The organism is Streptomyces ziwulingensis, from assembly GCF_039542605.1.
Taxonomy (GTDB): Bacteria; Actinomycetota; Actinomycetes; order Streptomycetales; family Streptomycetaceae; genus Streptomyces; species Streptomyces ziwulingensis.
This window is the reverse complement of the sequence record NZ_BAABIG010000020.1, coordinates 1-103909: the sequence shown is the minus strand read 5'-3', so window position 1 is coordinate 103909 and position 103909 is coordinate 1. Positions and strand designations below refer to the sequence as shown.

97 protein-coding genes are annotated in these 103909 nt (G+C 74.0%); 45 read left to right on the top strand and 52 right to left on the bottom strand.

Annotated features, from left to right (window positions below):
* The first annotated feature begins 147 nt into the window (after positions 1-147).
* The 4 genes from ABEB00_RS10505 to ABEB00_RS10490 are packed head-to-tail and all read left to right on the top strand — an operon-like array spanning position 148 to position 4681.
* Positions 148-1401, top strand: coding sequence for an ABC transporter substrate-binding protein (locus ABEB00_RS10505; RefSeq protein ID WP_345618992.1), 1254 nt, complete (start codon positions 148-150; stop codon positions 1399-1401).
* A gap of 11 nt (positions 1402-1412) precedes the next feature.
* Positions 1413-2381: a carbohydrate ABC transporter permease gene (locus ABEB00_RS10500; RefSeq protein WP_345618991.1), complete on the top strand. Its 969-nt coding sequence runs from the start codon at positions 1413-1415 to the stop codon at positions 2379-2381.
* Between the two features lie 4 nt (positions 2382-2385).
* On the top strand, positions 2386-3255 hold the full coding sequence (locus ABEB00_RS10495; protein ID WP_345618989.1) for a carbohydrate ABC transporter permease: 870 nt from the start codon (positions 2386-2388) through the stop codon (positions 3253-3255).
* A gap of 49 nt (positions 3256-3304) precedes the next feature.
* The gene (locus ABEB00_RS10490) at positions 3305-4681 is read left to right on the top strand and encodes a GH1 family beta-glucosidase (RefSeq protein WP_345618988.1); all 1377 of its coding nucleotides are present in this window, start codon (positions 3305-3307) and stop codon (positions 4679-4681) included.
* 108 nt (positions 4682-4789) lie between these two features.
* On the opposite strand, the gene ABEB00_RS10485 is transcribed toward ABEB00_RS10490, so the two are convergent.
* Entirely contained in the window at positions 4790-6031 is a 1242-nt protein-coding gene (locus ABEB00_RS10485) for an ROK family transcriptional regulator (RefSeq protein WP_345618987.1), read from the bottom strand.
* A 176-nt stretch (positions 6032-6207) separates the two neighbouring features.
* On the opposite strand from ABEB00_RS10485, the gene ABEB00_RS10480 reads away from it, so the two are divergent.
* From ABEB00_RS10480 to ABEB00_RS10470, 3 genes are all read left to right on the top strand, one after another.
* Positions 6208-7437: an MFS transporter gene (locus ABEB00_RS10480; RefSeq protein ID WP_345618998.1), complete on the top strand. Its 1230-nt coding sequence runs from the start codon at positions 6208-6210 to the stop codon at positions 7435-7437.
* Between the two features lie 123 nt (positions 7438-7560).
* The gene (locus tag ABEB00_RS10475; protein ID WP_345618986.1) at positions 7561-8313 is read left to right on the top strand and encodes a maleylpyruvate isomerase family mycothiol-dependent enzyme; all 753 of its coding nucleotides are present in this window, start codon (positions 7561-7563) and stop codon (positions 8311-8313) included.
* 52 nt (positions 8314-8365) lie between these two features.
* Positions 8366-8635 carry a DUF6332 family protein gene (locus ABEB00_RS10470; RefSeq protein ID WP_345618984.1) on the top strand — a complete coding sequence of 90 codons (270 nt, stop codon included), beginning with the start codon at positions 8366-8368 and terminating at the stop codon, positions 8633-8635.
* Here ABEB00_RS10470 and ABEB00_RS10465 read toward each other — a convergent pair.
* Positions 8533-8907: a hypothetical protein gene (locus tag ABEB00_RS10465; RefSeq protein ID WP_345618999.1), complete on the bottom strand. Its 375-nt coding sequence runs from the start codon at positions 8905-8907 to the stop codon at positions 8533-8535. The genes ABEB00_RS10470 and ABEB00_RS10465 overlap by 103 nt on opposite strands.
* A 374-nt stretch (positions 8908-9281) precedes the next feature.
* Between ABEB00_RS10465 and ABEB00_RS10460 the strand changes: the two genes are divergently transcribed.
* Positions 9282-9413, top strand: a complete 132-nt coding sequence (locus ABEB00_RS10460; protein ID WP_345618983.1) for a hypothetical protein — start codon at positions 9282-9284, stop codon at positions 9411-9413.
* 76 nt (positions 9414-9489) lie between these two features.
* Here ABEB00_RS10460 and ABEB00_RS10455 read toward each other — a convergent pair whose 3' ends face one another.
* Complete coding sequence (locus ABEB00_RS10455; protein ID WP_345618982.1) at positions 9490-10794, bottom strand: geranylgeranyl reductase family protein; 1305 nt, start codon at positions 10792-10794, stop codon at positions 9490-9492.
* A gap of 239 nt (positions 10795-11033) precedes the next feature.
* On the opposite strand from ABEB00_RS10455, the gene ABEB00_RS10450 reads away from it, so the two are divergent.
* Entirely contained in the window at positions 11034-12389 is a 1356-nt protein-coding gene (locus ABEB00_RS10450) for a dipeptidase (RefSeq protein ID WP_345618981.1), read from the top strand.
* Positions 12390-12571: 182 nt separating this feature from the next.
* Here ABEB00_RS10450 and ABEB00_RS10445 read toward each other — a convergent pair whose 3' ends face one another.
* From ABEB00_RS10445 to ABEB00_RS10435, 3 genes are all read right to left on the bottom strand, one after another.
* On the bottom strand, positions 12572-13618 hold the full coding sequence (locus ABEB00_RS10445) for an NUDIX hydrolase (RefSeq protein ID WP_345618980.1): 1047 nt from the start codon (positions 13616-13618) through the stop codon (positions 12572-12574).
* 149 nt (positions 13619-13767) lie between these two features.
* On the bottom strand, positions 13768-13959 hold the full coding sequence (locus tag ABEB00_RS10440; RefSeq protein WP_345618979.1) for a hypothetical protein: 192 nt from the start codon (positions 13957-13959) through the stop codon (positions 13768-13770).
* A 219-nt stretch (positions 13960-14178) separates the two neighbouring features.
* A complete protein-coding gene (locus ABEB00_RS10435) occupies positions 14179-15132 on the bottom strand; it encodes an ROK family protein (RefSeq protein ID WP_345618978.1) in 954 nt (317 codons plus the stop codon).
* Between the two features lie 267 nt (positions 15133-15399).
* On the opposite strand from ABEB00_RS10435, the gene ABEB00_RS10430 reads away from it, so the two are divergent.
* Positions 15400-16440, top strand: coding sequence for a LacI family DNA-binding transcriptional regulator (locus tag ABEB00_RS10430; protein WP_345618977.1), 1041 nt, complete (start codon positions 15400-15402; stop codon positions 16438-16440).
* Between the two features lie 46 nt (positions 16441-16486).
* Here the strand turns inward: ABEB00_RS10430 and ABEB00_RS10425 are convergent, their stop codons facing one another.
* A complete protein-coding gene (locus ABEB00_RS10425) occupies positions 16487-17785 on the bottom strand; it encodes a DUF6986 family protein (RefSeq protein ID WP_345618975.1) in 1299 nt (432 codons plus the stop codon).
* A gap of 160 nt (positions 17786-17945) precedes the next feature.
* On the opposite strand from ABEB00_RS10425, the gene ABEB00_RS10420 reads away from it, so the two are divergent.
* Positions 17946-18863 carry an endonuclease/exonuclease/phosphatase family protein gene (locus tag ABEB00_RS10420; RefSeq protein WP_345618973.1) on the top strand — a complete coding sequence of 306 codons (918 nt, stop codon included), beginning with the start codon at positions 17946-17948 and terminating at the stop codon, positions 18861-18863.
* 108 nt (positions 18864-18971) lie between these two features.
* Here the strand turns inward: ABEB00_RS10420 and ABEB00_RS10415 are convergent, their stop codons facing one another.
* The 4 genes from ABEB00_RS10415 to ABEB00_RS10400 form a co-directional block, all read right to left on the bottom strand.
* Positions 18972-19934, bottom strand: coding sequence for an electron transfer flavoprotein subunit alpha/FixB family protein (locus ABEB00_RS10415; RefSeq protein WP_345618971.1), 963 nt, complete (start codon positions 19932-19934; stop codon positions 18972-18974).
* Between the two features lie 84 nt (positions 19935-20018).
* Positions 20019-20807 carry an electron transfer flavoprotein subunit beta/FixA family protein gene (locus tag ABEB00_RS10410; RefSeq protein ID WP_345618970.1) on the bottom strand — a complete coding sequence of 263 codons (789 nt, stop codon included), beginning with the start codon at positions 20805-20807 and terminating at the stop codon, positions 20019-20021.
* Between the two features lie 253 nt (positions 20808-21060).
* Positions 21061-21570: a flavin reductase family protein gene (locus tag ABEB00_RS10405; RefSeq protein ID WP_345618969.1), complete on the bottom strand. Its 510-nt coding sequence runs from the start codon at positions 21568-21570 to the stop codon at positions 21061-21063.
* 183 nt (positions 21571-21753) lie between these two features.
* On the bottom strand, positions 21754-22134 hold the full coding sequence (locus ABEB00_RS10400) for a thioredoxin family protein (RefSeq protein WP_345618968.1): 381 nt from the start codon (positions 22132-22134) through the stop codon (positions 21754-21756).
* Between the two features lie 222 nt (positions 22135-22356).
* Here ABEB00_RS10400 and ABEB00_RS10395 point away from each other — a divergent pair, with 222 nt between their 5' ends.
* Positions 22357-23085, top strand: coding sequence for a lysophospholipid acyltransferase family protein (locus tag ABEB00_RS10395; RefSeq protein ID WP_345618967.1), 729 nt, complete (start codon positions 22357-22359; stop codon positions 23083-23085).
* 19 nt (positions 23086-23104) lie between these two features.
* Here the strand turns inward: ABEB00_RS10395 and ABEB00_RS10390 are convergent, their stop codons facing one another.
* From ABEB00_RS10390 to ABEB00_RS10370, 5 genes are all read right to left on the bottom strand, one after another.
* Complete coding sequence (locus tag ABEB00_RS10390) at positions 23105-23698, bottom strand: transglutaminase domain-containing protein (protein ID WP_345618966.1); 594 nt, start codon at positions 23696-23698, stop codon at positions 23105-23107.
* A gap of 98 nt (positions 23699-23796) precedes the next feature.
* Entirely contained in the window at positions 23797-24876 is a 1080-nt protein-coding gene (locus ABEB00_RS10385) for a threonine aldolase family protein (RefSeq protein WP_345618997.1), read from the bottom strand.
* Positions 24873-25619: an SDR family NAD(P)-dependent oxidoreductase gene (locus ABEB00_RS10380; protein ID WP_345618965.1), complete on the bottom strand. Its 747-nt coding sequence runs from the start codon at positions 25617-25619 to the stop codon at positions 24873-24875. The genes ABEB00_RS10385 and ABEB00_RS10380 overlap by 4 nt, the downstream gene beginning before the upstream one ends.
* Positions 25620-25657: 38 nt before the next feature.
* Positions 25658-27055, bottom strand: coding sequence for a DUF6421 family protein (locus ABEB00_RS10375; RefSeq protein ID WP_345618964.1), 1398 nt, complete (start codon positions 27053-27055; stop codon positions 25658-25660).
* A 281-nt stretch (positions 27056-27336) separates the two neighbouring features.
* The gene (locus tag ABEB00_RS10370; protein WP_345618962.1) at positions 27337-27963 is read right to left on the bottom strand and encodes a GNAT family N-acetyltransferase; all 627 of its coding nucleotides are present in this window, start codon (positions 27961-27963) and stop codon (positions 27337-27339) included.
* A 111-nt stretch (positions 27964-28074) separates the two neighbouring features.
* Here ABEB00_RS10370 and ABEB00_RS10365 point away from each other — a divergent pair, with 111 nt between their 5' ends.
* On the top strand, positions 28075-28467 hold the full coding sequence (locus ABEB00_RS10365; RefSeq protein WP_345618960.1) for a VOC family protein: 393 nt from the start codon (positions 28075-28077) through the stop codon (positions 28465-28467).
* A gap of 35 nt (positions 28468-28502) precedes the next feature.
* Here the strand turns inward: ABEB00_RS10365 and ABEB00_RS10360 are convergent, their stop codons facing one another.
* Positions 28503-29060 carry a MarR family winged helix-turn-helix transcriptional regulator gene (locus tag ABEB00_RS10360; protein ID WP_345618959.1) on the bottom strand — a complete coding sequence of 186 codons (558 nt, stop codon included), beginning with the start codon at positions 29058-29060 and terminating at the stop codon, positions 28503-28505.
* Positions 29057-30751, bottom strand: coding sequence for an FUSC family protein (locus ABEB00_RS10355; protein WP_345618957.1), 1695 nt, complete (start codon positions 30749-30751; stop codon positions 29057-29059). The genes ABEB00_RS10360 and ABEB00_RS10355 overlap by 4 nt, the downstream gene beginning before the upstream one ends.
* A 179-nt stretch (positions 30752-30930) precedes the next feature.
* Here ABEB00_RS10355 and ABEB00_RS10350 point away from each other — a divergent pair, with 179 nt between their 5' ends.
* The 3 genes from ABEB00_RS10350 to ABEB00_RS10340 all read left to right on the top strand — a co-directional run bounded on the left by ABEB00_RS10350 (position 30931) and on the right by ABEB00_RS10340 (position 33188).
* Positions 30931-31518 (top strand): DUF5134 domain-containing protein, encoded by a 588-nt coding sequence (locus tag ABEB00_RS10350; RefSeq protein WP_345618955.1) that lies wholly within the window; start codon positions 30931-30933, stop codon positions 31516-31518.
* Positions 31519-31574: 56 nt separating this feature from the next.
* Complete coding sequence (locus ABEB00_RS10345; RefSeq protein ID WP_345618953.1) at positions 31575-32273, top strand: phosphatase PAP2 family protein; 699 nt, start codon at positions 31575-31577, stop codon at positions 32271-32273.
* Between the two features lie 240 nt (positions 32274-32513).
* The gene (locus ABEB00_RS10340; protein WP_345618951.1) at positions 32514-33188 is read left to right on the top strand and encodes a TetR/AcrR family transcriptional regulator; all 675 of its coding nucleotides are present in this window, start codon (positions 32514-32516) and stop codon (positions 33186-33188) included.
* On the opposite strand, the gene ABEB00_RS10335 is transcribed toward ABEB00_RS10340, so the two are convergent.
* A complete protein-coding gene (locus tag ABEB00_RS10335; RefSeq protein ID WP_345618949.1) occupies positions 33176-34678 on the bottom strand; it encodes an LVIVD repeat-containing protein in 1503 nt (500 codons plus the stop codon). The genes ABEB00_RS10340 and ABEB00_RS10335 overlap by 13 nt on opposite strands.
* A gap of 211 nt (positions 34679-34889) precedes the next feature.
* Between ABEB00_RS10335 and ABEB00_RS10330 the strand changes: the two genes are divergently transcribed.
* Positions 34890-35555 carry a DUF305 domain-containing protein gene (locus tag ABEB00_RS10330; protein ID WP_345618947.1) on the top strand — a complete coding sequence of 222 codons (666 nt, stop codon included), beginning with the start codon at positions 34890-34892 and terminating at the stop codon, positions 35553-35555.
* On the opposite strand, the gene ABEB00_RS10325 is transcribed toward ABEB00_RS10330, so the two are convergent.
* Positions 35543-36016 carry a DUF6214 family protein gene (locus tag ABEB00_RS10325; protein WP_345618945.1) on the bottom strand — a complete coding sequence of 158 codons (474 nt, stop codon included), beginning with the start codon at positions 36014-36016 and terminating at the stop codon, positions 35543-35545. The two genes, ABEB00_RS10330 and ABEB00_RS10325, sit on opposite strands and share 13 nt — an antisense overlap.
* A 263-nt stretch (positions 36017-36279) precedes the next feature.
* Between ABEB00_RS10325 and ABEB00_RS10320 the strand changes: the two genes are divergently transcribed.
* The 5 genes from ABEB00_RS10320 to ABEB00_RS10300 all read left to right on the top strand — a co-directional run bounded on the left by ABEB00_RS10320 (position 36280) and on the right by ABEB00_RS10300 (position 43317).
* Entirely contained in the window at positions 36280-37644 is a 1365-nt protein-coding gene (locus ABEB00_RS10320) for an FAD-dependent oxidoreductase (RefSeq protein WP_345618944.1), read from the top strand.
* A gap of 123 nt (positions 37645-37767) precedes the next feature.
* A complete protein-coding gene (locus ABEB00_RS10315) occupies positions 37768-39171 on the top strand; it encodes a nucleobase:cation symporter-2 family protein (protein ID WP_345618943.1) in 1404 nt (467 codons plus the stop codon).
* Between the two features lie 170 nt (positions 39172-39341).
* Positions 39342-41288: a CASTOR/POLLUX-related putative ion channel gene (locus ABEB00_RS10310; RefSeq protein WP_345618942.1), complete on the top strand. Its 1947-nt coding sequence runs from the start codon at positions 39342-39344 to the stop codon at positions 41286-41288.
* Positions 41289-41549: 261 nt separating this feature from the next.
* The gene (locus tag ABEB00_RS10305) at positions 41550-42545 is read left to right on the top strand and encodes a dihydroxyacetone kinase subunit DhaK (protein WP_345618941.1); all 996 of its coding nucleotides are present in this window, start codon (positions 41550-41552) and stop codon (positions 42543-42545) included.
* Positions 42546-42588: 43 nt separating this feature from the next.
* Positions 42589-43317 (top strand): DAK2 domain-containing protein, encoded by a 729-nt coding sequence (locus tag ABEB00_RS10300; RefSeq protein WP_345618939.1) that lies wholly within the window; start codon positions 42589-42591, stop codon positions 43315-43317.
* A gap of 42 nt (positions 43318-43359) precedes the next feature.
* On the opposite strand, the gene ABEB00_RS10295 is transcribed toward ABEB00_RS10300, so the two are convergent.
* Both ABEB00_RS10295 and ABEB00_RS10290 read right to left on the bottom strand, forming a co-directional pair.
* Positions 43360-44115: an HAD family hydrolase gene (locus ABEB00_RS10295; protein ID WP_345618938.1), complete on the bottom strand. Its 756-nt coding sequence runs from the start codon at positions 44113-44115 to the stop codon at positions 43360-43362.
* A 245-nt stretch (positions 44116-44360) separates the two neighbouring features.
* Positions 44361-45308: a ScbA/BarX family gamma-butyrolactone biosynthesis protein gene (locus ABEB00_RS10290; RefSeq protein ID WP_345618937.1), complete on the bottom strand. Its 948-nt coding sequence runs from the start codon at positions 45306-45308 to the stop codon at positions 44361-44363.
* Between the two features lie 120 nt (positions 45309-45428).
* Here ABEB00_RS10290 and ABEB00_RS10285 point away from each other — a divergent pair, with 120 nt between their 5' ends.
* Positions 45429-46061, top strand: a complete 633-nt coding sequence (locus ABEB00_RS10285; RefSeq protein ID WP_345618936.1) for a ScbR family autoregulator-binding transcription factor — start codon at positions 45429-45431, stop codon at positions 46059-46061.
* Positions 46062-46100: 39 nt separating this feature from the next.
* On the opposite strand, the gene ABEB00_RS10280 is transcribed toward ABEB00_RS10285, so the two are convergent.
* Positions 46101-46859 carry a PaaX family transcriptional regulator C-terminal domain-containing protein gene (locus ABEB00_RS10280; RefSeq protein WP_345618935.1) on the bottom strand — a complete coding sequence of 253 codons (759 nt, stop codon included), beginning with the start codon at positions 46857-46859 and terminating at the stop codon, positions 46101-46103.
* Between the two features lie 74 nt (positions 46860-46933).
* Here ABEB00_RS10280 and ABEB00_RS10275 point away from each other — a divergent pair, with 74 nt between their 5' ends.
* Positions 46934-48640, top strand: coding sequence for an acyl-CoA dehydrogenase family protein (locus ABEB00_RS10275; RefSeq protein WP_345618934.1), 1707 nt, complete (start codon positions 46934-46936; stop codon positions 48638-48640).
* 34 nt (positions 48641-48674) lie between these two features.
* Positions 48675-49841: a WD40/YVTN/BNR-like repeat-containing protein gene (locus tag ABEB00_RS10270; protein ID WP_345618933.1), complete on the top strand. Its 1167-nt coding sequence runs from the start codon at positions 48675-48677 to the stop codon at positions 49839-49841.
* A gap of 12 nt (positions 49842-49853) precedes the next feature.
* Here the strand turns inward: ABEB00_RS10270 and ABEB00_RS10265 are convergent, their stop codons facing one another.
* Complete coding sequence (locus tag ABEB00_RS10265) at positions 49854-51596, bottom strand: pyruvate dehydrogenase (RefSeq protein ID WP_345618932.1); 1743 nt, start codon at positions 51594-51596, stop codon at positions 49854-49856.
* 294 nt (positions 51597-51890) lie between these two features.
* Between ABEB00_RS10265 and ABEB00_RS10260 the strand changes: the two genes are divergently transcribed.
* Both ABEB00_RS10260 and ABEB00_RS10255 read left to right on the top strand, forming a co-directional pair.
* On the top strand, positions 51891-52616 hold the full coding sequence (locus ABEB00_RS10260; RefSeq protein WP_345618931.1) for an alpha/beta fold hydrolase: 726 nt from the start codon (positions 51891-51893) through the stop codon (positions 52614-52616).
* A gap of 114 nt (positions 52617-52730) precedes the next feature.
* Positions 52731-53597 carry an alpha/beta fold hydrolase gene (locus ABEB00_RS10255; RefSeq protein WP_345618929.1) on the top strand — a complete coding sequence of 289 codons (867 nt, stop codon included), beginning with the start codon at positions 52731-52733 and terminating at the stop codon, positions 53595-53597.
* A 148-nt stretch (positions 53598-53745) separates the two neighbouring features.
* Here ABEB00_RS10255 and ABEB00_RS10250 read toward each other — a convergent pair whose 3' ends face one another.
* Together ABEB00_RS10250 and ABEB00_RS10245 are read right to left on the bottom strand one after the other, a co-directional pair.
* Positions 53746-54711 carry an AraC-like ligand-binding domain-containing protein gene (locus ABEB00_RS10250; RefSeq protein ID WP_345618927.1) on the bottom strand — a complete coding sequence of 322 codons (966 nt, stop codon included), beginning with the start codon at positions 54709-54711 and terminating at the stop codon, positions 53746-53748.
* Positions 54712-54866: 155 nt separating this feature from the next.
* Positions 54867-56300, bottom strand: coding sequence for a helix-turn-helix domain-containing protein (locus ABEB00_RS10245; RefSeq protein ID WP_345618925.1), 1434 nt, complete (start codon positions 56298-56300; stop codon positions 54867-54869).
* A 275-nt stretch (positions 56301-56575) separates the two neighbouring features.
* Between ABEB00_RS10245 and ABEB00_RS10240 the strand changes: the two genes are divergently transcribed.
* Together ABEB00_RS10240 and ABEB00_RS10235 are read left to right on the top strand one after the other, a co-directional pair.
* Positions 56576-57778 carry a PucR family transcriptional regulator gene (locus ABEB00_RS10240; RefSeq protein ID WP_345618923.1) on the top strand — a complete coding sequence of 401 codons (1203 nt, stop codon included), beginning with the start codon at positions 56576-56578 and terminating at the stop codon, positions 57776-57778.
* Between the two features lie 78 nt (positions 57779-57856).
* Entirely contained in the window at positions 57857-58408 is a 552-nt protein-coding gene (locus tag ABEB00_RS10235) for a membrane dipeptidase (protein WP_345618995.1), read from the top strand.
* A 51-nt stretch (positions 58409-58459) separates the two neighbouring features.
* Here the strand turns inward: ABEB00_RS10235 and ABEB00_RS10230 are convergent, their stop codons facing one another.
* Positions 58460-59137 (bottom strand): uracil-DNA glycosylase, encoded by a 678-nt coding sequence (locus ABEB00_RS10230; protein ID WP_345618921.1) that lies wholly within the window; start codon positions 59135-59137, stop codon positions 58460-58462.
* A 242-nt stretch (positions 59138-59379) separates the two neighbouring features.
* Here ABEB00_RS10230 and ABEB00_RS10225 point away from each other — a divergent pair, with 242 nt between their 5' ends.
* Both ABEB00_RS10225 and ABEB00_RS10220 read left to right on the top strand, forming a co-directional pair.
* The gene (locus tag ABEB00_RS10225) at positions 59380-60351 is read left to right on the top strand and encodes an N-acetylglucosamine kinase (RefSeq protein WP_345618920.1); all 972 of its coding nucleotides are present in this window, start codon (positions 59380-59382) and stop codon (positions 60349-60351) included.
* Positions 60352-60488: 137 nt separating this feature from the next.
* Positions 60489-61412 (top strand): sirohydrochlorin chelatase, encoded by a 924-nt coding sequence (locus tag ABEB00_RS10220; RefSeq protein ID WP_345618918.1) that lies wholly within the window; start codon positions 60489-60491, stop codon positions 61410-61412.
* Between the two features lie 72 nt (positions 61413-61484).
* Here ABEB00_RS10220 and ABEB00_RS10215 read toward each other — a convergent pair whose 3' ends face one another.
* Entirely contained in the window at positions 61485-62519 is a 1035-nt protein-coding gene (locus ABEB00_RS10215) for a lactonase family protein (RefSeq protein WP_345618916.1), read from the bottom strand.
* 49 nt (positions 62520-62568) lie between these two features.
* The gene (locus ABEB00_RS10210; protein ID WP_345618915.1) at positions 62569-64062 is read right to left on the bottom strand and encodes an FUSC family protein; all 1494 of its coding nucleotides are present in this window, start codon (positions 64060-64062) and stop codon (positions 62569-62571) included.
* 327 nt (positions 64063-64389) lie between these two features.
* Between ABEB00_RS10210 and ABEB00_RS10205 the strand changes: the two genes are divergently transcribed.
* Together ABEB00_RS10205 and ABEB00_RS10200 are read left to right on the top strand one after the other, a co-directional pair.
* Positions 64390-64869, top strand: coding sequence for an Lrp/AsnC family transcriptional regulator (locus ABEB00_RS10205; RefSeq protein WP_345618913.1), 480 nt, complete (start codon positions 64390-64392; stop codon positions 64867-64869).
* Between the two features lie 200 nt (positions 64870-65069).
* Positions 65070-65810, top strand: coding sequence for a DUF4142 domain-containing protein (locus ABEB00_RS10200; RefSeq protein WP_345618912.1), 741 nt, complete (start codon positions 65070-65072; stop codon positions 65808-65810).
* Positions 65811-65846: 36 nt separating this feature from the next.
* On the opposite strand, the gene ABEB00_RS10195 is transcribed toward ABEB00_RS10200, so the two are convergent.
* The gene (locus ABEB00_RS10195; protein WP_345618911.1) at positions 65847-66659 is read right to left on the bottom strand and encodes a LysR family transcriptional regulator substrate-binding protein; all 813 of its coding nucleotides are present in this window, start codon (positions 66657-66659) and stop codon (positions 65847-65849) included.
* 58 nt (positions 66660-66717) lie between these two features.
* On the opposite strand from ABEB00_RS10195, the gene ABEB00_RS10190 reads away from it, so the two are divergent.
* Positions 66718-67137 carry a DUF5997 family protein gene (locus ABEB00_RS10190; protein ID WP_345618909.1) on the top strand — a complete coding sequence of 140 codons (420 nt, stop codon included), beginning with the start codon at positions 66718-66720 and terminating at the stop codon, positions 67135-67137.
* A gap of 24 nt (positions 67138-67161) precedes the next feature.
* Here ABEB00_RS10190 and ABEB00_RS10185 read toward each other — a convergent pair whose 3' ends face one another.
* Entirely contained in the window at positions 67162-67554 is a 393-nt protein-coding gene (locus ABEB00_RS10185) for a DUF2267 domain-containing protein (RefSeq protein WP_345618994.1), read from the bottom strand.
* A 73-nt stretch (positions 67555-67627) separates the two neighbouring features.
* A complete protein-coding gene (locus tag ABEB00_RS10180; RefSeq protein ID WP_345618993.1) occupies positions 67628-68746 on the bottom strand; it encodes an MGDG synthase family glycosyltransferase in 1119 nt (372 codons plus the stop codon).
* A gap of 212 nt (positions 68747-68958) precedes the next feature.
* Here ABEB00_RS10180 and ABEB00_RS10175 point away from each other — a divergent pair, with 212 nt between their 5' ends.
* From ABEB00_RS10175 to ABEB00_RS10165, 3 genes are all read left to right on the top strand, one after another.
* The gene (locus ABEB00_RS10175; RefSeq protein ID WP_345618908.1) at positions 68959-69831 is read left to right on the top strand and encodes an SDR family NAD(P)-dependent oxidoreductase; all 873 of its coding nucleotides are present in this window, start codon (positions 68959-68961) and stop codon (positions 69829-69831) included.
* Positions 69832-69997: 166 nt separating this feature from the next.
* Positions 69998-70930 (top strand): DMT family transporter, encoded by a 933-nt coding sequence (locus ABEB00_RS10170; protein WP_345618906.1) that lies wholly within the window; start codon positions 69998-70000, stop codon positions 70928-70930.
* A 146-nt stretch (positions 70931-71076) separates the two neighbouring features.
* Positions 71077-71850, top strand: a complete 774-nt coding sequence (locus tag ABEB00_RS10165) for a polysaccharide deacetylase family protein (protein WP_345618904.1) — start codon at positions 71077-71079, stop codon at positions 71848-71850.
* A 36-nt stretch (positions 71851-71886) separates the two neighbouring features.
* Here ABEB00_RS10165 and ABEB00_RS10160 read toward each other — a convergent pair whose 3' ends face one another.
* The 4 genes from ABEB00_RS10160 to ABEB00_RS10145 are packed head-to-tail and all read right to left on the bottom strand — an operon-like array spanning position 71887 to position 76676.
* Positions 71887-73017 carry an XdhC family protein gene (locus tag ABEB00_RS10160; protein ID WP_345618902.1) on the bottom strand — a complete coding sequence of 377 codons (1131 nt, stop codon included), beginning with the start codon at positions 73015-73017 and terminating at the stop codon, positions 71887-71889.
* Positions 73010-75124, bottom strand: coding sequence for a xanthine dehydrogenase family protein molybdopterin-binding subunit (locus ABEB00_RS10155; RefSeq protein WP_345618901.1), 2115 nt, complete (start codon positions 75122-75124; stop codon positions 73010-73012). Before ABEB00_RS10155 ends, ABEB00_RS10160 begins: the two co-directional genes overlap by 8 nt.
* Positions 75121-76113 (bottom strand): FAD binding domain-containing protein, encoded by a 993-nt coding sequence (locus ABEB00_RS10150; RefSeq protein ID WP_345618899.1) that lies wholly within the window; start codon positions 76111-76113, stop codon positions 75121-75123. The genes ABEB00_RS10155 and ABEB00_RS10150 overlap by 4 nt, the downstream gene beginning before the upstream one ends.
* Positions 76110-76676 carry a (2Fe-2S)-binding protein gene (locus tag ABEB00_RS10145; protein WP_345618898.1) on the bottom strand — a complete coding sequence of 189 codons (567 nt, stop codon included), beginning with the start codon at positions 76674-76676 and terminating at the stop codon, positions 76110-76112. The genes ABEB00_RS10150 and ABEB00_RS10145 overlap by 4 nt, the downstream gene beginning before the upstream one ends.
* Before the next feature lie 294 nt (positions 76677-76970).
* Here ABEB00_RS10145 and ABEB00_RS10140 point away from each other — a divergent pair, with 294 nt between their 5' ends.
* From ABEB00_RS10140 to ABEB00_RS10125, 4 genes are all read left to right on the top strand, one after another.
* Positions 76971-77525: a TetR/AcrR family transcriptional regulator gene (locus ABEB00_RS10140; RefSeq protein WP_345618897.1), complete on the top strand. Its 555-nt coding sequence runs from the start codon at positions 76971-76973 to the stop codon at positions 77523-77525.
* Between the two features lie 193 nt (positions 77526-77718).
* Positions 77719-79182, top strand: coding sequence for a cytochrome P450 (locus ABEB00_RS10135; RefSeq protein WP_345618896.1), 1464 nt, complete (start codon positions 77719-77721; stop codon positions 79180-79182).
* Positions 79183-79225: 43 nt separating this feature from the next.
* Positions 79226-80287, top strand: a complete 1062-nt coding sequence (locus ABEB00_RS10130; RefSeq protein ID WP_345618894.1) for a (-)-alpha-amorphene synthase — start codon at positions 79226-79228, stop codon at positions 80285-80287.
* Between the two features lie 190 nt (positions 80288-80477).
* Positions 80478-83396 (top strand): ATP-binding protein, encoded by a 2919-nt coding sequence (locus tag ABEB00_RS10125; protein WP_345618893.1) that lies wholly within the window; start codon positions 80478-80480, stop codon positions 83394-83396.
* A gap of 26 nt (positions 83397-83422) precedes the next feature.
* Here ABEB00_RS10125 and ABEB00_RS10120 read toward each other — a convergent pair whose 3' ends face one another.
* Entirely contained in the window at positions 83423-84247 is an 825-nt protein-coding gene (locus tag ABEB00_RS10120; protein ID WP_345618892.1) for a response regulator, read from the bottom strand.
* 250 nt (positions 84248-84497) lie between these two features.
* Here ABEB00_RS10120 and ABEB00_RS10115 point away from each other — a divergent pair, with 250 nt between their 5' ends.
* The 3 genes from ABEB00_RS10115 to ABEB00_RS10105 are packed head-to-tail and all read left to right on the top strand — an operon-like array spanning position 84498 to position 87527.
* Positions 84498-85481 carry a Bug family tripartite tricarboxylate transporter substrate binding protein gene (locus tag ABEB00_RS10115; protein ID WP_345618891.1) on the top strand — a complete coding sequence of 328 codons (984 nt, stop codon included), beginning with the start codon at positions 84498-84500 and terminating at the stop codon, positions 85479-85481.
* A complete protein-coding gene (locus tag ABEB00_RS10110) occupies positions 85478-86011 on the top strand; it encodes a tripartite tricarboxylate transporter TctB family protein (protein ID WP_345618890.1) in 534 nt (177 codons plus the stop codon). Before ABEB00_RS10115 ends, ABEB00_RS10110 begins: the two co-directional genes overlap by 4 nt.
* Before the next feature lies 1 nt (position 86012).
* Positions 86013-87527 carry a tripartite tricarboxylate transporter permease gene (locus ABEB00_RS10105; protein ID WP_345618889.1) on the top strand — a complete coding sequence of 505 codons (1515 nt, stop codon included), beginning with the start codon at positions 86013-86015 and terminating at the stop codon, positions 87525-87527.
* On the opposite strand, the gene ABEB00_RS10100 is transcribed toward ABEB00_RS10105, so the two are convergent.
* From ABEB00_RS10100 to ABEB00_RS10080, 5 genes are all read right to left on the bottom strand, one after another.
* Positions 87524-88027: an SRPBCC domain-containing protein gene (locus ABEB00_RS10100; RefSeq protein ID WP_345618888.1), complete on the bottom strand. Its 504-nt coding sequence runs from the start codon at positions 88025-88027 to the stop codon at positions 87524-87526. The genes ABEB00_RS10105 and ABEB00_RS10100 overlap by 4 nt on opposite strands.
* A gap of 62 nt (positions 88028-88089) precedes the next feature.
* Positions 88090-88782, bottom strand: coding sequence for an alpha/beta fold hydrolase (locus ABEB00_RS10095; protein WP_345618887.1), 693 nt, complete (start codon positions 88780-88782; stop codon positions 88090-88092).
* 73 nt (positions 88783-88855) lie between these two features.
* Positions 88856-89296, bottom strand: coding sequence for a type II 3-dehydroquinate dehydratase (locus ABEB00_RS10090; protein WP_345618886.1), 441 nt, complete (start codon positions 89294-89296; stop codon positions 88856-88858).
* Between the two features lie 9 nt (positions 89297-89305).
* On the bottom strand, positions 89306-90658 hold the full coding sequence (locus ABEB00_RS10085; protein ID WP_345618885.1) for a cation:proton antiporter: 1353 nt from the start codon (positions 90656-90658) through the stop codon (positions 89306-89308).
* A gap of 34 nt (positions 90659-90692) precedes the next feature.
* On the bottom strand, positions 90693-91466 hold the full coding sequence (locus tag ABEB00_RS10080; RefSeq protein WP_345618884.1) for a thioesterase II family protein: 774 nt from the start codon (positions 91464-91466) through the stop codon (positions 90693-90695).
* 207 nt (positions 91467-91673) lie between these two features.
* Between ABEB00_RS10080 and mhpA the strand changes: the two genes are divergently transcribed.
* Positions 91674-93335: a bifunctional 3-(3-hydroxy-phenyl)propionate/3-hydroxycinnamic acid hydroxylase MhpA gene (mhpA, locus tag ABEB00_RS10075; protein WP_345618883.1), complete on the top strand. Its 1662-nt coding sequence runs from the start codon at positions 91674-91676 to the stop codon at positions 93333-93335.
* Positions 93336-93350: 15 nt separating this feature from the next.
* On the opposite strand, the gene ABEB00_RS10070 is transcribed toward mhpA, so the two are convergent.
* The 10 genes from ABEB00_RS10070 to ABEB00_RS10025 form a co-directional block, all read right to left on the bottom strand.
* Complete coding sequence (locus ABEB00_RS10070; protein WP_345618882.1) at positions 93351-94271, bottom strand: ROK family protein; 921 nt, start codon at positions 94269-94271, stop codon at positions 93351-93353.
* 2 nt (positions 94272-94273) lie between these two features.
* Positions 94274-94969: an HAD-IA family hydrolase gene (locus ABEB00_RS10065; RefSeq protein ID WP_345618881.1), complete on the bottom strand. Its 696-nt coding sequence runs from the start codon at positions 94967-94969 to the stop codon at positions 94274-94276.
* Between the two features lie 7 nt (positions 94970-94976).
* Complete coding sequence (locus ABEB00_RS10060) at positions 94977-96071, bottom strand: Gfo/Idh/MocA family protein (RefSeq protein ID WP_345618880.1); 1095 nt, start codon at positions 96069-96071, stop codon at positions 94977-94979.
* On the bottom strand, positions 96068-97228 hold the full coding sequence (gene rifK, locus ABEB00_RS10055; RefSeq protein WP_345618879.1) for a 3-amino-5-hydroxybenzoate synthase: 1161 nt from the start codon (positions 97226-97228) through the stop codon (positions 96068-96070). The genes ABEB00_RS10060 and rifK overlap by 4 nt, the downstream gene beginning before the upstream one ends.
* A 182-nt stretch (positions 97229-97410) precedes the next feature.
* On the bottom strand, positions 97411-98253 hold the full coding sequence (locus ABEB00_RS10050; RefSeq protein ID WP_345618878.1) for a shikimate dehydrogenase family protein: 843 nt from the start codon (positions 98251-98253) through the stop codon (positions 97411-97413).
* Positions 98250-99668 (bottom strand): 3-deoxy-7-phosphoheptulonate synthase, encoded by a 1419-nt coding sequence (locus ABEB00_RS10045; RefSeq protein ID WP_345618877.1) that lies wholly within the window; start codon positions 99666-99668, stop codon positions 98250-98252. The genes ABEB00_RS10050 and ABEB00_RS10045 overlap by 4 nt, the downstream gene beginning before the upstream one ends.
* The gene (locus tag ABEB00_RS10040) at positions 99665-100741 is read right to left on the bottom strand and encodes a 3-dehydroquinate synthase family protein (RefSeq protein ID WP_345618875.1); all 1077 of its coding nucleotides are present in this window, start codon (positions 100739-100741) and stop codon (positions 99665-99667) included. The genes ABEB00_RS10045 and ABEB00_RS10040 overlap by 4 nt, the downstream gene beginning before the upstream one ends.
* A gap of 104 nt (positions 100742-100845) precedes the next feature.
* The gene (locus tag ABEB00_RS10035; RefSeq protein ID WP_345618873.1) at positions 100846-102189 is read right to left on the bottom strand and encodes an NAD(P)/FAD-dependent oxidoreductase; all 1344 of its coding nucleotides are present in this window, start codon (positions 102187-102189) and stop codon (positions 100846-100848) included.
* Positions 102190-102245: 56 nt separating this feature from the next.
* Positions 102246-103085: an arylamine N-acetyltransferase gene (locus ABEB00_RS10030; protein WP_345618872.1), complete on the bottom strand. Its 840-nt coding sequence runs from the start codon at positions 103083-103085 to the stop codon at positions 102246-102248.
* 43 nt (positions 103086-103128) lie between these two features.
* Positions 103129-103909: beta-ketoacyl reductase (locus tag ABEB00_RS10025; RefSeq protein ID WP_345618871.1), on the bottom strand; the 781-nt coding region annotated here is incomplete at its 5' end.

Below are 103909 nucleotides of genomic sequence, written 5' to 3'. Positions count from 1 at the left end.
GCTCGCCATGGACCACCTCCTCGGCGTCCGGGCCTGACATCACTTCCCCGCGGGTCGGCCGGTGCCCGCGAACCTCATCCCCTCCCCCGCGTGACGCAGTGGTCGCGCGGGCGGGCCGGCACCCCCTCGCACCCAAGGGCATCCACCGTGACAGCACACCCTCCGGCCGCCGCGCGCCGCGGACGCTCGCGCAGAGCCGTCGTCCCGCTCGCCGCCGTCGGCGTCCTGATCGCAGGGGCGGCACTGACCGGCTGCGGTCAGCAGCGCGACCCCGACGTGTACACCGTGATGAACTCCTCCACCGACGAGTCGTACCACCGCTGGGACGCCGAGGCGATGGCCCGCTGCTCCGCGCAGTTGGGCGTCACCGTCGAGCAGCAGAGCGTCCCGGCGGCGCAGGTGATGACGAAGGCGCTGCGCATGGCGTCCTCCAAGTCCCTGCCGGACATCGTCCAGTTCGACGCCTCCGAGATGCCGACCTTCGCCGACGCCGGCGGTCTGGTCGACCTCAAGTCGCTGGGCATGAGCACCCGGGACATCCCCGACGGCATCGTCGACTTCGGCTCGTACAAGGGCACGTACTACGGCGCCGCACGGTCCGTGAACACGCTCGCGCTCTTCTACGACAAGGACCTCCTCGACGAGGCCGGTATCGCGGTCCCCACCACCTGGGACGAGATGCGCGCGGCCGCGAAGAAGCTCACCCAGGGCAAGCGGTACGGGCTCGCGCTGAGCGCGGGCGGCGCGGAGGACGGCGTCTTCCAGTTCACGCCGTTCATGTGGTCCAACGGCGGTGACGAGACGAAGCTCGACACCCCGCAGGTCGCCGGGGCCCTGGACTACTGGAAGGACCTGCTGAAGGACGGTTCGCTGTCGAAGTCGACGGTCAACTGGACCCAGGCGGACGTCAACGACCAGTTCATGGCCGGCAACGCGGCGATGATGATCAACGGTCCGTGGCAGGTGGAGACGTTGAACACGGACAAGTCGCTGCACTGGGAGATCGCGCAGATCCCGGTGCCGAAGGCGGGCGAGGACTCGGTCGGCCCGCTCGGCGGCGCCGTGCTCACCGTGCCCAACACCGGCGACGAGCGGCGGGAGAAGACGGCCGCCGACATCGTGACCTGCCTCTCCAGCCAGAAGGAGCAGCTCACCTACGCACTGAACAGTTGGATGGTCCCGGCCAACGCGAAGGCCGCCGAGGTGTGGCGCAAGCGGGTGCCCGAACTGGACGCGCTCGCCGACCAGGTGGCCGCCGCCCGCTCGCGTACCGCCAAGCTCGGCGCCGGCTGGTCGGGCGTCTCGCTCGCCCTGCAGAGCGCTTTCCAGTCCGCCCTGACCGGCCAGTCCAGCGAGGCCGCCCTGAAGCTCGCCCAGCAGCGGGCCACGAGCGGGAACTGAGGTTGAGCGCCATGACCACATCGACCGTCACCGCCTCGGCGTCCGGCAAGGACGCCGAGGCGGGCAAGGCCGGCCGGGCCACCGCGCCGGACCCGGCCCGTCTGCGCCGCCGGCGCCGACTCACGCAGTGGGGGTTCGTCGCCCCCGCCGTCGCCTTCATGCTGCTGTTCTTCGGCTACCCGCTCGTCCGCAACGTCGTGATGAGCTTCCAGCACTACACCCCGAAGACGTTCTTCACCGGTGAGTCCCCGTTCAACGGGGGCGACAACTGGTCGAACGTCTTCCAGGACGCCCTGTTCGGCAAGGCGCTCTGGCACACCCTGGTCTTCACGGCCGGATCGCTGCTCGGCCAGTTCTGCATCGGCCTGGCGCTCGCGGTCTTCTTCAGCCGCCGGTTCCCGCTCAACGGGGTGCTGCGCTCGCTGATCCTGCTGCCGTGGCTGGTGCCCATGGTGGTCTCCGGCATCGTGTGGCGCCGCATCCTGGACCAGGACACGGGGGTGCTCAACTCGTTCCTGGACACCCTCGGCCTCGGCGGTCACACCCCGTGGCTGACCAGCCCGCACATGGCGCTGCTCTCGGTGATCCTGGTCAACATCTGGATCGGCATCCCGTTCAACATGGTCATCCTGTACGGCGGTCTCCAGGAGATCCCGCGGGAACTGCACGAGGCGTCCGCGCTGGACGGCGCCTCCGCCTGGCGGACCTTCCGTTCCGTCACCCTGCCGATGCTCAAGCCGGTGGTCACGGTGGTGCTGGTGCTGGGCTTCATGTCGACGGTGAAGATCCTCGACCTGATCCTCGCCCTCACCGACGGCGGCCCCGCCGACTCCACGCAGACGCTGGGCACGCTCACCTACCAGAACTCCTTCGTGCAACTGGACTTCGGCGCGGGCGCGGTCGTCGGCAACGTACTCATCCTGATCTCCGCCGTGTTCGCGGTGTTCTACCTGCGGGCCAACCGCACCGAGGGGAAGTGACGTCATGGCCTCTCCCACGTCCACGCAGACGTCCACCGGCCAGGCGTCCACCGGCGCGGCGTCCGCCCGTTCCAAGCGCCGCCTGGGCTCCACCGTCGCCGGTGTGGTCATCCTGTGCGTGATGCTCTTCCCGCTGTACTGGATGCTCAACACCGCGCTCCAGCCGGAGGCGGGCCTGCTCGCCGTCGACCCGGTGCCCAGCGGCATCGACCTCTCCGGCTTCTCCAAGGCCATCAGCGACCAGGGCGGTCACCTGCTGACCTCGCTGGCCGTCTCGCTCGGCGCGGTCGTGATCTGCCTGGCGATCGCGGCGCCGGCGGCCTACGGACTCGCCCGGTTCGGGCTGCGCGGCTCCAGGACCATCGTCTTCGGCACACTGATCACCCAGATGGTGCCGGGCATCGTCATCGCCAACGCGCTCTACAACTCGTACGTCGATCTGGGCCTGGTCAACTCCTACTTCGGCCTGATGCTGGCGGACGCCTCGCTCGGCATCCCGTTCTCCATCGTGCTGATGCGCTCCTTCATGGTGTCGATCCCCGGTGAGGTGATCGAGGCCGCGCAGATGGACGGCGCCGGGCCGGTGCGGACCTTCGTCAAGGTCGTCCTGCCGATGAGCCGCAACTCGCTGATCACCTCGGGGCTGTTCGCCTTCCTGTTCTCGTGGAGCGACTTCATGTTCGCGCTCACCCTGAACACCACCGACGAGGTCAAGCCGGTCACGCTGGGCATCTACCAGTACATCGGCGCGCACGTCGGCGACTGGGGTTCGGTGATGGCCGCCGCCGTGCTCTCCGCGATCCCGGCGGCGATCCTCCTCGTCCTCGCCCAGAAGTACATCGCCGCCGGCATCACCGGCGGGTCCGTCAAGTGACCACCCCGACACAAGTGACCACCCCGAGAACGGAAATGGGCCCCACCGCATGACTGACTTCCCCGGCTTCCCGCCCGGCTTCGTCTTCGGCGCCGCCACCGCCTCGTACCAGATCGAGGGCGCGGCCCGGGAGGACGGCCGCGGTCCGTCGATCTGGGACACCTACAGCCACACCCCGGGTCTGACGGCCAACGGCGACACCGGTGACGTGGCCTGCGACCACTACCACCGCTACCGCGAGGACGTGGCGCTCCTGCGCGACCTGGGCGTGGACTCCTACCGCTTCTCGATCGCCTGGCCGCGGATCGTGCCGGACGGGTCGGGTCCGGTGAACGCCAAGGGGCTGGAGTTCTACTCCCGCCTCGTCGACGAGCTGCTGGAGGCGGGCATCGAGCCGGCCGCCACCCTGTACCACTGGGACCTGCCGCAGGCCCTGGAGGACCGGGGCGGCTGGCGGGTGCGGGAGACGGCGGAGCGGTTCGCCGAGTACACGGCGGTCGTCGCCGGGCACCTGGGCGACCGGGTGCCGCGCTGGATCACCCTGAACGAGCCGTGGTGCAGTTCCTTCCTCGGTTACTCCATCGGCCGTCACGCCCCCGGTGCCAAGGAGGGCCGGGGGGCGCTGGCCGCCACCCATCACCTGCTGGTCGGACACGGCCTCGCGGTCGAGGCGCTGCGGGCGGCCGGGGTGCGCGAGGTCGGCATCACACTCAACCTGGACCGCAACCTGCCCGCCACCGACTCCCCCGCCGACCTGGCGGCGGTGGTCCGCGCGGACACCCAGCACAACCTGGTGTGGACCGAGCCGATCCTCGCGGGCCGCTACCCGGCCACCGAGGAGGAGACCTGGGGCGAGCTGATCACCGAGGCCGACTTCCGCCGGGAAGGCGACCTGGAGCTGATCTCCCGGCCGCTGGACTTCCTCGGCATCAACTACTACCGGCCGATCGTGATCGCCGACGCCCCGCACCGCGAGCCCGACCCGGCGCTGCGGGTGGCCACCGACAACCGCTACGAGGAGGTCAGGCTCCCCGGGGTGCGGCACACCGCGATGGACTGGCCGGTGGTGCCGGAGTCCTTCACCGACCTGCTGGTGCAGTTGCGGAGCGAGTACGGCGACGCGCTGCCGCCGGTCCACATCACGGAGAACGGCTCGGCGGAGGACGACACCGTCTCCGCCGACGGCGCGGTGCGCGACACCGACCGGGTGGAGTACCTGCGCGGCCACCTCACCGCGCTGAAGGCCGCCATCGACGCGGGCGTGGACGTACGCGGCTACTACGTGTGGTCGCTGCTGGACAACTTCGAGTGGGCGTACGGCTACGACAAGCGGTTCGGCATCGTGCGGGTGGACTACGACACGCAGCAGCGCACGCCGAAGGACAGCTACCGCTGGTACCAGGAGCTGATCGCCGCACATCGGTGAGACCGGCTTGAGGTGCCTGGGGGGGCGGTTCGGTCCCCCAGGCACCCTCCAGGCCCCCCAGGCACCCTCCAGGCCCCCTCCAGGCCGCCGTCCAGCCCCTTCAGGCCGTCACCTCGCCGCCCGTTCCGCGTACGCCGCCGGGTCCTCCAGCACCTCGCGTACGATCACGCCGGCCGCGCCCCGGGCCGCGTCCCCCAGCGGGGAGGCGGCCCGCAGCCGTTTGCCGCCCTCGGTCCACAGGCCCGACACCACCCGCAGCGCGAGTTCGCGTTCGACGGCGGGCGCCAGCCAGTCCATCAGCTCCCGGTAGGCGCCGCCGAGCATGACCGCGTCGGGGTCGAAGAGGTTCACCGCGCCGGAGACCACGACGCCCAGTTGCCGTCCGGCCCGCTCGATCGCGGCCAGCGCGGCCGGTTCGCCCCGGCGGGCCCGGCGGCCGAGTTCGAAGACACCCGGCACGCCCGCGTCGGCGTCGATGCCGGCCGCCCGCAGCAGGGCGGCCTGACCGGCGTACTGCTCCAGGCAGCCCCGGGCGCCGCAGCGGCACAGCGGTCCCTCGGGGTCGACCACCATGTGCCCGATCTCCCCGGCGAAGCCGTGCGCGCCGCGCAGCAGGTCGCCCTTGAGCACCAGGGCGCCGCCGACGCCGATCTCGCCGGTCAGGTAGAGGAAGCTGCGTACGCCCTCGGTGCCGGCGCCGAACCACAGCTCCGCGAGAGCGGCGGCGTTGGCCTCGTTGTCGGAGCTGACCGGCAGCGCGCGGTGGGCGGGGCGCAGCGCGAGGAGCGCCTGCGCGAAGAGACCCTCGACGGCGACCCGCTGCCAGCCGAGGTTCGGGGCCTGGCGGACGCTGCCCCCGGTGACCAGGCCGGGCAGCGCCACATGGACACCGGCCGGCAGCAGGTCCTGCTCGGCCGCCGATCCGGCGGCGCGGGCGGCCAGCCCGGCCGCGTGGGCGAGCACCTCCGAGGGCGCGACGCCCCGGTTGTCGACGTGTTCGACCACGCGGACCCGGTCGGTGCCGGCCAGGTCGACGACGCACACGGCGATGTAGTCGATGTTGATCTCGACGCCGAGGCCGGCGGGGCCGGAGCGGGCCACCTTCAGGACGGTGCCGGGCCGCCCCGCCTGGCCGCTGCTGGTCTTGCCGCCCTCCGAGACGAAGCCGTGCTCCAGCAACTGCTCGACCAGGGACGACACCGCGGCCCGGGTCAGCCCGACGTGCGCGGCGATACCGGCCCGGGTCGCCTCCCCCACGTCGTGCACGGCTCTCAGGACGAGGCTGAGGTTGTGCCGTCGTACCGTGGCCTTGTCGGCCTTCGGCTCCAGGGGGGTCAGGTGGTTCTTCATCGTGGTGTCGAGCGTATGCGACGCCCGGCCCGACGCACCGCGCGCCCGCCCGGGCTCCCTCGCCGGGCACTCCGACACGACACCCCGGGCCCTGCGGGGCGTTCTTGCCGGCGTCCTACGGACGCTCCTACGCTCACTTTGTGCCGCAGATAAACAAAGCCTGTTCGCACAGCGCCGTGCCGGGCCCCCGCAGCGACCTGGTCCGGCTCCGTGCCGCCTTGACGGCCTTCTTCGCCCTCGACGGTTTCATCTTCGCCGGGTGGATCGTCCGGATCCCCGCCATCAAGGAGCAGACCGGCGCCTCCGCGAGCACCCTGGGGCTGGCGCTGCTCGGCGTCTCGGCCGGCGCCGTCGTCACGATGACCCTCACCGGGCGGCTCTGCCGCCGCTGGGGCAACCATCCCGTCACCGTCGTCTGCGCCGTCCTGCTCTGCCTGAGCGTCGCCCTGCCACCGCTCACCCACTCCGTGCTCGCCCTGGGCGCCGTCCTGCTGGTCTTCGGCAGCGCCTACGGCGGAATCAACGTGGCCTTCAACAGTGCCGCCGTCGACCTGGTGGCCGCGGTGCGCCGGCCCATCATGCCGAGCTTCCACGCGGCGTTCAGCCTCGGCGGCATGATCGGCGCGGGGCTCGGCGGACTGGTCGCCGGGTGGCTGGCGCCCGTGTGGCACCTGCTGGGCCTGACCGTGGCCGGCCTGCTGGTCACGCTGGTCGCGGGCCGCGTACTGCTGCGCATCGCGCCGCCCGGGCCGCCCGGGCCGCCCGGGCCGCCCGTACCGTCCGTACCGTCCGTGCCTTCTGTGCCTTCTGTGCCTCTTGGGACGCCCCGTCAGGACCTGGCCCCGCGCCGCCCGGACCGCCGGGCCCGGCGTCTCGTGCTCACCTTCGGCCTGATCGCCCTGTGCACCGCGTACGGCGAGGGGGCGATGGCCGACTGGGGCGCCCTCCACCTCCAGCAGGACCTCGACGCCTCGCCGGGGCTCGCGGCGGCCGGGTACTCCCTCTTCGCGCTCGCCATGACGGCCGGCCGGCTGACCGGCACCACCCTGCTGGAACGGCTGGGCCGGACTCCGACGGTGGTGGCCGGCGGCACGACCGCCGTGGTCGGCATGGTCCTCGGCGCGCTCGCGCCCTCGGTGTGGGTGGCACTCTTCGGCTTCGCGATCACCGGCCTCGGGCTGGCCAACCTCTTCCCCGTCGCGGTGGAGCGGGCCGGGGCGCTCGGCGGCCCGGGCGGGGTGGCGACCGCGTCCACGCTGGGCTACGGCGGCATGCTCCTCGGGCCTCCCGCGATCGGTTTCATGGCCGAGTGGTTCTCCCTGTCGGTGGCGCTGACGAGCGTCGCGGTGCTGGCCGCGGTGGCGGTGGCCGTCGCGGTGACGACCCGGCACGCCACGGCGGACTGACCGCCGGGGCCACCCCGCTCGGCCCCCGGCTCCCGGCTCCCGGACCAGGGGTGGGGGCGGGGGCGGGAGCGGGAGCGGAAAATGCCCGCCCTCGACCGCGCTCCGTCGGGCAGACTCCCCGCCATGGAGACTGCGATGTTCCTGGATGTCCTGACGCGTGAGGGCGAGTTGCTGGCCGCGGCCGCCGAGTCGGCCGGGTGCGACGCCCCGGTGCCGACCTGTCCGGGCTGGCGGGTGCGGGACCTGGTGACGCACACCGGAGTGGTGCACCGCTGGGCGGAGCGGTTCGTCGCCGAACGGGACTCCTCCTTCCGGCCGATGGAGGACGGACCGGACCTGGACGGTGCCGCGCTGCTCGACTGGTTCCGCGACGGCCACCGCCGGCTGGCCGGCACCCTCCGCGCGGCCCCGGCCGACCTGGCCTGCTGGCACTTCATGCCCGCCCCCTCGTCGCTGGCCTTCTGGGCGAGGCGGCAGGCCCACGAGACGGCCGTGCACCGGGTCGACGCCGAGGCCGCCCGGGGCGGCGCGCGCTCCGGGATCGCCGCCGACTTCGCGGTGGACGGCATCGACGAACTGCTGCGCGGCTTCCACGCCCGGGACCGGAGCCGGGTACGCAGCGAGAAGCCCCGTACGCTGCGCGTGCGCGCCACGGACGCCGGTAACGCCGGGAACGCGGTGTGGACGGTACGGCTGTCGCAGGAGCCGCCCGTCACCGAGCGCGGGGACGCCGGGGACACCGGGGACGCCGACTGTGAACTGACCGGAACGGCCGAGGCCCTGTACCTCGGGCTGTGGAACCGGCAGCCGATCCCGAACGTGACCGGCGACACCTCCCTGGCCGTCCTGTGGCAGGAGAGGTCGGGGGTGAACTGAGGCCGCGCGCGCCGGGCTTGCCCCACCGCGCGGTCCTTGTGGCACTCGGGGCATGAGCGGCGAGGGCGGACGGCGCACCCAGGCCCGACGGGACGCGATCACGGTCGAGATCGGATACGCGCTGTGCAGCGCGGCGTTCGCGGCGGCGGTGATCTTCGGCGCGGTGGCGGGCCCGGCGTACGCCTTCGGCCTCCCGGCCGGTGCGCGCGGCGTGCGGGCCTACGGAACGGCTTCGAACCGGACCGAGTTGAAGAGGAGCTGGTCCCCGGTGTCACCCGGCTCGACCGGGGCACCGAATCCCGTGCAACTGGGAAGGGTGTAGACGACGGCCCGCGCGTTCGTGAGGTTCACCGGCGAGCTGGACAGGGGTATCTGGTAGCAGGTGCCGTTCGACGGGTTGGTGATCTGCAGGGGCGTGCCGATGCCGACGTAGTGGAAGGTCCCGGTGGCCTGGGCTCCGGCCGTCGACGAGGTGGAGGCCGAGGCCGGCCCGACGGCCAAGCCCACCATGCAGGCGGCCGCCGCGATCCCGGCGGCCAGTCGTTTCGCCGGCTTCCTGGTGCTCTCCTGCTGAGGAACGGTACGTGGTGTCACAGCGACTCCTTCGAGAGTGACCACATGAGAGGTCGGTCAGCGGTGGTGTTCCGATCCGCTTCCCGTGCAGTCAGGCTGCGTGTGCTGGGCGGCTTTTCCCATGGTTCTTCAGGAGGGCCCGCACATCCCACCCGCCGGCGCACACCCCCACCGTGGCGCGCACACCGGAGTGCGGACCCCTGGGCGAACGCGTACGCCGGTGCGAATTGGGCGCTCTTCGTGTCCTGGCGCACTCCCTGTACGCCGCTGCACGCCCGCTGGACGGTGGGGACTCAGGCGTCCCGAAGGGCTTCCGGCGTTCCCGCGCCGACCTTCTCCATCCAGTGGCACACCGGGCAGACCGCCACCGTCCAGGCCAACGCCACTATCTCCAGGTGGCGACGGGCCCGGCGACGGACGTGACGCTGTGTCTGCTCGGCCTCGGCACCGTCTCCAGCATCTACCAGACCAGCATTTACCAGACCAGCATTTACCAGACCACCGTCATCGAGATCACCTCCGTGTGAACCGCCCACCCCGCCCGGTCACTTCCGCCGTGCTGTGCCGGGCGGGCCGGGGCGGGGTCCGCGGTTCAGCCGGTGGTCACGGAGTGACGTCGTCGCCGTCCCTGACCGCGGCCCCCTCCTTGCCCGCGTTCTCGGGCCCGTCCCCCTCTTCGCCGGGCGCCCCGGCGGCGGCCGCACGCCGGTCCAGCACGTTCAGGGCGCGCTGGGCCAGCGGATGGCCGCGGACCAGTTCCGCCAGCGTCGTCGAACCCTGCGTGATCTCCTTGAACGCCTTCCAGGCGGGCCTGAATCCGGTCAGTGCCGCGTGGAAGACCCCCGGGCGGCGCTCGAACGCCGCCAGCATCCGCTTGCCGACGCTCATCTCCACCCCCAGGCCGGCCTTGACGGCGAAGGCGTAGTTCAGGGCCTGGCGGCGGGCGTCCACGGCGTCGTGCGCCTCGGCGATCCGCACCGCCCACTCCCCCGCGAGCCGCCCCGAACGCAGGGCGAAGGAGATGCCCTCGCGCGTCCACGGCTCCAGCAGGCCCGCCGCGTCCCCGCAGACCAGGACGCGGCCCCGCGACAGCGGCGAGTCGTCGGCGCGGCAGCGGGTCAAGTGGCCCGAGGAGACGCTCGGTTCGAAGCCGGCCAGGCCCAGCCGGCCGACGAAGTCCTCCAGGTAGCGCTTGGTCGCCGCGCCCTCGCCGCGCGCCGAGATGACGCCGACCGTGAGCGTGTCGCCCTTGGGGAAGACCCAGCCGTAGCTGCCGGGCATCGGGCCCCAGTCGATCAGGACCCGGCCCTTCCAGTCCTCCGCGACCGGCTCCGGCACCGGAATCTCCGCCTCCAGGCCCAGGTCGACCTGGTCGAGTTTCACGCCGACGTGCGCGCCTATCCGGCTGGCGCTGCCGTCGGCGCCGACGACCGCCCGGGCCAGTACGGTCTCGCCGCCCTGGAGCACCACGGCGGCCGTACGCCGGTCCGGCACCGCCGAACCGTGCTGTTCCACCCGCGTCACCGTCACGCCGGTGCGCAGTTCGGCGCCCGCCTTCTGCGCGTGCTCGACGAGCTGCTGGTCGAACTCGGGCCGGTTGATCAGCCCGAACAGCATCTGCCGGGACCGGCGGGTACGGGTGAACCGGCCGTTGTGGGAGAAGGTCACCGCGTGCACCCGGTCGCGGAAGGGCAGCTCGAAGCCGGGCGGCAGCGAGTCGCGCGAGGGACCGATGATGCCGCCGCCACAGGTCTTGTAGCGGGGCAGTTCCGCCTTCTCCAGCACCAGCACGCGCCGTCCCGCGACCGCTGCCGCGTAGGCGGCCGAGGCGCCCGCGGGTCCGGCGCCCACCACGACCACGTCCCACACCTGACGCGTGTCGTCCGCCGAAGAGTTCTCGCTGCTCACGATGGTCTACTGCTCCGATCAAGCCGCATGCCGCTCCTGTCCCGAGCATCCTACGGCGGGCATCGGCGCAGGCCACTGTGGGAGTATCGGCAATGTATGCGCCCTGCACACACCAGGACCCGCCTGCACCGCACGATCACTCGTGCGCAGAAACCTTCACACAACCGCTCATCGGCGTGCCGAAATCGGTACGCACCGGTGTGCATCGGTTCAACTTCGCACCCACAAGGAGCGTGCCCATGTCGTCGAATCCGGTCGCCGAGACCGTCGCCTCGCTGATGCCCAGGGCGAAGACGGAGCTGGCCGAGCTGGTGGCGTTCAAGTCGGTGGCGGACTTCGACCAGTTCCCGAGGAGCGAGAGCGAGGGCGCCGCGAACTGGACGGCCGACGCGCTGCGCGCCGAGGGCTTCGAGGACGTGGCCCTGCTCGACACCCCGGACGGCACGCAGTCGGTGTACGGGTACCTGCCCGGCCCCGAGGGCGCGAAGACGGTCCTGCTCTACGCCCACTACGACGTGCAGCCGCCGCTGGACGAGGCCGGCTGGTCCACTCCGCCGTTCGAGCTGACCGAGCGGGCGGGCCGCTGGTACGGGCGCGGGGCCGCCGACTGCAAGGGCGGCGTCATCATGCACCTGCTGGCGCTGCGCGCGCTGAAGGCGAACGGCGGCGTGCCGGTGCACGTCAAGGTGATCGCCGAGGGCTCGGAGGAGCAGGGCACCGGAGGTCTGGAGCGGTACGCCGAGGAGCACCCCGAGCTGCTCGCGGCGGACGCCATCGTCATCGGTGACGCGGGCAACTTCCGGGTCGGGCTGCCGACGGTCACCGCCACGCTGCGCGGCATGACCCTGGTGCGCGTGCGGGTCGACACCCTCGAAGGCAACCTGCACTCCGGCCAGTTCGGCGGTGCGGCCCCCGACGCGCTGGCGGCGCTGATCCGCGTCCTGGACTCGCTGCGCGCCGAGGACGGTTCCACGACCGTCGACGGGCTCGGCGCCGAGGAGCGCTGGGAGGGCCTGGCGTACGACGAGGCACAGTTCCGCGAGGACGCCAAGGTGCTGGACGGCGTGGAGCTGATCGGCTCCGGCACGGTCGCCGACCGCATCTGGGCGCGGCCGGCCGTCACGGTGCTCGGCATCGACTGCCCGCCGGTCGTCGGGGCCACGCCGTCCGTGCAGGCGGGCGCCCGCGCGCTGGTGAGCCTGCGGGTGCCGCCGGGCACGGACGCCGGTGAGGCCACCGCACTGCTCCGGGCGCACCTGGAGGCGCACACGCCGTGGGGTGCCCGGGTCGGCGTCGAGCAGGTCGGCCAGGGCCAGGCGTTCCGCGCCGACACCTCCAGCCCGGCGTACCAGGCCATGGCGGACGCGATGGCGCGGGCGTATCCGGGCGAGGAGATGAGTTACGCGGGCCAGGGCGGTTCCATCCCGCTGTGCAACACCCTCGCCGCGCTCTACCCGCGCGCGGAGATCCTCCTGATCGGTCTGAGCGAGCCGGAGGCCCGGATCCACGCCGTCGACGAGAGCGTGTCTCCGCAGGAGCTGGAGCGCCTGTCGGTGGCCGAGGCCCTGTTCCTGCGCAACTACGCGGCGGGCTGAGCCGCCGGATCCCGGCCGGCCGGCCGCACCGCCCGGTGACGCGCGCGTCCGGCCCGGCACGGGCGGCAGGCGCCGCGGGGACAGCAGGGGCCGCAGGGACGGCAGGTGCGGCAGGGACGGCAGGTGCGGCAGGTGCGGCAGGACCGGAGTCGTCCGGACAGGTCGTGGGCCTCCGGCCGGGGTCAGCCGCCGACCGGCACACCGGCCTCCAGGTAGAGCGCCACGCCGCGCTCACGGGCGCGCAGGGCCCAGCGCAGACGGGCGTAGCGGACCGGTGGGAGCAGGTCGGCGGCCTCCTCCTCGGTGGCGAAGCGCCAGGCGCGCAGCTCGGGGCCGGGCAGCAGGAGCCGGTCGGTGGCGGCGGAGTCGAGGTGCCCCCCGTCGAAGAGCAGCCGCAGGCCGCCGTAACCGGGGGGCGCCGGCGGTTCCCAGTCGACGACCAGCAGGCCGGGTACGTCGTCCAGGTGGACGCCGGTCTCCTCGGCGACCTCGCGCATGCCCGCGCGGGCGGGCGCCTCGCCGGGTTCGACGACACCGCCCGGGAACTCCCACCCGGCCTTGTAGGTGGGGTCCACGAGCAGCACGCGGTCGTGTTCGTCGAAGAGGAGGACGCCGGCCGCGAGCGTCTCGGCGGTGGGTTCCGGGGTCTGCACGATGTCGCAGCCGGGCACCGCGCCGGTGCCGACCGCCTCGGCTATCCGGGCGGCGGTCTCGCGCGGGGTGAGGACACCGTTGTCGACGGGGTGGGCGTCGGCCATGAGCCAGGCGGCGAGCGCGGCCCGGTAGGGCTCGATGTGGTCGTACGACCACTGCCGCACGCGCAGTGCGCCGTCGGGGAGGTCCGGGGTGGCCTCGCGGTGGGCCGCCCGCTCACGCAGGATCGTTTCGGCCGGCGTGAGCAGGATGTGCTGGACAGGTATGCGGCGGGCGGCGAGGCCGCCGAAGATCTCGTCCCGGTACTCCTGGCGGAGCAGGGTCATGGGAACGACGAGCGTGCCGCCGAGTTCGGCGAGCATGGCGGCGGCGGTGTCGATGACCAGACGGCGCCAGATCGGGAGGTCCTGGAAGTCTCCGGCCTCGGCGAGGCGTTTGGGCGGCAGCAGGTGCGTCAGCGCCGCACCGAGGACCTCGGGGTCGAAGAGCGTGCTGTTCGGGATCACCTCGATCAGTTCCCGTGCGGTGGTGGACTTCCCCGCACCGAACGCGCCGTTGATCCAGACGACGGTCACAGGTCCCCCTCTTCTGTTGGCCCCTGAGGCTTGCCCGCTCCACCCTGCCATGGAAACCAGCCGCAGTTGAGGGGGCGTGACGACGGCGCCGACGCCCCTGGTGGGAGGCGTCGGCGCCGTGGTGTTCCGGCCATGCGCCGCGGAACGCGTCAGTGCTTGGTCCTGTCGTCCGGCGTGGGGTCGTGAGGGGCCAGGCTGTCGTCGAGGACTTCGACGTTGCTGAGGGCGTCCGTGACGTTGAGACCGGCGGGGAGTCCGCCCACCGCGTGGGAGGGGGTGACGGCCGCGACCACGAAGCCGGTGGCGAGGGAGGCGAGGGCGAACATGCTGCGCTTCTTCATGCCGGGTTCAACTGCGTGAGCGGCCGGAGGTCACCGACGAACCCCGCAACGGCCCCGGACGGGCGCCAGAACGACCCTGCCGGGCCCCTCACGGACCGGTGCCGGCCACCCGCCACGACACCATCCCGGCCACGTCATCACCCCGGCCACCCGCCGCCGCCCGGTCTCCGGACGGGCGCCGCGAACCGGCCTCGGCCGTCCACCGCGGGCGCAACGCCCTCAGACACCCGCCGCGGTCACCCCCGCCGTCCTGGTGAGCGCCGCCGCGGCCGCCCCCACCAGCCCGGCGTCCGTGCCCATCTGGGCCGGCGTCACGGCGAGCCGCCCCACGAAGGAGAGCGTCGCGTACTCGGTCAGGGCCCGGCGCAGCGGGGCGAAGAGCACCTCGCCCGCCTTGCCCACGCCGCCGCCGATCACGGCGATGTCGATCTCGACCAGGGTCGCGGTGGCCGCGATGCCGGCGGCCAGCGCCTGGGCGGCCCGTTCGAAGGAGGCGACGGCGACCGGGTCGCCCGCGCGGGCGGCGGCGGCCACCGCGGCGGCGGAGGCGTCCCCGTCCGGGCCGGGGCTCCAGCCGCCCTCCAGCGCGCGCCGGGCGATGTTGGGGCCGCTGGCGAGGCGTTCCACGCAGCCGCGCGCGCCGCACGGGCAGAGGTCCCCGTCGAGGTCCACGCTGATGTGCCCGATGTGCCCGGCGTTGCCGGTCGGGCCGGGGTGCAGCCGGCCGCCCAGGACCAGGCCGCCGCCGACGCCGGTGGAGACCACCATGCACAGGGCGTTGTCGTGCCCGCGCGCGGCGCCCTGCCAGTGCTCGGCCGCCGTGATCGCCACGCCGTCGCCGATCAGTTCGACCGGCAGACCGCCCGCGGCGGCCCGCACCCGGGCCACGAGCGGGTATCCCCGCCAGCCGGGCACGTTCACCGGGCTCACCGTGCCCGCGGCGGCGTCCACCGGGCCGGCGCTGCCGATGCCGACGGCACCGGCCCGCGCCCACAGGGGTGAGGCGCTCAGTTCGCCGAGCACCTCCTCGACGGCCCGCATCACGGTGTCGCCGTCCTCCCGCGCGGGCGTCGCCCGTTGGGCGCGCACCAGGATCCGGCCGTCGCCGTCCACCAGCGCGCCGGCGATCTTGGTGCCGCCGATGTCCAGCGCGGCCACGAGGTCGGTGTGCATCAGAGTCGGATCTCCCCGTCAACCATCGGAAAAGTCAAGCAGATGAGCCAGGCCGGTCCCGCGTCGGGCATGCGGACCGGGAAGCGCGTTGCCAGTGTCCACCGCATCTGACAACGTTGTCCAGGCTCTATGCTCGACGCCACATCCTCATACAGACCCATGGACGACGCACCCCCTGTGGACGACAGTGGCCGACTCACGTCCGTGGCCGACGAGAGCCGACGCTTCCCCGTGGACGACAGGACAGGACACCCGCTAGTGCCCGAGATGCCCCGCCGCGCAGACCACCTCCCCGGGAACCGCTACGGCAACCGGCCCACCATGAAGGACGTGGCCGCCCGGGCCGGCGTCGGACTGAAGACGGTCTCACGCGTGGTGAACGAGGAGCCGGGCGTCACCCCGGAGACCGAGCGCCGCGTGCAGGAGGCCATCGACGCGCTGGGATTCCGACGCAACGACAGCGCGCGGGTGCTGCGCAAGGGCCGCACGGCGAGCATCGGCCTGGTCCTGGAGGACCTCGCGGACCCGTTCTACGGGCCGCTGAGCCGCGCGGTGGAGGAGGTGGCGCGGGCCCATGGCGCCCTGCTCATCAACGGCTCCAGCGCCGAGGACCCGGACCGGGAGCGGGAACTGGTGCTGGCCCTGTGCGCGCGCCGGGTGGACGGGCTGGTGGTGATCCCGGCCGGGGACGACCACCGGTATCTGGAGCCGGAGCTGAAGGCGGGGGTGGCCACGGTGTTCGTGGACCGCCCGGCGGGCCGGATCGACGCGGACGTGGTGCTCTCCGACAGCTTCGGCGGCGCCCGGGACGGGGTGGTGCACCTCCTGGCGCACGGCCACCGCCGGATCGGCTTCATCGGCGACATGCCCCGCATCCACACCGCGGCGGAGCGGCTGCGCGGTTACCGGGCGGCCATGGAGGACGCGGGCATACGCGTGGCGGACGACTGGATGTCGCTGGGGGTCACCGATCCGGAGCGGGTGCGGCGGGCGGCCGAGGAGATGCTGGCCGCCCCGGAGCCGGTCACCGCGATCTTCACGGGCAACAACCGGGTGACGGTGACCGTGGTCCGGGTCCTGGCCGGGCACCCGCGCGGGGTCGCGCTGGTCGGCTTCGACGACATAGAGCTGGCCGACCTGCTCAGCCCGGGCGTCACCGTGGTCGCCCAGGACGCGGCGGCGCTGGGCCGGACCGCGGCGGAGCGGCTCTTCCGGCAACTGGACGGAACGCTGCTCACCCCCGAGCGGGTCGAACTGCCGACCCGGCTGATCACCCGGGGCTCGGGAGAACTGCCGCCGGCGGGCTGAGCGGACGGGCGGGTCCCGGCGCGCCGGGACCCGCCCGGGTACGCGGCTACCGGGCGGACGCCGTCAGGTCGCCGCGCCGGGGTGCCGAGAAGCCCTCCAGGTCGGCGCGGGTCAGCCCGGCGAGGCGGGCGACCTCGCCGGCGTCGAGGGCGCCGCAGTCCAGGCCGCGCAGCAGGTAGCCGCTGAGGGCCTTGGCGGTGGCGGGCTCGTCCATGACGTCGCCGCCGGCGCGGTTCGCGTAGCGGGCGAGGCGGGCGGCGGCCTGTTCGAAGCCCTCGCGGTAGAAGGCGAAGACGGCCGCGTACCGGGTCGGGATGTGGCCGGGGTGCATGTCCCAGCCCTGGTAGTAGGCGCGGGCCAGGGCGCGGCGGGTGAGGCCGTAGTGCAGGCGCCAGGCGTCGTGGACCTTGGCGGTGGGGCCGACGGGCAGCACGTTGGTGGAACCGTCGCTGACGCGTACGCCGGTGCCCGCGGCGGCGACCTGCATGACCGCCTTGGCGTGGTCGGCGGCCGGGTGGTCGCTGGCCTGGTGGGCGGCGGAGACACCGAGGCAGGCGCTGTAGTCGAAGGTGCCGTAGTGCAGGCCGGTGGCGCGGCCCTCGGCGGCCTGGATCATGCGGGCGACGGTGGCGGTGCCGTCGGCGGCCAGGATGGACTGGCTGGTCTCGATCTGGATCTCGAAGCCGATCCGGCCGGGCTCCAGGCCGCGCGCCTCCTCGAACGCCTCCAGCAGCCGCACCATGGCGGTGACCTGTTCGGCGTACGTCACCTTCGGCAGGGTGAGGACCAGCCCGTCGGGCAGGCCGCCGGCCTCCAGCAGGCCGGTCAGGAAGATGTCGAGGGTGCGGATGCCCCGGTCGCGGACGGCGGCCTCCATGCACTTCATGCGGATGCCCATGTACGGGGCCGCCGTGCCCTCCGCGTACGCCTGGGCGATCAGCCGGGCGGCGCGGGCGGCGGCCTCGTCCTCCTCGGCGTCGGGGCGGTTGCCGTAGCCGTCCTCGAAGTCGACGCGGAGGTCCTCGATCGGCTCGCGCTCCAGCTTGGCGCGCACCCGCGTGTGAACCGGTTCGGCGAGGTCGTCGGCGAGGCCGAGGACGGCGGCGAAGGCGGCGGCGTCCGGGGCGTGCTCGTCGAGCGCGGCGAGCGCCCGGTCGCCCCAGGAGCGGACGGTGTCGGCGGCGAAGGCGTCGCCGGGTACGTAGACGGTGTGGACCGGCTGCCGGGTGCCGGGGTCTCCGGGGTAGCGGCGTTCCAGCTCCGCGTCGACCGGTGCGAGAGTGGCGCTGATCTCCTCGCCGACGCCGCCCGTGAGACTCGTCGCCACCTTCTCCTGCTGCCCCATCCCCACACCTTCCACTAGCACTTTTTTCCGCTGTACGGAATCAATAATCCGCAGAGCGAAGTTATCCGGCGACCTTCCCGCCGGTCAACACCGTCTTGCGCGCCGGTCCGTCCGCCCCTTTGATGTCGTTGACGCCGTCGCTGTCCCGAAGGAGGCCGAAGTGCCGAAGCCGAGCCGGGTCACCCGCCGGGTCACCCGCCGCCTGAGCCTGAAGACCGCCCTGGCCGCCGCGGTCGCCGCGCCGCTCTCCAGTACAGCACCGTCCGCCGTGTCCGCCGCGCCCCGGCGTGGCTCCGTGCCGCGCCTGGAGGTCATGTCGTTCAACCTGCGCTTCGCGAGCACCTCCGAACCCCACGGCTGGGCCGTGCGCAGACCGGTGACGCGCGCGCTGCTGCGCCGGGAGCGGCCGCACGTCATCGGCACCCAGGAGGGCCTGTACCAGCAGGTGCGCGACATCGAGGCCGATCTCGGCGGCCACTACGACTGGATCGGCACCGGACGCGCGGGCGGCAGCCGCGACGAGTTCATGGCCGTGTACTACGACACCCGCCGGCTCGCCCCGCTGGAGTACGACCACTACTGGCTCTCCGGCACACCGGACGTGATCGGCTCGAACACCTGGGGCGGCGGCTCCATCCGCATGGTCACCTGGGTCCGCTTCCGGGACCTGCGCGACGGCGGCCGGGAGTTCTCCGTGCTCAACACCCACCTGGACAACGCGAGTCAGTACGCACGCGCGCATGCCGCCTCGCTCATCGCCGAACGGATCGCGGGCCTGGACCGGGCGCTGCCCCTGCTGGTCACCGGGGACTTCAACGTCGCGGCGCACGGCAACCCGGTGTACGACACACTGCTGGGCGCCGGTCTCGTCGACTCCTGGGACGCGGCGGCCGGGCGCGGCCCCCTGTACGGCACGTTCCACGGCTACCGGCCGCTGGTGCCGGACGGCGACCGGATCGACTGGATCCTGACCACTCCGGGCGTGACCGTGCACCGGGCGGAGATCAACACCTTCTCGCGCGACGGCCGGTTCCCGAGCGACCATCTGCCGGTGCAGGCGTCGCTGACGCTCGGCTGAGCCGGGGCACGGCGGCTCAGGTGCGGGGACGACGGCCCGGTCCGGGGCACGACCGAGGCCCCCGGGACCGTCGCCGGTCGCGGGGGCCTGGGCGAGGCGCCGGGGGGCTCAGCCCTTGCGGGTCCTGATCTCCTCGGTGAGCTGCGGGACGACGTCGAAGAGGTCGCCGACCACGCCGTAGTCGACCAGGTCGAAGATCGGGGCCTCGGCGTCCTTGTTGACCGCCACGATCGTCTTCGAGGTCTGCATGCCGGCGCGGTGCTGGATCGCGCCGGAGATGCCGGAGGCGATGTAGAGCTGCGGCGAGACGGACTTGCCGGTCTGGCCGACCTGGTTGGTGTGCGGGTACCAGCCGGCGTCCACCGCGGCGCGCGAGGCGCCGACGGCCGCGCCGAGCGAGTCGGCGAGGGACTCGATGAGCGCGAAGTTCTCCGCGCCGTTGACGCCGCGCCCGCCGGAGACCACGATCGCGGCCTCGGTCAGGTCCGGGCGGCCGGTCGACTCGCGCGGCGTGCGCGAGGTGACCTTGGTGCCGGTCGCCTGCGCCGAGAACGTCACCGACAGGGCCTCGACCGCACCGGCGGCCGGGGCGGCCTCCACGGCGGCGCTGTTGGGCTTGACCGTGATCACCGGGGTGCCCTTGGAGACCCGGGTCCGGGTGGTGAATCCGGCGGCGAACACCGACTGGGTGGCGACCGGACCGGAGTCGCCGGCCTCCAGGTCGACGGCGTCGGTGATGATGCCCGAGCCGATACGCAGCGCCAGCCGGGCCGCGATCTCCTTGGCCTCGGCGGAGGACGACACCAGCACGGCGACCGGGGACACCTGCTCGACGGCGGCCTGGAGGGCGTCGACCTTCGGCACGACCAGGTAGTCGGCGTACTCGGCGGCGTCGTCGGTGAGGACCTTGACCGCGCCGTGCTCGGCGAGGACGGCGGCGGTGTCGGCGGCGCCGTTGCCCAGCGCGACGGCGACCGGCTCGCCGACCCGGCGGGCCAGGGTCAGCAGCTCCAGGGTCGGCTTGCGGACGGCACCGTCCGCGTGGTCGACGTAGACGAGAACTTCAGCCATGGGACTTCTTCTCTCCTGCTTGGATCAAGACGATGGGCGGTCGGCGGAACAGGCCCGGACGAGCGTCCGGCCCGTGCGGCCGCGTCAGACGAACTTTCGCTCCGCGAGGAAGGCGGCGAGCTGCTTGCCGCCCTCGCCCTCGTCCTTGACGATCGTGCCCGCGGTGCGCGCCGGACGCTCGGTCGCGGAGTCGACGGCGGTCCAGGCGTTCTCCAGGCCGACCTCGTCCGCGTCGATGCCGAGGTCGGACAGGTCCCACGCCTCCACCGGCTTCTTCTTGGCCGCCATGATGCCCTTGAAGGACGGGTAGCGGGCCTCGCCCGACTGGTCGGTCACCGAGACCACGGCCGGCAGGGACGCCTCCAACTGCTCGGAGGCGGCGTCGCCGTCCCGGCGGCCCTTGACCGTGCCGTCCTCGACCGCGACCTCGGAGAGCAGGGTCACCTGCGGCACGCCAAGCCGCTCGGCGAGCAGCGCGGGCACCACGCCCATGGTGCCGTCGGTGGAGGCCATACCGGAGATCACCAGGTCGTAACCGGCCTTCTCGACCGCCTTCGCCAGCACCAGCGAGGTACCGATGGCGTCGGTGCCGTGCAGGTCGTCGTCCTCGACGTGGATCGCCTTGTCCGCACCCATCGACAGCGCCTTGCGCAGCGCGTCCTTGGCGTCCTCCGGACCCACCGTGAGAACGGTGATCTCCACGTCGTCGTCGGAATTCTCAGAGATCCGCAGCGCCTGCTCGACCGCGTACTCGTCCAGTTCGGAGAGCAGGCCGTCCACGTCGTCGCGGTCGACGGTCAGGTCATCGGCGAAGTGCCGGTCGCCGGTGGCGTCGGGCACGTACTTCACAGTGACAACGATCCTCAAGCTCACGCCGGCTCTCCTACTGCATCGACATTTTTCCGTGCTGCCTCTTGCAGGCAGCATAGGCGCCCCAAGCGGCCGATCCCGGCCGGGGCGACCTGCGCTCCACCCGAAATATTACTCGTCAGTACATCCAGTTCCTGCCCGCTAAGCAAGCGCTTTGAACTGTGACCTGTGCAACGCAGCGTAACCGCAACCGGACACCCTCGTGGAGCCGCCCCGGGCCGGGTTCCGGACCGGTCCGGAACCCGGCCCGGGGCGGTCAGTCGCGCAGGCCGCCGAAGCGTCCCTGGTGGTACAGGAGGGGACGGCCGGCCCCCTCGGGGTCGCCGAGGAGGACCTCGGCCAGGACGATGCGGTGGTCGCCCGCGGGGACCCGGCCCACGACGCGGCAGACCATCCAGGCGAGGACGCCGTCCAGGACGGGTACGCCCTCGGGGCCGCGGCGCCACCGAGTGGGCGGGGCGAAGCGGTCGGCGCCGCTGCGGGCGAAGGTGGCGGCCAGCTCCTGCTGGTGCTCGCCGAGTATGTGCACGCCGACGTGGGCGGCCTCGGCCACCGCCGGCCAACTGGAGGAACCGGTGCCGATGCCGAAGGAGAGCAGCGGCGGCCGGGCCGAGACGGAGGCGAGGGAGGTGGCGGTGAAGCCGACCGGACCGGCGTCCCCGCCGGCCGTGATCACGGCGACTCCCGCCGCGTGCCGCCGGAAGACGGACCGCAGCAGAGCGGGGGTGTCGAGCCGGAGCCCGGCCAGGTCAGGTGTGGCCGTCATGCACGAAGTCCTTTCGCTCCGCGTCCCCGGCCGGGCGGAGGTGGCCGGGAGCCATAGGGTCAGGCTGACGATAGTTGGTGCGCGCAGTCAAGTGGGCCCCGGGATGCGGGAGGGGAGCGGAAGGCGGGGTGACGTACGCGGACGCGGCGGGCGTCCGCCTCCTCCGGCCCGGCCCGACGGGTCTCACACCGCCTCCCCGAGGGCCGCGATCACGTCCGCCTTGCGCGGCTGTCCGGCCGCCCTGCGCACCACGCGCCCCGCGGCGTCCAGCACCAGCACGGTCGGCGTGGAACGGATCTCCAGGGCGCGGACCAGTTCCAGGCGCGCCTCGGCGTCGATCTCGACGTGGGCGACGCCGGGGACCAGAGCGGCCACCTCCGCCAGCACCCGCCGGGTGGCCCGGCAGGGGGCGCAGAAGGCGCTGGAGAACTGCACGAGGGTGGCCCGCTCGCCGAGTGCCGCGCCCAGGTCGGCCGCCGCGAGCCGCCCCGCTCCGTCCCGCCCGCCCACTCCCGTCCCCCCTCGCGCTGTAGGTACGTCGTCCGTGCTCTGTACGTGCCTCATCCTCGGTCCCAGCGTTCGCGGGGGCCCGGGGATTCCCGATTTCCCCACTCGCGCGGAACCGATCCGTCCGACGTGATGAGAATCTCGCCGCACCCGGGCACTGGGGCTGGTACACCGCTCGTTCTTGGGGCACGATCTGCGACAAGCCGTAAACCTACGGCTGCGTAACTTTCGACTGGGAGTCTCCCTTCCCAGGCAGAGCAGGAAGGGTCCGCCCCGCCCATGGCCGAACTCGTCTACCGTCCCGTCATCGGTTTCGCCCGCACGTTGTTCAAGGTGTGGGACCTGAAGCTGGACTGCCAGGGGTCGGAGAACATCCCGCGCTCGGGCGGCGCCGTACTGGTGAGCAATCACATCAGCTATCTGGACTTCGTCTTCAACGGCCTGGCGGCGCTGCCGCAGAAGCGGCTGGTGCGCTTCATGGCGAAGGAGTCCGTCTTCCGGCACCGGATCTCCGGTCCGCTGATGCGGGGCATGAAGCACATCCCGGTCGACCGCAAGCAGGGCGAGACGGCGTACGCGCACGCCCTGGACTCGCTGAGATCGGGCGAGATCATCGGCGTCTTCCCGGAGGCCACGATCTCCGAGTCCTTCACGCTCAAGGGCTTCAAGTCGGGCGCGGCCCGCCTGGCGCAGGAGGCGGGCGTCCCGCTGGTCCCGATGGCCCTGTGGGGCACGCAGCGGCTGTGGACCAAGGGCCACCCCCGTAACTTCAAGCGCAGCCACACCCCGATCACCATGCGGGTCGGCGAGCCGATGGAGGCACCCCGGGACCAGTACGCGGGCGCGATCACCCGCCGGTTGCGCGACCGTGTGCAGGAAGTACTGGAGGCGGCGCAGCGCGCCTATCCGGTCCACCCCAGGAACCCGGACGACACCTGGTGGATGCCGGCCCATCTGGGCGGCACCGCCCCGACACCGGAGCAGGTCCGGGCGGCCGGGGCGCACTGATCCCGGAAAGTCCCGCCCGTCACAGGGCGGCCGGGAGGGTCCGCCACAGGTGCGGCCGGTCGGTGGCCGCCTTGAGCGGCTCCAGCACGGCCGGGTGCGGGGCGGCGTACAGCACCGGGTGGTCCTCCTCGCCGGACCGCGGGTCGGGGACGAAGGCCAGCCGCTCCCCGTCCAGGGAGAAGTGCGCGTCGACGCCGGATCTGTTGCCGCGCGGGTCCTGCCGGTGCCAGGCGCCGCGGAAGCGGACGGCGACCAGGCCGTGCACCACATGCCCGCTCCCGTCGTCGTGCAGCAGTCGCTGGTAGCACAGCGCGGCGGGGATGTCCTCGGCCCGCAGGAGCGCGGCCAGCGCGTGGGCCTTGGCGTGGCAGATACCGGTGCGCCGCGCCAGCACGTCGGAGGCCCGCCAGGTGACGCGCAGGTCGCCCGAGTCCTGCGAGTGCGGGATCTCGTCGCGGACGAACTCGAAGGCCAGCCGCGCATATCCATACGAGTCCTGCGCGTCCCGCGCGAGGCGCGCGGCCGTTGTCCGCACCTGCGGATGGTCATGGTCGACGACATCGTCCGCGGCCAGATAGGCGGACAGCTCGGGGTTCTGCTGGATCAGCTCCATGCCCGCAGAGCATAGAAAGCGATCACCCGAAGGTCAATATACTTTCGAGTGATCGCATACCTATGCATGTATCGAGGGGCAGACCGCAGCCCGCGCGACTAACGGGCCATCTCCTCCTTGAGCGCGGCGACGAAGGCGTCCACATCGTCCTCGGTGGTGTCGAAGGCGCACATCCAGCGGACGTCACCCGCCGCCTCGTCCCAGAAGTAGAAGCGGAACCGCTTCCGCAGCCGCTCGCTCACCTCGTGCGGCAGCCGGGCGAAGACCGCGTTGGCCTGCACCGGGTGGCGGATCTCCACGCCGTGCACCGCGCGTACGCCCTCGGCCAGGCGCTGGGCCATCTCGTTGCCGTGCCGGGCGTTGCGCAGCCACAGGTCCTTGGCGAGCAGCGCCTCCAGTTGCACCGACACGAACCGCATCTTGCTGGCGAGCTGCATCGACAGCTTGCGCAGGTGCTTCATGTGCCGGACCGCGTCCTGGTTCAGGATGACGACGGCCTCGCCGAACAGGGCGCCGTTCTTCGTGCCGCCGAGCGAGAGGAGATCGACGCCGACCGCGTTGGTGAAGGTGCGCATGGGGACGTCGAGGGAGGCGGCGGCATTGGCTATCCGGGAACCGTCCAGGTGCACCCGCATACCGCGCTCGTGCGCGTGGTCGCAGATCGCCCGGATCTCGTCGGGCGTGTAGAGCGTGCCCAGTTCGGTGCTCTGGGTGATCGAGACGGCCTGGGGCATGGCCCGGTGCTCGTCCTCCCAGCCGTACGCCTGCCGGTCGATCAGTTCGGGGGTGAGCTTGCCGTCGGGAGTGGGCACGGTGAGTAGTTTGAGGCCGCCCACGCGCTCGGGGGCGCCGCCCTCGTCGACGTTGATGTGCGCGCTCTCGGCGCAGATCACCGCGCCCCAGCGGTCGGTGACCGCCTGCAGCGCGACGACGTTGGCGCCGGTGCCGTTGAAGACCGGGAACGCCTCGGCCGTCGACCCGAAGTGGCTGCGGATCACCGCCTGGAGGTTCTGCGTGTAGTCGTCCTCGCCGTACGCGACCTGGTGCCCGCCGTTGGCCAGGGCCAAGGCGGCGAGCACCTCCGGATGGGCGCCGGCGTAGTTGTCGCTGGCGAAGCCGCGGACTTCCGGGTCGTGGTGGCGGCGCGCCTGCGTGAAAGCGGTGCCGGTGGGGTTCACGGCTTCTCGGTCAGCCACAGACGGTTTCCGTTCACTTCCGCGGCGGGCTTCTCCCAGACTCCGGCGACCGCCTCGGCGAGGTCCTTGACGTCCGTGAAGCCCGCGAACTTCGCGTTGGGGCGCTCGGCGCGCATCGCGTCGTGCACCAACGCCTTCACCACCAGGATCGCAGCCGCCGAGGTCGGGCCCTGTTCGCCCCCCGCCTTGCGGAACCAGTCGGCCATGGCGAGGGTCCAGGCCTCGGCGGCGGCCTTGGCGGCGGAGTACGCCGCGTTGCCCGCGGTGGGCCGGGTCGCGCCGGCCGCGCTGATCAGGACGTACCGGCCGCGGTCGCTGCGCTGGAGCGCCTCGTGGAAGGCGAGGGAGGTGTGCTGGACGGTCCGGATCAGCAGCCGCTCCAGCACCTCCCAGTCGTCCAGGTCCGTCTTGGTGAAGGTCTCGCTGCCGCGCCAGCCGCCGACGAGGTGGACCAGACCGTCGACACGGCCGTACTCCTCCTCGATGCCGTCGGCCCAGCGGCGGGCGGAGGCGAGGTCCAGCAGGTCGACGGGCTCGCCGACGACGGTGGCGCCGCCGTGCGCGTAGCGCGCCGCGTCCACGGCCTCGGCGAGCCGCTGCGGGTCGTTGTCGGAGCCGACGACGACGGCGCCGGCCTCGGCCAGCCGCAGCAGCGCGGCCCGGCCGGCGGGTCCGCCCGCTCCGGCCACCGCGATCACCGCACCGTCGAGTGTTCCGTTCCCCATGGTCCTGGCCTCCCCGGTCTCGTCCGCGCGGACGCCGCTCACGCGGCGACCCGCCCGGCGCCGTCCCTGGTGATGCCCCGGGTCGAGGCGATCACTTTCCGCAGTTTCTTGGACAGTGCCTCGTAGAACATGCTCAGCGGAAATTCGTCCGGCAGCACGTCGTCCACGAGTTTGCGCGGGGGCAGGGTCAGGTCGAGGGCGTCGGGGCCCTTGGCCCACTTCGAGCCGGGGTGCGGGGCGAGGTACGACGAGACCAGTTCGTACCCGGCGAACCAGTGCACGAGCTTGGGGCGGTCGATGCCGTCCCGGTAGAGCTTCTCGATCTGCGCGCACAGCTCGTTGGTGACCTGCGGGACACGGTCCCAGTCGAGCGAGAGGCGGTTGTCGGTCCAGCGGACCACGTCGTGCCGGTGCAGGTGGGCGAAGAGGAGCTGGCCGCCGAGACCGTCGTAGTTGCGGACCCGCTCGCCGGTGACCGGGAAGCGGAACATGCGGTCGAAGACCACCGCGACCTGTACGTCACGGGCCTGCTGCACACCCTCGTCCGCGAGTGCGACGGCCTCCCTGAAGGCGGTGAGATCGCAGCGCAGCTCCTCCAGGCCGTACATCCAGAACGGCTGGCGCTGCTTGATCATGAACGGGTCGAAGGGCAGGTCGCCGTGGCTGTGGGTGCGGTCGTGGACCATGTCCCAGAGCACGAACGCCTCCTCGCACCGTTTCTGGTCGTCGACCATCGCGGCCACGTCCGCGGGCAGCTCCAGGCCCAGTACGTCGACGGCGGCGGCGGTCACCCGGCGGAAGCGGGCGGCCTCGCGGTCGCAGAAGATGCCGCCCCAGGAGAAGCGCTCGGGAGCCTCGCGCACGGCGATGGTCTCCGGGAAGAGGACGGCGGAGTTGGTGTCGTAGCCCGAGGTGAAGTCCTCGAAGGTGATGCCGCAGAAGAGCGGGTTGTCGTAGCGGGTGCGTTCCAGCTCGGCCAGCCACTCGGGCCAGACCATGCGCAGGGCGACCGCTTCGAGGTTGCGGTCCGGGTTGCCGTTCTGCGTGTACATCGGGAAGACGACCAGGTGCTCCAGGCCGTCGGCGCGGTGTGCGGCGGGCTGGAAGGCGAGCAGCGAGTCGAGGAAGTCGGGAACCGCGAAGCCGCCGTCGGCCCAGCGGGCGAGGTCGGCGACGAGCGCCTCGTGGTAGGCGCGGTCGTGCGGCAGCAGCGGGGACAGCTCCCGCACGCTCCGCGCCACGCGGCGCACGGCCGCCTCGGCGGCGGCGGGCTCCGGGGCGCCCTCGGCGTCGAAGTCGATCGACCCGTCCTTGGACTGCCAGGGCCGGATCCGCTCCACGGCGTCCTTGAGCACGGACCACGCGGGGTGATTCACCACCCCGCCCTCCGAAGAATCGTTTCTCCCCGAAGCCGCCTGCTCAAGAATTTCCGTCATGTTCCATCCTCCACAGGAGAACCGCGCGTCAGAACACCGTAGAGGTACGAGCTTCCTCCTAGCAAGGGCACCCTCGGGAGATTATCCTGCCGCACCTCAGCTTCACCGAGCTTTTTCCTGCGGGACACCGGGACACCGGGACACCGGGACACCGGGAAGGGGCGCGTCGCCCGGGTGTGAGGAACCGGACCCGCACCTGAGCGGGGACGGCGCCCTCGCCGTCATCCGCAGATCGAGCGCACCGGCCGCTGCGCGGCCGGAGACCCGGCCCGGCGGCGGACTCAGAGCGACGGCTCGGCCGGCGGCTCGACGAGCAGTTCGACCAGCGGCTTGACCAGCGGCTTGACCAGCAGTTCGAAGCGGAGGTCGGCGCGCTGCGGGATGCCGAAGCGCTCGTCCCCGTACGGGAACGGAGTGGTCTCGCCGGTACGGCGGTAGCCGCGGCGCTCGTACCAGGCGATGAGGTCCTCGCGGACGGAGATCACCGTCATGCGCATCTCCGTGGCGCCCCAGACCTCGCGGGCCTGCCGTTCCGCCTCGGCGATGATCCGCTTGCCGAGACCGGCGCCCTGGAGGGCGGGGCGGACCGCGAACATGCCGAAGTAGGCGTGGTCGCCGCGGTGCTCCACCTGGCAGCAGGCGACGATCCGGCCCTCCCGCTCGACCACCAGCAGCTTGCCGTCCGGCGCGTTCACGACCTCCGCCACGCCCTCGGGGTCGGTCCGCTGCCCCTGGAGGATGTCCGCCTCGGTGGTCCACCCGACCCGGCTGGCATCGCCCCGGTACGCCGACTCCACCAGCGCGACCAGCGCGTCGACATCGGCCTCGGTGGCGTCCCGGAAGGCCAGGTCGGCGGTCCCGGCCGCCTTCACGGCGGTGCCGGTGGTCCGGTCGGCGGCGGTCTCCATGGAGCGGATCTCCCCTTCTGTGGTTTCTGCGGTTTCTGCGGTTTCTGCGGCCTCGCCGGTGCGGCGAGGGCGTCGTCGAGCCTAACCCCGCTGCCGTTAGGCTCCGGACGCATGGTGCATGTACTCAGCGGCAGGACCCTGCTCCGCCCCACCGACCCCGACCGGTCCCGCGCCTTCTACGGCGAACAGCTCGGCCTCGCCGTCCAGCGCGAGTTCGGCACCGGCCCGGAACGCGGCACGGTGTACTTCCTCGGCGGCGGCTTCCTGGAGGTCTCCGGCCGCGCCGGGAGCGCGCCGGCCCCGGGCCTCAGGCTCTGGATGCAGGTCGAGGACGTGGCGGCGGCCCATGAGGAGCTGCGGGCCAAGGGCGTGGACATCGCCCGGGAGCCGGTCAGGGAACCGTGGGGACTGGTGGAGATGTGGATCGAGGACCCGGACGGCACGCCGATCGTGCTGGTGGAGGTGCCCGCGGACCATCCGCTGCGCTACCGGCCGGGTATCTGACAGGCACCCGGCAGGCAGGCGTCCGGGCCGCGCTGTCACGCGCGGGGCGCGCTCAGGCGGCCCTCCAACTGGACCAGCAGGCCGCCGAGCAGGGCGGCGAGGTCCTCCCGCTCGGGCGACCGGAGCCCGGAGAGCGCGGCGGCCTCGTAGGCGAGCTGCTCCGGGAGGATGCCGTCGACCAGGTCGCGGCCCGCGTCGGTGAGGCGGACATGGGCGACGCGGCGGTCCCGGGTGTCGCCGCGCCGGTCCACCAGCCCGCGCCCGGAGAGCTGCTTGAGGCGCTTGGTGACGGCGGCGCCCGAGGAGAAGGTCTCGCGGGCCAGCTCCCCGGGCGTCAGCTCGTGACCTGTGCGGCGCAACGCGCCGAGCAGGTCGAACTCGGGGCGGCTGAGCCCGGCCCGGCGCAGCGGCGCGTCCTCGGCCTGCTGGAGGAGAGCGGCGCAGCGGGTGATACGGCCGATGATCTCCATGGGGCCGGTGTCCAGGTCGGGGTGGACGGCCCGCCACTGGCGGACGACCCCGGCGACGGTGTCGCCCCCGGCCACCTCCGTCGCGTCGCCTTGGGTCGCCGAGGGCCGGTCGGTTGCCGTCATGGCCGTACGTCCTCCGTTGTCGTGCCCATGTCTTGATCCTGGTCCGCGTCCGCTGTCCGGCGGCGCACGGTAGCGGCGAGCGTACGGTGTCCCGCCTGCTCGGCGAGCACGACCCTCTCCTGGGGCAGGGACCGCTGCCACCACTCGCCGGCCGCGGCGTCCGCCGTGACCCGAAGGTCGGTCAGGGCGGCGGCGAGGGCGCGCCGGGCGGTGTCCAGGGCGGCGGGGCCTGGAGCGGGCCGGGCCAGCAGGCGGGCGGCGTCCTCGCGGGCGCGGTCCGCGGCGGCGAGGGTCTCCTCGACGCGGGAGGCGGTACGCCGGTTGGTGACGGCGGCCGCGGCCAGGAAGCCGACGACGGCGCCGACGAGGGTGTCCACCACCCGCTCGGTGATCAGCTCGGCGGGGTCCTGGTAGCGGGCGAACTCGCTGATGAGCAGTGCCATCGGGGTGACGCAGACGCTGCCGAGCCAGTAGTTGCGGCTGATGAGCGCCTCGGCGCCGAAGCCGCAGGCGAGGCAGAACACGACGAGGAACGCCTGGTGGAGGTGGGCGACCGGGGCGAGGGCGGCGAACACCAGGACTCCGGCGATGTTGCCGACGACACGCTGGACGGTCCGGCTCCAGGTGAGGGTCAGGTTGGCCTGGTAGAGGGCCGCGGCGGTGACCAGGGCCCAGTAGGGGCGGCCGATACCGAGGGCGAGCGAGGCGTAACCGGCGAGGGCGCAGCCGAGGGCGGTGCGCAGGCCGATGGGGGCGAGCGGGCCGAGGCGCCGCCACAGCGGCCGGGGCCGGGCGGCCAGCTCGGTCTCCAGGCCGAGGAGTTCGTCGTCGCCACCGCCGCCGGGGCCGTTCCCGGTGTGCGGGAGGGGGCCGGTGCCGCGCAGGTCGCGGGCCCAGCCGCGCAGCCGCTCCGGGTCGGCGTCGGCGGGCGCGGCGAGGGCGACTTCGGCGCGGATGACGAGGCGTTCCAGGGCGCGCCGGGTGGTGGCGCGGGCGCCGGTCGCCGGCAGCGACAGCAGGCACTGCCAGGCGGCCTGGACGGCGGCGTAACCGGCGGAGCGGGCCGCGGTGCGGCCCTCGCCGACGCCGCGGGTGGCGGCGTACGCGGCGGCGGCGTTCAGGGCACCGGCGGTGGCGCGGCGTTCGGGGCCGTGCGGGCGCAGGAGGCCGGGGGCCATGCCGACGATCCAGGCCCAGGCGCCCGCGACGAGCGCGAGCCCGAGGTGGCCGGGGACCTGGCCGAGGGTCTGGGGCACGAAGAGGGCGGCGGAGGTGATGAAGGTGAGGACGACGTTGCCCGGGGGGCCGAGCCGGGTGGCGTCGCTCAGCACCTTCTGCGCGGCGGCGAGCAGGGCGCCGACGGCCACCAGGACGACGGCGTCGCGCGTGAGCGACGCGGTGACCAGGGCCACGGCGAGCCCGCCGACCATGCCGAGCACCACCCGGAGCAGGGTGCGGGCGCGGGCGGCGTAGGGGCGGTTGTGGGCGTAGAGCGCGCACATGGACCCGGCCATGGTGTACATCGCCAGGTCGAGGCGGCCGAGGGCCAGGAGGGTGAGGTTGGGGGGTGCGACCGCCGCGACCGAGCTGAGCGCGGGCTTGAACCAGATGTCGGAGGGCCGGCGGGCGCGCAGTACGCCCGCCAGGGGGAGGCGGCGGCTGCTGTGGGGAGTGGGGGGCGCACTGCTCATCCCTATACTTTAACAGGTGTTTTACCTGTAAAACACTGACCTCTCCGAGCAGGAACATCTCGGTGACCAGCGCCGTCGCGTCACGCTCCGCCGAATGCTCCTCTGATACCCCCTTGCGCTCGCGTGCGCGCCACCCGGGCCGGGCATGCCCTGACCGACCGTCCGACGGGGAGGTGCGTGTGCACGGACCGGCGTCGTCCGGCTGGCTGCTGGTCGCGCTGTGCGCGGCGACCGGCGCCTACTGTCTGCTGCGGATGCGCAGCCGGGTCGAGGAGCAGCGCCGCGCGGCGGGCGGCGAGGCGCTCATGGGCTTCGGCATGGCGGCGATGGCCGTGCCCGCAGCCGTCTTCACCCCGCCGGGGTGGATCTGGTCCGGGTACGCCGCGCTGTTCGGCGCGGCCGGGCTGCGGTCCCTGTGGGCCGTCCGCGGCGGCGGGCGCGGCCGTCACCATCTGCACCATCTGGTCGGCGCCGGGGCGATGGTCTACATGTCGCTCGCGATGGCCGCCGCCACCGGCCAGGGCCAGGTCCAGGGCCAGGGGCCCGGTCAGGGTCACGGTCACGGCGGGCCGGGCGTCCCGCTGCTCACCGGCGCCCTGCTGCTCTACTTCACCGGGTACGTGCTGCTGGCGGGCGTGCGCCTGGTGCCGGTGGGGGCGGCCGCGGGCGGTCCCGCGGCCGCCGGGTGGGGCGACCGGCCGGAGCTGGCGCGGGCCTGCCGGCTGTCGATGGGCCTGGCGATGCTGGCGATGCTGCTCGCCATGTGAGCGGCCCCGCCCGGCGGGATTGGCCCGATGAGCGCCGCGTCGGCGAGGATCGCACCATGCAGACCCCGTCCCTCGACTCCCCGCCCCGTCCGCCGCGGTCGCGCACCGTGCTCGGCGCCGCCTGGATCCTGGCGCTCTGCTCGGTGCTGCTGATCTTCCTCGTCGCCGCCGAGTGGCGGCCGCTGACCGCCCTCGACGAGGACATCTCCCGCACCACGCACCGCTGGGCGGTCGCGGAACGGGGCCTGACCCAGACCTTCCGCGTCCTGACCGACTGGGTGTGGGACCCGTGGACGATGCGCCTGCTGTGCGCCGCGGTGGCGGTGTGGCTGGGGGTGCGGTACAGCGCCTGGTGGACGGCCGGGTGGCTGGCGGTGGTGTGCGTGCTGGGCTCACTGGTGCAGCAGGGGCTGAAGAGCGCGGTGGGCCGCGCCCGCCCGGTCTGGCCCGACCCGGTGGACAGCGCCCACTACGCGGCCTTCCCGTCGGGCCACGCCATGACCGCGACCCTCGTCTCGGGACTGCTGCTGTGGCTTCTGTACGGCTACGGCGCGCCGTACGCCGCCCGCCTGACCGCCTGGATCCTGGCCGCGGTCTCCGTGGTCGGCGTCGGCGTCACCCGGATCTGGCTGGGCGTCCACTGGCCCACCGACGTCGTCGGCGGCTGGCTGCTGGGCGCGCTGACGGTCTCGCTGGCGGTACTCGCCCACCGGCGATGGCGGCCGGGGCCCCCGCCGACGGCCGCCGCCTCGTGAAGAGGCCGCCCGGACACCCCTGGGCGGACGCCGGTGCCGGCTCGTGTGGTGGCCCGCGAGCGAGCAGGGAGCGGTCGCCTTACCCATAGCCTCAGGCAACCATCGCACGGAAAAGCCGTCCGTATCGGACGATCCCCCGCGTCGCCCGATACGGACGGCAGCCGGACCGTGCCCATGGAGGGGCGGTCCGGACGTACTGAGTATAGTTGGCTGGCAGCCAGTCAACCCAGGAGTTACAGGATGCCGCCACGAAGCGCCTCGGTCAATGAAGAGTTGCGCCGGCGTTCGCAGGAGCGGCTGCTGCAGGCGGCCGTGGAGCTGGTCGGCGAGCGGGGTTACGAGGCGACGACGCTCGGGGACATCGCCGACCGGGCGGGCTCCGCCCGCGGGCTCGTGTCGTACTACTTCCCCGGCAAGCGTCAGCTCGTGCAGTCCGCCGTGCACCGGCTGATGCACCGGACGCTGGAGGAGGCACTGGAGCGCGAGCCGCGGACCGCGGACGGGCGGGAGCGGACGGCGCGGGCGATCGACGCGATCCTCGGACTCGCCCGGGACCGGCCGTTGCTGATGCGCCAGCACATGGCGAGCCTGCTCCAGGCCGAGGGCTTCCTGCCGTGTCCGGAGCAGCGGCGGCTGGCCGAACTGCTGCGGGACACCGTCGCCCGGCACGGCTCGCGGGACGTCGACCGCGACTACCCGGTGCTGCGGGCCCTGCTCATGGGCGCCGTCTACGCCGCCCTGATGCCCGGGGCGCCGATGCCGGTGCCGGTGCTGCGCGGCGAACTGTTCCGGCGCTACGGACTGGAGTGGGACATGGGCGCCCCGCCGGACGCCGAGGCGCCCGGCGGGAAGTGCGACCCGGACCTGTCGCGGTTCTTCGCGACCGAACCCGCGCCGCGGGATCAGTCGAAGTAGTCCGGCTGCGTCTGGACGTTCAGCTCGTCCACCCGGACCCGCTTGGCCGGGTCGGTGCGCCGGTCGCTGAGCTTCAGCACGTCGAAGCCCTTGGTGATGTCGTTGGAGTAGATGTAGCCGTTGTAGTAGTACGCCGACCAGGAGCCGCCGGTGACCATCGTCTCGGTGGACAGCGGGCCTCGCTCGAAGTAGGCGATCTCCTTCGGACGGGAGGAGTGGGTGAAGTCCCAGACGGAGATGCCGCCCTGGTACCACGCCTGGACCATGAGGTCCTTGCCCTTGACCGGGATCAGCGAGCCGTTGTGGGCGACGCAGTTCTCCGTGTCGGCCTGGTGGCGCGGGATCTTGAAGTAGCCGCGGAAGACCAGCTCGCGCCTGTCGCCCTTGCCGACGATGTCGTAGATGCCGTCGGCGCCGCGGTTCGGGCCGACCGTCGCGTTGCAGGTGGCCGCGCCGCCGCCGCCCAACTCGTCGGTGAAGACGACCTTGTCCGCCGTCTGGTTGAAGGTCGCCGAGTGCCAGAACGAGAAGTTCACGTTGTCCTGCACGCGGTCGATGACCTTCGGGTGCTCCGGGTCCTTGAGGGAGAAGAGCAGGCCGTCGCCCATGCAGGCGCCCGCCGCCAGGTCCTCGGAGGGCAGCACGGTGATGTCGTGGCAGCCGGTGGTCTTGGACACGCCGGGGTTGGTCGGTCCGCCCGGGTTGCCGCCGCCGTCCGGGCCCTCACCGGGGAACAGCACCGGGAAGCCCACGAGGGCCGCCTTCTCGGGCGCGTGGCGCGGCACCTTGATGACCGAGATGCCGTCGTGCGGCGGCTGGCAGTCGGGGTAGGTGGCGCTCGGCGAGTACGAGGAGACGTAGATGTACACGTTGCGGCGCTCGGGCACCAGCGTGTGGGTGTGCGAACCGCAGGCCGTCTCGACGGCGGCGACGTACTTCGGGTTCCGCTTGTCGCTGATGTCGAAGACCTTCATGCCCTCCCAGGAGGACTTCTCGGTCGCCGGCTGGGTGGTGCTCTGGCAACTGTCGTCGCTGCGCGAGGAGTCGGTCGACAGGAACAGCAGGTCGCCGGAGACGGAGATGTCGTTCTGCGATCCGGGGCACAGCACCTGGGCGACCGTCTTCGGCGCCCGGGGGTTGCTCAGGTCGAAGACGCGGAATCCGTCGTAGTTGCCGGCGAAGGCGTACTTCCCCTGGAAGGCCAGGTCGGAGTTGGTGCCCGGGAGCGCGTCCTTGGGGATGTTGGCGAGGTGCTCGATGTTGTCGGAGTGGACGATCTCGTCCTGGCCGGGTATCTCGCCGTCCGCTATCGCGTCGCGCACCTCGGCCCGGGCGCCCTCGGAGACCTTCTGGGTCGCGGTCGGGGCGTCCCCGGGGTCTGGGGTCGCCGTCGCCGGCCCGGCGGTGAGCAGCGCCGCCAGGAGACCGGCCGCGGCCGCGGCGACTCCCAGGCGGCTGCGCCGGGTTCTCGGGTCGTTCAACAGGGTCACTGCTTCCTCCCTCGGTTCCGTTCGCGTGGGAACGGTTCACACACCCCCGCAGTATTGTCTTCGCCATGCACATACCAACAGGGGGGCAACAGAGCCGTAATGAAGTTTTCTGATCACGGGTGTGCGGGGGCGTGCTAGGACGGACATGAAGCCCACCAGGTGTCGCCCCGCTCGCCCCGCGAGGGGGCACCCCACGCCCCAGGAGGTCGTTGTGCTCTTCCGTCCCGCGTCCCGCGCCTCGCTCGTCACGGCCTCGCTCGCCGCCCTGGCCGTGTTCGGGCTCGGGGCCTGCGACTCCGGCCCGCGGGAGGAGACGAAGGCGGCCGGGTCACCGGGCCCCTCGGTGATCGCGCCGGGCGCTCCGGGCGAGGCGAACCGCACGCTCTCCGCCCAGGACGCCGAGGAGCAGCGCGCCGACGACGACTCCCCCAACTCCGCGGACCTCGCGTACGCGCGGATGATGATCCGGCACCACGCCCAGGCGCTGCGGATGACCGGACTCGTCCCCGACCGCGCCGAGTCGGCCCGGGTCGAGGCGCTGGCGGAGCGGATCGCCGCCGCGCAGGGGCCGGAGATCGCCGCGATGCGGGGCTGGCTGAAGACGCAGGGCAGGCCGGAGCGGGAGCCGGGTGGCGGGCACGACCACGCCACGATGCCCGGGATGGCGACCGAGGCACAGTTGAAGAAGTTGCGCGCGGCCCGGGGGAAGGCGTTCGACCGGCTCTTCCTGACCCTGATGATCACCCATCACGAGGGGGCGATCACGATGGCCACGGACGTGAAGGGGCAGGGCAACAACATCCGCGTCGAGGAGATGGCCGACGACGTGGTCGCCCAGCAGACGAGCGAGATCACGCGGATGCGTCAGATGCTCTGACCCGGTGCGCGGCGCGCGCGGCGCGGGGCGAGCAGGCCCGCGTCGCGGGCCAGCCCGATCAGCCGGAGCGACCTGCGGCGGCCGTGCCCGGTCGCGCCCATCACCGCGAGGACCGGGTCGGCGCCCCGCTCCTGGGCGGCCCGGTACTCCTGCGCGACGCGCCGCTGCCCCTCCCTGCCGGGCGGCCAGGCGGGCCGGGCGTGCCGCAGTACGGACGGCCCGCCGTCCCGCTCGCCCAGACCGCACGCCTGGGCGAGCGGCCCCTCGATCCAGTCGCCGAGCGCGCTCAGGTCGTCCAGCGAGAGCGCGGGCTGCGCGCGGACGTCCTCCAGGCAGACCCGGTCCCGCGACACCACCGCGAGCGCGTCGACCCGGGCACCGTCGGCGAACGCCAGGCGGACGTCGTACCAGGAGGTGGTGAAGTCGCCCTCCCGCACGTCCCAGGCGTGCCGCACGGACATCTCGCCCTCGTCGGGACAGCGGTCGGAAAGCCGGAGTGAACGATGAGCGAAGGATGCTTCGAGCACACCCGGAACCCAACCGCATGATCACACTCCATACGAACGGAACACGCGTCGAGGACCCGTGCGGCACCCTGTCAGCGGACCCGGAGCGGTGCCATGCTGAAGGCCCCGGCACCCCACGCCGAGGAAGTCCGCCCGCCGCACCGAAGGGGTCCGCGCTCCCGCCGAAGAAGTCTCCGCCCCCGCTGAAGGAGTCCGCCGTGCTGCGTGTCGCCGTCGTCGGCTCGGGGCCGAGCGGTTGCTACACCGCCCAGAGCCTCGTCCGGTTCGCCGAACAGGCGCGCGTCGACGTCCTGGACCGCCTGCCGTGCCCGTACGGCCTGGTGCGGTACGGGGTGGCACCGGACCACGAGAAGATCAAGTCGCTGCAGGACACTCTGCGACCGGTGCTGGAGCACGAGCGGGTGCGCTTCCTCGGCGGCGTCCCGGTCGGGCCCGGCGGGGTGCCCGCCGCCCGGCTGCGGGAGCTGTACCACGCGGTCGTGTACTGCGTCGGCGCCGCCACCGACCGGCGGCTGGGCGTACCGGGCGAGGACCTGCCGGGGAGCTGGTCGGCGACGGAGTTCGTGTCCTGGTACAGCGCCCATCCGGACGCGGTCGACGGCGGGTACGTGCGCGGCGCCCGGTCGGTGGTCGTGATCGGCGTGGGCAACGTCGCCGTGGACGTGGCCCGGATGCTGGCGCGCCGCCCGGCCGAACTGAGCGGTACCGACGTCCCGCAGGCGGCGCTGGAGGCACTGGCCGCCGGCCGGGTGGCCGACATCCACGTGGTCGGCCGGCGCGGCCCGTCCCAGGCCCGGTTCACCACCAAGGAACTGCGGGAGCTGGGCTCCCTGCCGGACACCGACGTCCTGGTGGACCCGGCCGAGGCCGCGCTGGACCCCGGTTACCTGGACCCCTCCGCACTGCCCGGACCGCAGCGGCGGAACGTGGAGGTGATGCGCGGGTGGGCCGAGGCGGCGGTGTCACCGACAGCTCCGGAGGCGGCGGAGGCGGCGCGCAGGATCCGGCTCCGTTTCTTCCTGCGGCCCGTCGAGGTGCTCGCCCGCGCGGGGCGGGTGGGCGCGGTGCGCTTCGAGCGGACGGCGCCGGACGGGCACGGCGGGGTGCGCGGTACCGGGCGGTACGAGGAGATCGAGGCGCAGTCGGTACTGCGGTCGGTGGGTTATCGCGGCGTACCGCTCAAGGGGCTGCCGTTCGACGCGGCGAACGGCACGGTCCCCCATCTGGCGGGGCGCGTCACCCGCGAGGGCCTCGTCGTGCCCGGTGTGTACGTGGCGGGCTGGATCAAGCGCGGACCCACGGGCGTCATCGGCTCCAACCGCCCCTGCGCGAAGGAGACCGTGGCGTCGCTGCTCTCGGACACCGCCGTGCTCCTCGACCGGGACCTGCCCGGCGACCCGCTGGCCGCGCTGCGCGCCGAGGGTGTCGAGCCGGTCGAGTGGACGGGCTGGCAGGCGATCGAACGGGCCGAGGCGGCGCTGGGCGCCACGCTCGGGCGGCGGGTGGTGAAGCTGCCCGACTGGGAGTCACTGCTGGCGGCGGTGCGGGCGGGCGGCCGGTAGGCGGACGGGCGGTGCCCGTGGGCCGTATACAAGGCAGCAACACGCCGGAAATCAACAAACTGTTCAAGGCTCCTACGGTCACTGGCTGTTCGGATGTTTTCCACCCGCAGCCCAGGAGCGCCCATGGCCTCGACCTCCCCCGTGCACCCCGTGCACCCCGTGCACCCCGTGGACGAGGTGCCACCCGTACGGCAGTTGGCCGCCTTCGGCCTCCAGCACGTGCTCGCGATGTACGCCGGCGCGGTGGCCGTCCCGCTGATCGTGGGCGGTGCGATGAAGCTGTCGCCCGCGGACCTGGCGTATCTGATCACCGCCGATCTGCTGGTGTGCGGCATAGCCACCCTCATCCAGTGCGTCGGCTTCTGGCGCTTCGGCGTGCGGCTGCCGATCATGCAGGGCTGCACGTTCGCCGCGGTGTCGCCGATGGTGCTCATCGGGACGACCGGCGGCGGCCTGCCCGCGATCTACGGGGCGGTGATCGTCGCGGGGCTGGCGATCATGCTGCTCGCGCCGGTCTTCGGCAGGCTGCTGCGGTTCTTCCCGCCGCTGGTGACGGGCACGGTGATCCTGATCATCGGCGTCTCGCTGATGCCGGTGGCGGGCAACTGGGTCGCCGGCGGTTCGGGCGCGGCGGACTTCGGCGAGCCGAAGAACCTGGCGCTGGCGGCCTTCGTCCTGGTGGTGGTGGTCGGCGTGCAGCGGTTCGGGCCGGCCTTCGTCAGCCGGATCGCGGTGCTGATCGGCATCGTCGCCGGACTGGTGGTCGCGGTGCCGTTCGGATTCACCGACTTCGGCGGGGTCGCGGACGCCGACTGGGTCGGGATCAGCACCCCGTTCCACTTCGGGGCGCCGACGTTCGAGGTGTCGGCGATCGTGTCGATGCTGGTGGTGGCACTGGTCTGCATGACCGAGACGACGGGTGACTTCATCGCGGTCGGTGAGCTGACCGGCCGCCGGACGGAGCCGGGGTCGTTGGCGGACGGGCTGCGCGCGGACGGCCTCTCCACCGTGCTGGGCGGCGTCTTCAACACCTTCCCCTACACGGCGTACGCGCAGAACGTCGGCCTCGTCGGCATGACCCGGGTGCGCAGCCGCTGGGTGGTCGCCGCGGCGGGCGGCCTGCTGGTGCTGCTCGGGCTGCTCCCCAAGCTGGGCGCGGTGGTGGCGGCGGTCCCCGCGCCGGTACTGGGCGGTGCGGGTCTGGTGATGTTCGGGACGGTCGCGGCGAGCGGCCTGCGCACCCTGGCCGAGGTCGACTTCAAGGACAACCACAACCTCACGGTGGTGGCCGTGTCGGTGGCCGTGGGCGTACTGCCGGTGGGCGTGCCGACGGTCTACGACAAGTTCCCGGACTGGTTCCAGACGGTGATGCACAGCGGCATCAGCGCGGGGTGCCTGACGGCGATCGCGCTGAACCTCCTCTTCAACCACCTGCCCGGTCGGACAGGTTCGGCGGCGGGCGACGCGGACACGGGGCCGGGCGTCCCGGTGGCCGGGAGTGAGGCGCGCGACTTCTCGAAAGGGTGAACCGCGGTGGACTCCGCCCGCCGCGAGTGCCGGTGAAACACACTGCAGACCCGGTACGTCCGCCTCCGGGCCCGGAGGCGGTGCCGGAAGCACACCTGCGTGCACACCGGCATGAGGGCGGCCCGGCCCGCCAGGCACTGGGGGGACGGAGGGGCGGAGGGACGGGCGGGATGGGACGGCAGCGCGATCCACGCGGTGGGGCCGGCGGGACCGGCGGGCTCAGGAAGCTCGGTGAACGGACCCGCTACTGGTTCGACAGCACGCTGGCCCGCGGGGCCTCCGCGCTGGTCGGCTGGCTGGCCCTGTTGTGCCTGGTCGTCGTCGTGCCGGTGAGCGCCGTGCTGGTGTGGACCGACCCGGAGGTTCCGGCGTCCGCGCCGGACAGGCTGGCGGAGGTCTGGCGCCTCACCGGCGAGACCCTGCGGCTGGGCGGGGTGACGGGCACTCCGCTGCGGATGGTGATGTCGGTGCTGCTCGCGCTGATCGCCCTGCTGTACGTCTCCCTCCTCGTCGGCCTGGTCACGGCCGCGCTCACCGAACGGCTCACCGCCCTGCGGCGAGGCCGGTCCACCGTGCTGGAGCGCGGGCACGCGGTGGTGCTTGGCTGGTCGGAACAGGTCTTCACGGTGGTGGGTGAGCTGGTGGCCGCCAACGCCAACCAGCGGCGGGCGGTGGTGGTCGTGCTGGCCGACCGGGACAAGACCGCCATGGAGGAGGCGCTCGGCGCCCGGGTGGGGCCGGTCGGCCGTACCCGGCTGATCTGCCGCAGCGGCCCCACCACCGACCCGGCCGTGCTCTCCCTGACTAACCCCGGAGCGGCCGGCGCGGTCCTGGTGCTGCCCCACGACGAGCCGGACGCCGACGCCGAGGTCGTCAAGACGCTGCTGGCTCTGCGGGCCGCGCTGCCCCGGCGGGGGGACGGCCCGGGGGCCCGTCCTTCCGTGGTCGCCGCGGTCCGCGACGACCGGTTCCACCTGGCCGCCTCGCTGGCCGCGGGGCCGGGTGGCGTCGTCCTGGAGAGCGACACGATCACCGCCCGGATGCTCGTCCAGGTGGCCCGCCGTCCCGGACTCTCCCTCGTCCACCGGGAGTTGCTCGACTTCGCCGGCGACGAGTTCTACCTGGTCGCGGAACCCGCGCTGGCGGGCCGCCCGTTCGGCGAGGCGCTGCTGTCCTACGCCACGTCGAGCGTCGTCGGGCTGATGCGCGGGCAGACACTCCTGCTCGCTCCCCCGCCGGACACCCCGGTCCGGGCGGACGACAGGATTCTCGTCATCTCCGGCGACGACGACACCGTCCGGCTGGAGGACTGTGCCGAGTCGGTCGAGCCGGCCGCCATGGCGCCCGAGCGGCCGGCGTCCGCCCGGCCGGAACGGGTGCTGCTGCTGGGCTGGAACCGCCGCGCGCCGCTCATGATCGACCAGTTGCGGCGCTGCGTGCTGGCCGGGTCGGCCGTCGACGTGGTGACGGCGGACGGCGGACGGACCGTGCACCAGGTCGATCACGCCGACGCGCAGGCCGGTACCGGGCTGGCCTTCACCCTGCACCGGGGAGACGTCACCCGCCCGGAGGTCCTGCGTCGCCTGGACATCGGCTCCTACGACAGTGTCATCGTGCTCGGCCGGGACCCCGTGCCCGACGACCCCGCCGACGAGCCGGACAATCACACACTGGTCACCCTGCTGCTGCTCCAGCAGGCGGAGGAGACCACCGGACGCGAACTGCCCGTGGTCACCGAACTGACCGACGACCGCAACCGGGTACTGGCACCGATCAGCCCCGGCGCCGACGTGATCATCAGCGGCAAGATCATCGGCCTGCTGATGGCGCAGATCTCCCAGAACCGGCACTTGACGGGCGTGTTCGAGGAACTGTTCCAGGCCGAGGGGAACGGAATCCACCTGCGGCCGGCCGCCGACTACGTCCGGCTGGACCACGAGACCCCGTTCGCCACGGTGGTGGCCGCGGCACGCCGCCGGGGCGAGTGCGCGATCGGCTACCGGGACCACCGCACAGCGCGGCAGGGTCCGGGCTACGGCCTGCGCGTCAACCCGCCCAAGACCGAGCGGCGGCGCTGGACCGGCCGTGACGAAGTGGTCGTGATCGGCAAGAACTGAGGCCTGTACCCGTCCCGCCGCGCCTGCCACCCCTGCTCGCTCCGCGAGCCGCCCGGCCACGCGGTGACGCGCCGGCCGACTTGCCGTCCGGCGCCGGCGGCCGCACGATGTCCGGAAGAAGTAAAGAAGGGCAGGGTGAGAGCCTCCGCGTGGATTGTCCGGGAGTGGTGTCCGCCTGATCGAGATCGATCCGTACTCGCCCCGCCGGCCGTGCCGCCGCGGCCGGTCCCGGTGAGACGGTCGAGGTCCGGGAGGCCAGTCATGGTGTACTTCGCGAATTCCGCCGACAGCCTGGTGCCCGACGCCCTGGCAGGTTTCGCCTTCGTACACGCGGACCTGGTCGTCCACGACGAGGCGGGTGGCTTCCTGCGCGCGCGGCACCCGGCGCCCAACCGCCGGGTGGGCATCGTCTCGGGCGGTGGGTCGGGACACGAACCCCTGCACATCGGTTTCACCGGTACGGGCATGCTGGACGCGGTCTGCCCGGGCCGCCTGATGGCCTCGCCGCACAACCGCCAGGTGTTCGAGGCGTCCCGCGCGGTGGCACGCGCCGACGGGGTGCTCCACCTGGTGAAGAACTACACCGGCGACCGGATCAACTTCGGCATCGCCGCCGAGCGGCTGGCCCACGAGGGCATCGACTGCGCCCGGGTGCTGATCGACGACGACCTCGCGTCGGAGTCCGCGGAGTCGGCCACCGGCCGCCGGGGCACGGGGGCCGCCGTACTGGTGGAGAAGGTGCTCGGGGCCGCCGCCGACACCGGGCTGGGACTACGGGAACTGACCTCCCTCGGTACCGAACTGGCCGGCCGCAGCCGCAGTCTGGCCGTCGCCTCGGCCGCCCACACCTCCCCGGCCACGGGCCGGGCCGCGTTCGCGCTCCGTGCGGGTGAACTGGAGTACGGCGTAGGCATCCACGGCGAGCGGGCCCGCCGGACGGTGCCCCGGACCCCGCTGGACGACCTGGTCACGGAGATGACACGGTCCCTCCTGGCCGCGCTGGGCGCCGCTCGCGGCGAGTCCCTGATCGCCATGGTCAACGGGCTGGGCGCGGCGACCCGGCTGGAGCTGTACGCCGTGGCGGGCGCACTCGTCCGTCATCTGGAGCGGGAGGTCCTGGTGCCGGAACGGGTACTCGTCGGGGATTTCGTGACCGCTCTGGACATGCACGGTTTCTCGCTGACGCTGATGCGGGCGGACACCGAGACGGTCAAGTGGTTCGACGCGCCGGCCCGCACGCCGGCCTGGCCGCGCTGAACCGCCGGATCATGCTGATCGGAGAGCGGCAGGAGGTGGCACCATGCTGGAACAGGACACGCAGGCGACCGTCACCGCGGTGACCGGAGCGGCCTTCACCGAGGGCTGGATGCGCCGCTGGGGTGCCTCGGCGCGGGCCACCGAGGCCCAGCTCACCTCGCTGGACCAGCGGGTCGGGGACGGGGACTTCGGGACGAATCTGCGAGCCGGTCTGGTCGCGGCCGTGGCCGCTCTGGACGCGTCGGCCGGCACCGGGGCGCCGCGCACCGGACCGTCCGCTGCCGCGGGCGGGCCGCTGCGGTGTGCCGCCACCGCGTTCCTGGACGGGGTCGGCGGCACCAGCGGCCCCCTGTTCGGGCTGCTGCTGGAGGAGGTCGCCCTGGCCGCCGTCGGCCCGGTTCTCGACACGCCCACGCTGCGGGCCGGCTTCTGCCGCGGGCTGGCCGCCATCCAGCGGGTCGGTGAGGCGCGGCCGGGTGACAAGACCCTGGTGGACGCCTTGTGGCCGGCGTGCGAGGCGCTGCGCGCCTGTCCCGACACGGCCTGCCGGGAGGCGGCTCTCGCCGAGGCGGCGCGCGCCGCGCGGAAGGGAGTGCGCGGCACGGCCCGGCTGCGCGCGCGCCGGGGACGGGCCAGCTACCTCGGTGAACGCGCCGAAGGCGTCGCGGACCCGGGTGCGGTGGGCGTCTGGTTGCTGTTCGCCTCCGCCGGCGGCGTGGTCACCGATGTGGCGCCGCTGCTGACGCACATACCCTCCGCCACGTCCGGCTGAGTCGCCCGCACCGGTGCGGGTCGGATCCCGCACCGGTGCGGTTCAGCGTGCGACGGCCGCGGTGCCGTTACCGCCGGGAGGAGGAACCGCGGCGCGGCGCGGCACCGTGGCCGCCGAACAGTCCCGGTCCTGTTCGGCGGCCCGGCCGCCGGTCCGCGGAGCGGCGAGCGTCTCCACCCACAGGTCGGCGAGGCCCGCGGTGTCCTTGCCGGGCCACGGACCGACGCCGAGCACCCGCATCCCGGCGCGGACCGCGGCGAGGATGCCGCAGTGGGTGTCCTCGACGGCCAGTGTGTCGGCCGGGTCGGTGCCGCAGTGCCCGGCGGCCGCGAGGTAGACGTCCGGATCGGGCTTCGGCCGGATCTTCTCGTCCGGCACCACCACGGCACGGAAGTGGTGCAGCAGTCCGGCGGTGTCCAGGCTGGCCTCGACCACCTCACGGGGGCAGTTGCTGGCGACGGCCAGCGGTCCGTACGCGGCCGCGGCCTCCACCATCTCGCGGGCGCCGGGCATGGTCAGCGGGCGGTCGCTGACGAGGGCGCCGAAGTGGCGCAGGAGTCGGGCGGCGAGGTCCGCGCCCAGCTCCGGCCGGCCGGCCTCGTCCGCCATGAGCCGGCCGCACGCGCTGTAGTGCAGGCCCTTGGCCCGTTCGGCGAAGTCCGCCGGGAGTTCGAGCCCCACGTCGTCGAGGACGCGCTGACGCGCCTCGACCCAGTGGCATTCGGTGTTCATGAGCGTGCCGTCGCAGTCGAAGACTACGGCCGCGGGGGTCCAGAACAGGAGGTGGTGAAGCGCCATCAGTGTCCTTTTCGGTCGGGGGTGAACCACGCCCGTCGCGCATCGGGTCCGGTCGCCGCGTCACGCACGGGGCGTGCAGGCGGGCATCGGGGATCCGGCGGAGCGACCGAGGGGCGGGGGTGAAACGGGGGGAGTCGAGCGGTGCCGTCCAGCCATGGACGGCGGTAACCCATAGGCCGCTTTCGGGAACATAACGATCGTTACGCTAAGGCCATTACTCAGAGGAGTCAACGGAATGCAAGGAGTTACACACGGTCGAGTGAGTGATAACGCAACACACCGAACGCACCACATTCCCCGCCCTGTTCGAACCGGAAGACGGACGTGCGATGGTGCGGCACGCAGACCACCCGCGCGGCCGGCGCGTACTCCGTGAACCGCGGCACCGCCAGCCGGGCACCGGTCAGCCGCAGCAGCTCACCGCCGCTCACCAGCGCGGTGGCCTGCCGCGCGGCCTCCAGGAGCACCGTCCCCGGCACGTGGTCACTGGCGTGGTCGAAGAAGAACGGGTGGTGGTGGTCGGCCGGGTCCACCCTCGCCTCCCGGCCGCCCCCGCCCTCCGGGCCGACGACCGCGATCAGCACGTCCCGGGGGTGGGCGACGCCCAGCACCGACGGGTCGGGGCGGAGCGCCCCGGCCCGCGGGCACGGCGGCGGGGAGTCGGCCGAGGGGCCGCGCACCGCGGCGTAGCGGCCGGGCGAGAGGAACCGCGCGCTTCCCCCCGCGCCGGCGAACACCACTCCCCCGGCCGAGTACTCCGCCCGCAGCCGGACCCCGGTGACGGCGTCGTCCGGCGAGGTGTACAGGCGGGTGATCCGTACCCGGCAGGTGACGTCGGTGGCGCCGCCGCGGACCCGGGGCTGCAGCCGGCTCAGGACGCCGAAGTGGAGGTCGCCGATGAGCATGCGGGTGTCCGCCGCGACACCCAGGTGCCGCAGCGCGATGTATATGCCGAGCTGGCGCAGCGTCTCCACCACCATCAGCGGATCGTGCACGGCCGGACCGCCGACCGGGAACGTCGGATGCGAGCGCGGCCAGCACGCGGCCGCCACGAACCGTCGCTCGGCGACGCGCACCACGTCGGTGAGCAGAACCTCCGCCACGGAAACCCGGTGCACCAGTTCCCGCGGTACCGTGCGCGACCAGCTCAGTACGCGCGGCCGTACCACCGCGGCACCGATCGGAGTGTTCATCACCCCAGCAGAACGCAGCTCCGCGCGTTCCGCACACCGGCTCGACGTCCCGGCCGGGCTCAGGCGATACATTGCCGAACAGCACGTAGGACGGCGTCGGGTCGAGGAAAGTTGCGAGGCGTGCAGGAGCGAACCACTCGAAGGGCCCTACTGGAAACCGCGGCGCGACTGTTCGACGAGCGGGGTTACTCCGGTACCAGCATCAGCGACATCAGCGCACTCTCGGGGCGCACCAGCGGCGCGATCTACTTCCACTACGCCAGCAAGGAGAATCTCGCCCTCGCCGTCGTCGAGGAGCACTTCGCCTCCTGGCCGAGAATGGTCGCGCGGCACCGGACGGCCGGTCTCCCGGCGCTGCACAAGCTGGTCGCGCTCAGCTTCACCGTGGCCCGCGCCTTCCGCGACGACGTGGTGGTACGGGCCGGCTCGCGGCTGTGGATGGAGCGCAAGGCCATCACCACGCCGCTGCCCACCCCGTTCGTGGACTGGATCGGTGTGGTCACCGAACTGCTCTCGGAGGCGGACGCGGGCGGCGAGCTGGCACCGGGCGTGGACCCGTCCGCCGCCGCCCACGGCGTGGTCTGCGCGTTCTTCGGGCTGCACACCGTCTCCGACGCCCTGGACGGCCGGGAGCACATCGAGCAGCGCCTGCACGACCTGTGGCTGCTCCTGCTGACCGCGCTCCAGGCCGATCCCGACCCGGCCGGCCTGCTCGACCGGGTACGCGCCGACCATCCCGCCGTCCCGGCGTAAGCGGCCCTGGCCGGCCGTGCCGAGCGGTCCGGGCGCGCGTCAGGTCCCGGCGCCGGACCCGTGGACCAGGTCCGCCTGCTCCCGCTGGTACCGCGTGTACGCCTCCCGCAGGGCTGTGCCGGGCCAGTCGGCCGCCAGGAGCGCGGGCGGCAGGACGGGGTCGGCGAGCAGGTGGCGGACGACGGCGGCGAAGGCGGCGAGGCGGTCGGCCGGGCGCCGCGTGTGCGCCACGCGTGCGAGCAGCGCGCGGGCCGTCGCGGCCCAGGCGTCCAGTGGCCACAGGTCCGCGGCCAGCTCGCGCGGCGGGCGGACGGGCCGGGTGGCACAGCGCTCGGCCACCCGGTCGAGCGCCTCGGGGAGCGGGCGGCGGAGGTTGGCGGGGCGCAGCCAGACGCCCTCGCGCAGTTCCGCGAGACGCAGGGCGGTGAGGCGGGCGCGCAGCCCGGCGCGGTCGGCGGGGTCGCGGCCGGTCGCGGTGACCACGACCATCTCCCAGTCGCCGTCCCAGGCGCGGGTGTGCGGCCGTACCGCCTCCTCCTGGCGTCGCCGGCGCTCCAGGAGCCGGTCGCTGAGGCGGTAACCGGTGTCCCCCCGGCGCAGGTCGCCGGCGGCCGTCATCCGGCTGAGCGCCGCCCGCAGGGTGGAACCGCCGACGTCGAACCGCGCCACGAGCCGCACCAGTTCGCCGGCCGGCAGCTCGGGCGGGTGCGCGCCGAGCAGCAGGCTGAGCACGACGGACCGCGCGGACAGCGGGCGCGGTGCGGGCTCGCCGCCGGGCAGGGGGTCGTCGGTCCGCATGGGCACGTACTGTACGTGCGCCCCCGCATGTTGCGGTATTGCTGCGGTCGTAGAGCCAGTGCAACACTCGTCGTATGACGACTCCCGGGCACGAGCGGTACGAGGACGGCGGGGACCGCGGGGACGTGGCCGGGCGGGCGGGCGGAACGGCCACGCACGAGGTCACCAACCAGCCCCCTCCCCTGGCGCCGTACGACGCCTGCGAGGACCTCGCCCTGCTGGAGGGCGTGCGGCGGGAGGGCGCCGGGTGGGCCGAGGAGGGGCTGCGGCGGCTGGGGGTGCGGGCGGGCGGGGCCGAGGCGCAGGAGTGGGGCGACCTGGCCAACCGGCACGCGCCCGAGCTGCGCACGCACGACCGGTACGGCCACCGGATCGACGAGGTCGAGTACCACCCGAGCTGGCACCACCTGATGCGGGTGGCGGTGGCCGAGGGGCTGGCCGGCGCGCCCTGGGCGGACGACCGGCCCGGCGCGCACGTCGCCCGGACGGCCGGCGGACTGGTGTGGGGGCACACCGAGGCGGGCCACGGCTGCCCGACGTCGATGACGTACGCCGCCGTCCCCGTGCTGCGCCGGCAGCCGGAGCTGGCCGAGGTGTACGAGCCGCTGCTCACCGCCCGGGAGTACGATCCGGGGCTGCGGCCGCCCGCCGGGAAACGGGGGCTGCTGGCCGGGATGGGGATGACCGAGAAGCAGGGCGGCTCGGACGTCCGGACCAACACCACGACGGCCACCCCGGCCGCCGAGCCCGGTGTGTACACGCTGCGCGGGCACAAGTGGTTCACGTCGGCCCCGATGTGCGACGTCTTCCTGGTGCTCGCGCGGGCCCCCGGCGGGCTCTCCTGCTTCCTGGTGCCGCGCGTGCTGCCCGACGGCACCCGCAACACCTTCCGCGTCCAGCGGCTGAAGGACAAGCTCGGCAACCGCTCCAACGCCTCCTGCGAGCCGGAGTTCGACCGGACCGTGGCCTGGCTGGTCGGGCCCGAGGGCGGCGGCGTCAAGACGATCATCGAGATGGTCAACTGCACCCGGCTGGACTGCGTGATGTCCACGGCGACGCTGATGCGCAAGACGCTGGTGGAGGCCGGGCACCACGCGCGCCACCGCAGCGCCTTCGGTGCCCGGCTGATCGAGCAGCCGCTGATGCGCAACGTCCTGGCCGATCTGGCGCTGGAGTCGGAGGCCGCGACGACGCTCACGCTGCGGCTGGCGGGAGCGGCCGACCGGGGGGTGCGCGGGGACGCCGGTGAGGCGGCGTTCCGGCGGATCGCCACCGCGGTGGGCAAGTACTGGGTGACCAAGCGGGGACCGGCGTTCACTGCGGAGGCACTGGAGTGCCTGGGCGGCAACGGTTACGTGGAGGAGTCGGGCATGCCCCGGCACTACCGCGAGGCCCCGCTGCTGTCGATCTGGGAGGGCTCGGGCAACGTCAACGCCCTGGACGTGCTGCGGGCGCTGCACCGTGAGCCGGGCACCGCCGACGCCCTGTTCGGGGAGCTTGCCCTGGCCCGGGGCGCGGACGCGCGACTGGACGCGGCCGTGGCCGGGCTGCGGGACCGGCTGGCCGGGGCGTCCCCGGCCGGCGCGCGGCGGCTGGTGGAGCTGATGGCCCTCACTCTCCAGGCGTCCCTCCTGGTCCGGTACGCCCCGCCCGCGGTCGCCGACGCCTTCTGCGCGACCCGGCTCGGCGGGGACTGGGGGCACTCCTTCGGCACCCTGCCGGACGGGGTGGCTCTGGACCCCGTCCTGGAGCGGGCACTGCCGCTGGCACAGCCGTTCTGACCTGCGGGGAAGCCTGTCCCAGGGGTGAGTGTCAGTGGCGGGGTGCAGACTGGCGGTTGTCCGGGACGAAGGCGTCGACGAGGACGCCGCGGAGGTGATCGGCATGACCGAGGTACTGCTCGCCGTGGGCACCCGAAAGGGCCTGTTCATCGGACGCCGGCGAGAGGACCGCTGGGAGTTCGACGAAAGCCCGTACTTCAACGCGCAGGCCGTGTACTCGGTCGCCCTGGACACCCGGGGCGGCGCGCCGCGGCTGCTGGCCGGCGGGGACAGCGCGCACTGGGGCCCCTCGGTCTTCCACTCCGACGACCTGGGCCGCACCTGGACCGAACCGGAGCGGCCGGCGGTGAAATTCCCCAAGGAGACCGGCGCCTCCCTGGAGCGGGTGTGGCAGCTCCACCCGTCCGCCGCCGAACCCGACGTGGTGTACGCGGGCACGGAACCGGCCGCGCTGTACCGCTCGGAGGACCGCGGGGAGAGTTTCGCGCTGGTCCGGCCGCTGTGGGAGCACCCCACCCGCTCCCGGTGGGTGCCGGGCGGCGGCGGTGAGGGGCTGCACACCGTGCTCACCGACGCGCGCGACCCGCTGGCCGTGACCGTCGCCGTCTCGACCGCCGGTGTGTTCCGCACGACCGACGGCGGGGAGAGCTGGGCCCTGTCCAACTCCGGTGTCTCCGCGGTCTTCCTGCCCGACCCGGACCCGGAGTTCGGCCAGTGCGTGCACAAGGTCGCCCGGGACGCCGCCGACCCCGACCGGCTCTACCTGCAGAACCACTGGGGTGTCTACCGCAGCGACGACGCGGGCGCGCACTGGACGGACATCGGCGCGGGCCTGCCGTCCACGTTCGGGTTCGCGGTCGCGGCCCACCCGCACCGCGGCGACACGGCCTACCTCTTCCCCATCACCGCCGACGCCGACCGGGTCCCGGCCGGGCGGCGCTGCCGGGTCTTCCGGACGGCGGACGCGGGCGGCACCTGGGAGCCGCTCACGACGGGGCTGCCCCAGGAGGACCACTACGGCACGGTGCTGCGGGACGCGCTGTGCACCGACGACGGCACCGCGTCGGACGGACCGGCGGGCGTGTACTTCGGCAACCGCAACGGCGAGGTGTACGCCTCGGCCGACGACGGCGAGAGCTGGCGGCAGTTGGCCTCCCACCTGCCGGACGTGCTCTGTGTGCGGGCCGCCGTCGTCGGGTGAGGCGCGGCACGGTCACGGACGGGGGATGTTGCGCAGGTTGGCCCGCGCGAGGTCGGCCATCCGGCCCACTCCGCCGGCCAGGACGGTCCGGCCCGCCGAGAGGGCGAAGCCGGAGATCTGCCCCGCCTTGATCTTCGGCGGGACGGCCAGGGCGTTGGGGTCGGTGACGACGTCCACCAGCACCGGGCCGTCGTGGGCGAACGCCTCCCGCAGCGCTTCCCGTACCTGGGAGGGCTCCTCGACCCGGATGCCGCGCGCGCCGGCCGCGGTGGCGATGGCCGCGTAGTCGGTGTGCGGGTATCCGGTGCCGTGCGGGGGCAGCCCGTCGACCATCATCTCCAGGTCGACCATGCCGAGCGAGGAGTTGTTGAAGACGACGACCTTCACCGGGAGGCCGTACTGCACCAGGGTGAGGAAGTCGCCCATCAGCATGGAGAAGCCGCCGTCACCGGAGAGCGAGACGACCTGCCGGCCCCGGTCGAGGAACTGCGCGCCGATGGCCTGCGGGAGCGCGTTGGCCATGGAGCCGTGGACGAAGGAACCGAGGATGCGGCGGCGGCCGTTGGGGGTCAGGTAGCGCGCCGCCCAGACACAGCACATGCCGGTGTCCACGGTGAAGACGGCGTCGTCGGCCGCCTCCTCGTCGAGCACCGAGGCCACGTACTCCGGGTGGATCGGCTTGTGCCCCGTCACGTCGTGCGTGTAGGCACCGACCGCTCCCTCCAGCGCGTGCGCGTGGTGCCGCAGCATGCGGTCGAGGAAGGCGCGGGACGTCTTCTCCCGGACCTCGGGCGTCAGGCGCCGCAGGGTCTCGCCGACATCCCCCCACACGGCCAGGTCCAGCGAGGTGCGGCGGCCGAGGTGTTCGGGCTGGAGGTCGACCTGCACGGTCTTCACGTTCCGCGGCAGGAACTCGGTGTACGGGAAGTCCGTGCCCAGCAGCACCAGCAGGTCGCACTCGTGCATGGCCTCGTAGGCGGCGCCGTAGCCCAGCAGACCGGACATGCCGACGTCGTAGGGGTTGTCGTACTGGATGTGCTCCTTGCCGCGCAGGGCGTGGCCGACCGGGGCCTTGATCTTCTCCGCGAAGGCCATCACCTCGGCGTGGGCGCCCTCGACGCCGCGGCCGCAGAAGAGGGTGACCGTGCCCGCCTCGTCGATCATCCGGGCGAAGTCGGCGAGTTCGCCGGGGCCCGGACTCACCTTCGGCCGCTCCAGCGGGATGGCGAGTTCGGTGCCGGAGTCCGGGGCGTGCTCGGCCGCGGTGTCCCCGGAGAGCGCGACGACCGAGACGCCGCGGCGGCCGACCGCGTGCTGGATCGCGCTCTGCACCACGCGCGGCATCTGCCGGGGCGAGGAGAGCAGTTCCGAGTAGTGGCTGCACTCCTGGAACAGCCGGTCCGGGTGCGTCTCCTGGAAGTAGCCGGTGCCGATCTCGCCGCTGGGTATCTGCGCGGCCAGCGCCAGGACGGGGGCCATCGAACGGTGCGCGTCGAACAGGCCGTTGATCAGGTGCAGGTTGCCGGGGCCGCAGGAGCCCGCGCAGGCGGCCAGTTTCCCGGTGAGCTGCGCCTCGGCTCCGGCGGCGAAGGCCGCGACCTCCTCATGGCGGACCTGGATCCAGTCCATGGTGTCGTGGCGTCGGATCGCGTCCACGACCGGGTTCAGGCTGTCGCCGACCACACCGTAGACGCGGTGCACGCCGGCCCGGGCCAGGAGGTCCACATACTGCTCGGCGACGGTCCTCTTGCCCATGGCACTCCTCGCAAACGGTGATCGCTGTACGTCGCCCCGGCACCGGCGCCGGGGCAGGGACTCACCCTAGGGAGCCGGGCGGCGGCCGAGTTGCCTGTGCGCGCACCACTCCTCCGCGCTCCGTGAACCGGCACCGGAGCGCCGCGCCGCCGACCCGCCGCGCACCCGTGCGCTCGCAGACCAAGGCCAGGCACAGAGAGACAAGCGATACCCACCGAATGACCCTATATTTGCCCTCGTATCCACTGAACAAAGCTGCCCTTTCCGCCGCAATCAGCAGAAATGAGCCCCGCCATGTCCCACTCCGAGACGCCGACCGTCGTCCTCGTGCACGGCGCGTTCGCCGACGCCTCCAGCTACGCCAGCGTCATCCCGGAGCTGCTCAAGCGCGGCCTGAAGGTCGTCGCCCCCGCGGTCCCCAACCGCAGCCTGATCGGGGACGCGGCGTACATCGCCTCGGTGATCCGGCAGATCGACGGCCCCGTGATCCTCGTCGGCCACTCCTACGGCGGTGCCGTCATCACGGTCGCCGGCGTGGAGGAGAACGTACAGGCCCTGGTGTACCTGTCGGGTTACGCCCTGGAACAGGGTGAGAGCCTCGGTGAGCTGCAGGGCCGGTTCCCCGACTCCGACCTCGCCGCCGCGCTCGTCTACACCCCGTTCCCCCTCGAAGGTTCGGACACCCCCGGCACCGACGTGTCGGTGGACGTGGCGAAGTTCCCGGCCATCTTCGCCGCGGACGTCGACCCCGAGGTCTCGGCCGTCCTCGCCGTCTCGCAGCGGCCCCTCGCGGCCCAGGCGTTCGCCGACGCCGCCCCGGCCGCCGCCTGGAAGACCAAGCCGTCCTTCGGCCTGGTCTCCTCCTCCGACCACACGATCAACCCCGACGTCGAGCGCTTCGGTTACGAGCGTGCCGGCATGACCACCATCGAGGTCGACTCCTCGCACCTGGTGATGCTCGCCCACCCCAAGCGCGTCGTCGCCTTCATCGAAGAAGCGATCAAGGCCACCGTCAAGTAGTTCCCCTCTCGGCCCCCGCGCCGCCCGCACGGCCTCCGGCGAAACGGCTCACGGCCGTTCCCGTCCGGGGTCGTGCGCGCGCGGCCGGGGGCCGTCCCGCGCAGAAAGCCGCTCATGGACTCATCGCTCTCACGTCGTACTGTCACCCTCTCGGCGCTGGCCGGTGCCGCCGCCCTGGGTACCTCCGGTCTCGCCCACGCCGCGCCGGCCGCGGTGACGCCCGCCGCCACCGGCGCGGGCGCGGCCGGCCCGGGCAAGAGCCCGCTGCCCACCCTCGTGCTCGTCCACGGCGCCTTCACGGACGCGTCGAGCTGGGGCCCCGTCATCAAGGAACTCCAGCGCAAGGGGCACCGCGTGGTGGCCCCGCCCGTCCTGCTCCGCGGGGTGGCCGCCGACGCCGCCTATGTGCGCAGTGTGCTGGACACCATCGAAGGACCGGTCGTCCTGGTCGGACACTCCTACGGAGGGTCCGTCATCAGCCAGGCCGCCGTCGGCGCCGCACAGGTGAAGGCGCTGGTCTACATCGCCGCCTTCGTCCCGGACGTCGGGGAGAGCGCCGCGGCGCTGACCGACAAGTACCCGGGCAGCACCCTGGCGCGGGCCACGGTCACCCGGAAGTACCCGCTGCCCGGCGGCGGCCAGGGCGACGAACTCGTCATCCGCCAGGAACTGTTCCGTCAGCAGTTCGCGGCCGGCGTGCCCGTCACCACCGCGCGGACGATGGCCGTCGGACAGCGGCCGATCGCCGTCGCCGCGCTCCAGGAGCGGGCCACCGCCGCCGCCTGGAAGAAGCTGCCCAACTGGTACCTCATCGCGACCGAGGACCGGAACATACCGCCGAAGGCGCAGCGCTGGATGGCCGCCCGTGCCAAGGCGCACACGGTCACCGTCCACGCGCCCCACGCCGCCGCGGTGAGCGACCCGCGGGCGGTGAGCGAGCTGATCCTCAAGGCGGCACACGCCGTCCGGTCCGCTCACTGACCCTCGGCCGGAGGGGGTGTGCGCGAGTGCGCCGCACCCTCTCCGGCGCAGGCGGAGAGTCCGCGTCAGCCCCCCGCCCGACCCCGGCGTCGTGCTCGCGGAGACGGCCGGGGAGTGGGCTCGCGCGGGAGCGCGCGGTGCGGGGGCGTCACTGGCTCCCGGCCGCCAGGCGCATGGTGCGCCATTCGCGGGGCGGGAGGCCGTAGGCGCCCCGGAAGACCCGGCTGAAGTGGGTCGGGTTGACGAAACCCCAGCGCTGGGCGATGGAGGAGACGGTGGGCGCGGTCCGGCCGCGGCGGGCCAGTTCCCGCGCGCACTCCTCCAGTCTGCGCTGCCGGATGAACCGGCTGACGGTGACGCCCTCCTCTTCGAACAGCCGGTGCAGGTAGCGCACCGAGATGTGGTGGGCCCTGGCGACGGACTCCGGTGACAGGGCGGGATCGGCCAGGTGCGCGTTGATGTGCTCGCGGACCCGCAGCACCAGGTGGTTCGGCGTGCCCCAGTCCCCGGACGCCGCCTCCTCGGCGTGTTCGGCGACCAGCGCGGCGAAGACGTCGACGAGGCCCCCGGCCAGGCCGTTCGCGGCGACCGGGGAGTACGCGTGCGCGCTGGAGACGACGGTGGCGAGCAACGGCATCAGCACCGCGGCGCAGCCCTGATCGGTGGCGAACACACTGCCGGTGACCGCGCGGAGGTCCTCGTCCGGCACTCCCAGCAGATGGCGCGGGATGTGGACGACGCGGGTGGAGAAGCGCTCGGGGAAGTCCAGGGAGTATGGGCGCGTGGTGTCCCAGACGAAGAGGTCGCCCCGGTCGGCGAGGGCCTCCCGGCCGTCCTGGGCGAGCACCGCCGTACCCGACGTCTGGAGGGCCACGGCGAGGTGCGGCTCGGGTGAGCGCGCGATGTGGGCCGCCGTGCGGCGGACCCGGTAGGCGTCGGCCTCGACGGTGGTGACCCGCAGGGCCCCCACCCGGTGCGCGACGATGCGCCCCTCGAACGGGCCGTTGCCGCGCATCGCCATGGTCACGGGCATCAGCGCCTGTTCCACCGCGTCGCGCCAGTAGCCGAGTCTGTGTTCGTGCGGCAGCGAAGCGGTCGCCAGCACCGGGCTCATCCGGCTCTCCTCTCCATCCGTGCGAAACCGGCGGAGACCTGGGACCCCGGTGCGCACCAGGACCGGGCCGAGCTCGGGCGAGTGCGGATGTCCCGTCGCGGAAGGGAGCCTTCCCCGACGGGCCGGGCGGCAGCGTCGCGGCCCGGTCCCCGCTCCTACCAGCCAAGCAGTTCGTCGCCACGGCCTCCAGGCAGAAAACAGGCAGAAAGCGTGCAGAACCACCGGCCGGCGGCGGGCGGGGGCCGGTGCAGCCAGCCGTACAGGGCGGCCTGGGCACGGTCGATGTCCGCCGGTTCCTCCTCGGCGGTCAGCCGCGTCCTGGCGTAGAGCCGCAGCAGGTCGTGGAGCCGGTAGCGGTCGCCCTCGACGCCCAGCAGCCCGGCCTCGACCAGTTCCTCAAGGGTGTCCTCGACCGCGAAGAGGTGCTGTCCGGACAACTGGGCGGCGCCCGCGGCGGTGATGTCGGGGTCCGGTACCAGGGCGAGGCGTCGGAAGAGACGGGCTCCGGCGGGGGTGAGCCGGCGGTAGGAGAGGCCGAAGGCGGCGGTGAGGTCCGTGCCGCCGGCCGCCAGGGCGGCCAGGCGGCCTTCGTCGGGGGCGAGCCGGTCGGCGAACCGGTCCACGGAGACGCCGGTGCGCGCGGCGAGCCAGTCGCCCGCGGCCCGGAGGGCGAGCGGCAGGTGCCCGCAGTACCGGGCGACCCGTGCGAGCGCGCCGGGATCGGCCGCGGCCCGCTCCTCACCGACCAGCGCGGTCAGGAAGGCCGTGGCCGCGCGCGGGTCGAGATCGCCCAGGGCGAGGCGGCGTACGCTCTCCAGGCCGGTGAGCATACGGCGGCTGGTCACCACCACCAGGCCGGCGCCGGCGCCGGGCAGCAGCGGTCGTACCTGCGTCTCGTCGCGGGCGTTGTCGAGGACGAGCAGCAGCCGCCGGTCGGCCAGCACCTGCCGGTACAGCTCCAGGCGGCCGCGCGGCCCGGCCTCCGCCAGCTCCCGGTCGGCCACCCGCAGCGCCCGCAGTACGCCGAGCATGATCTCGTCGGGCCCCGGTGCGTCCCGGTCCAGTCCCCGCAGATCCACCAGGAGCTGCCCGTCCGGGAAGTGGTGTGCGAGGCTTCGGGCGGCGTGCAGCGCCAGCGCGGTCTTGCCGGTGCCGGGCGGCCCGGAGACCGCCGCCACCACCGGGTACGTGCCGAAGGCGGGTCGGCTGCGGGCGCCGCCGGGCGCGGTGAGCGCGCGGACGGCCTGCTCGGCGGCCGCGGTCAGCCAGGACAGCTCCCGTTCCCGGCCGGTGAAGTCGGGGATGCCACTCGGCAGTGCGCGTATGCCGAGGGGGCTGTGGGCGGGTGTCCTGTCGCGTCCGGCCCGGACGGCTCCCAGCAGACGTTCCCGGTCGGGCTCCGTGAGGCCCAGCCCCCGCGCGAGCGCGGTCACCGTGCGCCGCTGCGGAGCCGCGCGCCGGCCGCGCTCCAGATCCCCGATGGCGCGGACGCTCACGCCGGATCGCTCGGACAGGCCCTCGATGGTCAGCGAGGCCGCCAGCCGCATGTCCCGCAGCACGCTGCCGAACGTCGGTATGTCTTCGTTCATCGTGTTCACGGCCGGGCAGAACAGGATTCCCCGGGCGGGAACCCCCTCTCGCCTGCTCAGAAGTCCCGCCGTCAGGCTACGCCCGCGCCGCTTCCCGGCGCTATGACAGAAACGAGAGCCACCGCCGGACGGCATGGTGAAATCTGCGAAGATGGGCGTCCCGGCTGGTGCCTCCCCACGCACTCACCGGCCACGAGCAGGCGAGACGCGGCGTCCCCTCGGGCGCGGCACCGCCTCGGTTCGTGGATTGAGCAAGGAGCGGGAGCGGTGGCGGCATGATCGATCAGACCGGCGGCACGGACTGGAAACCCATCGTGGCGATGTGCGAGGCCGTCACCCGGGACCTCTCCCGCCTGGTGCCGGGCATGGTCGACGTCATCCGGGCGGAGGTGCCGGAGTACGACGTGGTGCCCCGCCGGGCGCACGAGGAGGGGGTGGCGGAGCAGTACCGCGGGCTGCTCGCCGGTCTGGCGCAGCGGCGCGGGCCCACTGTCGAGGAGCAGGAGGTGGCCCGGGAGCTGGGCCGCCGGCGGGCCGAGCAGGGGCTGCCGGCGCAGGCCATGATCAGCGCCTACCACATCGGTTACAAGGAGATGTGGAACGTCCTGCTGTCGCGGGCCGGCGGCAGCGACGGCCAGTCGGCGGCGGACCTGGTCTGGCTCGTCGGCATGGTGTGGGACTGGGTGCAGAAGTCCAGCGGCATCGCCGCCGCGGCGCACCAGGACGCCGTGCGGGCCGAGGACGCGGCGGAGTCCCGGACCACCCACCGCTTCCTGTCCGCCCTGTACGCGTCCGGCGGCGACCGGAGCGAACTGGCGCCCCTGGCGCGCGCGGCCGGTTTCGAACCCGCGGAGGAGTTCACGGCGCTGTGCGCTCCCGCGCGGGGGTGGAACGACAAGGACATGATCGTCCTGCGACGGCGCTTCGCCTCGGCCCGGGGAAACGTGCGCTGCGTGAACCTCGGTACGACGCTGACGGTGCTGAGCCAGCGGGTGGCGCCCGCCGTCCTGGTGGACGTGATGCGCGAGACCGGCGCGACCTGTCCGGTGGGGGTGGGACTGACCCGGCAGGGCCTCGACGGCGCGGCGGCGAGTCTCACCGACGCCGACGAGGCGCTGGGACTGGCGGCGGGAGCCGATGAGGTGGTCTGGTTCCGGGACCAGTGGATCCTGGCCTCCGTCAGCGGGCACGCCACCCGCCTCGAACCGCTGCTGCGGGTCGGCCGGGACGTCGTCCGGCGCCACCCAGAACTGGCGGAGACGGTCGCCGTCTTCGCCCGGTCGGGTTTCTCGATGTCCGCCACCGGCAGGCAGTTGCATCTCCACGCCAACAGCGTCAAGTACCGGCTGGGCAAGTGGCGGCAGCTCACGGGCTGGGACGTGTACACCTGGGAGGGCGTCGGCGCCAGCATGGTCGCCCTGTCCCTTCCGCATCCGGCCCGGGCGGGGACGGGGACGCCCGCGCCGGGCGAGGGCTGAGGGGCCGCACTCCGGGCGGCCGGTGCCGTGCGCGCTTGTCTGCGATCATCGGGTGGACAGTGAACGGAAAGGCCCGACCTGTCCCTCGACCTGCACCGGCGTGCCATCGTCGCGGACGCCCACAACGATCTGCTGATGGCCGTGGCCGCACGGCCGCCCCGGCGCTGGGCCTCCTTCTTCCGCGACCGGTGGCTGCCGCAGCTCCGGGCGGGCGGGGTCCGGCTCCAGGTGCTCCCGGTGTTCGTCGACGACGAGTACCGGCCCGAGGGCGCCCTCCGGCAGACCCTGCGGATGATCGAGTGCGCGCACCCGCTGGCGGAGGGGAACGCCGATGCCGAGATGGAGCGGCTCGTCGACCACATCCTGCACCTGGTGCGGGTGATCGGCTCCGACCATGTCGGGCTCGGACCCGATTTCATCAAGGAGGTCGACCAGGACCTCGTCCGGAGCTGCTGCGAGGACGAGGGCGACGCGCTCGAACTGGCCCTGCCCGGACTCGACGGCCCGAGCGGCCTGCCGCTTCTCACCCGGGCCCTGGTCGGGAGGGGCGTCGCCGAGAACACCGTCCTCAAGGTCCTCGGCGGCAACGTCCTCGGTCTGCTGCGGACCGAACTCGGCCGCCCCGCCTGAGGGCCGGGCCGGGACGCGCGTCGCTCCCGGCCGCGGCGCTCCCCGCCGGGATCAGGGCAGGCGCCAGTCCACCGGTGCGGCGCTCTGCCGGGCGAGGAAGTCGTTGGTGCGGCTGAAGGGGCGGGAGCCGAAGAAGCCGCGGTCGGCGGAGCGCGGGGAGGGGTGGGCGGACTCGATGACCGGGTACCTGTCGAGGTGCGGACGCAGGTTGCGGGCGTCCCTGCCCCACAGGACGGAGACCAGGGGCTTGCCCCGTTCGGCGAGCGCGCGGATGGCCTGCTCGGTGACCTCTTCCCAGCCCTTGTCCCGGTGGGAGCCGGGGCTGCCCGGTCTCGTCGTCAGCGCCCTGTTCAGCAGGAGGACGCCCTGTCCCGTCCACGGGGTGAGGTCGCCGTTGGCCGGTTGGGGCAGGCCGAGGTCGCTCCGCAGTTCCTGGAAGATGTTGATCAGGCTGCCGGGCAGGCGGCGGACCTCGGGAGCGACGGCGAAACTCAGGCCGATCGCCATCCCGGGCGTGGGGTAGGGGTCCTGACCGACGATCAGGACCCGCACGTCGTCGAAGGGCTGCTGGAACGCGCGCAGGACGTGCGGTCCGGCCGGCAGGTAGGTGCGGCCGGCCGCGAGTTCGGCGCGGAGGAAGTCGCCCATCGCGGCGACGCGGTCGGCCACCGGTTCCAGGGCCTTGGCCCAGCCGGGTTCGACGAGTTCATGGAGAGGTCGTGGTGCCACGGTGAGTCACTCTACTGGCGTGCCGCGGGGGTGCGTCCCGGGCTCGGATTCCGGTCGCCGAGGCGCTATTCTTCCGCGTTGTCCTGCGCCGGGCGCCGGAGTGTCCGCTCCGCGAGGGGTCCGGCCCCCCGGAGTGCCGGGCAGCTCGCGACCGGCCGGCCGGCCGTACGGAACGAGAGAGGCGCGTCGAGTCCAGTGATCCGCACCGCGGCGCACCCGCACACGGTGGGACGGCGGTCGCCGTGACGGACGGTTTCCTCGCCGTGGACTCCGGCGGCTCCGGTCTCCGGGTGGCCGTCGAGGCCGCGGGCGGCGGCCGGTCGGGGCGGCGGGCCTCGCGCGAGCCCGTGCGTACCGGGGCGCGCGGCATCGACCCCGGGCATCTGATGGCGCAAGTGGTCCCGATGGCCAGGGCGGCGGCCGCCGAGGCCGGGGTGGACCGGATCGGGACCGTCGTCGTGGGGGCGGCCGGGCTCGCCACCCTGGGTGACGCACTGCGCGCGGAGTTGCCGGCCGCCCTGGCCCGGGAGCTGGGGGCGCGGACGGTCGCGCTGGCCACCGACGCCGTCACCGCCTACGTCGGTGCCCTCGGACTCCGGCCCGGCGCGGTGGTCGCGGCCGGCACGGGGCTGGTCGCGACCGGCACCGACCTGATCCGCTGGCGCCGCGCGGACGGCTGGGGCCATCTGCTCGGCGACTGCGGCGGCGGCGCCTGGATCGGCCGGGCCGGGCTGGAGGCCGCGCTGCGCGCGCACGACGGCCGGGACGGCGGCTCGGCCGCGCTGCTGGCCCGCGCCGAGGAGCGGTTCGGCCCGGTGGCCGGGCTGCCCGGCGCGCTGTACCCGCGCCCGGACCGCCCCGCCGTCCTCGCCTCCTTCGCCCCCGAGGTGGCGTCCTGCGCGGAGCGCGATCCGCTCGCCGCGGGCATCCTGCGGGCCGCCGCGCGGCACCTGGCCGACTCCGCGGCCGCCGTCTGCCCGGACGGGGCCGGGTCCCTGGTGGCGGTCACCGGCGGTCTGCTGAGGCTGGGCGACCCCTTCGTCGTACCGCTGCGCGCGGAACTGGCGCGGAAGCTGCCCCGGGCGCGGCGGGTGCCGGCGCGGGGCGATCCGCTGGACGGCGCGGTCCGGATCGGGGCCGGCCTCGCGACCGGCGCGCTCGCCCTTCCGGGCGACCCGTCGATGCTGTGGGTGACGACCGTGAACGGTGGCTGAGTCCGGTCCCTTCCGGGGGTGAATCGTGCCGGTGTCGTCCGGTCCGTACCTCACTCATCAGACAAAACCGGACGGATACCGCTCACCTGCCCCCTCCCCGAACAGGGGAGCCCGGTTAGTTAGTAACATGCGGCGCCATGAGCTCCTCCACTGGGCCCGCGTCCGGCCTGCCCGTACGAATGCCGCGCCCCCGCCAGCCCGGACGGCACCGTCGTCCCGAACCCCTGGTGGCTCCCGAGGGCGCGCCGGCGCTCGTTCTCGCGGTACCGGGCACGCCCAGCGGGGCCACGCGGAGCCTGGCCGAGGAGGTCGTGAGCATCGCCCGCTCCGAGCTGCCCGGCCTGGACGCGCGGATCGGCTACGTCGACGGCGGCGAGGAGGAGTTCCCGTCGCTGGCGTCGGTGCTGGCGCACGCCGCCGAGGAGCGCGCCGCCCGTTACGAGCGGGCCGTCGCCGCGGGTGTCGAGGTGAAGGCGCCCGAGGGCCCGGTCGGCGTCGTCGTGCCGCTGCTGGCCGGCCCGGACGGCGCGCTGCTGCGCCGGGTCCGGCAGGCCGTCATGGACAGCCGGGTCGCGGCCGAGCTGACGGACGTGCTCGGTCCGCACCCGCTGCTGGCCGAGGCGCTGCACGTCCGGCTCTCCGAGGCCGGTCTGGCCCGCGCCGACCGGGCCCGGCTGTTCACCGTGGCGACGGCGGCGGACGGCATCGTACTGGCCTCCGTGGGCGGTGACGAGGCGGTGCAGGCGGCCGGGATCACCGGCATGCTGCTCGCCGCGCGGCTGGCCGTGCCGGTGATGGCGGCGGCCCTGGACGAGGAGGGCTCGATCGCCTCGGTGGCCGACCAGCTCCGCTCCTCCGGTTCCCAGCACCTGGCGCTGGCGCCGTACCTGATCGGTCCGGAGATCGACGCGACGCTGCTGCGGGAGGCGGCCGAGGAGGCGGGCTGCTCCGTCGCCGAGCCGCTCGGCCCGTACCCGGCCATCGGCAAGCTGGCGCTGGCCAAGTACACGACGGCGCTGGGCATCACCCCGCCGCAGCCGCAGGGGACGCCCGCCCGCTGACCGCGGGACGGCCGGCGGACGCGGCACGGCGGCAGCGCGACGGGCCCGCCTTCTCCGGTGTCCGCGGCGGGTTCAGCCGAAGACCACGCAGGAGGCCGCGGGGACCTCGACGGCGCCGGCCCGGCGCGGTACGCCGGTGCGTTCGTCGACCGCGAACCAGGTGACGTTCCCGGAGCGCTCGTTGGCCGCGTACAGGAAGCCGTCGGCCTCGGTGAGCGCCCGCGGCCAGTGACCGCCGCAGGGCACCGTCGCGGTCAGCCGCAGCCCCTCGCCCTCGACGGCGAACACCGACAGGACGTCCGCGCCCCGGGTCGCGGTCCACACGAAGCGGCCGTCGGAGGAGGCGACGACGCCGGACGGGAAGACGTCGCCGGTGGGGACGTCGGGCAGCACCGGGATTTCGGTGAGCGGGCGCAGCGCGCCCTCCCCGGCGTCCCAGCGGCAGACGGTCACGGTCGGCACGAGTTCGTTGACCACGTAGGCGCGGGAGCCGTCCGGGTGGAAGGCCAGGTGGCGCGGTCCGGAGCCGGGGCGCAGGGCGATCTCCCGGTGCACGGCGAGGGCGCCGTCGACGAGCGTGCACACCCGTACCGAGTCGGTGCCCAGGTCCACGCTGACCGCCCACCGCCCGCTCGGGTCGGGCTGCACCTGGTGGGCGTGCGGGCTCTGCTGGCGCGGGGCCTGCGGGCCCGAGCCGGTGTGCCGGAGCACCCCGGAGGCGGAGCGGGCGAGGCCGCCGCCGGCGCGGACGGGAACGGCGGTGACGCTGCCGGAGCCGTAGTTGGCGGTCAGGACGTGCCCCTGGAAGAGGCTGAGATGGGTGGGGCCGCTGCCGTCGACCAGGACCCGCGGCCCGGTCGGTTCGGGGCGGTCGGCGCCGACGCGGTAGGCGGCCACCGCGCCCTCGGCGGTCTCGCTGACGGCGTACAGCGTCTCTCCGCCGGGCGACAGGGCCAGGTAGGAGGGGTCGGGGACGCCGTTCACGCGGGACAGCACGGTCAGCGCGCCGCTCTCCGGCGCGACGGCCGCGGTCACGATGCCGGGGCCGCCCGCCGCCGTGAACGATCCGATGAACGCCCGCCGCTGCCGGTCCGTGCCGTGCGCCACCGCTGACCCCTCTCGTCCTGTGCCCGTCCGGGGTGACGGTAGCAGCAGCTCACACCGCGCGGTCTAGACCAAGAGGGGTGTGGTGGCGCAGCGGTGCGGCGAGTTCGGCCAGGGCGCGTTCCAGACCGTGCAGGTGGGCCAGCGCGGGTTCGGCGGCGGCGGGCCGCTCGCTCCGCGCGGGGACGGCTCCGCCGCCGGTCAGCGCCTCGACGGCGTGCTCCACCCGCCAGCAGGCGGCGGCCAGGCGGGCGTCGTGCGAGGCCTCCGGGTCGGCGGCGACGGCCACCAGGCCGCGGATCTCGCGGGCGCAGTCGTCCAGCAGCGCGAGTACCCGGCGGGCGCGCCGCTTGCGGCCGAGCAGCGGGTTCAGCGGGTGCACCAGGGGGGCGACCGAGAGCCGGACGCGGGCGAGCGACTGCTCCAGTTCGGCCACGCGCGCCGCCGGGTCGGCGCCCTCGGTGCCCGCGAGCCGGGCGGCGGCCTCGGCGGTGCAGAGGTGGACGCGGTGCAGGGCGCGCTGGATCCAGTGGTCGGTGACGGCGTGGGTGGTGACCGGCAGCAGGACCAGCACCGCGAGCGCCGCGCCGAGCGCCCCCACGCCGGTCTCGGCGAGCCGCAGCGCGAGCAGACCGGGGGTGAGCACTCCGAGCAGCCCGTACAGCAGCTCGGCGAGGAGCGTGACGCAGAGCATCATCCAGGTGTACGAGACCGCCGCCGTGTAGAAGATGCCGAAGACGCAGACGGCGAGGAGGACGGCCGAGGGCAGCGGCGCCCCGGCCACGGGGAGGGCGACGAGCAGTCCGAGGCCGATACCGGCCAGCGTGCCGAGGACCCGGCGGAAACCGCGGACCAGGGTCTCGCCGCGCGAGGCGGTGTTGACGAAGATCCACCAGGTGGCGCCCACGGCCCAGTACCAGCGCTGTCCGGAGACCGACTGGCCCACCACGAGGGCGAAGCCCGCGCCGGCCGTCGCCTGGACGGCCTGGCGGGTGGTGATCCGGGCGAGCCCGGTGCCGGCCGCCGGGGCGGGCACGGCGGCGGGCGGCAGCCGGCGCTCGTAGCACCAGGCGCCGAACCGGACGGCCGCGGCGGTGGCCACCGAGAGCAGGACGGCGGCGTACAGCTCGGGAAGCTGTCCCGGGGTGGTGTGCAGGAACTGGGCCACGAAGTAGGTCATGAAGGCGAAGACGCCGAGGCTGTGGCCGCGCGGGCCCCAGCGGCGGGCGTAGACGCCCGCGCCGACGACGGCGAGGAAGGCCAGGTCCCGGGCGACGGGCAGGTCGTGCAGTGCGGCCGCGAGGGCGAGCACGGGCAGGCCCGCGGCCGGCAGCAGGACGGTGGTGAGCGCCTGGCCGCGGACGGTCGGGTCGGTGACGGTGAACAGGGCGAGCAGTGCGGCCAGCCCGCCGGCCACGGCGCCGGCGAGCGACTGCCCGGCCAGGCCGCAGACGGCCACGGCCAGCGCGATGCCGAGAACGGCCCGGCCGGCGAAGCGCAGCCGGATCCGTCCCGGGTCGGGCGCGCCGAACATCCTCTTCAGCAAGGTAGGCAAGGTCAGCAAGTGGGTGCCTCCCCCTTCGCACACTGCGCCGGTGCCGACGAGGCCGCCGGCACGGAAAAGGCGCCGCGGAGTTCCGCAGCGCCATCGACCTCCCCATATCAACATCCACACCACCAGTGGCTCAAGTGATCGTTCCACTGCTGTGCCATTGGTCCACCAGAGGCGAGGTGCCGACGTGTCGAGGCAGGCCATCGGACCAGGTGGGGCGGTCCACTCGGGAAGTGCTCCGCCGGGCCATTGGTACAGTCGGCGTCGCGGCGGTGGAGGGCGAGAACGGCCGCGAAGAGAACACGAGGAGGTCCGGGCGCCATGGCCGTGGACGAGCTGGACACCCGTATCCTGCGCCTGCTGCTGGAGCAGCCGCGCACCAGCGTGCGCGAGTACGCCCGTATTCTCCAGGTCGCCCGGGGCACGGTGCAGGCCCGGCTGGACAGGCTGGAGCGGGACCGCGTCATCACCGGCACGGGCCCCACCCTCTCCCCCGCCGCGCTCGGTCACCCGGTGCTCGCCTTCGTGCACATCGAGGTCACCCAGGGGCACCTCGACGACGTGGGAGAGGCGCTCGCGCGGGTTCCCGAGATCGTCGAGGCGTTCTCGATCACCGGCGGCGGGGATCTGCTGACCCGGGTGGTGGCGCGGGACAACGCCCACCTGGAGGACGTGATCCAGAAGCTGATCAGCCTGCCCGGCGTGGTCCGCACCCGTTCCGAGGTGGCGCTGCGCGAGCGGGTCCCGTACCGCCTGCTGCCGCTGGTGGAGTCGGTGGGACGCGCCACCGGCTCCAGGTGACCGCCCCGGTCACCACCGCACCGTCCGAACGCGCGGCTCGAGCGCGTCACGGTTGCCTCACCGTCTCCCGGCGGTGGCGGCCCGGGGACGTCGTCCGCGCGGTGTGCCGGTGTCGCGGGTTCTTCCCGTCGCGGTGATCGGTTCGCCGCGCGCGTCCGTATCTCCTGGTGTCCGAGTCCGTCCTCGTCCCAGGAGGAACGATGCGCCTGACGCGCACCACCGCGGCCACCGTCTTCGTGTGCGGTACCCTGGTCCTCACCCTCACCGCGCTCGCCTACCCGACCATGCTCGGGGTGCGGAACACGACCGGCGGCCCGGACCGCGTCATCGCCGAGACCCGCTACGGGCCGCTGACCGAGGCCGACCGCGATTTCGTGGTCAAGGTCCGGGCCGCCGGGCTGTGGGAGTACCCGCTCGGGCTGATGGCCATGGAACGGGGGACGACCCCGGAGATGAAGGAGGCCGGCGAGCACCTGGTGGCCGGGCACGCCCGGCTCGACGCCACCTGCCGCAAAATCGCGCCCGAACTGGGCATCACGCTGCCCAATCTGGCCTCGCCGCAGCAGCAGCAGTTCGTGGCGACGGTGGACGGGAGCGCGGGCAGGCAGTTCGACACGACGGCGGTCAACATCATGCGGGTGACGCACGGGCAGATCTTCCCGGCGATCGCGAAGATCCGCGGCAACACCGGGAACAGCCTGGTACGGCAACTCGCCGACCAGGCCAACGACACCGTCCTCGACCACATCACCGTGCTGGAGAGGACCGGGCTGGTCAACTTCGACCAGGTCAACCTCCAGCAGACCGCGCCGCCGGACCTGCCCGGCGCGCAGGTCACCCCGCCCGCGCCGGCGCCCGGCGAGCCGGTGAAGTCGCTCACCGAGCCGCCCGGCCTGGACGTGAACACCGCTTCGCCGGCGCCGGGTCCTACGGTGCGCTGACCCGACGGCGGGGGGCGGTCGTGGTGCCGGGGAGGGTCAGCCGCGGCGGCGGGGACGGCCGCCGCCGCGGCGGGCGCCGCCGCCCGCCTTGGCGCCGCCGCGGCCTCCGGTTCCGCCGGCCCTGGCGGCGCCGGTACCGCGCCGGGAGCCGGCACCGGGGGCGCCCGCCTTCTTCCCGGCGGTGCCCCCAGCCGGGGTGTCCTTCGTCGCGGTCCGCTGCGGCTGTGCCGGTTCCGCCTTGCGGCCGCGCGTGCTGTTGACGGTCCGGCCGCGGACGATGCCGATGAAGTCCTCCACCAGGTCGGTGTGCGCGTCCTGCGGCCAGCACAGCGCCACGCGGGAGACGGGGGCGTCGGTGACCGGCCGGTGGGTGAGGTCCCTGCGGTGGTGGAAGCGGGCCAGCGAGAGCGGTACGACGAGCACGCCGATGCCCGCCGCGACCAGTTCGACGGCGTCCGCGGTGGTCGCGGGCCGCTCGGCGGCGGGCCGTCCCGGCAGCCGCTCCCAGTCGAGGACGTCGTCCAGGGGGTGCAGTACGAGGTCGTCGGCGAGGTCCTCGACACTCACCTCGTCGGCCGCCGTGACGACGTGGTCCTTCGGCACCAGCACGACCGTCGTCTCGGTGTAGAGGGGGATCGCGCTCAGCGCGTCGCGGTCGACCGGCAGCCGCACCAGACCCGCGTCGGCGTCGCCGTCCAGCAGTACGCCGGGCGCCCGCGCGGCGGTGACCTGGGCGAGGGACAGCGGGACGTCCGGCAGCCGTTGGCCCCAGACGCGCACCCACTTGTCGGGCATCACCCCGGGGACGTAGGCGAGCCGGAAGGAGAGGGGGGCTTGTGGGGCTGTCACCCGGCCAGGTTACCGGGCGTGGTCAGCGCTCGCGCGCATGCTCGATACCCTGGGCTCCATGACCGAGCACCAGAGCACCCAGACGATGAAGCCCGCGACCGCGGCGAAGAAGCTGGGTGTGTACCTAGAGGCCACGCCCGCCGCATTCCAGGAGGGGGAGGTCTCCCGCGCCGAGCTGAACGCGCTCCAGGCCGACCCGCCCCAGTGGCTGCGGGACCTGCGCGGCAACGGGCCGCACCCCCGGCCGGTGGTCGCCGCCAAGCTGGGGGTCTCCATCGCCGGTCTGCGCCGCGGCGGGGTCACCGAGGCGCTGACCACCGAGCAGATCGAGGCGCTGAAGGAGGAAGGCCCCGAGTGGCTGGAGCGGGAGCGCTCCACCCAGGCCGACGTCCGCAAGGAGGCGGCCCGGGTGAAGAAGCTGCACGCCGAGCAGGCCGAGCACAAGGCCAGGACCGAGGCCGGGGCCGAGCGGCGCTGACGCGCCTCGCCGGAAGTCCGCCGGTCACTCGCGCCGAGGGGTGGCCCGGCCGAACAGGTCCGCCCAGTCGGGCGGCAACTGTTCCAGCAGGTGCCCCACCTGTCCGGCGGGGACCGTGTCGGCGACCGTGGACAGCACGGCGCCGGCGTCCCACTCGGCGGTCCGCGGCCGGTCGCCGGTCTGCGCGGACACCCGCCGCAGGAACTCCTCCCGGTCGAAGGTCTCGGGTCCGCCCGTCTCCCGGCGCGGCGCCTCGTCCGGCGGGGCGGCCAGCAGCCCGGCGAGTTCGCCGGACTCCTCCAGTGCGATCCGGTCCGCGAGCACTGACAGGACTGCCTCGGTGATGTGCTCGGCCTCCTCCTGGCTGCGGTACTCTCCGCGGTCGCGGACCCGGTCCAGGAACTCGTCCGTCCTCACCATGGCCTCCTCGGCTCGATTCCCGCCCGGGTGCCCCCGCCCGCGGGAAGTAACCGGAACCCGAGGCACCGGCTCACCGCCGTACCCTCGCCGCGTCGGCCGGGCCGAACAGCCGGGCCACCGGGTCGGCGCGGAAGAGGGCGCGCCCGGCGGCCACCCGCGCGCGACGGTCCGGGCCGTCGGCGGTCAGGCGCCGCAGCGCCACGAGGAGCGCGGCGTCGTCCTCGGCGGCCTCGGACACCCCCAGCGCGGCCATCCGGCGTACGCCGTCGGCGCCGTGGCCGGGTATCGGGCGGTGCCCGACGACCGGGAGGCCGACGGCGAGCGCCTGGGCGGCGGTCTGGCCGGCGGCGTTGTCGATCAGGGCACGGGCGGCCCGCAGCAGGCCGGGCATGTCCGTCACCCAGCCGAGGACCAGAGCGCCGGGAAGGGCGGTCAGCCGGCGCCGCAGCCGGTCGTTGTCGCCGCAGAGCACCACCGGCAGGAAACCGGCGCCGGCCAGCAGCCGGACGGTGGCCTCCGGCCGGGAGGCGACACCCCAGGCGCCGGACGACAGGAGCACCGGCGGCCGGCCAGGCCCGTGGCGCGCGAAGAGCCGCCGCCAGTCGTCGGCCGCGGGGGTGTCGGGAGTCCTCGTCCTGCCGGTGGTGCCTGTGGTGCCCGTGCCGTGCGCGATGCGAAACGCGGGAGCGACCACGGGTCCGCACGCCTCGGCGGGCACCCCGGTGGCCCCCCGGGCCTCGCGGGCGGCGTCGTCGGTGAGGCACAGGTAGAGGTCGTTGCCGGGGTGCTGCCACTGCCGGTGGACGACGAAGTCGACCACGAGGACGGCACTGGGCACCGGCAACCGGCCGCGGGACCGGAGATGGCCGGTGAGCTGGGCGCCGAGGTGGAAGACGGGCACCACCGCGTCGGCGCCGCTGCGGTCGGCCAGGGACACCAGCCGGTCGCCGGCCAGCCGTGCGAGGGCGGTGCCGGCGGGGCGGCGGCCGGGGCCGGGCCGCAGGAACCAGCGGTAGAGCGCCGCGTACACCCAGGGGAAGTGGCGTACCGACCCCCGGTAGAAGAGCCGCAGCAGGCCACCGAGGCGGTACGGGAGCAACGCGAGGACGTCGACGACGAGGGCGTCACCGCCCCGCTCCCGGACCCGCCGCAGGAGTTCGGCGGCGACCGTGTCGTGCCCCGCGCCCATGCCCGCGCTGACCACGAGCAGCCGTCCCGCTCCCGCCACCCGGTACGGGGGCTGCGGCGCGAGGGCCTGCGGGGGGCGGGAGCGGGGTGGAGACACCTGGGCGGAGTTACCCGGACACAAGACCCCAAACCACCGCCTATCGGGTGTTTCGCACCGGCCCGGTCGGGATACTCCGTGACCGCCCGTCCCGCCGGCAGCCGAGGTGGTCCGTCATGGCTCATGCCTTCTCCCGCCCCCGCACCAGCCCCCGTCCCCGTTCCCTGGCCGCGCCGCCGGCCGCCGCACCCGGCGCGGACTCCGCGCGGACCGGGCACCGGCCGGGCGCACCGGCCACCACCCGGACCCGCACCGCCCTGATCACCGGGGCCTCCTCCGGGATCGGCGCGGCCGTGGCCCGCCGGCTGGCGGCCGAGGGCACCTGGGAGATGGTGCTCACCGGACGGGACCCGGCACGGCTGCGCGCCGTCGCCGAGGACGCCGCGGCGACCGCCTTCGCCGCCGACCTGACCGATCCCGGCGCCGGCCGCCTGCTGGCCGACTTCACCCAGGCGGCCGTGGGTCCGGTGGACCTGCTGGTGGCCGGCGCCGGGGTCGGCTGGGCCGGGGACTTCCGCGAGATGCCGCAGCGCTCCATCGACGAGGTGTTCGCCGTCGACGTACTGGCGCCCCTGCGGCTGGTACGGCTGCTGCTGCCGGGCATGGTGGCGGCCGGAACGGGCCGGGTGGTGCTGGTCGGGTCGCTCGCGGGATGCGTCGGGGTGCGCGGCGAGGCCGTGTACTCCGCCGCCAAGGCGGCGCTGGGCACCTTCGCGGACGCGCTGCGCTACGAGTTGCGGGACACCGGTGTGGGGGTGAGCCATGTGGTGCCCGGTGTCGTCGACACCCCCTTCTTCGAGCGTCGCGGCAGCCCCTACCGGCGGTCCCGGCCCCGGCCCGTGCCACCGGAACGCGTGGCCGACGCGATCCGCGACGCGGTCGGCCGCGGCCGGGACGAGGTGTACGTCCCCGGCTGGCTGCGGCTGCCCTGCCGGGTCCGCGGCGCCGCGCCCGGTCTCTACCGGCGGCTGGCCGGCCGGTTCGGATGAGCGGGGGAGGGTGCGCGGATGCCGGGTTCCGGAGCAGGGGCGGGTCCTGAAGCGCGNCGGGTCCCGAAGCGTCGCCGGGTCCCGAAGCGTCGCCGGGTCCCGAAGCGTCGCCGGGTCCTGAAGTGTCGCCGGGTCCCGAAGTGTCGCCGGGCGGGAGTGCGCGGCGGTGAGTGTCCTCACCGTCGTCCTCGCCCTGCTGGCCGCGCTCGCCAACGCCGCCTCCTCGGTACTCCAGCGGCGGGTCGCCGCTCAGGACGCCGAGGGGCAGGAGTCCGCCCGTCAGGTGCGCTGGCTGCTGCGCCTGCTGCGCGATCCGTACTGGGTCGTCGGTGCCGCCCTGCTCGCCGTCACGACCGTGCTCCAGGCCGCCGCGCTGGCGGTGGGCAGCCTGGCCCTGGTCCAGCCCCTGATGGCCAGTGAGCTGCTGTTCACGCTCGTGGTCGGCAGCGTGGTCTTCCATCGGCGGCCCGACCGGCGGACCTGGCTGGCGTTCGGGGCGCTCGCCGTCGGGCTGGCGCTGTTCCTGGGCGCCGCCGCGCCCTCGGCCGGCCGGGACACGGCGTCCCCGGGCACCTGGGCGGTGGCCGGGCCGGCCGTGCTCTGCGTGGTGGCCGTACTCGCCGCCGCCGGACGCCTGTCGCGGGGCGCCTCCCGCGCGGCCCTCTTCGGTTCGGCGTCCGCGGTGGCCTTCGGCGGCACGGCCGCACTGCTCAAGGAGGTCACGGGCCGGTTGCCCCAGGGGGTCGGCCCGGTCCTGACCCAGTGGCCGCTGTACGCGACGGGTGCCGTCGGCGGGATCAGCTTCCTGCTGCTGCAGGGCGCGCTGCGGGCCGGCACGCTGGCCGCGTCCCAGCCGGCACTCACCCTCGGTGACGCGCTGACCAGCGTGGCCCTGGGCTGGGTCCTGTTCGGGGAGCAGATCGCCCTCGGGGTGCGGGTCCTGCCCGAGGTGATCGGCATCGCGCTCATCGGCCTCGGCAGCCTGGGCCTGGCCCGCGCCCCCTCGGTGCACGGCGCGTGGGACACCGCGGCGGCGGCGCGCGACGGCCCCGACGGTGACCCGCGCCACGCGCGCGACTCCCGGCGGCGGGAGTCGTGACGCGGGCCCGGAGACGAACGCGGGCCCGGACGCAGGCCCGGACGCAGGCCCGGACTGAGGCACGGACGGAGGCACGGGCGCGGAGAGGGCGGACGGAGGAGGACGGATGAGGACGGAGGAGGACGGATGAGGACGGAGGAGGACGGATGGGTGAGCGTTTCGCGGGGTCGCAGGCCGCCACGCGGGCGGTGCGCGCGGCGTGCGCTGTGGCACCGCCGGCCGCCGCCCTGGCCCACATCGGACCGGCCGCGTCCTGGCTGCCCGGCCCGCGCCGGCGCTGGCTGCCCGGTCTGGCCGGCCGGGGCAGTCCCTGCCATGTCGCGCTCACCTTCGACGACGGTCCCGACCCGGTCTCCACACCGCGCTTCCTCGACGCGTTGGACGCCCTCGGCGTGCGGGCGACCTTCTTCGTCCTCGGGGAGAACGTGGTGCGCCACCCGGCGCAGGCGCGCGAGGTGGTGGCGCGGGGGCACGAACTCGCCGTCCACGGCTGGACGCACGACCGCCCCTGGCTGCCGGCACCGGCCCGGGACGCCCGCGCGCTGGCCCGGGCCGCCGAGGTGGTGGCCGACGTCAGCGGCCGGTGGCCCTACTGGTACCGCCCGCCCTACGGCATCCTCACCTCCGGACGCTGGGCCGCCGCCCGGCGGACCGGACTGCGGCCGGTCCTGTGGACGGCGTGGGGCAGGGACTGGACGCGGGAGGCGACGGCCGCCTCGGTCCGCGCGACCGTCGCGGCGGACCTGCGCGGCGGCGGGACGGTCCTGCTGCACGACGCCGGCCACGCCTCGGCGCCGGGCAGTCGGCGGGCCGCGCTCGGCGCGCTCCCGGGCATCGTCGCCGACTGCCGGACCGCCCGCCTGACCGTGGGTCCCCTCGCCGAACACGGCGTGGCCGGAGCGCCGCCGTCCAGGCCGTGACGACGAGCGCCCCCGCCCGCCACTCCCCCGCGCACCTCACGCCGCCGTCCCCGACACCTCCCGGTGGATCGGGGTGCCCGTCTCCGTGAGGGGTCGGCCGGTGCCCCCGCGCCGGGCGGCGACGATCTCCGCCGCGATGGACAGGGCCGTCTCCTCGGGTGTGCGGGCGCCCAGGTCGAGGCCGATCGGGGAGCGCAGGCGGGAGAGTTCGCGGGTGCTCAGGCCGGCCTCGCGCAGCCGTCGGGTGCGGTCGTCGTGGGTGCGGCGCGAGCCCATCGCCCCGACGAAGGCGACGGGCATCCGCAGCGCCTCGGTCAGCAGCGGGATGTCGAACTTCGCGTCGTGGGTGAGCACGCACAGGACCGTGCGCGCGTCGGTGGCGGTGCGCCGCAGATAGCGGTGCGGCCAGTCGACGACGACCTCGTCGGCCTCGGGGAAGCGGGCCGCGGTGGCGAAGACGGGCCGTGCGTCGCAGACGGTCACATGGTGGCCGAGGAACTTGCCCGCGCGGACCAGCGCCGCCGCGAAGTCGACCGCGCCGAAGACGATCATGCGGGGCGGCGGGGTGCTCGACTCGACGAGCAGGGTGAGCCCGCCGGGGCAGTGTGAGCCGTCCTCGGAGACCGGGACGGTGCCGGTGCGGCCCGCGTCCAGCAGGGCGCGGGCCTCGGCCGCCGCCGTCCGGTCCAGCTCCGCGTCCCCGCCGAGCCCGCCCTCGGCCGACCCGTCGGGCCGGACCAGCAGAGCCCGCCCGAGGAGTGCCGCCGGGCCCCGCACGACCCGGGCGAGAGCGGCGGGTTCACGCCGGGCGGCGGCCGACAGCGCCGCCCGGACCACCTCCCGCGCGGCGTCGGCCGCCCGGACCGGCACGACCAGGACGTCGATGATGCCGCCGCAGGTCAGCCCGACCGCGAAGGCGTCCTCGTCGCTGTACCCGAACCGCTCGCGCACCGGCTCGCCGTCCCGCAGGGCCTGCGCGCACAGTTCGTACACGGCGCCCTCCACGCAGCCCCCGGAGACGGAGCCGATCGCCGTGCCGTCGCTGTCGACGGCGAGGGCGGCGCCGGGGCCGCGCGGGGCGCTGCCGCCGACGGAGACGACGGTGGCGACGGCGAACTCCCGGCCCTCCTCGGCCCAGCGGTGCAGCTCCTCGGCGATGTCAAACACCGGCGCCCGCCCGAAGGACGCGGTCGGGCCGGATCGGCAGGTGCCGGTGGCGTACGCCCGTGGCGTGCCAGACGGCGTTGGCGATCGCCGCGGCGGCGCCGACCACGCCGATCTCACCGACGCCCTTGATGCCGACCGGATCCTCCGGGTCGGTGTCGTCCACCCAGTCGGCCTCGATGTGCGGGACGTCGGCGTGGGTGGCGACGTGGTAGCCCGCGAGGTCGGGTCCGTAGTGGCCGCCGGTGGCGCGGTCCCGGACCGCTTCTTCGTGCAGGGCCATGGAGATGCCCCAGGTCATGCCGCCGAGGAGCTGGTTACGGGCGGTGAGGGGGTTGACGATCCGGCCGGCCGCGAAGATCCCGAGCATCCGCCGCACCCGTACCTCGCCGGTGGCGGGGTCCACCGCGACCTCGGCGAACTGGGCTCCGTAGGAGTGCCGTTCCTTCTGGGCGAGGGCCGCGATGGCCTCGGTGGTGTCGGAGCGGACGGTGATGCCCTCCGGCGGGATGTCGGTGTTCAGCGCGAGCCGCTCGCGCAGTTCGGTGGCGGCGGCCGTGACCGCCCAGGACCAGGAGCGGGTGCCCATCGACCCGCCGGCGATCCAGGCGGGCCCGAAGTCGCTGTCGCCGATCCGCACCCGGACCCGGTCCGGTGTCGTTCCCAGCGCGTCGGCGGCGACCAGGGTGAGGGCCGTGCGGGCCCCGGTGCCGATGTCGGCGGCGGTGATCCGCACGGTGAAGGTGCCGTCCGGCTCGGCCGTGGCCAGGGCCGTGGAGGCCCCGGCCCCCGCGCCGAAGGAGGCGGCGGCGGTGCCGGTGCCCACCAGCAGGCCGCCCTCGCGGCGCAGGCCGGGGCGGGGGTTGCGGTCGGCCCAGCCGAACCGGCGGGCGCCCTCGTGGAAACAGGCGGCGAGGTTGCGGGTGGCGTAGGGCAGGCCGGAGACCGGCCCGGTCTCCGGTTCGTTGCGCAGGCGCAGCTCGATCGGGTCGACGCCGCACTTCTCGGCGAGTTCGTCGAACGCGGCCTCCAGGGCGAAGGACCCGGGTGCCTCGCCGGGCGCGCGCATCCAGGTCGGGGAGGGCACGTCGAGCCGTACGACCTCGTTGGCGGTGTGGTGGGCGTCGGCGTCGTACATCACGCGGGCGACACCGGCGCCCGGCTCGACGAACTCGTAGACGGTGGACGTCTGGTTGAGCGAGCGGTGCCCCAGGGCGCGCAGCCGGCCGTCGGCGCGGGCCCCGAGCCGGACCCGATGGGCGGTGGGGCTGCGGTAGCCGGCGAGCGAGAACATCTGCCGGCGGGTCAGGACGACGCGGACCGGGCGGCGCAGGACGGTGGCGGCCATCACGGCGGAGACCTGGTGGGCGCGCATGCCCTTGCTGCCGAAGCCGCCGCCTATGTGCTCGGAGCGCACCCGCACCGCGGACTCGTCGAGGGAGAACATGTTGGCCAGTTCGCTCCGGACCCAACTGGCGCCCTGGTTGGAGTCGACGATCTCCAGCCGGCCGCCGTCCCAGTGGGCGGTCGCCGCGTGCGGCTCCATCATGCTGTGGTGCTCTTCGGGGGTGGTGTACTCGGCGTCCACGACGTGGTCGGACGCGGCGAGTTCGGCCTCCAGGTCGCCCTTCTCGGCCGCCTCGTCCCCGGCGTGGGCGTCCGGCCGGTCCGCCTCGAAGGCGATGTCGTGCGGCTCCGTCTCGTAGCGCACGACGAGCACCTCGGCGGCCTCTCTGGCCTGTTCGGGTGTCTCGGCGACGACCAGCGCCACCGGCCAGCCCGCGTGCGGCACCCGGTCGTGCTGGAAGACCGCGGCGGTCGGGTCCGGAACGCCGAGCATGCCGACGTAGTCGGACGTCACGCGCGGGGCGTTGCCGTGGTGCAGCACGGTGAGCACGCCCGGCATGTCCAGGACGGGGCCGGTCTCGATCTCGCGGACGCGGCCGCGGGCCACGGTGGAGAGCACCAGCCAGCCGTGGGCGAGGTCGGTGAAGGGGATCTCGCCGGCGTAGCGGGCGGCGCCGGTGACCTTGTCGCGGCCCTCGACGCGGGTGTGGGCGGTGCCGACGGCGCCGGTGAGGGGGGTGCGGCCGGTCGTGGTGGTGGTCATCGGGCGGCCTCCTCGGCGAGTTCGGTGAGTACGGCCACCACGAGGTTGCGCATGAGCGTCACCTTGTATCCGTTGTCGGGCAGCGGGCGGGCGGCGGCCAGTTCGGCGTCGGCCGCGGCGGCGAACGTCTCCGGCTCCGCGGGCGCGCCGGTCAGCACCTGCTCGGCGGCGCGGGCCCGCCAGGGCCGGGAGGCGACCGCCCCGAGGGCGAGGCGCGCCTCGCGCACGACGCCGTCGCGGACGTCGAGCGCGGCGGCGACCGAGCCGATCGCGAAGGCGTAGCTGGCGCGCTCGCGCACCTTGCGGTAGCGGGAGTGGGCGGCGACCGGCGCGGGCGGCAGGACCAGGCCGGTGACGAGCGCGCCCGGCGGCAGGGCGGTCTCCCGGTGCGGGGTGTCCCCGACGGGCAGGTAGAACTCCGTGAGCGGCACCTGCCCCGGCCCGTCGGCGGTCTCGTAGGTGACGACGGCGTCGAAGGCGGTCAGGGCGACGCCCATGTCGGAGGGGTGGACGGCCACGCAGTGCTCGGAGGCGCCCAGGATGGCGTGATTGTGGTGCACGCCGGTGCGGGCGGGGCAGCCGCTGCCGGGGTCGCGCTTGTTGCAGGGCCCGGTGACGTCGGTGAAGTAGCCGCAGCGGGTGCGCTGGAGGAGGTTGCCGCCGACGGTGGCCATGTTGCGCAGTTGCCCGGAGGCGCCGGCCAGCACCGCCTGGGTCAGCGCCGGGTAGCGGCGGCGGACCTCGGGGTGGGCCGCGAGGTCGCTGTTGGTCACGGTCGCGCCGACGCGCAGGCCGCCGTCGGGGGTGGTCTCGACGTGGTCCAGGGGCAGTTCGCGGACGTCGACGAGGAGGGCGGGCCGCTCCACTCCGGTCTTCATCAGGTCGACGAGGTTGGTGCCGCCGCCGAGGAAGCGGGCCTCGGGGTCGGCGGCGAGCAGGGCGACCGCGCCGGGGACGTCGTCGGCGCGCCGGTAACCGAACTCCCTCATACCGTCGCCTCCTCGGTGTTCTGGTGGCGGGCGCCGGCCGCGCGGCTGACGGCCTGCACGATGGACACGTAGGCGCCGCACCGGCACAGGTTCCCGCTCATCCGCTCCCGGATCTCCTCCGGGGTCAGTTCGGGCGGTCCCGCCTCCGGTCCCACGTCCCGCGTGACGGCGCTCGGCCAGCCCGCCGCGTGTTCCTCGATCACGGCGACGGCCGAACAGATCTGGCCGGGCGTGCAGTAGCCGCACTGGTAGCCGTCGAGGTCGAGGAACGCCTGCTGCACCGGGTGCAGCCGGTCGCCCTCGGCCATGCCCTCGACGGTGGTGACCTCGCGCCCGTCGGCCGCCACCGCGAGCTGGAGGCAGGCGACGGCCCGGCGTCCGTCGATCAGGACCGTGCAGGCCCCGCACTGCCCCTGGTCGCAGCCCTTCTTGGTGCCGGTCAGGTCGAGTCGTTCACGCAGGGCGTCGAGCAGGGTGGTGCGGTGGTCGACGGTCAGCGGATGCTTCTCGCCGTTGATGTTCAGGGTGATGGCGCTGTACGTCGACGAGGGCGTCGAAGCCATGGTCAGCCTTCTTTGCGCATCGGGTGCGGGGGATCGGGGGGCGCTGTACCTGGGAGGGGGCGGATCACGGGAGGGCGTCGCGCGGGCGCGGGGCGCGCGGGCCACCGGGCCGGGTGGCGTCGGCTCCCACCGAAGTCGCCCCCGCCGCTATGCTGGAGTCAACCGGACAATTGTCCGCTCACTGGAAACGTAACGGACAGTTGTCCGGTTATCAAGGACGTTATTCGGCACGGACGTTATTCGGCCACGAACCCGCGAGGAGGACCGGTGGGGCAGCCGGAGAGGGATGCGCCGATGCGTTCGGACGCGCAGCGCAACCGTGAGCGGATCCTGGAGGTGGCCCTGGCGGAGCTGACGAACTGCGCGCAGGCCCCGCTGAGCGCGATCGCCAAGAAGGCGGGCGTCGGGCAGGGCACGTTCTACCGCAACTTCCCCAACCGGGAGGCGCTCGTCCTGGAGATCTACCGCCACGGGATACGGCAGGTCGCCGACAGCGCGGCCGAGCTGCTCGCGGACCGCGAGCCGGAGCGGGCGCTGCGTGACTGGATGGACCATCTCGCGCGGTTCGCCATGGCCAAGGCGGGACTGGCGGAGGCGATCCGGCAGGCCACCGGCGGGCCGGGCGGACCGGCCAAGCCGGGCCACACCCCGGTGACCTCCGCCATCGAACTCCTCCTGCGTGCCAACGAGGAGGCGGGCACCATCCGGCCCGGAGTGAGCGCGGACGACTTCTATCTCGCCATCGCCGGACTGTGGCAGATCGACCCGCGCGACGACTGGCAGCCGCGCGCCGCCTGGCTGCTCGACCTGGTCATGGACGGACTGCGGGCGGGCGCGTCCGGCCGGTGAACCGGGTCGTCCGCTTCGGCGGCGGCGTGCGCGGCCGCTGACCTGTCATGCCCCTTCGTGCACCTGTGCGCCCCCGCATGCTGAAGGTACAAGTGGCAACAGTGAGCCGGACTGGGCAGAACAATGACCTGAGCCGCGAGTCGGTGAAGCGTCACCGAATTCGTCCGTGCGCCGCTGAGGCAGGTGTTGTCCCGTGAGTCAAGCCTTACCCGGACCCGACCCCGTGTGGACCGCGGGAACCGCACCCGGCATATTCCCTTTCCTCGGGCACGCTACCGCACTGTTCCGCCGCCCGCTGGATTTTCTGGAAACCCTTCCCGCCCACGGCGACCTGGTCGAGATACGCCTGGGGCCACGGCGTGCCTGGGTGGTCTGCGAGCCCCGGCTGGTCCACCGGATGCTCATGGACCCGGCCACCTTCGACAAGGGCGGCCCGCTGTACGACCGGCTCCGGGGGCTGATGGGCGACGGGCTCGTGACGTGCCGCCAGGATGACCACCGGCGCCAGCGCAGACTGCTGCAACCGGCGTTCAGCCCCGCCCGGGTGGCCGGCTGCGCGGACCTCATGGGCGAGGAGGCCGCGTCGGTGTGCCGGTCCTGGCGGCCCGGACAGCGCGTCGACGTGACCGCCGCGCTGCTGGCGCTGACGACGGGGGTCACCAGTCGGCTGCTCTTCTCCGACTCGCTGGACGACCGGCGGGCCGCCGAGGTGCGGTCCGCGCTCGCCGTGGTCGTCCAGGGACTGTTCGTCCGCACGGTGGTGCCCGTCGACGCCCTGTTCCGGCTGCCCACGCCCGGGAACCGGCGCTACCGCGCCGCGGTGGCCCGCCTGCGCGCGCTCGTCGACGACCTCGTCGCCGAACGCCGGCGCGGCGTGCCCCGCGCCGACCTGCTGGGCACCCTGCTGGCGGCCGGGAAGGACGGAGGCCGCACCGGCGACGAGGGTTCCGGGGCCTCCGGGGCCTCCGAGGAGGGCGGGCGCGGGGCCGCCGGGGTGCTCACCGAGCGGGAGATCCGCGACCAGCTCGTCACGCTGCTGCTCACCGGTGTGGAGAGCACCGCGATGTGCCTGGGTTCGGTCTTCGGCCTGCTGGCCGAGCACCCGGAGGCGGAACACCGGCTGCACGAGGAGGTCGACGCCGTTCTCGCCGGCCGGACCGCCCCCGGCGCCGGGGAGCTGACCCGGCTCGTCTACACCCGCAGCGTGGTCACCGAGACGTTGCGACTGCGCCCGCCGGGCTGGCTGTTCACCCGGCTCACCACCCGGGAGACGGAGCTGGCCGGGCGCCGCCTGCCCCGGGGCGCGACTCTGCTGTACAGCCCCTACCTGCTGCACCACCGGGCCGCTTCGTTCCCGCGGCCCGAGGAGTTCCGCCCCGAGCGCTGGCTGCCGGGGAGGACCGCGGGCCCGCCGCCGGGCGCGCTGCTGCCGTTCGCCGCCGGCAGCCGCAAGTGCGTCGGGGACACCTTCGCCATGACGGAGGCCGTCGCCGCCGTCGCGACCATCGCCCGCCACTGGAGGCTGCGCGCGCCCTCCGGACGGGTCGGCAGGCCGCGCCCCGCGGCCACTCTGGGCCCCCGGTCGCTGGTGCTGCTCTGCGAACCGCGGGCGCACCTGCCCGGCAGAACGCCCGCGCCCGTCTCCCGCGCCGAGTGAAGTCCCCCGCAGACCGGATCCCCGAATGGCAGGTGCACCGCAGGTGACGAAGACGACCGCGACGTACGCGACACTCCGGGCAGCGACGTACGAGGAGGTGCGGGCCACGACGTACGAGGAGGTCCCGGCGGCTCCCCTCGGCACGTCCGAAGGCAGTCTCAAGGAGCTGATCGACCGCACGCTGTACATGCCCTTCCCGTTCCTGGCCAGCCCGCACGAGGACCGGGCGGCGGCCGGCGTCGACGTCTGGCTGCGCCGCTGGGGCCTGAGCGACGACCCCGCGGTCGCGGAGATGATCGTGCGCACCCGCCCGGCGCAACTGGCCTCCTACAACGGGCCGACGATGGACGCCGGGCTTCTCCAGTTGATGGCCGACCAGATCGCGTACCAGTTCGTGTTCGACGACCGGGCGGAGGAGGTGGGCGCCCGGGGACCGGACCGGCTGCTGCCCCTGGTGGGTGAGAGCATCGCGGTCCTGCGCGACGACCAGCCGCCGCTCACCCCGCTCGGGGCGGCCCTGGCCGACCTCTACCGGCGCGTTCAGGAGCGGTGCACTCCGGCGCAGGCGGCGCGCTGGGCCTGGTACAGCCGCGAGTACGTGCACGGGCTGCTGTACGAGGCGGTGGCCCAGAGCCGGCCGGCGCCCCCCGCGTTCGGCGTCTGCACCTCGATCAGGGCCCTGACCGCCGGGGTCGAGCCGTTCTATCCGCTGGCCGAGGCCGCCCAGCCCCTGGAGCCGGCCCCGCGGGAGCTGCACCACCCGGTGATGCGGCGCCTGGCCAGGCTCTCGGCGGACGCGGCGGTCTGGATCCCCGACCTCTTCTCCGCGGTGAAGGAGCACCGCACCGGCGGGATGATCAACCTGGCCCTCGCCTACCAGCGGTCGCACGACTGCTCCCTGCCCCGGGCCGTCACGCTGGCCGTCCAGCGGATCAACGGCACGGTCGAGGAGTTCCAGCGGCTGCGCCGCACCGTCGAGCCGGAACTGAGCCCGGCGGGCGCCGGTTACGTGGACGGCATGGTGGGCTGGATACGCGGCTGCTACTACTGGTCGCGCAGCGTGCCGCGCTACGCGGAGACGGACTCGGTGCCGGCTCTGCCATGACCGCCGCCGGGGCGGGTCGGCCGGAGGCCAACCGGACCACGTTACCCACGCGGGGGGCGTCTCACCCGTGGATGGCGATTGTTTCACCCGTCCTCGCCGTCCCCGTCTCAGAATGCGATCACCCCGGCGAGAGCGGGCGTACGCTCGGCGCTGTCCTTCTGCGGACCGTCGACAGGAAGCAGTACGGCACATGGCGACTGGACTGCGGCAACCGAACACCGAACACCGGCCGTTGCTCGAACGTGGTCCTGAACTGGCCTCGCTGGACGCCGCGTTGCACCGACTGTGTGTCACCGACGCCACCGACATGGGCGTGCCGGGAGCGCGGCGGGGCGGTCTGCTCGCCTTCACCGGACCGGCCGGACTCGGCAAGACGACGCTCCTCGCCCGGGCCCGCTCCCGGGCCACGGCCCTCGGCTGCACGGTCCTGTCGGCAAGAGGCGGCGAGAACGAACAGGAGCTGGCGTTCCGCGTGGTGCGCCAGCTCCTGCAGCCCTCGCTCGCGGAGCTGGACGAGCCCGAGTGCCGCTCGTTCCTGGGCAGTTGGTACGACATCGTCGCCACCGCCCTCGGCCTGGAGGCGACCGGCACCGCGCGCGCCCCCGATCCCACCGGCGTGCGCGACGGCCTGGACTGGGTCATGACGCGGCTGACGGTGCGCAGGGCACCGGTCGTCCTGCTCCTCGACGACGCGCACTGGGCCGACCTGGAGTCCCTGAGCTGGCTCACCTCCTTCGGGCCCCGGGTCGAGGACCTTCCGCTCCTCGTCGTCACCGCCTACCGGCCCGACGAGATGCCGTCCGCCGCGCGGCCGTTCCGGGCGCTGGTCGAACGCCAGGAGGAGCGCCCGCACACTCTGGCCCCGCTCACCGAGGCCGCGGTGGCCCGCATCGTGCGGGACGCGGTGGGCGAGGAGGCCGGGGAGGGGTTCTGCGCCGAGTGCTGCGCGGTGACGGGCGGCAGCCCCTACGAGGCCGTGGAGCTGGCCATCCGGCTCGGTGAGCGGCGGCTGCGGGGCACCCCGGACGAGCTGACGACGATGCGCGAGCTGGCCTCCGCCGTGAAAGGGCCCGGCCTGCTCGAACGGCTGCACCGGCTCGGCCCCGGCACCGTCCGGTTCGCGTTCGCCACCGCCGTGCTGGGCACCCCCGCCCTGCCGCAACTGGCCGCCTGCCTCGCGGTGGTCGGCAGTGAGGAGGCGAGCGCGGCCACCGAGCGGCTGCGCGCCGCCCGGATCCTCTCCCCCGGCACCGGGATCGGCGGCGGGCTGGAGTTCATCCACCCCCTGATCGCCAGGACCGTCTACCGGGACATTCCGCCCGCCCTGCGGGTCGGGATGCACAACGCGGCGGTGGACGCCGTCCGCGCCGCCGGGCTCGGAGCCACCGCCGCCGCCCGGCACCTGCTCGAAGTGCCCAGCGGCGAGGGCAGCTCCGAGGCGGTCGACTGTCTGCGGGAGGCGGCCTGCGAGTACCTGCGCTGCGGGGCCCCCGAGGCCGCCCGGCGCGCCCTGATCCGGGCCCTTCAGGAGCCTCCGCCGCCCGCGGAGCGCGCCGCGCTCCTGCACGAACTGGCCCGCGCCACCTTCCTGATCGATCCCGCGGCGACCGTCAGCCACCTGCGCGAGGCGCTGGCGGAACCGGACGTCGAGCCCGACCTGCGCGCCTCCATCGTCTACCGGCTCACCCAGGCCCTGGCCCACACCGACCAGGTGGCGGAGGCCGCGGCGGTCGCCGCCCAGGAGGCGCGGCGGACCGACAGCCCGCGCATCCGGCTGCGGATGCAGGCCGACCACTTCGTCTGGAGCGCCTTCCGCACGGACGAGCCCGACTCACCCGCCCGCGCCCGCCGGCTGACCCGGCTGGCCGGCCGGTTGCCCGGCCACACCCTGGAGGAGCGCTACATCCTCGGGCTGCGCGCCTGGGACGCCCTGCTGCGCGGCGAGTCCCGGCGGACCGCCTTCGGCTGCGCGGAGGAGGCGCTGCGCGGCGGTCTGAGCTGGACCGAGGAGAACAGGGGCTTCGAGGTGCCCGTCTCCGTCGCCCTGGTCTTCATGTACGGCGACCAGCCGGGGCGGGCGGAGGAGCTGTTCCGCCACGGCCTCACCGAGTGCGAGACCAAGGGGTGGCGCGGTTCGCACCTGGCGCTCGGGCACACCCTCTACGGCTACATCCGCTACCGCCGCGGCTGTCTGGCGGAGGCGGAGGACCAGGTGCGGGAGGGGCTGCGGATCGCCGACCGGGTGGACGGGGCGGTACCCGCCCAGTTCTTCGCCGTCGGCATCCTGATCCAGACGCTGCTGGCGCGGGGCCGGATCGCCGACGCGCGCCGGGTGGCCGACGACTACCGCTACGGCGAGGTGGTGCCCAGGGCCGTCATCTACCCCGACCCCCGCACCGTCCACGCCGAGCTGCTCCTCGCCGAGGGCCGGCTGCGGCCGGCCGCGCGCACGCTGACCGAGGTCGGGGCCCGGCTGGAGGAACGCGGCTGGCGCAATCCCGCCTGGTGCCCGTGGCAGCTCCGGCTGGCCACCGCCGTCGCGCCGCACTCCCCCGGCCGGGCGGTCCGGCTGGCCCAGGACGCGGTCGCGCGGGCCCGGGACTTCGGTGCCGCCTCGGTGATCGGCCAGGCCCTGCACACCGAGGCCGAGGTCACCGGGGCGCGCACGGCGCTCGGCCTGTACGAGGAGGCCGTCGGCCACCTGGAGGCGTCACCGGCCGCCTACGAGCTGGCCCGGGCGCTGGTCGGTTACGGAGCCGCGCTCTCCCGCGACGGCCAGGTGCAGGAGGCCGCCGACCGGCTCTACCAGGGGCTGGAGCGGGCGGTCCACTGCGGCGCGGAGGGGCTGGCCGCCCGGGCCAGGACGGAGCTGTCGGCGGCCGGTCTGCGGCCGCTGCCGCTGCGCTACCCGCAGACGGACTCGCTCACCGCGCACGAGCGCAGGGCCGCCGAGATGACGGTCCGGCACGACCCGGCGGCCCTGATCGCCAAGGAGCTGCACCTCACCGAGCAGGGCGTACGGCAGGTGCTCGCCGCGGTCTACCGCAAACTCGGCACCGACTCCGAGGGACTGGCACGGGCCTTGACGGTCCCCCGGACGCACGACTGACCGGCGCCGGGGCCCTGGGCCGGTGCTCAGGCGCGGACCCCGCCGCCGGAGGAGAGCCCCGCGGTGCGGCCGGGGCCGCCGCGGTGGCGGTAGCGGCGTTCGGGGCGGCCGGCGGCGCCGTAGCGCAGGGAGACCTCGGCGCTGCCGACGGTGTGGAAGTGCTCCAGGTAGCGCCGGGCGCTGACCCGGGAGACACCGGTGAGGGCCGCGCACTCGCTCGCGGACAGGGTGCCCTCCGCCTCGCGCAGGGCGCGTTCGATCAGCTCGGCGGTCTCCACGCTCATGCCCTTGGGCAGCGCGGGCGCGGCCGGTGCCGACGCCCCCGCCAGTACCCGGTCGACGTCGGCCTGGTTGCGCACGACCGAGTCCAGCAGCCGGCCGCGCCGGACGGCGTAGCGCTCCAGCCGGGTCCGCAGCTCCGCGAACTCGAACGGTTTGAGGAGGTAGTCGACGACGCCGTGCCGCACGGCGCCGCGGACCGTGTCCGCCTCGCGGGCCGCGCTGACGACCATGACGTCGCAGTCGTGGCCGGCGGCCCGCAGCCTGGGGATGAGGTCGAGGCCGAACACGTCCGGCAGGTACAGGTCGAGCAGGACCAGGTCGGGGCGGAGCGCGTCGGCGGCGGCGACGGCCTGCTCCCCGGTGCCGGCGACGCCGACGACCCGGAACGGCGGGACGCGTTCGACGAAGGCGCGGTGCAGCCGGGCGACCATGAAGTCGTCGTCGACGACGAGCGCGTCGATCGTGCCGCCACCGCCACCACCGACGCCGTCACCGCTGCCACCACTGTCACCGCCGTCACCGCTGCCACCGCTGTCACCGCTGTCACCGGTGCCGTGCGTTCCCCTCATCGCGCCGCTCCTTCCGCCACCGCGTCGGTGAGGTGGCTGTCCTGATCTCACCGCCGTGACGTTCGCAGACCGGCCGGGCGAGCGCCAGACCTCCGGCGACCGCAATGACCACAACCTCCGTTGGTGACGCAAGGCAGACAGGCGCCGGACCCGGGGGCACGATGTGGCCCACGTCACGCCCGGCGTCCGCGCCGGCCCCGGGGCGCCCCCGTACCCGTACCGAACCACGCGACGACAGGTGGTGGCATCCGTGCGTCTGCGCACCCCCCTCGCCCTGCTGGGGGCCGCCGTGCTCGTGCTCGTGGGCCCGCCGCTGCTGGACACCGGCGGTGGCTCCGCGACCGGCACCCAGATCCCGGGCCTGCGCCTGATGGTCCCCAACACCCCCGGCGGCGGCTACGACATCACCGCCCGCACCGCCGCGAAGGACGCCGAGGAGGCCGGACTCACCCACAACGTGGAGGTGTTCAACCTGCCCGGCGCCGGCGGCACGGTCGGCCTGAGCCGGCTGGTGAGCGAGCACGGCAACGGCAGGCTCGCCATGTCGATGGGCCTCGGCGTGGTCGGCGCGGTCCGGTCCAACGACGCGCCCAGGACCCTCGCCGACACCACGCCGATCGCCCGGCTCACCGAGGAGCAGGACGTGGTGGTGGTCGCGAAGGACTCGCCGTACCGGACCGTCGAGGAGCTGGTCCGCGCCTGGCAGCGGGACCCGGGCAAGCTGCCGGTGGGCGGCGGTTCGTCACCGGGCGGCCCCGACCACCTCGCGCCGATGCTGATGGCACGGGCCGCGGGGATCGCGCCGAAGGCGGTCAACTACGTCCCGTTCGACGGCGGCGGCGAACTGCTCGCCTCGATCCTCGGCGGCAAGGTCGCGTTCGGTGTCTCCGGGGTCGGCGAGTACCTCGACCAGATCAGGGCGGGCGAGCTGCGGCTGCTCGCGGTCACCGGCCCCGAGCGGGTGACCGGCCTGGCCGCGCCCACGCTGAGGGAGTCGGGTTACGACGTGGAGTTCACCAACTGGCGCGGCGTCGTCGCCCCGCCCGGCCTGTCGGACGCCGAGCGGGACAAACTGCTGCGGCTGGTGGAGGAGTTGCACGACTCGCCCGAGTGGCGGACGTCGATGGAGCGCAACGGCTGGGACGACGCCTTCCTCACCGGAGCGGAGTTCGGCGCCTTCCTCCGGGCGCAGGACGAGCGGGTGCGGTCCGTACTGAAGGAGCTGGGACTGTGACCACCCCCGCGGACCCGTCCGCCGCACCCGCCGGGCGACGCGCCTGGCTGCGCGACCACTCCGAACTCGGCGTCTGCGGCATGCTGCTGGCGCTCGGCGTGCTCGTGCTGACCGACGCGCTCACCATGGACGTCGACCTCACCCAGCGCGGCCCCGTGGGCCCGCGGACCGTGCCGCTCGTCGTCGGCGCCGGGCTGCTCGTGGTCGCCGCCGCCCTCGCCGTGGACGTGCTGCGCGGCGGCCGGGGCCACGCCGAGGGCGGCGAGGACGTCGACCTGTCCGAACCCGCCGACTGGCGTACGGTCCTGCTGCTCACCGGCGTCTTCCTGGGCGCGGCCGTCCTCATCGAGCCGGCCGGTTTCCCGGTCGCCGGGGCGCTGCTGTTCTGGGGCGCCGCCTTCGCGCTGGGCAGCCGCCGCCTCGACCGCGATCCGCTGATCGCCGCCGTGCTGTCCTTCGTCACCTACGCCGTCTTCGACAAGCTGCTCGGTGTCCCGCTCCCCGGCGGCCCGCTGATGGGAGCGCTCTGACATGGACGCCCTGCACTCGCTGCTGGACGGCTTCGGTACCGCCCTCTCCCCGCTCAACCTGCTGTGGGCCGCCGTCGGTGTGCTGCTGGGCACGGCGATCGGCGTGCTCCCCGGCATCGGCCCGGCGATGGCGGTCGCGCTGCTGCTGCCGGTGACGTACGGCCTGGACCCGGTCGCCGCGTTCATCATGTTCGCGGGCATCTACTACGGCGCGATGTTCGGCGGCTCCACCACCTCCATCCTGCTCAACACGCCCGGCGAGAGCGCGGCGGTGGTGGCGGCGCTGGAGGGCAACCCGATGGCCAAGGCGGGGCGCGGCGCGCAGGCGCTGGCGGCGGCCGCCGCGGGCCACTTCGCGGGCGGTCTGATCGGCACGGTCCTGCTGGTGGCGCTCGCGCCGACGGTGGCCGACCTGGCGGTGGACATCGGCGCGCCGGACTACTTCGCCCTGATGGTGCTGGCGTTCATCGCCGTGACGTCGGTGCTGGGCTCGTCGCGGGTGCGGGGGCTGGCGTCCCTGCTGATCGGGCTGACCATCGGCCTGGTGGGCCTGGACCAGATGACCGGCCAGCAGCGGCTGACCTTCGGCTCGCTGCAACTGGCCGACGGCGTCGACGTGGTGATCGTCGCGGTCGGTCTGTTCGCGATCGGCGAGGCGCTGTGGGTGGCGGCGCATCTGCGGCGCGGGGCGGCCGAGCCGATCCCGGTGGGCCGGCCGTGGCTGGACCGCGCGGACCTGCGCCGCACCTGGAAGCCGTGGCTGCGGGGCCCGCTGATCGGGTTCCCGTTCGGCGCGATCCCGGCGGGCGGCGCGGAGATCCCGACCTTCCTGTCGTACGTCACCGAGAAACGGCTCTCGAAGCACAAGGACGAGTGGGGCAAGGGCGCCATCGAGGGCGTCGCCGGACCGGAGTCGGCGGCGTCCGCCTCGGCGGCGGGGACGCTGGTGTCCATGCTGACCCTGGGACTGCCGACGACGGCGGTCGCCGCGGTGATGCTGGCCGCCTTCCAGCAGTACGGCATCCAGCCCGGCCCGTTGCTCTTCGAACGGGAACCGGAACTGGTGTGGGGCCTGATCGCCTCGCTGTTCGTCGGCATGGTGCTGCTGCTCGCCCTCAACCTGCCGCTGGCCCCGCTGTGGGCGCGGCTGCTGCGCATCCCGCGGCCGTACCTGTACGCGGGCATCCTGTTCTTCGCCGCGGTCGGGGCGTACGCGGTCGGCGGCGAGGTCGTCGACCTGGTGATCCTGCTCGTCATCGGCCTGCTCGGCTTCGGCATGCGGCGCTACGGGCTGCCGGTGCTGCCCGCCGTGATCGGCGTCATCCTCGGTCCGGGCGCCGAGCAGCAGTTGCGGCGCGCCCTGCAGATCAGCGACGGAAGTGTCACGGGCCTGGTGGACACGCCGTTCGCGGTGACGGTGTACGCGGTGATCGTGGTGCTGCTGGCCTGGCCGCTGCTGCGGCGGCCGGCGCGGCGGCTGAGGGGGCGGGGGCGCGCCCCGCGGGAGGGGGCTTAGCGGAGCAGGCCGAGGTGGCGTTCGGGGTTGACCACCGTGGACAGGCCGTTGAGCCGCAGGCGGGTGCCGCCGCGGAGGTGGGCGATGTCCCGGGTGCCGTCTCCGGTGGGCACGAGCCAGGTGTACTGCTCGGTCCAGGTGAGGCGGGAACCGGCGGGCTCGTCGTCCAGTTCGACGGTGACGAGGGAGATCCAGCGGACGCTGCCGTCGACCTCGGCCTCGTAGACGTACACGATCCGGGTGTCCGGCACGATGTCCAGGAACCGGGAGCGGTAGGCGAGGCGTTCCTCGGTGTCACCGGAGACGAAGACGTTGCGGGCGGTCTCGGCGCCGCCGACCCGGAAGTCCAGGGTGTGCTCGGCGGTGGCGGACCCGCCGGGCAGCCGGGACCAGCGGCTCTTCAGGGACGGTTCGGCGAAGCCGCGGAAGACCTCTGCCCGTGCCACCGAGAAGGCCAGTTCGAGCGAGAACGAGCCGTGCAGCACGGGGGGTACGTCCATTGGATCAACCTAGCACGGGGCGGTGGGCCGGCCGCTCGCGCGCCCGCGGCCGGGGCCGGCCGTCAGAGCCAGCCGTCCAGGGACTTCAGGAAGCCGTCGAGGTCGTCGCGGTGGACGCAGTGGCCGGTGTCCGGCACGTACACCACCTCGAAGCCGCGGGCGCGCAGCCGGCCGGCCAGTTCGTCCGGTACGAGGTGGTGGTCGCCGGCGCCCTGGACGAGTGAGGGCACTTCGGCGCGGCTGGGGATCAGGTCCCGGTCGCTGCGCAGCCACTCGATGGCCCGGACGTCCCAGCGGGCGTATCCGGCCAGCTCCGCCTCGATGTCCTCGGGCTGCCAGCGGGGGCAGAGCCGCCCGATGCTCTCGGCGGTGGCCGACTTGGTGGCCCGCGCGAACTCCCGTACCTCCTCGACCGAGGTGGCGCCGAGTTTCCACGCCGGGTCGCTGTAGACGACCCGGGCCGGACGCAGGCCGGGCAGCGCGAGGGCGAGCACGGGGGCGGCGAAGGAGTGGGCGAGGGCCAGGTCGACACCGGCCGGGACCGACTCCACCAGGTCCGCCGCGAGCAGTTCGGGCGTGTACTCGTCGGCGTGCGGGCTGTCCCCGTGGCCGCGCAGGTCCGGCATGATCACGCGGTGGCCGCGCTCGGCGAGGGCGGGCGCCACCCGGCGCCAGGTGTCCGCCGACGACATCACGCCGTGGACGAGCAGCACCGTCCGGTCGCCGTCGCCGACCTCGTGCGTTGCGAGCTTCATGATCGGTGGCGTCCTTTCGGGACCCGGTTCGGGACACGGTCGCGGTGCGGCACGGGGGCCGGTCCGGTGGTGGTCAGCGTTCTGCCCCGGCCAGTTCCAGCAGCGCCTTCGCGGCCAGCGGATAGCCCAGGGAGCCCAGGCCGACGACGACGCCGGAGGCCAGCGGGGCGATCACGGACTCGTGCCGGAACTGCTCCCGGGCCCACACGTTGCTCAGGTGCACCTCGATCCAGGGCCGCGGGTAGGCGGCGAGGGAGTCGCGCAGGCTCCAGCCGGCCATCATCAGCGCCCCGGGGTTGACGATGGCGCCGACGGTGTCGTGGTGCCGGTTGATGTCGCGCACCAGGTCGCCCTCGCAGTCGTGCTGGAGGGAGAGCACCTCCCAGCCCGCGCCGCTCACCTCGGCGGCGACGGCCTTCTCGATGTCGGCGAGGGTGTCGGTGCCGTAGATCTCCGGCTCGCGGCGGCCCAGGATGCCGAGGTTGGGGCCGTTCAGCAGGAGCAGGGTCTTCATGGGGTCACCTCACTGTTCGGCGCGCCGGGCCGCCCGGGGTGCGGCGGGGTCCGGGCGGTTGGCGAAGTCGGCGTCCTTCAGTGCGAGTTCGGCGTCGGCGAGTTCCTCGGCGCGGGTCACCGCGAGGCGCAGGACGGGCGGTGTCATCAGCGAGGTCACGATCGCGACGAGGATGATGATGGTGTAGGAGTCGGTGTCCAGGACGCCCAGGCGCAGGCCGGTCATGGCCACGACGACCTCGACCACGCCCCGGCAGTTCATGCCGGCCCCGAGGGCGAGCGCCTCCCAGCGGTTGAGGCGGCTGAGCCGGGCGCCGAGGAAGGCGCCGGAGAACTTGCCGATGACGGCGACGGCGAGCACGGCGAGCGCCGCGGCGAGGACGTCCAGGTGGCGCAGGCCGGTGAGGTCCATCCGCAGTCCGGCGGTGGCGAAGAACAACGGGGCCAGGAAGGCCAGGACGGTGGTCTTCAGCGGTTCCAGCTTCTCCCGGTCCAGGTCCTTGCTGGTGCCCACCAGCACACCGACGACGAAGGCGCCGAAGATCGCCTCCAGTTCCATGGCCTGGGTGGCCGCGGCCCCGAACAGGACGAGGATCACGACCGTCATGATGGTGGGCGCGGGGCCCGCGGCCCGGCCCGCCCGGCGCAGCGCGGCACCCACCAGCGGGCGGCCGATCAGCACGGCGAACAGCACGACCCCGACCGGGTAGAGCACGGCGGTCACCACGACGCCCGTGGTCAGTCCGGCGGTGGCCATCGCGGAGACCACGGACAGCAGGAACCAGCCGACGATGTCGTCCACGACACCGGCCGACAGGATCAACTGGCCGATGTCGCGGTGGAGCAGGTTCATGTCGAGGAGGGTCTTGGCGATCACCGGGATGGCGGTGACGCACATCGCCACGCCGAGGAAGAACGCGAAGACCGTGGCGTCGACGCCGTCCGGCAGCAGGATGCCGCTCAGCGCGAACCCGGTGGCGATGCCGAGGCCGAGCGGCAGCACCAGGCCGGCGATGCTGACCCGGGCCGCGGTGACGCCGCGTTTGCGGACCAGGCCGAAATTCAGCTCGGCGCCGGTGACTCCGACCAGGAGCAGCACCCCGAGCTGGCCGGTGGCGTCGAGCATGTGCATCTGCTCCGGCTGTCCGGGCAGCAGCCAGTCGGAGAAGCCGGGCAGCACGTGCTGGAGCAGGGACGGGCCGAGCAGCACGCCCGCGCACAGCTCGCCCACGACCGCGGGCATCCGGAACCGCTCGGCGAGCCGGCCCAGGACGAGGGCGAACAGGAGCAGGAAGGCGAGTTGGAGGAGAAAGACCAGGAGCGAGTGCGGGGCCATGGTCGGCACCGGGGCGGCGAGCGTCACGGGCTCTTCCCTAGTCGGTAGCGGTTCGGTGGGGTCAGCGAGCGGTGTCGGCGCCCTGGCCGGTCAGACTGCCGGCCAGCAGCGCGAGCACCTCGGCGCTCCGCTCGACGTGGAAGAAGTGACCGCCCTGGAAGACCCGCAGGTCGGTCGGCCCGGTGGTGTGTTCCTCCCAGGCGCGTGCCTCGTCGAGCGTGGTGCGCGGGTCGGCGTCGCCGGTGAGCACGGTCACCGGGCAGTCGAGCAGCCGGGCGGGGTCGTGCCGGTAGCTTTCGATGGCGGTGTAGTCGCTGCGGATCGCCGGCAGGAACATCGCCAGCACCTCGGGGTCGGCGAGGATCGCCTGGTTGGGGCCGCTGAGGGCGCGCAGTTCGGCGAGCACCTCCTCGTCGGTGGCCGCGTGCAGGTGCTCGTCGCGGTACCGGGAGGGGGCACGCCGGCCGGAGGCGAACAGCCGTACCGGGGCGGGCAGCCCGGCCTCGCGCATGCGCAGGGCCACCTCGTAGGCGAGGACGGCGCCCATGCTGTGCCCGAACAGGGCGAGCGGCCGGTCGTCCAGGTGGCTGAGGGCCGCGAAGATCTGGTCGGCGTAGTCGGTGATGTTGTCGATGCCGGCTTCGTGCCGGCGGGTCTGCCGTCCCGGGTACTGGACGGCCAGGACCTCCACCTCGGGTGCGAGGGCGGTGGCGACCGGGAAGAAGAAGCTCGCCGAACCGCCGGCGTGCGGCAGGCAGACGAGCCGTACCGTGCTGTCCGGCGAGGGGCGGAAGACGCTGACCCACGTCTCGAACTGTGCCGTTGCTCCAGGCATGCCGAAGGGCTCGCTTTCACGTCGGAAATCCGCGGGGATCAGCGTCTGGTGCGGGACTTCGGCAGCGTAGGCCGAGCCGTCTCGGGGCCGGTATCCCTCAACCTGATAGCGCTCGGGCGGAACCCGGCCGGAACGTGTCACCGGGCCGTACGCTCACCCGAGTCACCCGAGCAGCGCCCGCCACCGGGCCGCACCGAGGGGGTTTCCATGTCCGATGGGTCACCGGCCGGCGCGCCGGCATCCACCACCGCGCCGGCGTCCGATGTGACGGATGTGCTGGTCGTCGGGTACGGGCCGGTCGGCTCGGTGCTGTCCGTGCTGCTCGCGCAGCGCGGCTGGCGGGTGACGGTCCTCGAACGCCGGCGGCGGCCGTACACCCTGCCCCGGGCGACGAGTTTCGACGGGGAGACGGCCCGGCTGCTGGCCGGTGCGGGCATCGGCGGGGAGCTGGGCCGGATCACCGAGCCGGGCACCGGCTACCAGTGGCGCACGGCGGACGGGAGGACGCTGCTGGACATCGGGTTCACCACCGAGGGCCGGTACGGCTGGCCCGACGCCAACACCATGCACCAGCCCGCGCTGGAGGAACTGCTCGCCGCCCGCGCCGCGGAGCTGCCGGGCATCACGGTGCTGCGTGACAGCCGGGTCGTGGACCTCGCCGACGGCCCCGCCGGAGTGACGGTGACCGCCGAGGACGACGAGGGCGTGGCGCGGACGTTCCGGGCCCGCTGGGTGGTCGGCTGCGACGGCGCCAACAGCTTCGTACGGGACCGGATGGGTGTCTCCGTCACCGATCTGGGGTTCTCCTACGAGTGGCTGCTGTGCGATGTGGAGCTGCGGGAGCCGCGCGCGTTCGTACCGACCAACGTGCAGCTCTGCGACCCGGCCCGGCCCACCACGCTGGTCGGCAGCGGGCCGGGGCACCGGCGCTGGGAGTTCATGCGGCTGCCCGGTGAGCGGGCGGCCGAGCTGAACCGGGAGGAGACCGCGTGGCGGCTGCTCGCGCCGTTCGGCGTCACCCCGGACACGGCCCGGCTGCTGCGCAGCACCACGTACATCTTCCAGGCCCGGTGGGCCGACGAGTGGCGGGCGGGGCATGTGCTGCTGGCCGGGGACGCCGCCCATCTGATGCCGCCGTTCGCGGGGCAGGGCATGTGCTCGGGCGTCCGGGACGTGGTCGGCCTGGCGTGGCGGCTGGACCTGGTGCTGCGCGGGCGGGCCGCCGACGCGCTGCTCGACACCTACACCGAGGAGCGCAAGGCGCAGGTCCGCGAGTCGATCCTGGCGTCGGTGCAGTTGGGGCGGCTGATCTGTGTGACGGACCCGGCGGCCGCGGCGGAGCGCGACGCGACGGTGCTGGCCAACCAGCGCGGCCGTGGGCCGGGCCGGCCGGACCCGGCGCTGCCGGTCACCCGCGGTCTGCTGCACCGCCCGGAGGGCGCCGACCCGGACACCCGGGTGCCGCCGGCCGGCGAGGTGCTGCCGCACGGCCGGCTGCTCCCGCTGTCCGGCGGTGCGCCGCTGGACGATCCGGTGCGGCGCGGCTTCGTCCTGTTCGCCAAGTCCGAGGCGGAGCTGGGCCTCACCCCCGAGCGGCTGTCGTTCCTGCGGGACGCCGGCGCGGAGGTGGTCCGGCTGTGGCCGGCCGGCACCTCGCCCGACGGCACGGGCGACCTGGCCGACGCGGTGGACGCCGACGGGGTGCTGCGCGGTTTCCTCGACCGGTACGGCGCGACCGCCCTGCTGGTCCGCCCCGACTACCACGTCTTCGGTACGGCGGCTGCCGCGGCCGGGGTGGCCGCCCTCGTGGACGACCTGCGCACCCGCCTGACCGCCCCGGCCCCGGCACCGGCGGGCCGCGCCGGCTGAAGCGGGCGGGGCGGGTCAGAGCCGGTGGGCGAGGAGTACGGCGCCCCGCAGGGACGACAGGGCGCCCAGCCGGGCCGGGCCGACGGGCGGGGTGGGGTGGCCGGGGCGGGCGAGGGTGGTGAGGTGGGCGGTGACGGTGACCAGGAGGTCCGGGACGCCCGCGGCGAACCCGCCGCCCAGCAGGACCCGTTCGGGGTGCACGAGTTCACCGACGCCCGTGATGGCGGTCGCCAGGGCGCGGGCCGTGCGGTCCAGGGCGGCGACCGCCCAGGGCAGGCGGTCGCGCACGCCCGCCCGCAGTGCGTCGAAGGTGACCGGGGCGCCGCGCAGCACGGCGGCGTGGGCGAGGGTGGCCGGTCCGGACGCGGTGGCCTGGAGGCACCCCCGGCGCCCGCACACGCACGCGGGGCCGTCCTGGTCGATCACCAGGTGGCCGATCTCGAAGGAGCCCCGGCCGGGGCCGGGGCACAGGGCGCCGCCCAGCACCAGGCCGCCGCCGATGCCGGTGCCCACTCCCAGGTAGAGCAGGTCGGGGCAGTCCGCCGCGTCCGCCTCGGCGAGGGCGCCGAGGTCGCCGTCGTCCGCCCAGGCGACCGCCGCGCCGGGGAACAGGGCGCGCAGGGCGGGACCGAGGGCGAGCCCGGCCCAGGCGGGGCGGCTGGGCCAGGCGGTGACCCGTTCGTCGGGGCCGACGGTGGCGGGCATGGCCACGCCGACGGCCCGGACGTCGCTGAGTGCGGGGAACGCCGCCAGGTGCGCGGCGAGCGCGGCCAGGTCGCGGTCGGCGTCCCGGTGCGGGCCCCAGACGAAGGACGACTCCTCGATCCGGCCGTCGGCGCTCTCCGCGCGCAGGGCGACCTTGGTGCCGCCGACGTCGATGCCGAGCCGGCCCGCCCCCGGGGCGGCGCCGGGCGGCCGGTCCCGGGGGGCGGACACGCTCAGTGGCCCGGTACGGCCGGGCACAGGGCGAGCAGGTCGGCGGGGCGGCGCAGGACCGCGTCGGGTCCGGCGGCGAGCAGTTCCTCCTCGTCGGGGCCGACCCACAGGGCGGCGGCACCGGCGACGCCGGCGCCCTGGGCGCTGGCCAGGTCGGTGGGCGCGTCGCCGATCATGATGGCCTGCTCGGGCGGCGCGTCCAGCAGTTCCAGGGCGCGCCGCACGATGTCGGGCGCGGGCTTGGGCCGGGCCACCTCGTCGGAGCCGATGACGTGCGCGAAGAACGGCAGCAGGCCCAGTCCGTCCAGCAGTGAGCGGGCCCGGTCCCCGGCCTTGCCGGTGGCCACGGCCAGCCGCAGGCCGCGCACCCGCAGGGTCAGCAGGAGTTCGAGGACCCCGTCGAAGACCTCCACCCGGTGGGCGAGCCGGTAGCTCTCGCGGACGAAGGGCTCCTCCATCTCCCGCGGCAGCCCCATGATCCGCATGATGTCGGGGAAGTAGCGGCCCTGGTGGCGCACATACTCCTCGAACGGGGCCGGGCCGTCGCCGACGACCTCCGCGTAGGCGACCGCGAAGGCCTCCCGCATGACCGCGAAGCTGTCGACGAGCACCCCGTCCAGGTCGAAGACGACCACCCGCGGCGGTGTCGTGAGCAGGCCGGCCGGGGCGACGGGCAGGTCGGTCGAGTGGACTGTCATGGCGTCCTCATCTGCTGGTGGTCTGCTCGTACACGGGCTCGCCCGGTTCCTCCCGGTCGGCCCGGGCGGACTCGTAGAGGCGCTCCATGAGCCGTACGGTGGTCCGGGCCTCGGCGATGGCCCGGCCCCGCCCGGCCGGGTCGGCGAGCAGGGCCGGCAGGCCGTCCAACTGCCGCCCGTACTCGGCGCCGACGGGTTCGGCGGGTACCGGCAGCAGGCGGGTGGTGCCCTCGCTGGTGAGGGTCAGCACGGACTCGGGCTGCCGGTTGGGGCTGAAGCCGAACGTGCAGCGCAGTTCGGCGGTGCCGGTACTGCCCACGATCCGGATCAGGGAGAGGTCCGTCGCCTCGTGCGACGCCCAACTGGTGTGCAGCGACACGGAGATGCCGTCCTCGCGGAGCAGGAAGCCGCGGGCGGTGTCCTCCACGTCGCCGGTGCGGGCGGCGGCGGGCCGCTCGCGCCGCCAGGCCGCGGACCAGGCCCCGGCGTTGAGGAAGTCGTCCGAGGTGGCGCCGACGGCCTGACCGACCGGGGACGGTCCGACCAGCGCGGTCAGGGTGTCCATGAGATGCCAGCCGAGGTCGACCAGGGCACCGCCGCCGGCCTCGCTGCGCCGGGTGAACCAGCCGCCCGCCCGCGGCACCCCGCGGGCCCGCACCCAGGCCAGGTCGACGTGGCGTACCCGGCCCAGCTCGGGCCGGAGCGCGGCCAGCGCGCGCACGTCGGCGCGGTGCCGGGCGGCGCTGCCCGCCAGCAGCACACCGCCGTCCCGCTCGGCCGCGGCCAGCCGGTCGGCCTCGGCGCCGGACAGGCACACCGGCTTCTCCAGGAAGACGGAGACGCCCCGGCCGAGCAGCGCGGCGGCGACCGCGGTGTGCAGGTGGTTGGGTACGGCGACGACGGCGAGGTCGACGGACCGGGCGTCGAGCGCGTCCGGTCCGGCGTGCGCGGGGATGCCCGTCGCCGCGGCGACGGCCGCCCGCGCCTCGGGGTCGGGGTCGACGGCGGCGACCAGGTCGAAGTCCGGGTGGGCCCGCAGCCGGGGCAGCCACAGCTCCCGCCCCGCCCAGCCGAGCCCCACCACGGCGGCCCGCACGCTCATACGGCGGCCACTGCGTCCGCGATGATCTCGGCCGTGATCTCCAGGTTCCGCTCGTCGGCGAGGAGCACCCGGTGGTGCAGCCACACGCAGTCGGCGCTGACGGCCTCGGAGTTCGGGCAGCGCTCGGCGATCTGCCGCACGCTCTCGTCGGGGGCGCCGATCTCCCAGAAGGCGTCGGTGCGGTAGACCGCGCGGAACGCGGTGAAGGCGGGCAGCCCGGCGTCGACCAGCCGGTCCACCAGGGCGTTGCGGTCCGCCTCGGAGATGCCGGGAATCCGGAACATCGCCATGTAGTGCGTGTTCTGGTCGGCGCGGACGTCACCGCCCTGCGGTACGACGCCCTCGATGTCGCCGAGCAGCCGGGACAGCAGCGCCCACCGCCGGTCGCGCAGTTCGGTCTGGGCGGGCAGGCGGCGCAGTTGGGCGCGGAGCACGGAGGCGGAGAACTCGTTGAGCCGCATGTTGGTGCCGGCCACCTGGTGCAGGTAGTGGCGGTCGGTGCGCGGGCGGCCGCAACTGTGCCGCAGGAACGCCGACTCGTACAGGTCGCTCTCGGGGAAGAGCAGGGCGCCGCCCTCGCCGGCGGTCATCAGCTTGCCGTTCTGGAAGGAGAACGCGGCGACCGAGCCGAGTTCGCCGACCCGCTTGCCCTGCCAGCGGGCGCCCTGGGCGTGGGCGGCGTCTTGCAGGACCGGTACGCCGGTGTCGGCGGAGAGCTTGCCGAGGGCGTCCATGTCGGCCATCAGACCGGCCATGTGCACGGGCATGACCGCCCGGGTGCGCGGGGTGATCGCGGCGGCCGCGGCGGCGACGTCGATGTTGTACGTGTCCGGGTCGATGTCGACGGGGACGGCGACCGCGCCGATGCGCTGGGCGGCCTGCGAGGAGGAGATGAAGGTGAAGGCGGGCACGATGACCTCGGTGCCCGGGCCGACGCCCATGACCTGGAGGGCGAGTTCGAGGGCGTGGGTGCCGTTGGTGACGGCCAGGGCGTGCGGGGCGCCGTGGAAGTCGGCGAACTCCTCCTCGAAGGTGGCGACTTCCGTGCCGCCCATGCGCCACCACTGGCCCTGTTCGAGGGCCCGGATCAGTCCGGTCCGCTCGGCGTCGTCGTACTGGGGCCAGGTGGGGAATTCCGGTGCCGGTCGCGCGTTCATGGTTCTCCAAATCTCCGTCGGGAACGGGCTGGGCGAAAACGAGCGTGCGAGGTGGAAGGGGGTGACGGCGCCGGTCCGGACGGTTCGCGCGATGCTGGCCGTCCTCAGACTAGGACGCGGCGCGCCTGGCCTCCCATCCCCCGGTCTGGTAGTGCGGGGTGTCGCGGCGTGGAGTGCGGGGGTCAGGGCGCGCGCAGGCCGAAGAAGGCGCGGTAGGAGTCGAGTTGGCCGGTGAGCATGTGGTGGCCGTGGTGCGCGTGCAGGCCCTGTGCGGCGGCCTCGCGCAGCAGCCGGGTGGCGCGGGGTTTCATGATGATGTCGGCGACGACGGCGCCGGGTGGCAGCGCGTCGGGTGCGAAGGGCAGGGGGTCGTCGGGGCGCAGGCCGAGCGGGGTGGCGTTGACGGCGATGTCGCTGTCGCTCAGGGGTGGTCGTCCGGCGGCCCGGACGCGGCCCGGCCAGTGGACGGCCAGCCGGTCGACGAGTGCGGTCAGCCGCGGGGTGTCGGGGTCGGTGAGGGTCAGCCGGTGCACGCCCGCGTCGAGCAGGGCCGCCGCGATGGCGCTGCCTGCTCCGCCCGCGCCGACCAGCGTCACGCGGGCCCCGTTCGGCCGGTGACCGGCCCGGACCAGGCCCGACACGAAGCCGGAGCCGTCGAAGTTCTCCGCGAGCCAGGAGCCGTCGGGTTCGCGGCGCAGCGCGTTGGCGCTGCCGGTGATCTCGACGGTGGGGCTGCGCCGGTCGGCCAGCAGGGCGGCGGCCGCCTTGTGCGGGACGGTGACGAAGAGGCCGTCGAGGTTGCCGACGCGCTGGAGTCCCCGGACGGCCGTCTCCAGGTCGGCGGGGCGGACGTGTGCGGGGACGAGCACGGCGTCGATGCCGAGGCGGGCGAAGAGCGGGTTGAGCAGTCCGGGTGACTGGACCTGGTCCACCGGGTCGCCGAGGACGGCGTAGAGCCGGGTGGTCCCGCCGATCAGGGCCTGGGGCGGGGTGCCGGCGGGGGCCGGCTGTCGGGGTTCGGTCATCGTGGTGCCTCCGTGCCGCGGGTCGTCCCGGCCGCGAACAGCTCCGCGACGGTGAGGGCGAGTCCCATGGACTGTTCGGCGTTGAGGCGGGGATCGCAGGCGGTGCGGTAGCGGGCGGGCAGGTCCGCCTCGGACAGGCCGCTGGGGCCGCCGGTGCACTCGGTGACGTCCTCGCCGGTCGCCTCCAGGTGCAGGCCCCCGGGATGGGTGCCGAGCGCCCGGTGGACCTCCAGGAAGCCGGTGATCTCGTCGAGGATGTCCTCGTAGCGGCGGGTCTTGTGACCGGACGCGGTGGTGCGGGAGTTGCCGTGCATGGGGTCGCACTGCCAGATCACCTGGCGGCCGGAGGCGGTGACCTTCTCCACGATCGGCGGGAGCACCTCGCGCACCCGGTCGTGTCCCATCCGGCTGATCAGGGTGAGCCGGCCGGGCACGCCGTGCGGGTCCAGGCGGCGTACGTACTCCACGGCCTGTTCCGGGGTCGTGCCGGGGCCGATCTTCACGCCGACGGGGTTGGTCAGCAGTTCGGCGAAGGCGAGGTGGGCGCCGTCGGGTGCCCGGGTGCGTTCCCCGATCCACAGGAAGTGGGCGAGTCCGCTGGACAGTGCGGGTTCGGGGCCCTCGGTGTCGATCCACAGCAGGGTGCGTTCGTAGTCGAGGAGCAGGGCCTCGTGGCTGGTCCAGATCTCGCCGAGCCGCGGGGCGGGGGCGCCGACGCCGGTCATGAAGCGCAGTCCGCGGCCGATCTCCGCGACCCGTGCCGTGTGCCGGAGACCGCCCGGCGCGGTGCTGACGAAACGCCGGTTCTCCTCGTGCAGGGCCTGCGCGTCGGCGAGGTCGCCGCGGGCGAGCCGGCGGACCACGGCCATCGCCTCCCGGGCGTGCTGGTGGGCGCGCGCCATGCGTTCCGGGTCGGGGGTGCGGGCCGCGCGGTCCGGCTCCCCGGAGTTGATGATGTCGCCCCGGTAGGCGGGCAGCCCGTCGGCGCCGACGGCCGCGGAGCGGGGTTTGGCGTACTGTCCGGCGGCCCGGGCCACCGTGACCACGGGCAGGCCCGCGGCGTGGGTGAGGACGAGCGCCATCCGCCGGAGCAGTCCGAGGTTGGCCCGCAGGTGGGGCTCGGTGGTGTCGGCGAAGGTCTCCGCGCAGTCACCGGACTGCAGCAGGAGGGCCTCGCCGCGGGCGACGGCTCCGAGCCGGTCGAGCAGCCGCCGGGTCTCGGCGGGGGTGACGAGGGGCTCGCCGGCGGCGAGCCCGCGCACCACCGCCCGGGCCCGGTCCGGGTCCGGCCAGTCCGGCTGCTGGGCGGCGGGCCTGGCCAGGGCCACTTCGAGCCGGTCGGCGAGGACCCGCTCGACCGCCCGCCGCCGGGTCCGTCCCGGGGTGCCGGGCGGCCAGCGTGGTGAGTACGTCATGTCACCGCCGCCCGGGTTCCCGGTGTCCCGGCGGGGGCACCGGCGCGGAGCCGGTCGAGGGGGGCGCGCTCCATCCGGGCCAGGGCCTCGGCGACGGCCGGTTCGGGCACGCCGGCGACGAGTTCGGCGCCGGCCGGGCCGTCCAGGACGAAGGTGAGGCCCGAGCGGGCCTTCTTGTCCCGGCGCATCAGCTCGATCAGCGTGCCGGGCTCGGCGTCGTCGGGCAGTGCGGTGGGCAGGCCGTAGGAGGCGACCACCTGCCGGTGTTCGCGTACCCGGTCGGGCGGGATCCGGCCGAGGGTGCCGGCCAGCAGGCCCGCGAAGACGGTGCCGACGGCGACGCCCTCGCCGTGCCGCAGGGCGAAGCCGGTGGCCGCCTCCAGGGCGTGGCCGAGGGTGTGGCCGTAGTTGAGCAGGTGCCGGGGTCCGGTGTCGCGTTCGTCGGCGGAGACGATGCCCGCCTTGAGCGTCACACTGGCCGCGATCTGCTCGGCGAGCGGCAGCCCGTGCAGGCCGGGCGCGCCGATGAAGTGGCAGCGGGCGATCTCCCCGAGGCCGTTGCGCAGTTCGCGATCCGGCAGCGTGGTCAGGTAGTCGGTGTCGCACAGGACGGCGGCGGGCTGCCAGTAGGCGCCCACCAGGTTCTTGCCCTCGGGCAGGTTGACGGCGGTCTTGCCGCCGACGCTGGCGTCGACCTGGGCGAGCAGGGTGGTCGGCAGGTGCACGACGGGCACCCCGCGGTGGTAGAGCGAGGCGGCGAGGCCGACGACGTCGGTGGTGGTGCCGCCGCCGACGGAGACGACGGCGTCGGAGCGGGTCAGCCCGAACCGCACGAACGCGGCGCACAGGGCCTCCACGGTGGCGAGGTTCTTGTCGGGTTCCCCGTCCCGGGCGGGCAGCAGCAGCGTCTGCGCTCCGGTGTCGGGCACCCACTCGGCGGGGCGGGCCGAGACCACCGCGACGCGCCGGGCGCCGAGCCGCTCGATGATTCCGGGCAGGGCGGAGCGTACGCCGGGGCCGATGAGTACCTCGTAGGACCGGTCGTCGAAGCGCACCGGGACTCTTGTTGTCACTTCCGCTTCACCTTGTTCGGTTGCGCGCGGGCTCGGTCGGTCGCCCGGAGCCCGGCCGGCGGTGGCACACCGTGGCCGGGCTCCGTGGCTGACGCCCCGGGGGGCTACTGGCCGGCGGTCACCCGGCGGACGCGGGACTCGGCGCGCTCCTTGCGGTCCTGCTCGTCCAGGTGCGGGTAGGACGGGCAGCCGAAGACCCGCTGGAACGGGGCGAAGGTGTCCCATTCGGGGCGCCGGCGCATCTCCTGGGCGACCGCGTTGTGCTCGCTCCAGAAGTCGCCGCCGATCAGCCGGATCATGTAGCGCTCCAGCGCGTCGCGGTCGGTGGTGCGGCCGGCGTCGGCGGCGGCGGCGACCAGTTCGCCGTCGTAGAAGGCGTGGATGAGCCGGATGTAGGTGTCGTAGCCGGTCTTGAAGAAGTTGGCGTACTCGTCGAGCAGCCGGTCGGCGTTCTCCGGGGTGTTCAGGGCTTCGCTGAGGGTGTCGGCGGCGCGGACCGCGGTGGCCGAGGCGACGAGGACACCACCGGAGAACATGGGGTCGCCGAAGCAGCCGGCGTCGCCGACCATGACCCAGCCGGGACCGGTGACGGTGTCGGTGTGGTAGCAGTAGTCGGCCTCGACCTTGAGGTCCATGATCGGCCGGGTGCCGGTGAGGCGGGTGGTGATCCGCGGTATCCGGGCCCGGTGCTCCTCGAACACCGCCTCGGGGGTGGAGGCGCGGAAGACGTCGCGGGGCATCACGGTGCCGACGCTGATGACGTCCTTGGACAGCGGGATGGCCCACACCCAGCCGTCGGCGTGCGCGCCGACCTGGATGTCGCCCTCGATGCCGGGGTTGTGCTCCTCGTCCAGGCCCTCGTAGTGCCGGAACACCGCGACCATGCGGAGCTTCTCCAGCGTCTTGCGCAGCCCGAACTTGTTGGCGATGCGGCCGGAGCGCCCGCTGGCGTCGATCACGTACCGCGAGCGGACCTCGTGCTCGTCGCCGTCCTTGGTGTAGCGGACGCCGGCCATGCGGTCGCCCTCCATCAGCAGTTCGCCGACGGCGGCGCCGAGGTGCACCTCGGCGCCGGCCTTGCCGGCCTGCTCCACGAGCATGCCGTCGAACTTGGCCCGCTCGACCTGGAACGCGCGGTCGTACCGGCCCTCGCCCTGCTTGCCGAAGTCGGCGCGGAAGACGCCGGAGAAGAACTTCGTCTCGGTGGGGTCGATGAACTCACCGCCGGTCTTCGGGACATAGCCCTGGGTCTCGACCGCCTCCCGGATCCCGATCCGGTCGAACAGGCCCATCATGTACGGCAGCAGTGACTCGCCGATGTGGAAGCGCGGGTACTCGTCGCGCTCCAGGAGCACCACCGAGTGCCCCCGCTTGGCCAGCAGGTAGGCGCTCACCGCGCCGGCCGGTCCCCCGCCGATGACGACGACGTCGACTGATTTCTGGCCCATGGAATGTCCTTCCGGTTGTGTGCTGGTGACGTGGGTTCGGTCGCTCGGGCGCCCGGTCACGCGAGGTCGGCCGGGTCGAGGTCGCCGGTGCGGATGGCGGCGACGAGCCTGCGGTGTTCCTGGTCGTCCACGACGGTGCGGACGTGTTCGCGGCCGTCCCGGACGACCAGGTACCGGTGTCCCTTGAGCACGGCCTGGCCGTTGTCGAAGGACCGGCCGCACAGGATGCCCTGGCTGTCGTCCGCGGCGGCGGAGGCGGTGGCGTGGTGGGCGCGGGCCCGGTCCTCCAGTTCCTTCCAGTCGTGCCACTGGCGGGCCCGCAGCCGGAACGTGTAGACGGTGCCCCACCGGGTGACGCGGCCGCGCCGCTGCAGGGCGATCGGGGCATCGGCCTCGCCGCCCCCGGTGCCCTCGCCGTCCGCGTCGCTTCCGCGGACGAGCCGGTACTGGCAGCCGTACTGGGTCTGCACCTCGTCGCCGACCCGCAGCGGTTCGAGGTACGACGGTCCGGGGTAGCCGACGTCGACGAGCCACTCCTCGCCGTCGAGGACGGCCCGGATGAACATGTGCTCGATCTCGGTGCCGAAGTTCTCCCGCCCCTCGGCGGTGCTCGCGGCCAGCAGGGACACCTCGTAGCCCAGTTCGGTCAGGAGCCGGAAGAAGAGCCGGTTGAGCTGGAAGCAGGTGCCGCCCACTCCCTCCATGACGCCGGTGCGGAACGTCTCGTCCTCGTCGATGTCCACGAGGTGGACGCCGTCGGCGAAGCCCTGGCCCGCGACGTTGTACGGCAGGGTCATCAGGTGTCGTTTGTGCAGGGTGCGCAGGGTGTCGAGGTCGGGGCCGGGTCGCTGCCCGGTCCAGCCGAGGCGTTGGAGGTAGGCATCCACGTCGAACATGCGGTCAACTGCTCCCTTCGGGTCGGCGCGGTGGGTGGACGCCTCAGACGGACAGGGCCACGGGCCCGGTCACGTCCTCGCCGTACATGCGCTCGGTCAGGTGGGCGACGATCAGCGCGGGGGTCGGATGGTCGAAGACGAGGCCCGCGCCGAGCCGGGTGCCGGTCAGGTCGCTGATGCGGTTGCGCAGTTCCAGTGCGGTCAGTGAGTCGAAGCCGATCTCGAACAGGCCCTGGTCGGTGTCGATCTGGTGGGTGGCGGCGTAGCCGAGGACGACGGCGATCTGGGTGCGCACCAGTTCCAGCAGGGTTTCGGTCCGCTCCCCCGCCGGCAGCTCGGCCAGGCGTTGGGCCAGCAGGCGCCGTTCGTCGCCGGTGACGGCGACCCGTGCGGACTGCCGGCCCGGACGGACGAGTCCGCGCAGCAGCGGCGGCACGGTGGCCCCGGCGCTCGCGTCGGCCCGCAGCCCCCGCAGGTCGATCCTGGCCGGCACCAGCAGGGTCCGGTCGCTGTCCAGCGCCGCGTCGAACAGCCGCATGCCCTCTTCGGGACCGAGGGCGAGGACGCCGCCGCGGCGGCTGAGCCGGCCGCGGACGAGTTCGTCGGCGCCGGCCGCCATGCCGGTGGTCTGCTCCCACAGTCCCCACGCGAGGGACTGCGCCGGGAACCCCGCCGCCCGACGCCGCGCCAGCAACCCGTCCATGCACGCGTTCGCCGCCCCGTAACTCCCCGTACCCGCCCCGAGGAACACCCCCGACACCGACGAATACGCCACGAACACGTCGAGATCCGGTACGAGTTCACGCGTCAGCTCATCCAGATGC

Coding starts and splice junctions, on each gene's coding strand:
- ABEB00_RS10435 (WP_345618978.1), bottom strand. CDS start 15,132: ATGCACACCGACCTCGTGGCCGCGCTGGACATCGGCGGCACCAAGATC.
- ABEB00_RS10440 (WP_345618979.1), bottom strand. CDS start 13,959: ATGAAGAAGCGCAGCATGTTCGCCCTCGCCTCCCTCGCCACCGGCTTC.
- ABEB00_RS10180 (WP_345618993.1), bottom strand. CDS start 68,746: ATGGGCGCGGGGCACGACACGGTCGCCGCCGAACTCCTGCGGCGGGTC.
- ABEB00_RS10475 (WP_345618986.1), top strand. CDS start 7,561: ATGGAGACTGCGATGTTCCTGGATGTCCTGACGCGTGAGGGCGAGTTG.
- rifK (WP_345618879.1), bottom strand. CDS start 97,228: ATGAACGCGCGACCGGCACCGGAATTCCCCACCTGGCCCCAGTACGAC.
- ABEB00_RS10405 (WP_345618969.1), bottom strand. CDS start 21,570: ATGACGGCCACACCTGACCTGGCCGGGCTCCGGCTCGACACCCCCGCT.
- ABEB00_RS10045 (WP_345618877.1), bottom strand. CDS start 99,668: ATGACGTACTCACCACGCTGGCCGCCCGGCACCCCGGGACGGACCCGG.
- ABEB00_RS10175 (WP_345618908.1), top strand. CDS start 68,959: ATGGCTCATGCCTTCTCCCGCCCCCGCACCAGCCCCCGTCCCCGTTCC.
- ABEB00_RS10300 (WP_345618939.1), top strand. CDS start 42,589: ATGCTGGAACAGGACACGCAGGCGACCGTCACCGCGGTGACCGGAGCG.
- ABEB00_RS10060 (WP_345618880.1), bottom strand. CDS start 96,071: ATGAGCGTGCGGGCCGCCGTGGTGGGGCTCGGCTGGGCGGGGCGGGAG.
- ABEB00_RS10295 (WP_345618938.1), bottom strand. CDS start 44,115: ATGGCGCTTCACCACCTCCTGTTCTGGACCCCCGCGGCCGTAGTCTTC.
- ABEB00_RS10485 (WP_345618987.1), bottom strand. CDS start 6,031: ATGAAGAACCACCTGACCCCCCTGGAGCCGAAGGCCGACAAGGCCACG.
- ABEB00_RS10275 (WP_345618934.1), top strand. CDS start 46,934: ATGACGACTCCCGGGCACGAGCGGTACGAGGACGGCGGGGACCGCGGG.
- ABEB00_RS10430 (WP_345618977.1), top strand. CDS start 15,400: ATGCCCCGCCGCGCAGACCACCTCCCCGGGAACCGCTACGGCAACCGG.
- ABEB00_RS10310 (WP_345618942.1), top strand. CDS start 39,342: ATGGGACGGCAGCGCGATCCACGCGGTGGGGCCGGCGGGACCGGCGGG.
- ABEB00_RS10265 (WP_345618932.1), bottom strand. CDS start 51,596: ATGGGCAAGAGGACCGTCGCCGAGCAGTATGTGGACCTCCTGGCCCGG.
- ABEB00_RS10100 (WP_345618888.1), bottom strand. CDS start 88,027: ATGGACGTACCCCCCGTGCTGCACGGCTCGTTCTCGCTCGAACTGGCC.
- ABEB00_RS10095 (WP_345618887.1), bottom strand. CDS start 88,782: ATGAAGCTCGCAACGCACGAGGTCGGCGACGGCGACCGGACGGTGCTG.
- ABEB00_RS10280 (WP_345618935.1), bottom strand. CDS start 46,859: ATGCGGACCGACGACCCCCTGCCCGGCGGCGAGCCCGCACCGCGCCCG.
- ABEB00_RS10035 (WP_345618873.1), bottom strand. CDS start 102,189: ATGGGCCAGAAATCAGTCGACGTCGTCGTCATCGGCGGGGGACCGGCC.
- ABEB00_RS10400 (WP_345618968.1), bottom strand. CDS start 22,134: ATGAGGCACGTACAGAGCACGGACGACGTACCTACAGCGCGAGGGGGG.
- ABEB00_RS10140 (WP_345618897.1), top strand. CDS start 76,971: ATGCGTTCGGACGCGCAGCGCAACCGTGAGCGGATCCTGGAGGTGGCC.
- ABEB00_RS10255 (WP_345618929.1), top strand. CDS start 52,731: ATGGACTCATCGCTCTCACGTCGTACTGTCACCCTCTCGGCGCTGGCC.
- ABEB00_RS10240 (WP_345618923.1), top strand. CDS start 56,576: ATGATCGATCAGACCGGCGGCACGGACTGGAAACCCATCGTGGCGATG.
- ABEB00_RS10395 (WP_345618967.1), top strand. CDS start 22,357: ATGGCCGAACTCGTCTACCGTCCCGTCATCGGTTTCGCCCGCACGTTG.
- ABEB00_RS10365 (WP_345618960.1), top strand. CDS start 28,075: ATGGTGCATGTACTCAGCGGCAGGACCCTGCTCCGCCCCACCGACCCC.
- ABEB00_RS10390 (WP_345618966.1), bottom strand. CDS start 23,698: ATGGAGCTGATCCAGCAGAACCCCGAGCTGTCCGCCTATCTGGCCGCG.
- ABEB00_RS10050 (WP_345618878.1), bottom strand. CDS start 98,253: ATGACCGAACCCCGACAGCCGGCCCCCGCCGGCACCCCGCCCCAGGCC.
- ABEB00_RS10415 (WP_345618971.1), bottom strand. CDS start 19,934: ATGGCTGAAGTTCTCGTCTACGTCGACCACGCGGACGGTGCCGTCCGC.
- ABEB00_RS10345 (WP_345618953.1), top strand. CDS start 31,575: ATGCAGACCCCGTCCCTCGACTCCCCGCCCCGTCCGCCGCGGTCGCGC.
- ABEB00_RS10125 (WP_345618893.1), top strand. CDS start 80,478: ATGGCGACTGGACTGCGGCAACCGAACACCGAACACCGGCCGTTGCTC.
- ABEB00_RS10030 (WP_345618872.1), bottom strand. CDS start 103,085: ATGTTCGACGTGGATGCCTACCTCCAACGCCTCGGCTGGACCGGGCAG.
- ABEB00_RS10425 (WP_345618975.1), bottom strand. CDS start 17,785: ATGGGGCAGCAGGAGAAGGTGGCGACGAGTCTCACGGGCGGCGTCGGC.
- ABEB00_RS10325 (WP_345618945.1), bottom strand. CDS start 36,016: ATGTCCGTGCGGCACGCCTGGGACGTGCGGGAGGGCGACTTCACCACC.
- ABEB00_RS10495 (WP_345618989.1), top strand. CDS start 2,386: ATGGCCTCTCCCACGTCCACGCAGACGTCCACCGGCCAGGCGTCCACC.
- ABEB00_RS10375 (WP_345618964.1), bottom strand. CDS start 27,055: ATGACGGAAATTCTTGAGCAGGCGGCTTCGGGGAGAAACGATTCTTCG.
- ABEB00_RS10500 (WP_345618991.1), top strand. CDS start 1,413: ATGACCACATCGACCGTCACCGCCTCGGCGTCCGGCAAGGACGCCGAG.
- ABEB00_RS10155 (WP_345618901.1), bottom strand. CDS start 75,124: ATGACCACCACCACGACCGGCCGCACCCCCCTCACCGGCGCCGTCGGC.
- ABEB00_RS10370 (WP_345618962.1), bottom strand. CDS start 27,963: ATGGAGACCGCCGCCGACCGGACCACCGGCACCGCCGTGAAGGCGGCC.
- ABEB00_RS10190 (WP_345618909.1), top strand. CDS start 66,718: ATGACCGAGCACCAGAGCACCCAGACGATGAAGCCCGCGACCGCGGCG.
- ABEB00_RS10150 (WP_345618899.1), bottom strand. CDS start 76,113: ATGAGGGAGTTCGGTTACCGGCGCGCCGACGACGTCCCCGGCGCGGTC.
- ABEB00_RS10080 (WP_345618884.1), bottom strand. CDS start 91,466: ATGCCTGGAGCAACGGCACAGTTCGAGACGTGGGTCAGCGTCTTCCGC.
- mhpA (WP_345618883.1), top strand. CDS start 91,674: ATGTCCGATGGGTCACCGGCCGGCGCGCCGGCATCCACCACCGCGCCG.
- ABEB00_RS10200 (WP_345618912.1), top strand. CDS start 65,070: ATGCGCCTGACGCGCACCACCGCGGCCACCGTCTTCGTGTGCGGTACC.
- ABEB00_RS10470 (WP_345618984.1), top strand. CDS start 8,366: ATGAGCGGCGAGGGCGGACGGCGCACCCAGGCCCGACGGGACGCGATC.
- ABEB00_RS10245 (WP_345618925.1), bottom strand. CDS start 56,300: ATGAACGAAGACATACCGACGTTCGGCAGCGTGCTGCGGGACATGCGG.
- ABEB00_RS10145 (WP_345618898.1), bottom strand. CDS start 76,676: ATGGCTTCGACGCCCTCGTCGACGTACAGCGCCATCACCCTGAACATC.
- ABEB00_RS10315 (WP_345618943.1), top strand. CDS start 37,768: ATGGCCTCGACCTCCCCCGTGCACCCCGTGCACCCCGTGCACCCCGTG.
- ABEB00_RS10305 (WP_345618941.1), top strand. CDS start 41,550: ATGGTGTACTTCGCGAATTCCGCCGACAGCCTGGTGCCCGACGCCCTG.
- ABEB00_RS10290 (WP_345618937.1), bottom strand. CDS start 45,308: ATGAACACTCCGATCGGTGCCGCGGTGGTACGGCCGCGCGTACTGAGC.
- ABEB00_RS10165 (WP_345618904.1), top strand. CDS start 71,077: ATGGGTGAGCGTTTCGCGGGGTCGCAGGCCGCCACGCGGGCGGTGCGC.
- ABEB00_RS10120 (WP_345618892.1), bottom strand. CDS start 84,247: ATGAGGGGAACGCACGGCACCGGTGACAGCGGTGACAGCGGTGGCAGC.
- ABEB00_RS10340 (WP_345618951.1), top strand. CDS start 32,514: ATGCCGCCACGAAGCGCCTCGGTCAATGAAGAGTTGCGCCGGCGTTCG.
- ABEB00_RS10250 (WP_345618927.1), bottom strand. CDS start 54,711: ATGAGCCCGGTGCTGGCGACCGCTTCGCTGCCGCACGAACACAGACTC.
- ABEB00_RS10105 (WP_345618889.1), top strand. CDS start 86,013: ATGGACGCCCTGCACTCGCTGCTGGACGGCTTCGGTACCGCCCTCTCC.
- ABEB00_RS10260 (WP_345618931.1), top strand. CDS start 51,891: ATGTCCCACTCCGAGACGCCGACCGTCGTCCTCGTGCACGGCGCGTTC.
- ABEB00_RS10380 (WP_345618965.1), bottom strand. CDS start 25,619: ATGGGGAACGGAACACTCGACGGTGCGGTGATCGCGGTGGCCGGAGCG.
- ABEB00_RS10205 (WP_345618913.1), top strand. CDS start 64,390: ATGGCCGTGGACGAGCTGGACACCCGTATCCTGCGCCTGCTGCTGGAG.
- ABEB00_RS10490 (WP_345618988.1), top strand. CDS start 3,305: ATGACTGACTTCCCCGGCTTCCCGCCCGGCTTCGTCTTCGGCGCCGCC.
- ABEB00_RS10360 (WP_345618959.1), bottom strand. CDS start 29,060: ATGACGGCAACCGACCGGCCCTCGGCGACCCAAGGCGACGCGACGGAG.
- ABEB00_RS10090 (WP_345618886.1), bottom strand. CDS start 89,296: ATGAAGACCCTGCTCCTGCTGAACGGCCCCAACCTCGGCATCCTGGGC.
- ABEB00_RS10220 (WP_345618918.1), top strand. CDS start 60,489: ATGAGCTCCTCCACTGGGCCCGCGTCCGGCCTGCCCGTACGAATGCCG.
- ABEB00_RS10065 (WP_345618881.1), bottom strand. CDS start 94,969: ATGACAGTCCACTCGACCGACCTGCCCGTCGCCCCGGCCGGCCTGCTC.
- ABEB00_RS10355 (WP_345618957.1), bottom strand. CDS start 30,751: ATGAGCAGTGCGCCCCCCACTCCCCACAGCAGCCGCCGCCTCCCCCTG.
- ABEB00_RS10450 (WP_345618981.1), top strand. CDS start 11,034: ATGTCGTCGAATCCGGTCGCCGAGACCGTCGCCTCGCTGATGCCCAGG.